General features: G+C 71.7%; 105 protein-coding genes, 1 tRNA gene and 1 riboswitch (2 of these 107 running past the window's edge). Of the genes, 51 read left to right on the top strand and 55 right to left on the bottom strand.

Annotated elements, in window-relative coordinates; genetic code table 11:
- Nucleotides 1-1492 carry the 3' portion of a hypothetical protein gene (locus tag QSK15_RS01630; protein WP_285792573.1) on the top strand. 557 nt of this gene lie to the left of the window's left edge, so only the last 1492 of its 2049 coding nucleotides appear in the window; its start codon lies off the left edge, out of view; its stop codon occupies nt 1490-1492.
- A 273-nt stretch (nt 1493-1765) separates the two neighbouring features.
- Here QSK15_RS01630 and QSK15_RS01625 read toward each other — a convergent pair whose 3' ends face one another.
- From QSK15_RS01625 to purS, 4 genes are read right to left on the bottom strand one after another with little or no spacing between them, the layout of a single operon-like run.
- The gene (locus tag QSK15_RS01625; RefSeq protein ID WP_285794295.1) at nt 1766-2521 is read right to left on the bottom strand and encodes a 2-phosphosulfolactate phosphatase; all 756 of its coding nucleotides are present in this window, start codon (nt 2519-2521) and stop codon (nt 1766-1768) included.
- Between the two features lie 4 nt (nt 2522-2525).
- On the bottom strand, nt 2526-5195 hold the full coding sequence (gene purL / locus QSK15_RS01620) for a phosphoribosylformylglycinamidine synthase subunit PurL (protein ID WP_285792572.1): 2670 nt from the start codon (nt 5193-5195) through the stop codon (nt 2526-2528).
- Between the two features lie 46 nt (nt 5196-5241).
- On the bottom strand, nt 5242-5925 hold the full coding sequence (gene purQ, locus QSK15_RS01615) for a phosphoribosylformylglycinamidine synthase subunit PurQ (protein ID WP_030332195.1): 684 nt from the start codon (nt 5923-5925) through the stop codon (nt 5242-5244).
- Entirely contained in the window at nt 5922-6185 is a 264-nt protein-coding gene (gene purS / locus QSK15_RS01610; RefSeq protein ID WP_030332194.1) for a phosphoribosylformylglycinamidine synthase subunit PurS, read from the bottom strand. The genes purQ and purS overlap by 4 nt, the downstream gene beginning before the upstream one ends.
- A 357-nt stretch (nt 6186-6542) precedes the next feature.
- On the opposite strand from purS, the gene QSK15_RS01605 reads away from it, so the two are divergent.
- Together QSK15_RS01605 and QSK15_RS01600 are read left to right on the top strand one after the other, a co-directional pair.
- Entirely contained in the window at nt 6543-7223 is a 681-nt protein-coding gene (locus QSK15_RS01605) for a S1 family peptidase (RefSeq protein ID WP_285792571.1), read from the top strand.
- Between the two features lie 24 nt (nt 7224-7247).
- A complete protein-coding gene (locus tag QSK15_RS01600; RefSeq protein WP_285792570.1) occupies nt 7248-7811 on the top strand; it encodes a YbjQ family protein in 564 nt (187 codons plus the stop codon).
- Between the two features lie 139 nt (nt 7812-7950).
- On the opposite strand, the gene purB is transcribed toward QSK15_RS01600, so the two are convergent.
- The 4 genes from purB to QSK15_RS01580 all read right to left on the bottom strand — a co-directional run bounded on the left by purB (nt 7951) and on the right by QSK15_RS01580 (nt 14300).
- Nucleotides 7951-9375: an adenylosuccinate lyase gene (gene purB / locus QSK15_RS01595; protein WP_285792569.1), complete on the bottom strand. Its 1425-nt coding sequence runs from the start codon at nt 9373-9375 to the stop codon at nt 7951-7953.
- 61 nt (nt 9376-9436) lie between these two features.
- On the bottom strand, nt 9437-11818 hold the full coding sequence (locus QSK15_RS01590) for a hypothetical protein (protein ID WP_285792568.1): 2382 nt from the start codon (nt 11816-11818) through the stop codon (nt 9437-9439).
- Entirely contained in the window at nt 11811-12914 is a 1104-nt protein-coding gene (locus tag QSK15_RS01585; RefSeq protein ID WP_285792567.1) for a glycosyltransferase family 2 protein, read from the bottom strand. Before QSK15_RS01585 ends, QSK15_RS01590 begins: the two co-directional genes overlap by 8 nt.
- Before the next feature lie 93 nt (nt 12915-13007).
- Complete coding sequence (locus QSK15_RS01580) at nt 13008-14300, bottom strand: acetyl-CoA C-acetyltransferase (protein ID WP_285792566.1); 1293 nt, start codon at nt 14298-14300, stop codon at nt 13008-13010.
- 55 nt (nt 14301-14355) lie between these two features.
- Between QSK15_RS01580 and QSK15_RS01575 the strand changes: the two genes are divergently transcribed.
- The 7 genes from QSK15_RS01575 (at nt 14356) to QSK15_RS01545 (ending at nt 21327) form a co-directional block, all read left to right on the top strand.
- On the top strand, nt 14356-15729 hold the full coding sequence (locus QSK15_RS01575) for a 3-oxoacyl-ACP reductase (protein WP_285792565.1): 1374 nt from the start codon (nt 14356-14358) through the stop codon (nt 15727-15729).
- The gene (locus QSK15_RS01570; RefSeq protein WP_285792564.1) at nt 15729-16595 is read left to right on the top strand and encodes a MaoC/PaaZ C-terminal domain-containing protein; all 867 of its coding nucleotides are present in this window, start codon (nt 15729-15731) and stop codon (nt 16593-16595) included. The genes QSK15_RS01575 and QSK15_RS01570 overlap by 1 nt, the downstream gene beginning before the upstream one ends.
- 106 nt (nt 16596-16701) lie before the next feature.
- The gene (locus tag QSK15_RS01565; RefSeq protein WP_285792563.1) at nt 16702-17454 is read left to right on the top strand and encodes an NUDIX hydrolase; all 753 of its coding nucleotides are present in this window, start codon (nt 16702-16704) and stop codon (nt 17452-17454) included.
- Complete coding sequence (locus tag QSK15_RS01560; protein ID WP_285792562.1) at nt 17451-18422, top strand: serine/threonine protein kinase; 972 nt, start codon at nt 17451-17453, stop codon at nt 18420-18422. The genes QSK15_RS01565 and QSK15_RS01560 overlap by 4 nt, the downstream gene beginning before the upstream one ends.
- A gap of 9 nt (nt 18423-18431) precedes the next feature.
- Nucleotides 18432-19391: a hypothetical protein gene (locus QSK15_RS01555; protein WP_285792561.1), complete on the top strand. Its 960-nt coding sequence runs from the start codon at nt 18432-18434 to the stop codon at nt 19389-19391.
- Complete coding sequence (locus QSK15_RS01550) at nt 19388-20650, top strand: adenylosuccinate synthetase (protein ID WP_285792560.1); 1263 nt, start codon at nt 19388-19390, stop codon at nt 20648-20650. Before QSK15_RS01555 ends, QSK15_RS01550 begins: the two co-directional genes overlap by 4 nt.
- A 56-nt stretch (nt 20651-20706) precedes the next feature.
- A complete protein-coding gene (locus QSK15_RS01545; RefSeq protein WP_285792559.1) occupies nt 20707-21327 on the top strand; it encodes a DedA family protein in 621 nt (206 codons plus the stop codon).
- Between the two features lie 52 nt (nt 21328-21379).
- Here the strand turns inward: QSK15_RS01545 and QSK15_RS01540 are convergent, their stop codons facing one another.
- Together QSK15_RS01540 and QSK15_RS01535 are read right to left on the bottom strand one after the other, a co-directional pair.
- Nucleotides 21380-22021, bottom strand: coding sequence for a response regulator transcription factor (locus QSK15_RS01540; protein ID WP_285792558.1), 642 nt, complete (start codon nt 22019-22021; stop codon nt 21380-21382).
- Complete coding sequence (locus QSK15_RS01535) at nt 22018-23169, bottom strand: sensor histidine kinase (RefSeq protein WP_285792557.1); 1152 nt, start codon at nt 23167-23169, stop codon at nt 22018-22020. Before QSK15_RS01535 ends, QSK15_RS01540 begins: the two co-directional genes overlap by 4 nt.
- A gap of 170 nt (nt 23170-23339) precedes the next feature.
- On the opposite strand from QSK15_RS01535, the gene QSK15_RS01530 reads away from it, so the two are divergent.
- Nucleotides 23340-23984: a DedA family protein gene (locus QSK15_RS01530; protein WP_285792556.1), complete on the top strand. Its 645-nt coding sequence runs from the start codon at nt 23340-23342 to the stop codon at nt 23982-23984.
- 10 nt (nt 23985-23994) lie between these two features.
- Here QSK15_RS01530 and QSK15_RS01525 read toward each other — a convergent pair whose 3' ends face one another.
- Nucleotides 23995-24633 carry a TetR/AcrR family transcriptional regulator gene (locus QSK15_RS01525; protein ID WP_285792555.1) on the bottom strand — a complete coding sequence of 213 codons (639 nt, stop codon included), beginning with the start codon at nt 24631-24633 and terminating at the stop codon, nt 23995-23997.
- A gap of 68 nt (nt 24634-24701) precedes the next feature.
- Between QSK15_RS01525 and QSK15_RS01520 the strand changes: the two genes are divergently transcribed.
- The 4 genes from QSK15_RS01520 (at nt 24702) to QSK15_RS01505 (ending at nt 29293) form a co-directional block, all read left to right on the top strand.
- Nucleotides 24702-25154: an SCP2 sterol-binding domain-containing protein gene (locus QSK15_RS01520; RefSeq protein WP_196920508.1), complete on the top strand. Its 453-nt coding sequence runs from the start codon at nt 24702-24704 to the stop codon at nt 25152-25154.
- Between the two features lies 1 nt (nt 25155).
- The gene (locus tag QSK15_RS01515; RefSeq protein ID WP_285792554.1) at nt 25156-26370 is read left to right on the top strand and encodes an acyl-CoA dehydrogenase family protein; all 1215 of its coding nucleotides are present in this window, start codon (nt 25156-25158) and stop codon (nt 26368-26370) included.
- 195 nt (nt 26371-26565) lie between these two features.
- Complete coding sequence (locus tag QSK15_RS01510) at nt 26566-28128, top strand: AMP-binding protein (RefSeq protein WP_285792553.1); 1563 nt, start codon at nt 26566-26568, stop codon at nt 28126-28128.
- A gap of 94 nt (nt 28129-28222) precedes the next feature.
- Nucleotides 28223-29293 carry an acyltransferase family protein gene (locus QSK15_RS01505; RefSeq protein WP_285792552.1) on the top strand — a complete coding sequence of 357 codons (1071 nt, stop codon included), beginning with the start codon at nt 28223-28225 and terminating at the stop codon, nt 29291-29293.
- Nucleotides 29294-29363: 70 nt separating this feature from the next.
- On the opposite strand, the gene purD is transcribed toward QSK15_RS01505, so the two are convergent.
- The 3 genes from purD to QSK15_RS01490 all read right to left on the bottom strand — a co-directional run bounded on the left by purD (nt 29364) and on the right by QSK15_RS01490 (nt 33112).
- Nucleotides 29364-30614 (bottom strand): phosphoribosylamine--glycine ligase, encoded by a 1251-nt coding sequence (gene purD / locus QSK15_RS01500; protein WP_285792551.1) that lies wholly within the window; start codon nt 30612-30614, stop codon nt 29364-29366.
- A 99-nt stretch (nt 30615-30713) separates the two neighbouring features.
- On the bottom strand, nt 30714-31643 hold the full coding sequence (locus QSK15_RS01495; RefSeq protein WP_285792550.1) for a type IV toxin-antitoxin system AbiEi family antitoxin domain-containing protein: 930 nt from the start codon (nt 31641-31643) through the stop codon (nt 30714-30716).
- A 179-nt stretch (nt 31644-31822) separates the two neighbouring features.
- The gene (locus QSK15_RS01490) at nt 31823-33112 is read right to left on the bottom strand and encodes an adenylosuccinate synthase (RefSeq protein ID WP_285792549.1); all 1290 of its coding nucleotides are present in this window, start codon (nt 33110-33112) and stop codon (nt 31823-31825) included.
- Between the two features lie 124 nt (nt 33113-33236).
- Here QSK15_RS01490 and QSK15_RS01485 point away from each other — a divergent pair, with 124 nt between their 5' ends.
- Both QSK15_RS01485 and QSK15_RS01480 read left to right on the top strand, forming a co-directional pair.
- On the top strand, nt 33237-34280 hold the full coding sequence (locus QSK15_RS01485; protein ID WP_285792548.1) for a diacylglycerol kinase family protein: 1044 nt from the start codon (nt 33237-33239) through the stop codon (nt 34278-34280).
- A 91-nt stretch (nt 34281-34371) separates the two neighbouring features.
- The gene (locus QSK15_RS01480) at nt 34372-36819 is read left to right on the top strand and encodes a chromosome partitioning protein (protein ID WP_285792547.1); all 2448 of its coding nucleotides are present in this window, start codon (nt 34372-34374) and stop codon (nt 36817-36819) included.
- Between the two features lie 45 nt (nt 36820-36864).
- Here the strand turns inward: QSK15_RS01480 and QSK15_RS01475 are convergent, their stop codons facing one another.
- Complete coding sequence (locus tag QSK15_RS01475) at nt 36865-37293, bottom strand: DUF3151 domain-containing protein (RefSeq protein WP_279520305.1); 429 nt, start codon at nt 37291-37293, stop codon at nt 36865-36867.
- A 249-nt stretch (nt 37294-37542) separates the two neighbouring features.
- Here QSK15_RS01475 and QSK15_RS01470 point away from each other — a divergent pair, with 249 nt between their 5' ends.
- Entirely contained in the window at nt 37543-38736 is a 1194-nt protein-coding gene (locus QSK15_RS01470) for an LOG family protein (RefSeq protein ID WP_285792546.1), read from the top strand.
- Between the two features lie 48 nt (nt 38737-38784).
- On the opposite strand, the gene fbaA is transcribed toward QSK15_RS01470, so the two are convergent.
- Together fbaA and QSK15_RS01460 are read right to left on the bottom strand one after the other, a co-directional pair.
- Entirely contained in the window at nt 38785-39810 is a 1026-nt protein-coding gene (gene fbaA, locus QSK15_RS01465; RefSeq protein ID WP_030332138.1) for a class II fructose-bisphosphate aldolase, read from the bottom strand.
- Nucleotides 39811-39946: 136 nt separating this feature from the next.
- Nucleotides 39947-40330, bottom strand: coding sequence for a phage holin family protein (locus tag QSK15_RS01460; RefSeq protein ID WP_285792545.1), 384 nt, complete (start codon nt 40328-40330; stop codon nt 39947-39949).
- A gap of 124 nt (nt 40331-40454) precedes the next feature.
- Between QSK15_RS01460 and QSK15_RS01455 the strand changes: the two genes are divergently transcribed.
- On the top strand, nt 40455-40667 hold the full coding sequence (locus QSK15_RS01455; protein ID WP_285792544.1) for a hypothetical protein: 213 nt from the start codon (nt 40455-40457) through the stop codon (nt 40665-40667).
- Nucleotides 40668-40814: 147 nt separating this feature from the next.
- A complete protein-coding gene (locus tag QSK15_RS01450) occupies nt 40815-42383 on the top strand; it encodes an LPXTG cell wall anchor domain-containing protein (protein WP_285792543.1) in 1569 nt (522 codons plus the stop codon).
- Nucleotides 42384-42446: 63 nt separating this feature from the next.
- On the opposite strand, the gene QSK15_RS01445 is transcribed toward QSK15_RS01450, so the two are convergent.
- Both QSK15_RS01445 and QSK15_RS01440 read right to left on the bottom strand, forming a co-directional pair.
- Nucleotides 42447-43508 (bottom strand): LCP family protein, encoded by a 1062-nt coding sequence (locus tag QSK15_RS01445; protein ID WP_285792542.1) that lies wholly within the window; start codon nt 43506-43508, stop codon nt 42447-42449.
- Nucleotides 43509-43510: 2 nt separating this feature from the next.
- Complete coding sequence (locus QSK15_RS01440) at nt 43511-43990, bottom strand: SigE family RNA polymerase sigma factor (protein WP_285792541.1); 480 nt, start codon at nt 43988-43990, stop codon at nt 43511-43513.
- Between the two features lie 181 nt (nt 43991-44171).
- Between QSK15_RS01440 and QSK15_RS01435 the strand changes: the two genes are divergently transcribed.
- Together QSK15_RS01435 and QSK15_RS01430 are read left to right on the top strand one after the other, a co-directional pair.
- On the top strand, nt 44172-45734 hold the full coding sequence (locus tag QSK15_RS01435; protein ID WP_285792540.1) for an LPXTG cell wall anchor domain-containing protein: 1563 nt from the start codon (nt 44172-44174) through the stop codon (nt 45732-45734).
- Between the two features lie 158 nt (nt 45735-45892).
- Nucleotides 45893-46714 carry a DedA family protein gene (locus tag QSK15_RS01430; RefSeq protein WP_030332126.1) on the top strand — a complete coding sequence of 274 codons (822 nt, stop codon included), beginning with the start codon at nt 45893-45895 and terminating at the stop codon, nt 46712-46714.
- A gap of 166 nt (nt 46715-46880) precedes the next feature.
- On the opposite strand, the gene QSK15_RS01425 is transcribed toward QSK15_RS01430, so the two are convergent.
- From QSK15_RS01425 to QSK15_RS01385, 9 genes are all read right to left on the bottom strand, one after another.
- Nucleotides 46881-47258, bottom strand: coding sequence for an ArsR/SmtB family transcription factor (locus QSK15_RS01425; RefSeq protein ID WP_030332125.1), 378 nt, complete (start codon nt 47256-47258; stop codon nt 46881-46883).
- Between the two features lie 57 nt (nt 47259-47315).
- Entirely contained in the window at nt 47316-47855 is a 540-nt protein-coding gene (gene pyrE, locus QSK15_RS01420) for an orotate phosphoribosyltransferase (RefSeq protein WP_112586136.1), read from the bottom strand.
- A gap of 169 nt (nt 47856-48024) precedes the next feature.
- Nucleotides 48025-48834 carry an SDR family NAD(P)-dependent oxidoreductase gene (locus tag QSK15_RS01415; RefSeq protein WP_285792539.1) on the bottom strand — a complete coding sequence of 270 codons (810 nt, stop codon included), beginning with the start codon at nt 48832-48834 and terminating at the stop codon, nt 48025-48027.
- Nucleotides 48835-48844: 10 nt separating this feature from the next.
- Complete coding sequence (locus QSK15_RS01410; RefSeq protein WP_285792538.1) at nt 48845-49486, bottom strand: hypothetical protein; 642 nt, start codon at nt 49484-49486, stop codon at nt 48845-48847.
- A 72-nt stretch (nt 49487-49558) separates the two neighbouring features.
- Entirely contained in the window at nt 49559-50308 is a 750-nt protein-coding gene (locus QSK15_RS01405; RefSeq protein WP_285792537.1) for a hypothetical protein, read from the bottom strand.
- Nucleotides 50309-50445: 137 nt separating this feature from the next.
- Entirely contained in the window at nt 50446-51057 is a 612-nt protein-coding gene (locus QSK15_RS01400) for a DUF4178 domain-containing protein (RefSeq protein ID WP_285792536.1), read from the bottom strand.
- 109 nt (nt 51058-51166) lie between these two features.
- Complete coding sequence (locus tag QSK15_RS01395) at nt 51167-51550, bottom strand: hypothetical protein (RefSeq protein WP_285792535.1); 384 nt, start codon at nt 51548-51550, stop codon at nt 51167-51169.
- 122 nt (nt 51551-51672) lie between these two features.
- On the bottom strand, nt 51673-54264 hold the full coding sequence (gene clpB / locus QSK15_RS01390) for an ATP-dependent chaperone ClpB (protein WP_285792534.1): 2592 nt from the start codon (nt 54262-54264) through the stop codon (nt 51673-51675).
- An 85-nt stretch (nt 54265-54349) separates the two neighbouring features.
- Nucleotides 54350-54994 (bottom strand): TetR/AcrR family transcriptional regulator, encoded by a 645-nt coding sequence (locus QSK15_RS01385; RefSeq protein ID WP_285792533.1) that lies wholly within the window; start codon nt 54992-54994, stop codon nt 54350-54352.
- 85 nt (nt 54995-55079) lie between these two features.
- On the opposite strand from QSK15_RS01385, the gene QSK15_RS01380 reads away from it, so the two are divergent.
- The 4 genes from QSK15_RS01380 (at nt 55080) to QSK15_RS01365 (ending at nt 58698) form a co-directional block, all read left to right on the top strand.
- Nucleotides 55080-56225: an epoxide hydrolase family protein gene (locus QSK15_RS01380; RefSeq protein ID WP_285792532.1), complete on the top strand. Its 1146-nt coding sequence runs from the start codon at nt 55080-55082 to the stop codon at nt 56223-56225.
- Nucleotides 56226-56362: 137 nt separating this feature from the next.
- Nucleotides 56363-56863, top strand: a complete 501-nt coding sequence (locus QSK15_RS01375) for a cation:proton antiporter regulatory subunit (RefSeq protein ID WP_030332098.1) — start codon at nt 56363-56365, stop codon at nt 56861-56863.
- Between the two features lie 5 nt (nt 56864-56868).
- The gene (locus tag QSK15_RS01370; protein ID WP_285792531.1) at nt 56869-58083 is read left to right on the top strand and encodes a cation:proton antiporter; all 1215 of its coding nucleotides are present in this window, start codon (nt 56869-56871) and stop codon (nt 58081-58083) included.
- Between the two features lie 183 nt (nt 58084-58266).
- Nucleotides 58267-58698 carry a hypothetical protein gene (locus tag QSK15_RS01365; RefSeq protein ID WP_030332093.1) on the top strand — a complete coding sequence of 144 codons (432 nt, stop codon included), beginning with the start codon at nt 58267-58269 and terminating at the stop codon, nt 58696-58698.
- A 130-nt stretch (nt 58699-58828) separates the two neighbouring features.
- On the opposite strand, the gene QSK15_RS01360 is transcribed toward QSK15_RS01365, so the two are convergent.
- The 5 genes from QSK15_RS01360 to dnaK form a co-directional block, all read right to left on the bottom strand.
- Entirely contained in the window at nt 58829-59023 is a 195-nt protein-coding gene (locus QSK15_RS01360) for a hypothetical protein (protein WP_285792530.1), read from the bottom strand.
- A gap of 137 nt (nt 59024-59160) precedes the next feature.
- Nucleotides 59161-59601, bottom strand: coding sequence for a heat shock protein transcriptional repressor HspR (locus QSK15_RS01355; protein WP_030332087.1), 441 nt, complete (start codon nt 59599-59601; stop codon nt 59161-59163).
- A 30-nt stretch (nt 59602-59631) separates the two neighbouring features.
- On the bottom strand, nt 59632-60813 hold the full coding sequence (gene dnaJ, locus QSK15_RS01350; RefSeq protein ID WP_030332085.1) for a molecular chaperone DnaJ: 1182 nt from the start codon (nt 60811-60813) through the stop codon (nt 59632-59634).
- An 85-nt stretch (nt 60814-60898) separates the two neighbouring features.
- Nucleotides 60899-61657 (bottom strand): nucleotide exchange factor GrpE, encoded by a 759-nt coding sequence (grpE, locus tag QSK15_RS01345; protein WP_210866380.1) that lies wholly within the window; start codon nt 61655-61657, stop codon nt 60899-60901.
- Between the two features lie 48 nt (nt 61658-61705).
- Nucleotides 61706-63565, bottom strand: coding sequence for a molecular chaperone DnaK (dnaK, locus tag QSK15_RS01340; RefSeq protein ID WP_285792529.1), 1860 nt, complete (start codon nt 63563-63565; stop codon nt 61706-61708).
- Nucleotides 63566-63785: 220 nt separating this feature from the next.
- On the opposite strand from dnaK, the gene QSK15_RS01335 reads away from it, so the two are divergent.
- Genes QSK15_RS01335 through QSK15_RS01325 form a run of 3 tightly spaced genes read left to right on the top strand, consistent with a single transcriptional unit; the run spans nt 63786 to nt 68569 of the window.
- Nucleotides 63786-65606: a GTPase family protein gene (locus tag QSK15_RS01335; RefSeq protein WP_285792528.1), complete on the top strand. Its 1821-nt coding sequence runs from the start codon at nt 63786-63788 to the stop codon at nt 65604-65606.
- Nucleotides 65603-67288 (top strand): GTPase, encoded by a 1686-nt coding sequence (locus tag QSK15_RS01330; RefSeq protein ID WP_285792527.1) that lies wholly within the window; start codon nt 65603-65605, stop codon nt 67286-67288. The genes QSK15_RS01335 and QSK15_RS01330 overlap by 4 nt, the downstream gene beginning before the upstream one ends.
- Before the next feature lie 57 nt (nt 67289-67345).
- The gene (locus QSK15_RS01325) at nt 67346-68569 is read left to right on the top strand and encodes a hypothetical protein (protein ID WP_285792526.1); all 1224 of its coding nucleotides are present in this window, start codon (nt 67346-67348) and stop codon (nt 68567-68569) included.
- Nucleotides 68570-68648: 79 nt separating this feature from the next.
- Here QSK15_RS01325 and QSK15_RS01320 read toward each other — a convergent pair whose 3' ends face one another.
- Together QSK15_RS01320 and QSK15_RS01315 are read right to left on the bottom strand one after the other, a co-directional pair.
- Nucleotides 68649-69272 carry a phosphatase PAP2 family protein gene (locus tag QSK15_RS01320; protein WP_285792525.1) on the bottom strand — a complete coding sequence of 208 codons (624 nt, stop codon included), beginning with the start codon at nt 69270-69272 and terminating at the stop codon, nt 68649-68651.
- Between the two features lie 65 nt (nt 69273-69337).
- Nucleotides 69338-70222, bottom strand: a complete 885-nt coding sequence (locus QSK15_RS01315) for a hypothetical protein (protein WP_285792524.1) — start codon at nt 70220-70222, stop codon at nt 69338-69340.
- A gap of 545 nt (nt 70223-70767) precedes the next feature.
- Between QSK15_RS01315 and pdhA the strand changes: the two genes are divergently transcribed.
- The 6 genes from pdhA (at nt 70768) to QSK15_RS01285 (ending at nt 79815) form a co-directional block, all read left to right on the top strand.
- Entirely contained in the window at nt 70768-71943 is a 1176-nt protein-coding gene (gene pdhA, locus QSK15_RS01310) for a pyruvate dehydrogenase (acetyl-transferring) E1 component subunit alpha (protein WP_285792523.1), read from the top strand.
- Nucleotides 71943-72932, top strand: coding sequence for an alpha-ketoacid dehydrogenase subunit beta (locus QSK15_RS01305; protein WP_285792522.1), 990 nt, complete (start codon nt 71943-71945; stop codon nt 72930-72932). Before pdhA ends, QSK15_RS01305 begins: the two co-directional genes overlap by 1 nt.
- 5 nt (nt 72933-72937) lie before the next feature.
- Entirely contained in the window at nt 72938-74383 is a 1446-nt protein-coding gene (locus QSK15_RS01300; protein WP_285794294.1) for a dihydrolipoamide acetyltransferase family protein, read from the top strand.
- A 216-nt stretch (nt 74384-74599) separates the two neighbouring features.
- The gene (locus QSK15_RS01295) at nt 74600-74737 is read left to right on the top strand and encodes a hypothetical protein (protein WP_165435866.1); all 138 of its coding nucleotides are present in this window, start codon (nt 74600-74602) and stop codon (nt 74735-74737) included.
- 344 nt (nt 74738-75081) lie between these two features.
- The gene (locus QSK15_RS01290) at nt 75082-77784 is read left to right on the top strand and encodes an LppU/SCO3897 family protein (protein WP_285792521.1); all 2703 of its coding nucleotides are present in this window, start codon (nt 75082-75084) and stop codon (nt 77782-77784) included.
- 192 nt (nt 77785-77976) lie between these two features.
- Nucleotides 77977-79815: an NHL domain-containing thioredoxin family protein gene (locus QSK15_RS01285; RefSeq protein ID WP_285792520.1), complete on the top strand. Its 1839-nt coding sequence runs from the start codon at nt 77977-77979 to the stop codon at nt 79813-79815.
- Nucleotides 79816-79847: 32 nt separating this feature from the next.
- Here the strand turns inward: QSK15_RS01285 and QSK15_RS01280 are convergent, their stop codons facing one another.
- Genes QSK15_RS01280 through QSK15_RS01270 form a run of 3 tightly spaced genes read right to left on the bottom strand, consistent with a single transcriptional unit; the run spans nt 79848 to nt 82106 of the window.
- A complete protein-coding gene (locus QSK15_RS01280) occupies nt 79848-80597 on the bottom strand; it encodes a LamB/YcsF family protein (protein WP_285792519.1) in 750 nt (249 codons plus the stop codon).
- Nucleotides 80581-81444, bottom strand: coding sequence for a 5-oxoprolinase subunit C family protein (locus QSK15_RS01275; RefSeq protein WP_285792518.1), 864 nt, complete (start codon nt 81442-81444; stop codon nt 80581-80583). The genes QSK15_RS01280 and QSK15_RS01275 overlap by 17 nt, the downstream gene beginning before the upstream one ends.
- Nucleotides 81441-82106, bottom strand: coding sequence for a 5-oxoprolinase subunit B family protein (locus QSK15_RS01270; protein ID WP_285792517.1), 666 nt, complete (start codon nt 82104-82106; stop codon nt 81441-81443). Before QSK15_RS01270 ends, QSK15_RS01275 begins: the two co-directional genes overlap by 4 nt.
- Before the next feature lie 107 nt (nt 82107-82213).
- On the opposite strand from QSK15_RS01270, the gene trhA reads away from it, so the two are divergent.
- Complete coding sequence (gene trhA, locus QSK15_RS01265) at nt 82214-82891, top strand: PAQR family membrane homeostasis protein TrhA (RefSeq protein WP_285792516.1); 678 nt, start codon at nt 82214-82216, stop codon at nt 82889-82891.
- A gap of 67 nt (nt 82892-82958) precedes the next feature.
- On the opposite strand, the gene QSK15_RS01260 is transcribed toward trhA, so the two are convergent.
- On the bottom strand, nt 82959-83246 hold the full coding sequence (locus tag QSK15_RS01260; RefSeq protein ID WP_285792515.1) for a DUF6458 family protein: 288 nt from the start codon (nt 83244-83246) through the stop codon (nt 82959-82961).
- A 112-nt stretch (nt 83247-83358) separates the two neighbouring features.
- Here QSK15_RS01260 and QSK15_RS01255 point away from each other — a divergent pair, with 112 nt between their 5' ends.
- Nucleotides 83359-83898 carry a SixA phosphatase family protein gene (locus QSK15_RS01255; RefSeq protein ID WP_285792514.1) on the top strand — a complete coding sequence of 180 codons (540 nt, stop codon included), beginning with the start codon at nt 83359-83361 and terminating at the stop codon, nt 83896-83898.
- A 57-nt stretch (nt 83899-83955) separates the two neighbouring features.
- Here the strand turns inward: QSK15_RS01255 and QSK15_RS01250 are convergent, their stop codons facing one another.
- The 4 genes from QSK15_RS01250 to QSK15_RS01235 form a co-directional block, all read right to left on the bottom strand.
- Nucleotides 83956-84225, bottom strand: a complete 270-nt coding sequence (locus QSK15_RS01250; protein WP_030332052.1) for a DUF6458 family protein — start codon at nt 84223-84225, stop codon at nt 83956-83958.
- A 213-nt stretch (nt 84226-84438) separates the two neighbouring features.
- On the bottom strand, nt 84439-86295 hold the full coding sequence (locus tag QSK15_RS01245) for an acyl-CoA dehydrogenase (RefSeq protein ID WP_285792513.1): 1857 nt from the start codon (nt 86293-86295) through the stop codon (nt 84439-84441).
- 129 nt (nt 86296-86424) lie between these two features.
- Complete coding sequence (locus QSK15_RS01240; RefSeq protein WP_285794293.1) at nt 86425-87549, bottom strand: PP2C family protein-serine/threonine phosphatase; 1125 nt, start codon at nt 87547-87549, stop codon at nt 86425-86427.
- 104 nt (nt 87550-87653) lie between these two features.
- Entirely contained in the window at nt 87654-88292 is a 639-nt protein-coding gene (locus tag QSK15_RS01235; protein WP_285792512.1) for a septal ring lytic transglycosylase RlpA family protein, read from the bottom strand.
- Nucleotides 88293-88479: 187 nt separating this feature from the next.
- Here QSK15_RS01235 and QSK15_RS01230 point away from each other — a divergent pair, with 187 nt between their 5' ends.
- Genes QSK15_RS01230 through QSK15_RS01220 form a run of 3 tightly spaced genes read left to right on the top strand, consistent with a single transcriptional unit; the run spans nt 88480 to nt 90600 of the window.
- A complete protein-coding gene (locus QSK15_RS01230) occupies nt 88480-89031 on the top strand; it encodes a phosphoribosyltransferase family protein (protein ID WP_285792511.1) in 552 nt (183 codons plus the stop codon).
- A gap of 33 nt (nt 89032-89064) precedes the next feature.
- Entirely contained in the window at nt 89065-90111 is a 1047-nt protein-coding gene (locus QSK15_RS01225) for a questin oxidase family protein (RefSeq protein WP_285792510.1), read from the top strand.
- Between the two features lie 57 nt (nt 90112-90168).
- On the top strand, nt 90169-90600 hold the full coding sequence (locus QSK15_RS01220) for an ASCH domain-containing protein (protein ID WP_285792509.1): 432 nt from the start codon (nt 90169-90171) through the stop codon (nt 90598-90600).
- Nucleotides 90601-90628: 28 nt separating this feature from the next.
- Here the strand turns inward: QSK15_RS01220 and QSK15_RS01215 are convergent, their stop codons facing one another.
- Nucleotides 90629-91510 carry an LLM class flavin-dependent oxidoreductase gene (locus tag QSK15_RS01215; protein ID WP_285792508.1) on the bottom strand — a complete coding sequence of 294 codons (882 nt, stop codon included), beginning with the start codon at nt 91508-91510 and terminating at the stop codon, nt 90629-90631.
- Between the two features lie 144 nt (nt 91511-91654).
- Between QSK15_RS01215 and QSK15_RS01210 the strand changes: the two genes are divergently transcribed.
- From QSK15_RS01210 to QSK15_RS01200, 3 genes are all read left to right on the top strand, one after another.
- Entirely contained in the window at nt 91655-92074 is a 420-nt protein-coding gene (locus QSK15_RS01210; RefSeq protein WP_285792507.1) for a hypothetical protein, read from the top strand.
- Between the two features lie 75 nt (nt 92075-92149).
- Nucleotides 92150-92854 carry a dihydrofolate reductase family protein gene (locus tag QSK15_RS01205; protein ID WP_285792506.1) on the top strand — a complete coding sequence of 235 codons (705 nt, stop codon included), beginning with the start codon at nt 92150-92152 and terminating at the stop codon, nt 92852-92854.
- A 30-nt stretch (nt 92855-92884) separates the two neighbouring features.
- Nucleotides 92885-93529, top strand: a complete 645-nt coding sequence (locus QSK15_RS01200) for a dihydrofolate reductase family protein (RefSeq protein WP_285792505.1) — start codon at nt 92885-92887, stop codon at nt 93527-93529.
- Nucleotides 93530-93554: 25 nt separating this feature from the next.
- Here the strand turns inward: QSK15_RS01200 and QSK15_RS01195 are convergent, their stop codons facing one another.
- On the bottom strand, nt 93555-93896 hold the full coding sequence (locus QSK15_RS01195) for a VOC family protein (RefSeq protein WP_285792504.1): 342 nt from the start codon (nt 93894-93896) through the stop codon (nt 93555-93557).
- A gap of 176 nt (nt 93897-94072) precedes the next feature.
- Here QSK15_RS01195 and QSK15_RS01190 point away from each other — a divergent pair, with 176 nt between their 5' ends.
- The 4 genes from QSK15_RS01190 to QSK15_RS01175 all read left to right on the top strand — a co-directional run bounded on the left by QSK15_RS01190 (nt 94073) and on the right by QSK15_RS01175 (nt 97744).
- Nucleotides 94073-94576 carry a SigE family RNA polymerase sigma factor gene (locus QSK15_RS01190; protein ID WP_285792503.1) on the top strand — a complete coding sequence of 168 codons (504 nt, stop codon included), beginning with the start codon at nt 94073-94075 and terminating at the stop codon, nt 94574-94576.
- The gene (locus QSK15_RS01185) at nt 94573-95955 is read left to right on the top strand and encodes a WD40 repeat domain-containing protein (RefSeq protein WP_285792502.1); all 1383 of its coding nucleotides are present in this window, start codon (nt 94573-94575) and stop codon (nt 95953-95955) included. The genes QSK15_RS01190 and QSK15_RS01185 overlap by 4 nt, the downstream gene beginning before the upstream one ends.
- A 98-nt stretch (nt 95956-96053) precedes the next feature.
- Nucleotides 96054-96998 (top strand): ATP-binding cassette domain-containing protein, encoded by a 945-nt coding sequence (locus QSK15_RS01180; RefSeq protein WP_285792501.1) that lies wholly within the window; start codon nt 96054-96056, stop codon nt 96996-96998.
- Complete coding sequence (locus tag QSK15_RS01175) at nt 96995-97744, top strand: ABC transporter permease (protein ID WP_285792500.1); 750 nt, start codon at nt 96995-96997, stop codon at nt 97742-97744. The genes QSK15_RS01180 and QSK15_RS01175 overlap by 4 nt, the downstream gene beginning before the upstream one ends.
- Here QSK15_RS01175 and QSK15_RS01170 read toward each other — a convergent pair.
- A complete protein-coding gene (locus QSK15_RS01170) occupies nt 97728-100865 on the bottom strand; it encodes an ATP-binding protein (RefSeq protein ID WP_285794292.1) in 3138 nt (1045 codons plus the stop codon). The two genes, QSK15_RS01175 and QSK15_RS01170, sit on opposite strands and share 17 nt — an antisense overlap.
- A gap of 272 nt (nt 100866-101137) precedes the next feature.
- Between QSK15_RS01170 and QSK15_RS01165 the strand changes: the two genes are divergently transcribed.
- The gene (locus QSK15_RS01165; RefSeq protein ID WP_285794291.1) at nt 101138-102076 is read left to right on the top strand and encodes an LD-carboxypeptidase; all 939 of its coding nucleotides are present in this window, start codon (nt 101138-101140) and stop codon (nt 102074-102076) included.
- Between the two features lie 13 nt (nt 102077-102089).
- Nucleotides 102090-102644, top strand: a complete 555-nt coding sequence (locus tag QSK15_RS01160; protein ID WP_285792499.1) for a 2'-5' RNA ligase family protein — start codon at nt 102090-102092, stop codon at nt 102642-102644.
- Between the two features lie 45 nt (nt 102645-102689).
- On the opposite strand, the gene QSK15_RS01155 is transcribed toward QSK15_RS01160, so the two are convergent.
- The 4 genes from QSK15_RS01155 to QSK15_RS01140 all read right to left on the bottom strand — a co-directional run bounded on the left by QSK15_RS01155 (nt 102690) and on the right by QSK15_RS01140 (nt 105268).
- Nucleotides 102690-103763 carry a hypothetical protein gene (locus QSK15_RS01155; RefSeq protein ID WP_285792498.1) on the bottom strand — a complete coding sequence of 358 codons (1074 nt, stop codon included), beginning with the start codon at nt 103761-103763 and terminating at the stop codon, nt 102690-102692.
- Nucleotides 103753-104286: a SigE family RNA polymerase sigma factor gene (locus QSK15_RS01150; protein WP_285792497.1), complete on the bottom strand. Its 534-nt coding sequence runs from the start codon at nt 104284-104286 to the stop codon at nt 103753-103755. The genes QSK15_RS01155 and QSK15_RS01150 overlap by 11 nt, the downstream gene beginning before the upstream one ends.
- 164 nt (nt 104287-104450) lie before the next feature.
- Nucleotides 104451-104524, bottom strand: a tRNA-Gly gene (locus QSK15_RS01145).
- Between the two features lie 186 nt (nt 104525-104710).
- Nucleotides 104711-105268: a pyridoxamine 5'-phosphate oxidase family protein gene (locus tag QSK15_RS01140; protein WP_030332010.1), complete on the bottom strand. Its 558-nt coding sequence runs from the start codon at nt 105266-105268 to the stop codon at nt 104711-104713.
- Between the two features lie 96 nt (nt 105269-105364).
- Here QSK15_RS01140 and dcd point away from each other — a divergent pair, with 96 nt between their 5' ends.
- Nucleotides 105365-105943 (top strand): dCTP deaminase, encoded by a 579-nt coding sequence (dcd, locus tag QSK15_RS01135; protein WP_285792496.1) that lies wholly within the window; start codon nt 105365-105367, stop codon nt 105941-105943.
- Between the two features lie 58 nt (nt 105944-106001).
- Here the strand turns inward: dcd and QSK15_RS01130 are convergent, their stop codons facing one another.
- Nucleotides 106002-107042, bottom strand: coding sequence for a C40 family peptidase (locus QSK15_RS01130; RefSeq protein ID WP_285792495.1), 1041 nt, complete (start codon nt 107040-107042; stop codon nt 106002-106004).
- Between the two features lie 13 nt (nt 107043-107055).
- A riboswitch (cyclic di-AMP (ydaO/yuaA leader) is annotated at nt 107056-107191 on the bottom strand.
- Nucleotides 107192-107426: 235 nt separating this feature from the next.
- Between QSK15_RS01130 and QSK15_RS01125 the strand changes: the two genes are divergently transcribed.
- Nucleotides 107427-109409 (top strand): N-acetylmuramoyl-L-alanine amidase, encoded by a 1983-nt coding sequence (locus QSK15_RS01125; protein ID WP_285792494.1) that lies wholly within the window; start codon nt 107427-107429, stop codon nt 109407-109409.
- A 55-nt stretch (nt 109410-109464) separates the two neighbouring features.
- Here the strand turns inward: QSK15_RS01125 and QSK15_RS01120 are convergent, their stop codons facing one another.
- From QSK15_RS01120 to QSK15_RS01105, 4 genes are all read right to left on the bottom strand, one after another.
- Nucleotides 109465-110478: a C40 family peptidase gene (locus tag QSK15_RS01120; RefSeq protein ID WP_279519523.1), complete on the bottom strand. Its 1014-nt coding sequence runs from the start codon at nt 110476-110478 to the stop codon at nt 109465-109467.
- A 167-nt stretch (nt 110479-110645) separates the two neighbouring features.
- Nucleotides 110646-111647 carry a hemolysin family protein gene (locus QSK15_RS01115; protein WP_285792493.1) on the bottom strand — a complete coding sequence of 334 codons (1002 nt, stop codon included), beginning with the start codon at nt 111645-111647 and terminating at the stop codon, nt 110646-110648.
- Nucleotides 111640-112953 carry a hemolysin family protein gene (locus tag QSK15_RS01110; protein WP_285794290.1) on the bottom strand — a complete coding sequence of 438 codons (1314 nt, stop codon included), beginning with the start codon at nt 112951-112953 and terminating at the stop codon, nt 111640-111642. Before QSK15_RS01110 ends, QSK15_RS01115 begins: the two co-directional genes overlap by 8 nt.
- Before the next feature lie 116 nt (nt 112954-113069).
- Nucleotides 113070-113687, bottom strand: the 3' portion of a protein-coding gene (locus QSK15_RS01105) for a (Fe-S)-binding protein (protein WP_285794289.1). The gene runs 1581 nt beyond the window's last position; only the last 618 of its 2199 coding nucleotides appear in the window; the start codon falls outside the window, past its right edge; the stop codon is at nt 113070-113072.

Raw genomic sequence — 113687 nt, 5'->3', positions numbered from 1 at the left:
CAGCGGCGACTTCCGCTTCACCGGCACCACCGACAAGCCGATCGCACCCGGCCGGATCGATCTCGGCGCCAGCTTCGACAACGTGGTGGCCACCAAGACCATCAACGCCGCCGCCGGACAGGCCGTCACCGGGCAGCGGATCAGCCTCGCGATCAGGGTCGAGGTGACGCCCAGCGCCACCCCGTCCGCCACCCCCGAGGCCACTCCGAGCGATGAGCCGGTCGAGGAGGGCACCGAGGAGGAGGAACCCACCGAGGAGGCCAGCCAGGGTGCTCCGGCGAACGCCGCGAACACCGAGGACAGCGGCGGCATCGGCTCGTACCTCATCATCCTGCTCGGTGGTCTTCTGGTCGCCGCCGGTGTCGGCACGATCGTGCTGCTCTGGATGAAGCGCCGGGAGAACGGCGACGACGACGCTCCGGACGCTGCCGGTGGCGGCGGTGTGGTGCCGCCCTCGCGGGGCGGATTCCGCGGTGCCGACGACCAGACCCGGGTGGTCGGCGGTCGTCCCGGCGGTGGAGCGGACCCGACGATGGTCGGTGGCGCGGCGCTGAGCGAGGCCCCGACGATGATGCACCGCCCGGTGGTCGACGACGTTCCGCCGGACCCGTACGGCGCGCCCGCGCAGGCGTACGGCGGCGCAAGCCAGCAGGGCTGGGGCGGCGCCGGCTACGGCGACGAGCCAGCACCCGGTGGTTACGGTGCCGGCGGCTACGGCAACGCGCCCGCTTCGGGTGGCGGCTACGGCGCTCCCGGCCCGGAGGGCGGCTACGGCGCCGGTGCGGCCGGTGACGGTTACGGTGCCGCGCCCGGTTCCGGTGCCGGCTACGGCGGCGCGCCCGCCTCTGGCGGCGGCTACGGCAACGCCCCGGCCTCCGGCGGTGGCTACGGCAGTCGTGACTACGACGCCCCGGGCGGCACCGCCGCCTACCCGCCGGCTCCCGCGGGCGGAGCGGCCTACGGCGAGCGGTTCGACGAGCCGACCGGCCGGTACACCGGCGACAGCACCCAGTACCCGGCCCCGGCCGACCCGTACGCCACCGGTGTCTACCAGCCGGATCAGGGGCAGGCGTACGGCCAGCCCGATCCCGCCCCGTACGGGGGTCGCGCCGCTGAGCCGACCGCGGGGTACGGCGGCCCGGAGGCTGGCGGGTACGACCAGGGTGGCTACGGCCAACCGGCCGGCGGGTACGACCAGGGCGGTTACGGCCAGGAGCCCTCGGCCCAGCGCGGCGGCGGCTACGGCCAGGAGCCCCCGGCGCAGCGCGGCGGCGGCTACGACGACCGCAGCTACGACCAGGGCGGCTACGGCCAACCGGCCGGCGGGTACGACCAGGGCGGTTACGGCCAGGAGCCCCCGGCGCAGCGCGGCGGCTACGACGACCGTGGCTACGACCAGGGCGGCTACGGCCAGCCCGCCGGGCGGAACCGACCGGACACCCCGCCGCCGACCGAGCGCGGCGGTCGCCGCCTCGACTGGCTGGACGACTGACCCCACCACAGCGCAGGGAAACGGCCACCCGGATCTCCGGGTGGCCGTTTCGTCGTGGCAGACGGCGGCCGTCCCAGGACCGACCCTGCTCCAGGCCCCGCTGTTGCAGCGCCCCTGCTCTACGCCGCCTGTTCAACGCCCACCCTGCGCTAGATCCACTCGCGTTTCAGGGAGTCGGGGTGTCCCACCGACCCGGACACCCCGATTTCCTGAAAGGCGAGTCGACCATCGCCGGCAGCAGTGACCAGGGAGGGCGGCCGGCTCGCCCCTCGCTCAGGCAGCGGAAAAGACGCCCTGGTGGAGCACCGGCACGACGTCCGACACGCCGATCCGGACGGCCACCTCGACGTCCGCGGAGAAGCCCGTCTCGGTCAACTCCCGTCCGGAGACGCTGCCCCGCACGGCGGCGGGCACATCCGGGGTGCTCGCCAGCGCGGCGAGCGCCATGGCCGCCTCCACCGAGAGCCCACCCGGTACGCCGGAGAGGGCGTCCAGCACCGACGCCGCGCCGAGTTGGTCCTCCACCGACGGGCGCAGCGACCCGTCCGGCCACTGCTCCCCCGAGGCGATCACGCCGATCGGGGCGTCCACAGTGCCGTACCCCTGGCGGCGCAGCCAACGCCCGACGGCGCGTGCGTTGCGCAGGCACGCCGCGACCACCGGCAGGCCGGTTGCGCTGGCGGCGGCGCTGATGGCGGAGCCGTTCGGCGAGGGCAGTACGAGGTCCGCCACCACGGGTGCGCTGCTCAGCGCGGCGGGCGAGAGCGACCACGGATGGTCCGGGGTCGTCTGCCGCCGCCCGACGGCAGCGGTCGCGCCGACCCGGACGGCGTACTCGGCGGCCTGCTCACCCCAGGGAAACGGGTGCACCCGCATGCCCCGGGCGACCGCCACCTCCACGGTGGTGGTGAACGACAGAACGTCCACCACCACCAGCGCCGCGCAGACCCGACCGAGCTCGGCCGCCCCGGTCAGCCCCCAGTCGAACCGGGCACCGGATCCGGGTTGGCCGTAGACAGCGGCCGTCAACGCCTCAGCGCTCGTCGGTCGACGGCTCGGTGACACCGGGGTCAGACTCGGACGCCCCACCGGGCTGTTCTGAGCCGATCGGCTCGACCGCCCCGGTCTCCGGGGAAGGACCCGACGAGGCGATCGGCTCGGAGACCACCTCGGCCGCGTCGACCGGCTCGGCCGGCTCGCCCGGCAGCGGGACGGCCTCGACCGCACCCGCCACACCGGCGGCCGGCGCGGGCACCTCGACGGCCGCCGTACCCCCGAAGAGGCGCGGCAACGTCTCGGTGTGCGCGGCGCGCAGCTCGTCCAGGCCGATCCGGAACTGGCCGTGCACCTCCAGCGCACCGCCCGACGGGTCGGTGACGCCGATCAGCTCGAACGGCACGCCCCGCTCGGCGCAGAGCGCCGCGAACGCCTTGTCGTGGCCGCGCGGCACCGAGACCAGCGCCCGCGTGGCGGACTCGCTGAACAGGTACACGAACGGCATCGAACCCTCGGCGAACTGCTCCGGCACCGCGATCCGAGCGCCGACGCCGCGCCGCAGGCAGGACTCGACAAGGCTCTGGGCGAGGCCACCGTCGGAGAGGTCGTGTGCCGAGCTGAGGTGACCGACGCGGGCCGCTTCGGCCAGCAGTTCGGCGAGCGCCTTCTCCCGCGCGAGGTCGACCTGCGGCGGGATGCCGCCGAGGTGCTCGTGCGTCACCCAGGCCCACTCCGAGCCGGACAGCTCCACGTTCGTCTCGCCGAGCAGGTAGAGCTGGTCGTGGTCGCCACCGGCGCGCGGCACGAAGCCCATGGGCACCCGGTCGGCGACGTTGTCCAGCACACCGAGCACGCCGACCACGGGGGTCGGGTGGATGGCCGCGGCACCGGTCTGGTTGTAGAAGCTGACGTTGCCGCCGGTCACCGGGATGCCCAGCTCCAGGCAGCCGTCCGCCAGGCCGCGCACGGCCTCGGCGAACTGCCACATCACGCCCGGGTCCTCCGGGGAGCCGAAGTTGAGGCAGTTGGTCACGGCGATCGGCTTCGCGCCGGTCACCGCCACGTTCCGGTACGCCTCCGCGAGGGCCAGCTTGGTGCCGTTGTACGGGTCCAGTCGGGCGTACCGGCCGTTGCCGTCCACCGACAGCGCCACACCGAGACCGGTCCGCTCGTCGATCCGGATCACGCCGCCGTCCTCCGGCTGGGCGAGCACGGTGTTGCCCAGCACGTAGCGGTCGTACTGCTCGGTGACCCAGGTCTTGTCGGCCAGGTTCGGCGACGCGATCATGCGCAGCACGGTCTCCCGCAGCGTCTCCGGGTCGGCCGGGCGGGGCAGCGTCTCGGCGCGGTCGGCCTGGAGCAGGATCAGGTCGGCGGGCTCCCGCATCGGGCGGGCGTAGACCGGGCCGTCGTCGACGAGCGAACCCGGCGGCACGTCGACGACCAGGTGGTCCTGCCAGGTGATCAGCAGTCGACCCGGGCGGCCGTCCGGCTCCGGTGCGGTGACCTCACCGATGGCGGTGGCGAGGACGCCCCACTTCTCGCAGGTCTTGAGCACCGCGTCGAGCTTGTCCGGCTCGACGACCAGCAGCATCCGCTCCTGCGACTCGCTGGCCAGGATCTCGTGCGGGTCCATGGAGGGCTCGCGCAGCGGGACCCGCTCCAGCCAGACCCGCATGCCGGTGCCGGCAGCGGCGGCGGTCTCGGTGAGCGCGCAGGTCAGGCCGGCGCCGCCGAGGTCCTGGATGCCGACGACCAGTTGGCCGTCGTACAGCTCGAGGCACGCCTCGATCAGCAGCTTCTCGGTGAACGGGTCGCCGACCTGAACGGCGGGGCGGCGGGCCTCGCTGCCCTCGTCGAAGGTGGCGCTGGCCAGCACGGACACGCCGCCGATGCCGTCGCGGCCGGTCTTGGCGCCCATCAGCACGACCACGTTGCCGGGGCCGGCGGCGGCCTTGTTCTGCAGCCGGTCGACCGGCAGGACACCGAGGCAGAGCGCGTTGAGCAGCGGGTTGCCCTGGTAGGAGGGGTCGAAGACCAGTTCGCCACCGATGTTGGGCAGGCCCAGGCAGTTGCCGTAGCCGCCGACGCCGGCGACCACGCCGGTGAGCACCCGGGCGGTGTCCGGGTGGTCTGCGGCACCGAAGCGCAGCGGGTCCATCACGGCGACCGGGCGGGCACCCATGGCGAGGATGTCGCGGACGATGCCACCGACGCCGGTCGCCGCACCCTGGTACGGCTCGACGAAGCTCGGGTGGTTGTGCGACTCGACCTTGAAGGTCACCGCCAGTTCGTCGGAGACCTGCACGACCCCGGCGTTCTCACCGATGCCGGCGAGCAGCCGGTCGCTCTGCGGGGCCTTCTCGCCGAACTGGCGCAGGTGCACCTTGCTCGACTTGTAGGAGCAGTGCTCGCTCCACATGATCGAATACATGGCCAGCTCGGACTGCGTGGGCCGGCGGCCGAGGATCTGCCGGATCCGGTCGTACTCGTCGTCACGCAGGCCCAGCTCGGTGTACGGCTGAAGCTCGCCCGGGGTGCCACCGGCGCGCGGCACGGTGTCCACGCCCTCGGCCCAGACGGCGGTGGCCGGCTGGGCGGGAGCGGTCGCGGGCGCGACCGGCTGGGCCGGGCTCGGCTCGGTCGGCTGCACCGGGGCGGAGTACGCCTCCGGGGTGTCGCGTACCGGGTCCGGATGGGTGGTCATGACCTCTCCTCGCTGCGCTGGTGCCCGCCGGAGCCGCTGCTCGCACTCATGCCGGCGCCCCGACCAGGTGCTTGAGGGCCGACGTGAAGAAGCCGAGGCCGTCCAGCGAAGGGCCGGTGAGCGCCTCCACCGCGTGCTCGGGGTGCGGCATGATGCCGACCACGTTGCCGGCGGCGTTGGTGATCGCGGCGATGTCGCGCTGGGACCCGTTGGGGTTGCCGCCGACGTAGCGGGCGACCACCCGGCCCTCGCCTTCGAGCTGGTCCAGCGTCGCGGTGTCCGCGACGTAGCAGCCCTCGCCGTTCTTGACCGGGATGAGCACCTCCTGGCCGGGCTGGAACGCGTTGGTCCACGCCGTCCCGACCGACTCGATGCGCAGGACCTGGTCCCGGTTGCGGAAGTGCAGGTGCTGGTTGCGGGTGAGCGCTCCGGGAAGCAGGTGCGCCTCGCACAGGATCTGGAAACCGTTGCAGATGCCGAGCACCGGCAGACCACCCCGGGCGGCGTCCACGATCGTCTCCATCACCGGGGCGAACCGGGCGATGGCACCGCACCGCAGGTAGTCACCGTAGGAGAACCCGCCCGGCAGGACGACCGCGTCGACCCCGTGCAGCTGGGGGTCACCGTGCCAGAGCCGGACCGGCTCAGCGCCGGCGATCCGGACGGCCCGGGCCGCATCCCCGTCGTCGAGCGAGCCGGGGAAGGTGACCACACCGACCCGGGCGGTCACGAGCGGGCATCCGCGGTCTCGTCGGCCTCGACCAGGCGGACGGTGAAGTCCTCGATGACCGGGTTGGCGAGCAGTTTGTCGGCAATTTCCCGAGCGCGGTCCAGGTCCGGTTCACCGGTGAACTCGATCTCGATCCGCCTGCCGATCCGAACCGAGGCGACGTCACTGACGCCGAGCCGGGGCAGCGCGTTTGCGACGGCCTGGCCCTGCGGATCGAGGATCTCGGGCTTGAGCATGACGTCGACGACGACGCGAGGCACTGGGCACTCCTGACTGTGTACGCAGTTGGGTGCCGACCCACAATGGGCGAGCGCAGCCAGCGTACCTGGCAGATATCGCCGCGGGCGCACCGGCCGGCTGGAGTTCAGGCAGTGCTCAACACTACCGGCACCCAGGGTGGCCCGTCAGGCGCTACAGGTGGCCTCAGCAGGACATATACGGCGCAGCGGGTGGCTGAATCGTTACATTGATCAAACTCGATCAGATCCTTGATAATGATCGCGGCGGGACCTACTGTACATCGACGTAGGTCGATTCAGGCGGCCCACGGGAATCCCCGTTGCCGCCCCATCCGCACCCGGCGACCCCGGGTCCGCCCCGCCCAAGGAGTCCACCCGATGCGCATCCGCCCCCTGCTCGCCGTCCTCAGCACCGCACTGGTCGGCGCCCTCGGCGTCACGTCCGCAGCGTCCGCCACCCCGCCCAGCCCGCTCATCATCGGCGGCAGCACCGTCACGTCCGCACCCTGGGCCGCCGCGGTGCTCAGCAACGGCTCGTTCACCTGCTCCGGCAGCGTCATCGCCCCGCAGTGGGTGCTCACCGCCCGGCACTGCATCAGCGGCACCATGTCGGTACGCATCGGAAGCGTGAACCGCACCTCCGGCGGGGTCACCCGCACGGTCAGCGCCACCTACACCCGCTACGACCTCGCGCTCATGCGGCTCTCCAGCACCGTCAGCACCTCGACGGTGAGCCTGGCCAGCAGCAACCCGCCGATCAACTCGACGAACTCGATCTACGGCTGGGGCATGACCTGCTACAGCGGCTGCTCGGCGTCCACCCAGCTGAAGACCGCCAGCGTGCGGGTGACCAGCAACAGCGTCACCGACGCGTACGGCGGCCAGGCGATCCGCAGCACCCGGATCAACGGCAACGCCTGGCGTGGTGACTCCGGCGGCCCGCAGTTCTACAACGGCCAGCAGGTTGGCGTCGCGTCCACCGCCGACGGGTCGAGCATCCAGAACTACGGCAGTGTTGCGTACAACCGGGCCTGGATCACCTCGGTGGCCGGTGTCTGACGGTTAGCGCCCGGCGCGGCGCGGATGGTCGGCCACGTGCCGGCCGTCCGCGCCGCGCTGTTTTGCAGCATCCGATCAGGTGAACAATGCACACGATCGGGTCGCGCCACTCCTGACAGCATCGGAAACGTGCTGGTCGTGACGACAGAGCAACTGCCCGGCTACGAGATCCGCCAGATTCTCGGTGAGGTGGTGTCATCGATGGCCAGGACGCGCAACCCGTACCGCGAGGGGGTCAAGAACCTGCGCGGCGGCGCGTACGACCCGATGGCCCCGGACAACCTGACCCGGTGGCGCACCGACTCGGTGGCCCGCCTCGGCGAGGAGGCCCTGCGGCTGGGCGCGAACGCGGTGATCGGCATGCGGTTCGACAGCCGGGACTGCGGCGAGATGTGGATGGAGATCTGCGCGTACGGGACGGCCGTGGTCGCCGTACCCAAGATGCCCGAGGTCATGCCGGCCGACCAGCCGGTGGTCGCCGCGGAGACCGCGGAGCCGGCGGGCTTCACCGGATCTCCCGGCGGCATCGCCGAACCGGCCAGCGCCCCCAACCTGAGAACCGCCGCCGAAACCCCAACCGGCGAGTAAGGCACCGCCCACCCTCGCCCCTTCCGCCCTCCGCCTGTCAAGCCGGGCCGGTGATCATGAGGTTGGCGGGCGGGCAGGGCCCGAAACCATCCGTCAACCTCATGATCGACGCGCTCGGCCCGGCGGGGCGGGGCGGGGGTTAGAGGATGGGGGGCGGGCTGTAGGTGGCGGCGTCGGGGTGGGTTTCCACCACCTTGGTGATCCGGCGGGTGACCGCTGCTACCTGGGCTTGGGCGGCACCGACGAAGGCGTTGCGGTCGGCGACCAGGGTGTCGATGTCGGCGCGGGACAGGCCGAGTCGGCCGTCCGCCGCCAGGCGGTCGAAGAGGTCGTTCTCCGGGGCGCCCTTCTCGCGCATCGCCAGGGCCACCGCTACCGCGTGCTCCTTGATCACCTCGTGGGCGACCTCCCGGCCGACGCCCCGACGGACCGCCGCGACCAGGATCTTCGTGGTGGCCAGGAACGGCAGGAAACGCTCCAGCTCCCGGTTGATCACCGCTGGGTACGCGCCGAACTCGTCGAGCACGGTGAGGAACGTCTGGAACAGCCCGTCGGCGGCGAAGAACGCGTCCGGCAGCGCCACCCGGCGGACCACCGAGCAGGAAACGTCCCCCTCGTTCCACTGGTCACCGGCCAACTCGCCGACCATCGACAGGTAACCCCGGATGATCACGGCGAAGCCGTTCACCCGCTCCGACGAGCGGGTGTTCATCTTGTGCGGCATCGCGCTGGAACCGACCTGGCCCGGCTTGAAGCCCTCGGTCGCCAACTCCTGGCCGACCATCAACCGGATCGTGGTGGCCAGCGACGACGGCGCGGCGGCGGTCTGCGCCAGCGCGGCCAGCACGTCGAAGTCGAGTGAACGCGGGTAGACCTGCCCGACGCTGTCCAGCACCCGCGAGAACCCCAGGTGCTCAGCGACCCGCCGCTCCAACTCGGCCACCTTGTCGGCGTCGCCGTCGAAGAGGTCGAGCTGGTCGGCTGCCGTGCCGACCGGCCCCTTGATCCCCCGCAGCGGGTAGCGGGCGATCAGCTCCTCCAGCCGCTCGTACGCGATCAGCAGCTCCTCCGCCGCCGACGCGAAGCGCTTGCCCAGCGTGGTGGCCTGGGCCGCGACGTTGTGCGAACGACCGGTCATGACCAGCTCGGAGTGCTCGTACGCCAGGAAGGCGAGCCGGGCCAGGGTGGCCACCACCCGATCCCGGATCAGCTCCAGCGAGGCGCGTACCTGTAGCTGCTCGACGTTCTCGGTGAGATCCCGGGAGGTCATCCCCTTGTGCACGTGCTCGTGCCCGGCGAGCGCGCTGAACTCCTCGATCCGGGCCTTCACGTCGTGCCGGGTGACCCGCTCCCGCTGCGCGATCGAGGCGAGGTCGACCTGGTCGAGCACCCGCTCGTACGCCTCGACCACGCCGTCCGGCACCGGCACGCCCAGGTCGCGCTGGGCGCGGAGCACGGCGAGCCAGAGCCGCCGCTCCATCCGCACCTTCTCCTCCGGGGACCAGAGGGCTGCCAGTTCGGGCGAGGCGTACCGGTTGGCCAGCACGTTGGGGATCGTCGTCACGTACCTCATTGTCCCGCACCCGCTGGTGGACGCCGGGACCGGGCCGGGGGTGCTCAGGTCGTCAGGGGCGGTTCAGCTCGTAGACGGTGACCGGGCCGGCGACCAGCCGGACCTGCGCCAACCCGGCCAGCTCCGCCGACACCGCGCCCGCTCTGCTGTCGGCAAAGAGCCACCGCACCCCGTGCTCGGTGCGGAGCCGGTCCAGGTCCGCCCGGGTCGGCCTGCTGAACACCCCGTCGTTGAGCGCGAGCAACGCCTGATCGGGGAAGTTCTGTCGGGCGTACCCGAGGTTCTCGACGCCGTGCGCGGCCACCACCTCGTCGGTGTAGCCCCAGCTCTCCACCACCGTGCGGTGCCCGCCCAGGCCGGTCACCCAGAACGCGCGGGCGTCGCAGTGCGGGGTGGTCCGCACCGGCCGGCAGTGCACGTTGGTGGCGACCACGTCGTCGTCGGCGGCGTTGTCGTCCAGCCACAGCGCCGCGCGCATCTCGTCGGCGGTCAGCGCGTACGGCTGCGGCCCGGTCGCCGGCACCGGCTCGGTCAGCACCGAACGGACGGTCCCGCCCACGACGACGGCGGCGCTGGCACCGAGCATCGCCGCGGTGACCCCGGCCAGGGCGATCGCCGCCGCCCTCCGACGACCCGCCGGGACCGGCGACGGAACGCGGCGCCGCCACAGGGCGGCCACCCCTACGGCGAGCGCGGCGGCCACCGCCACGAACAGCACGTACCGGGCCGCCGAGAGACCCAGCACCCGCAGCCAGCCCTCGACGGTCGAGGTGGTGGGGGTGCCGGGGCGGCTGATCCTCGGCACGGCGAAACCCACCACCGTGCCGGCCGTGGCGAGCCCGGCCAGCGCGCCGGCCACGGCGGGCACCACCAGCACCGGCCAGGGCGCCCGGGCCTGGGCGAGGGACCAGGTGGTCAGCACGACACCGACCGGGATGACCCCCATCCAGAAGTAGATCTGACTGATCGACGGGTGCTGGAACACCCAGGTGGCTCCCGCCCCGGCCAGTACCGTGCCGGCGAGCAGCCAGACGGCCGGGTCGGCCCGGTGCCCACCGTCGACGAGCAGGCCCATGCCCACCCACCGGGGCGCCTGACCCAGCACCCACCAGGCGACCACGGCGAACGCCAGCAGCCAGCCGAGAACACCACCGTCGTTGATGCCCGGCGGCAGCGGCGCGCTCGGCCAGATTCCGTCACCCGTGCCGAGAGTCTCCGCGTACGGGGCGATGAAGTGCAGCAACGCCAACGCCTGCACGCGTAACGTGCCCGCCCCGCCACCGGCAAACAGCCGGAAACCGAGCGCCATCGCCGCCACCAGGCAGGCCAGCGCCACCAGTGCCGGTCGGGGGGCCTGCCGCCTGCGCCACCAGAACACGACGACGGTGAGACCCAGGCCGGCGATCAGCGGCGGCAACGCACTGGACTTCGCCCCGGCACAGACCAGCCCGAGCACCGGAACCAGCGGCCAGGCCGCGCCGAGGGACCGCCCCCGGGCCACGTCGACCACCAGCCCGGCGAGCAGCAGCAGCGGCACCAGCGCGTACGTCTGGGAAGGGCTGGCGTACGACAGCGGCATCTCGCCGGACGCGCCGACCGGCGAGCCGAGCGTGACAGTGGTCCCGGTGAAGGCGGCGAGGGCGGCCACCGGGCCGGCCCAGACGGTCCCGCTCAGGTCGCGGGCGAGCCCGGCCGCGAGCAGCACCGCCGTACCGATCACCGGCACCAGCCAGAGTCGCAGCAGCACCACCGCCGGCGAGATTCCGGTGATCATGCTGCCGCTGGCGATGTGCGCGTCGGACAGGTAGTGGTAGCGCAGCGCCTCCCCGGCCACGTGCGGCAACTCGAATGGCATCGCCCGGGTCAGCTCCTGCACCAGACCCAGGTGGTAGAGCACGTCCTGGTAGTAGCCGCCGTACACCGGCGGCAGCGGAACCATCCGCCACTGGGTGTACCCCCAGGCCAGCACCGTCAGCAGCGCCACGCCCATCCCCCAGTGCCAGGCCAGCGGCAGTGGACGGCGCTCGCCGACCCGCCAGTGCCGGCGCAGCCCGGGGACGGCGGCGAACGCGACGAGGACGGGCAGCGGCCACCACCGCAACACGGACTGCTGACCGGTCGCCGCGGCCAACGCCCAGGCGATGATCTCCAACAGCAGACCGGTGGCCGCGCCGTAGCCGAGGTCCTCCGGGAGGTTGCCCCGGCTGCCGCGCAGCGCGCGGTGCACCAGAGTCCCGGGAAGCACCAACGCGAGGACCCAGTACGCGCCGAACCGGGCGAGGTCCAAGCCGGGCACGCCGCCGCGGGACCAGACCACGAACAGCGCGGCGATCACCAGCGCCCACGGGAGCGTGCTGAGGAGCGGTACGAGAACGGTCCGACGCGACGTCGGGGTCGGGGTGTCGATCCGCTCGGCCACCAGGGTGTCAGCCACGGACGCCGACCACCGAATCGAAGCTCGGCGTACGGTCGTCGCCCCGTGCGACGGGCTTCGCACCCGCTGCCTCATCCCGCTCATCCCGGGAGTCGAACCCGATGTGGAACGCGGGCCGGTTCTGCACCGTGGCGTAGATCCGGCCGACGTAGTCGCCCAACAGGCCGAGGCAGATCAACTGCACCCCACTGAGCAGCAGCACGGCGACGAACATCGACGTCCAGCCGGGGATGGTGGCGCCGGAGACGTGCACGACCATGCCGAACACGATCAGCGCGAGGCAGAGCAGGAAGCTGGACATCCCCAGCCAGGTGGCCAGGCGCAGTGGCGCGGCGGAGAAGTTCGCGGTGCTCTCCCAGGCCAGGGCCAACATCCGGCGCAGCGGATACTTCGTCTCGCCGGCGGCGCGGGCCTCCCGGTCGTAGCGCACCTCGGCGCTGGGGAAGCCGAGCGACGGCACCAGCAGCCGGTAGACCGGGGCGCGTTCGGGCAACCGGCGCAGCACCTCGATCACGTCCCGGCTGAGCAACCGGAAGTCGCCGGCCTGCGCGGGCAGGTCGACGCCGACGAGCCGGCGCATCGCCCAGTAGTAGCCGCGGGCGGTGTTGCGCTTGAACATCGTGTCGGTGCTGCGGTCGGCGCGTACGCCGTAGACGACATCCACCCCGTCCTCGCGGGCGACCCGGAGCATCTCGGCGATGGTCTCCGGCGGATCCTGGAGATCGGCGTCGAGGCTGACCACCCACTGGCCGACGGCCCGGTGCAGGCCGGCGGTCAACGCCGCCTGGTGGCCACTGTTGCGCCGCAGCCGGAGCACCCGCAGTTGCGGCCAGTCCCGGCCGTGGTCGAAGAGCGCCGACACGGTGTCGTCCCGGCTGCCGTCGTCGACGGCGACCACCTCGTAGTCGACGGCGAGCGCGTCGAGCACCGGTCGCAGCCGGGCGACCAGCGCCGGGATGACCGCAGCCTCGTTGAACATCGGGATGACCACGGAGAGGGTGGTCGTCCGGCTGAGGGCTGACTCCACGGTGACACGCCCCGTTCCGCACGCAGGAGTGAGCAGTTCCCGCGCCGAGAGCGCGGCAACGATCACCATCGCGTGGTAAACCCTCCGCCAGCGGACCAACTCCTGAACGGTCCGTTAACGCCCGCCGGCAGGCGTCCCGATAAGGGACGGACCGTCGTGCGTTCAGCGCTCCAGGATGGCTGTCACGCCCTGACCGCCGGCGGCGCAGATGGAGATCAGCCCGCGTCCGCTGCCCTTCTCGGCCAACAGTTTGGCCAGTGTGGCGACGATCCGCCCGCCGGTGGCGGCGAACGGGTGCCCGGCGGCCAGCGACGAGCCGTTGACGTTGAGCCGGTCGGTGTCGATAGCGCCCAGCGGTGTGTCCAGGCCGAGCCGGTCCTTGCAGAACTCCGGCGACTCCCAGGCGGCGAGGGTGGCCAGCACCTGCGAGGCGAACGCCTCGTGGATCTCGTAGTAGTCGAAGTCCTGCAAGGTCAGGTCGGCGCGGGCGAGCATCCGGGGGACCGCGTACGCGGGAGCCATCAGCAGACCCTCGTCGCCGTGGACGAAGTCCACCGCCGCCGTCTCCGACCAGCTGAACCAGGCCAGCACCGGCAGGTTGTGCGCCGCCGCCCACTCCTCGCTGGCCAGCAGCACAGTGGACGCGCCGTCGGTGAGGGGCGACGAGTTGCCGGCGGTCATGGTGGCGTGCTCGGCGTCCGGGCCACGGGTGCCGAAGACCGGCTTCAGTGAGCCGAGCTTCTCCACGCTGGTGTCCGGGCGCAGGTTCGCGTCGCGGGTGAGTCCCAGGTACGGCGTCATCAGGTCGTCGAAGAAGCCCCGCTCGTACGCGGCGGCGAGCCGCTGGTGCGAGCGCAGCGCCAACTCGTCCTGGGATCGCCTGTCGATCTGCCAACGCAGCGCGGTGCGGGCGGCGTGCTCACCCATGGACAGGCCGGTACGCGGCTCGGCGTTGCGCGGAATGTCCGGCTTGAACGGCTGGAGCGGGCGCAGCTTCGCCGCGATCTTGAGCCGTTCGCCCAGGGTACGGGCGCTGTTGAGCTTGAGCAGCGTCCGGCGCATCTCCTCGTTGACCGCGAGCGGGGCGTCGGAGGTGGTGTCGACGCCGCCGGCGATGCCCACGTCGAGCTGGCCGAGGGCGATCTTGTTGGCGACCAGGATCGTCGCCTCCAGGCCGGTGCCGCACGCCTGCTGGATGTCGTACGCCGGGGTGTGCGGGTCGAGCCGGGAGCCGAGGACGACCTCGCGGGTGAGGTTGAAGTCGCGGGAGTGCTTGAGCACCGCGCCGGTCACCACCTCGCCGACCCGCTGCCCGGCCAGGCCGTAGCGGGCGATCAGGCCGTCGAGCGCCGCGCCGAGCAGGTCCGCGTTCGACGCGTCCGCGTAGCGGGAGTTGGAACGGGCGAAGGGGATGCGGTTGCCCCCGATGACCGCGACCCGCCGGATGCTCTGCACGATCCGCCTCCTCAAGATGTGTTGCTCAAACCCTACTCGCCAGTAGGCTACGCCCATGACCGACAGGTACGCGAGCTTCGTCCAATCGGCCGCCGGCCGCGCGCTGGTCAAGCGCCTCGGGCTGCCCGACCCGCCCCGACTGCGCCGGCACCACCCCGGCGACCCGCTGCTGCCCGGGCCGGCACTGCTCGGCGCGGCCTCCGGCGGCCGGCTCGCCGAGCCGCTCGCCAAGATGCTGACCGCCGCCGGGGTCGAGCTGACCGACCCGGCCGCCACCGGGCAGCGGTACGGGGCACTGCTCTTCGACGCCACCGGGGTCACCGACTCGACCGAGCTGCGCCAGCTCTACGACTTCTTCCACCCGCAGGCCCGAGCAGTGCTGCCCAGCGGTCGGGTGGTCGTTCTGGGCACGCCCCCGCGGGAGTGCGCGACACCCCGCGAGGCGACGGCCCAGCGCGCCCTCGAAGGGCTGGTCCGCAGCATCGGCAAGGAATTCGGCCGGGGCACCACCGCGCAACTCGTCTACGTGAACCGCGCCGACGGCACCGCGGACGACCCGGCACTCGCAGCGGGCACGGTCACCAGCCTCGAATCGACCATCCGTTTCCTGCTGTCCGGGCGGTCCGCGTACGTGTCGGGGCAGGTCGTCCGGGTCGGCAGCGGCACGGCGAGCGCCCCGGCCGACTGGGACCGCCCACTGGACGGTCAGGTGGTGCTGGTCACCGGCGCCGCGCGGGGCATCGGCGCGGCGCTGGCCAAGGTGCTGGCCCGCGACGGCGCGACGGTGGTGGCCCTGGACATCCCGGCGGCCGGCGACGCGCTCGCCGCGGTGGCGAACGACATCGGCGGCACCGCCGTCCAACTCGACCTGACCGCGCCGGACGCGCCGACCCGACTCGCCGAGCACCTGGCCAGCCGGCACGGCCGGGTCGACGTGGTGGTGCACAACGCCGGCATCACCCGGGACAAGACGCTCGGCCGGATGGACGCCGACCGGTGGGACCAGGTCATCGACGTCAACCTCTCCAGCCAGGAGCGGATCAACGACGTGCTGCTGGAGCGGGAGCTGATCCCGACCGGCGGACGGATCATCTCGGTCTCCTCGATCGCCGGGATCGCCGGCAACCGGGGGCAGACCAACTACGCCACCAGCAAGGCGGGCGTGATCGGGTTGGTCGACTCGCTGGCCCCGACCCTGCGCGAACGGGGGATCAGCGTCAACGCGGTGGCCCCAGGCTTCATCGAGACCCGGCTGACCGCGCGCATCCCGCTGGTGGTCCGCGAGGCGGGCCGGCGGATGAACAGCCTGGCCCAGGGCGGGTTGCCGGTGGACGTGGCCGAGACGATCGGTTGGCTGGCCTGGCCGGCCAGCGGCGCGGTCAGCGGAAACGTGGTCCGGGTGTGCGGGCAGAGCCTGCTGGGGGCGTGATGGGCGGGCAGCCGGGACCGGGCGGTCGTACCCGTGTCGAGCTGGCTCGGATGCCGGCGGCCGGGGCGCTGCACCGACGGGCGTTGCTCGGCGCGCTGCCGGGCCTCGGGGGCGGGCGGCGCGGGCCCGACCTGCCGGCGGTCGAGTTGACGGTGGGCGGGGTGACCGTCGACCGGGGACGGCTGGCCGACTACGACCGGGTCTGCGGGTTCCGGCTGAGCGATCGGCTGCCCGCGACGTTTCCGCACGTCATGGGCTTCCCGCTGGCCCTGCGCCTGATGACCGCGCCGGACTTCCCCGTCCCGCTGCTCGGCCTGGTGCACGTCGGCAACCGGATCACCGTGCACCGCCCGATCACCGCCGACGAGACCCTCAACTTCACCACGTACGCGGAGAACCTGCGCCCACACGACAGGGGGCGGCAGGTCGACGTGGTGCTGGTCGGCTCGGTCGACGGTGCGGAGGTGTGGCGCGGCGTCTCGACGTACCTCGGTCGGGAGCGCACGCCCGGCGGACGCGACCGGGGCGAGCGTCCCGCGCCGCCGACGGCCACCGCCCGCTGGCGGGTGGAACCGCGCGTCGGTACGGAGTACGCGCGGGTCTCCGGCGACCACAACCCGATCCACACGTCCCGACTCGGGGCGCGGCTGTTCGGTTTCCGCCGGCCGATCGCGCACGGCATGTGGAGCAAGGCGCGCTGCCTGGCCGCGCTGGAGGCCCGACTGCCCGACGCGTACACCGTCGAGGTCGCCTTCAAGCTGCCCGTGCCGCTACCGAGCACGGTGAGCTTCGCGCTGCTGCCGGACGGCAGGTTCACACTGCACGACTCGCGTGGCCGACCGCACCTGGCGGGTCACCTGCGCTGAGCGCACCGAACCGTCCCGTGCGCTGATGTGCGCCCCTCTTGGCAACGGCGCCCTCATGCGTTAAGTTGTTCTCACAGCGAGATATTCTCAGAATGAGAGTGACACGATGAACGAGCAGGAGTTCCTGGCCGCGTACGACCCCCGGGCCTACCCGTCGGTCGCCGTGACCGTCGACGTGGTGGCGCTGACCATCCGCAAGGACGCGCTGCACCTGCTGCTGATCCGGCGCGGCGAGGCGCCCTTCGCCGGCCACTGGGCGCTGCCCGGCGGCTTCGTCCGCCCCGACGAGGACCTGACCACCGGCGCCCGACGGGAGCTGGCCGAGGAGACCGGGCTCGGCGGCGAGGAGCTGCGCCGCGTACACCTGGAGCAGTTGGGCAGCTATGGCGCTCCCGACCGTGACCCGCGAATGCGGGTCGTCTCGATCGCCCACCTCGCGTTCGCCCCCGACCTGCCGGACCCCGCCGCCGGCAGCGACGCCGACGAGGCGATCTGGCTGCCGGTGACCGCGTTGACCAGCCGACAGCTCGCCTTCGACCACGGCCGGATCATCGACGACGCGCTGGAACGGGCCCGCTCCAAGCTGGAGTACACCCCGCTCGCCACCCGCTTCCTCGCCGCCGAGTTCACCATCAGCGAGCTGCGGGCCGTCTACGAGACCGTCTGGGGGCACCCGCTGCACGCCGGCAACTTCCACCGCAAGGTGCTCTCCGTGCCGGGCTTCGTGGAGAGCACCGGCACCAGCACCGAGCGCGGTGGGGCCCGAGGCGGCCCCCGCGCCCGGCTCTACCGGGCCGGCGACGCCCGGCTGCTGCACCCGGCGCTGCTGCGTCCCGCCCGCGAGGAGACGGTGCGGTGAGGACCACCGAGGCCATCCGCCTGGTGGCGGCCGCCCGCTCCGACACCGACCTGTTCGGCACCGACCAGTCGGCCCGCCGCTACCGCGAGCTGGTCGCGGCCCTGCACCCCGACCGCCTGCCGACCGACCCGGCGGTACGCGCCGAAGCCACCGAAGCCTTCATCCACGTCACCACCCGGTGGCAGGCCCGGCGGGTAACGGTCCTCGGCGACTACCGACTCGGCGCGCCGGCCCACTCCGGCGACCTGGCCGACCTCTACGACGTCGGCGACGACCGGCTGCTCAAGCTGCCCCGACGGCCCACCGACAACGACCTGATGGCCCGCGAGGCGCACGCCCTGCACACCATCGCCGAGCGCGGCGACCCGCGGTACCTGCCGTACGTGCCCCGGCTCGTCGACGAATTCCGGCACCGCGACGGCGTGACCGGCGCCGAACGGCGGATCAACGTGCTCGCCACCGCACCCGGCCTGCACACCCTCGACGAGGTGCGGCGCGGGTACCCGGACGGGCTGGACGCCCGGGATGTGGCCTGGATGTGGCGGCGACTGCTGGTCGTGCTCGGCCTGGCCCACCGGGCGGGCGTGGTGCACGGCGCGGTACTGCCGCGACACGTCCTGATCGAGCCGGACGCCCACGGCGTGGTGCTGGTCGACTGGTGCTTCTCCGCGCCGGTCGGCAGCACGATCCCGGCGCTGGTGCCCGGCCACGAGGACTGGTACCCGCCCGAGGTCGTCCAGAAGCGGCAGTGCGCGCCGGGCACCGACATCTGGATGGCCACCCGCTGCATGACCGCACTGCTCAACCGCCACGCACCGGGTGAGCTGCTCACCTTCGCCCAGGGCTGCCGCCAGCGCCGCCTCTCCGACCGGCCCGACGACGCCTGGGGCCTGCTGCGCGAACTCGACCAGGTGCTGGACCGCCTCTACGGGCCCCGCACCTTCCGCCCCTTCACCCTCACCCCCTAAGGAGCTGTCATGGGCAGTGGAATCTGGTCCACCGACGTGTACGACGCCGCCGACCGCTACCGCCGGTCCACCGGCAGGAGCGCCTTCTCCTACAGCGACAGCGGGGCGCGCACCGTGCACCCCGCGCTCGACCCCCGCGACGCGATGCGGGAGAGCCGCGACTCCGCCGAACACCCCAGGTCGACGCCCGTCGCCGTGCTCTTCGACGTGACCGGCTCGATGCGCACGGTCCCGCGGGTCCTGCAGACCAAGCTGCCGCAGCTGCTCGGGCTGCTGCAACGGCAGGGGTACGCCAGCGACCCGCAGATCATGTTCGGCGCCATCGGCGACGCCACCTGCGACCGGGTGCCGTTGCAGGTGGGCCAGTTCGAGTCGGACAACCGGATGGACGACGACCTCGGCCGGATCGTCCTCGAAGGCGGTGGCGGCGGGCAGATGAGCGAGTCGTACGAGCTGGCCATGTACTTCATGGCCCGGCACACCGTCACCGACAACTGGGAGAAGCGCGGTCGACGAGGCTACCTGTTCATCATCGGCGACGAGCTGGCGTACAAGCAGGTGAAGGCCCGGGAGGTGGCCGCCCTGACCGGCGACAACCTCGCCGAGGACGTGCCGCTGCGGCAGGTCGTCGACGAGGTGACCCGCCGCTGGGACACCTACTACCTGCTCCCCGCCGGCAGCCACTACGCCGGCAACGCCACGGTGCTCGACTTCTGGCGGGACCTGCTCGGACAGAACGCCGTCGTGCTCGACGACCTCGACGCGGTCTGCGAGACCATCGCACTCACCATCGGCCTCGGCGAACAGGCGATCGACCTGGACGAGGGCCTCCGCCACCTGGACCGGGCCGGCTCCACGGCCACCGGGACCGTCTCGAAGGCGCTGGCCCGCCTGGGCCGGGGGCGGCGGGCCGAGGTGTCGACGCTGCCGGCGTTCCGCGACACCGCCAGCGGGGTGACCCGGCTGTGACGCACCTGGCGGTGGTCGACCTCGGCTACGGCGACGCCGGCAAGGGCACGGTGGTGGACTGGCTCTGCGCCACCCGTCCCGTGCACACGGTGGTCCGCTTCAACGGGGGCGCGCAGGCGGCGCACAACGTCGTGCTGCGCGACGGGCGGCACCACACGTTCGCGCAGTTCGGGGCGGGCACGTTCCATCCGGGCGTGCGTACGCACCTGTCCCGGCACGTGGTGGTGGATCCGCTGGCGCTGGCCGCCGAGGCCGACCACCTCGCCACGGTAGGGGTGCCCGACGCGCTCGACCGGCTGACCGTCGACGGGGACGCGCTGCTCGCCACCCCGTACCACCGGGCCGCCAACCGGGCCCGCGAGATCGCCCGGGGAGCCGACCGGCACGGCTCCTGCGGGCTGGGGGTGGGCGAGGCCGTCGCGTACGGTCTCGCCCACCCGGACGACGCGCCACGGGTCGCCGACTGCCACAACCCCGCGCTGCTGCGCCGTCGGCTGACCGCCCTGCGGGACCGGCTGACCGCCGAGCTGGGCCCGCTGGACGCGCCACCGATCGAGGACTGCCTGCCCGCGTTCACCGGGTTCGCCGGGCGGGTCGCCATCGTCGACAGCAGCTGGCTGGGCGGGGCGCTGCGCACCGGAACCTGCGTCTTCGAGGGTGCGCAGGGGGTGCTGCTGGACGAGTGGCACGGCTTTCACCCGTACACCACCTGGAGCACCACCACGTTCGCCAACGTCGACAGTCTGCTCGCCGAGGCGGGCCGGCCCGGCGACGTGACCCGGATCGGGGTGCTGCGCGTCGTCACCACCCGGCACGGTGCCGGCCCGTTGGTGACCGAGGACCCGGCGCTGCCGTTCACCGACCGGCACAACGCCACGAACCCGTGGCAGGGCCGGTTCCGGTTCGGTCACTTCGACGCGGTCGCCCACCGGTACGCCGTCGCGGCCGCCGGTGGGGTCGACGGCCTGGCGTTGACCCACCTCGACCTGGCCGGCCCGGACCTGAGGATCTGCCGCCGGTACGACACCACCGACCGGCTCACCCCCGGCCCGTCCGGTGACCTGGACCGACAGGCCGCGCTCACCGCCCGACTGCTGCGTTCCCGCCCGGTGTACGACGACCCGCCGACGGACTGGGCGGCGGCGGTCAGCGCGGAGCTGGGCGCGCCCGTGGTGCTGACCTCGCGGGGCCCGACGGCCGACGACAAGACCGCGCACGGTCCGCTGCTCACCCCACCGGCGCTGATCGGCGCCGGCTGAGGCGTCTTCCGGCGACTCGACCACCGGGCGGCTCGTACCCCGCGAGCATGGGAGGCATGGACACCCTGCTCGACCTCCTCCGTGGGACGGTCACATCGCCGTGGGTGTACCTGGTGATCCTCGGGCTCACCGCCATCGACGCGTTCTTCCCCGCCGTGCCGGGCGAGGCTGCGGTGATCACCGCCGGGGTGCTGTCGGCCAGCGCCGGCCACCCCAGCCTGACCCTGGTGATCGTCAGCGCCGCGATCGGCGCGCTGGTCGGCGACCACATCTCCTACGCCATCGGTCGGGGCGGCGGGGCACACCGGCTCGCCCGGCTGCCCGACGGCAGCCGGCGGCGGGCCGGCTCCGACTGGGCCCGCCGGGCCGTGGACCGGCGCGGCGGAGTCATCCTGACCACCAGTCGGTACGTGCCGGGTGGCCGAACCGCTGTCACCCTCACCATGGGCGCGGTGCGCTATCCCCGCCGCGCATTCCTGCTGTACGACAGCATCGCGGCGGTCACCTGGGCGTTGTACTGCGGGCTGCTCGGCTACTTCGGCGGGCTGGCCTTCGAACGTGATCCCGTGAAGGGCGTACTGGTCGGTGTGGGAGTGTCGCTGATCATCACGTTCGGTCTGGAGGGGATCCGCTGGCTGCGCCGACGGGCCCACCGTCGCGCCGCCGCCCGCCGCTGACAGTCACGCGGTCCGCCGCCGCTGACAGCACGCGGTCGTCGCCCGGGACGCGTCACAGCAGGTCGGCGTCGTGCACCAGGATCGCCAGCTGCACCCGGTTGCCCACGTGCAGTTTCGCCAGCGCCCGGCTGACGTGTGCCTTCACTGTGGCCTCGCTCATCGTCAGCCGCCGAGCGATGTCCGCGTTGCCGTCCCCGCGCGCCACCTCCCGGACGATCTCCAGCTCCCGTGCGGTGAGCGCTGCGAGCCGCCGGCGAGCCGCCTCCCGTCGGGCCGGGCCCCGATCGGCGAACGAGCTGATCAGCCGCCGGGTCACCGTCGGAGCGAGCATCGCGTGCCCGGCGGCCACCGTCCGGACGGCGGCTGCCAACTCACCGGGCGGAGTGTCCTTGAGCAGGAAGCCGACAGCACCTGCCCGCAGTGCCCGGTGCACGTACTCGTCGAGGTCGAAGGTCGTCAACATGATCACCTTCGGACCTGCGGCCACCACCTCCGGTGCGACGGTCAGCCCGTCGACGCCCGGCATCCGTACGTCGAGCAGCACCACGTCGGGGCGTAAGCGGTGGGTCTGCTCCAGGGCACCGGCACCGTCCGCCGCCTCGCCGACCACTGTGACGTCCTCGGACGCCTCCAGGATCAGCCGCAGCCCGGCACGGACGAGCTGCTCGTCGTCGACGACCAGCACCCTGATCACGCCGCACCCGCCAGCGGGATCAGGGCCCGGACCCGGAAACCGCCGTCCACGGGCCTCGCCTCCAGCCGACCGCCGAGCAGCTCCACCCGTTCGCGCAGCCCGAGCAACCCCTGCCCGGCACCGGGCAGCTCCTGCCCGCCCTCGGACGGACCGTTGCGCACCACCACCTCCAACCCGTCGGGGAGGTAGCGCAGACCGACGACCGTCTCGGCGTCGGCCGCGTGCTTGCGCACGTTCGTCAACGCCTCCCGGACCACCCGGTACGCAGTGTGCCCCAGCGTCGCCGGCAGTGCGGTCGGCACGCCCTCGTCGCGCCGGGAAACCCGCAGCCCGGCGGCACGGGATTCGCCGATCAGTTCGTCCAGCGCGTCCAATCCGCGTTCCGGCACCACTGCCGCCTCGGCCTGCCGCAAAACGCCCAGCACCTCGCGCAGGTCGGTGAGCGCCTGCCGACCGGTCGTCCGGATCAGCGCGGCCGCCTCGACTGTCGCCGGGTCCGCGGCGGTCACCTCCAGCGCCCCGGCGTGCACCACCATCAACGAGACCCGGTGCGCCACCACGTCGTGCATCTCCCGGGCGATCCTGGTCCGCTCCTCGGCCCGGGCCTGGTCGGCGCGGGCCTCCTGCTCGCGTTCCAGCCGCTCGGCCCGGTCCCGCAGTGCGGCGAGGGTGTCCCGGCGCGCCCGCACCCAGAGGCCGAAGACCAACGGAAGCCCGACCAGACCGGCGGCGAGGAGCAGCACGTTGCCGCTGGTGGCGGTGGTGATCCGGCGGGTGCCGCCCACCTCCAGACCGACCAGCACCCCGCCGCCGAGCACCACCGCCGCACCGACGAGGTAACCGGCGAGCCGTCGCCCGCGCAGCCACAGCCCGGCCTGGTACGAGGCGACCACCCCGGCCGCCGCGGCGGCGAGCACCAGCCAGCCGACGGCCGCGGCCAGGAACAACGGCCAGCGGCGGGTCCGGATCGTGCCGGCGGCCCAACCCGACAACACCGCGAGCAACAGCACGACAGCGCCCGGCAGCGGCGAGCGGACACCGATGTCGCCGGTCGCGCTGGCCCACACCGCAGCCGCGACCACGACGGCGAGCAGCAACACCCCGTAGCGCTGGACGACCCGCCCAAGAGCGACGGTGCTGGTGGCCACGCAGCAAGCGTATGGCTGCACTGACGAATCCGGTGGTCCCGCGCCGTCAGACCGGGGTGTGCTGGGGGAAGACCCCTAGCCGCCGTCCGGGCTGGGCACTACCTAAGTAGTGCCGCCCGACTGACCACTGGCCGATGGCCTGGGGCGTCGCGCCCACCAGCATCAGGACCATGGATCTACTCGACCTGCTGCACGACACGATGTCCTCGCCCTGGGTGTATCTGGCGATCTTCGCGATCGCGGTGCTCGACGGCTTCTTTCCGGTGGTGCCGAGCGAGACGGCGGTGATCACGGCCGGGGTGTTCGCCGCCTCGGGAGCGCCGTACCTGCCCGCGGTGATCCTGGTGGCCGCCACCGGGGCGCTCGTCGGCGACCACGTCTCGTACGCCATCGGGCGCAGCGGTGGCACCCGGCTGCTCGACCGGCTGCCGCCCGACGGCCGACGCCGCAGGGCCGCCGACTGGGCCCGTCGAGGGATCGCGACGCGTGGTGGCCTGATCCTCACCGTCGCCCGCTACGTGCCGGGCGGCCGGACCGCTGTCACCCTCACCATGGGCGCTGTGCACTATCCCCGGCGACGGTTCCTGGCCTTCGACGCGCTCGCCGCCGGATCGTGGGGGCTCTACTCGGCACTGGTCGGCTACATCGGCGGGCTGGCGTTCGAGCAGGACCCGCTGCGCGGTCTCCTGCTCGGTCTGGGCCTCGCACTGACGGTGACGATGGTCGTCGAGGCGGCCCGCTGGCTCGGCAACCGTCGCCGGGCCACGCGCTCGGCGTCAGCGCCTACGCCGGTGGAGCGGACCCCGGTGCGGTGATGCGGGGCGGTCAGTGCGTCGGAGGACGCCAGGTCACCCCGTGCAGGAGTTGGGCGGCACCGAGCCAGGCCACGTTCATCATCCGGGTGGCCGTCTTCTCCGGGTCGGCCTCCGGGTGGTCCGCTAGCCAGTCGGCGAGCGACTCGGTCGCGCCGACCAGGGCGTACGCGACGACCTCCAGGTCGATGGCGGCGATCTCGCGGCCCTCGGCGCGCAGCGCGTGGTCGAGCATCCCGGCGACCACCTCGACCAGCCGGGCCCGCATGGTGGCCAGCTCGCCGGCGAACGGCTGCTCGCCCCGGGCCTGCCGGTAGAGCACCGCCCAGCCGTCCCGGTGTGCGCCCACGAAGCCGAAGAACGCCCGCAGCCCGCGCCAGAGCCGCTCGTCGGCTGGCAGGTCGGGGGCCGCCGCCCCGGCGATGGCCTGCATCATCCGGGTGGCCTCCCGGTGCAGGCAGGCAACGAAGAGTTCCTCCTTGGTGCCCAGGTACGCGTAGACCATGGGCTTGGAGATGCCGGCGTCCTCCGCGATCTCGTCCATGCTGGCGGCGTGGAAGCCGCGCCGGGAGAAGACCTTGACGGCCGCGTCGAGCATCTGCTGCTCGCGTACGGCGCGTGGCAGGCGCTTGAAGGCGGGAACGGTGGACACCTTGCGAGCATACCTACTCGTGCGTAGGGTTACGCGCGAGTAGCCAAATCTTCCGGAAGGCGCACCTGATGACTGACTTCGACCCGGCCACCTTCGCCAACGTCGGCCCCAAGGAGTTCGCCCAGCTGGTCAAGTCCACCCCGGACGACAAGATCGCCCAGGTGATGTCCGGCGACCTGCGCGACAAGGTCCTGGGCGAGGTGTTCGGCCGGATGCCGTCGCTGTTCCGCGCCGACCGGGCCGGTTCCACCAACGCGGTCATCCACTGGATCATCACCGGGCGGCCCGACGGCGGCAGCGACACCTACGAGGTGGTCATCGCCGACGGCACCTGCGTCGTCAACGAGACCCCGCAGCACGACCCGAAGCTGAGCCTCACCATGGGCCCGGTCGAGTTCCTGAAGATCGTCTCCGGTGGCGCCAACCCGGTGATGATGTTCATGACCGGCAAGCTGAAGGCGAAGGGCGACCTCGGCCTCGCCGCCAACATCGCCAACCTGTTCGACATCCCCAAGGCCTGACATGGCCGAGTTCTCGCTCGACCTGAACGAGGAACAGCGGGATCTACGCGACTGGGTGCACGGCTTCGCCGCCGAGGTCGTGCGCCCAGCCGCCGCCGAGTGGGACGAGCGCGAGGACACCCCGTGGCCGGTGATCCAGGAAGCCGCCAAGGTCGGCCTCTACGGCTTCGAGTTCCTCGCCACCTGCTGGGCCGACCCGACCGGGCTCTCCCTGCCGATCGCCAGCGAGGAACTCTTCTGGGGTGACGCCGGCATCGGGCTGAGCATCTTCGGCACCTCCCTCGCCGTCGCCGCCATCTACGGCGCCGGCACCCCCGACCAGATGGTCGAGTGGGTGCCGCAGTGCTTCGGCGACGTCGACTCGCCGGCCGTCGCCGCGTTCTGCACCAGCGAGCCGGAAGCCGGCTCCGACGTCGGCGCGATGCGCACCCGGGCCGTCTACGACGAGGCCACCGACGAGTGGGTGCTCACCGGCCAGAAGGCGTACGCCACCAACGGCGGCATCGCCGGCGTACACGTGGTCACCGCCTCGGTGGACCCCACGCTCGGCTCGCGCGGCCAGGCGGCGTTCGTCGTACCGCCCGGCACCCCCGGCCTGACCGCCACCCGCAAGCTGCGCAAACTCGGCCTCCGCGCGTCCCACACCGCCGACGTCTTCCTCGACGGGGTACGCGTACCCGGCCGCTGCCTGCTCGGCGGCAAGGACGCCCTCGACGAGCGGTTGGCACGCGCCCGCTCCGGGCAACGGGCCAGCGGGCAGGCCGCGATGCGCACCTTCGAGCTGTCCCGACCCACTGTCGGCGCCCAGGCGCTCGGCGTGGCCCGCGCCGCCTACGAGTACGCGTTGGAGTACGCGAAGGACCGCGTCCAGTTCGGACGGCCGATCATCGAGAACCAGGCGGTCGCGTTCGCGCTGGCCGACATGCGGATGGAGATCGACGCGGCGCGGCTGCTGGTCTGGCGGGCCTCCTGGATGGGCCGCAACAACCGCCCGTTCACCGCCGGCGAGGGCTCGATGTCCAAGCTCAAGGCCGGCGAGGTGGCGGTGTCGGTCACCGAGAAGGCGGTGCAACTGCTCGGCGGGGCCGGCTTCCTGCGTGACCACCCGGTCGAACGCTGGTACCGGGACGCCAAGATCTACACCATCTTCGAGGGCACCTCGGAGATCCAACGACTGGTGATCTCCCGGGCCATCTCCGGGATGCAGATCCGCTGACCGCCGTCGGCCCGACCGCCCTCGCGCCGGTCGGGCCGACGGGGGCCGGATTCCACGATCTGTGCCGTCTTCGTCACCCCACGCCGACGCCAACTGGGCTCCCAGCCGCGCCCAGTGCATGATCAAAGAAAGAAGCCCTGATGGACGGGGCGGGCCGCTGCCCCGTCCGCGCACCACCCCAAGGAGGTCTGCGGCATGGACCTGCCGTTCGTCGTCGCCACGCTGACCCGTCGCGGGCTGCTCACCCCCGGCAGCCCGATCCGGGTCGCCTCGCAGCTCAACGCGTTGCGGACGTGGGGGTGGAGCCTGGCAGGCGAGCTACGCCAAGCAGCCGCCCGGGACCCCGGCCGTCCAGCCGTCATCGACGAGGACGGCGTCGAACTGACCTACCACGAACTGCTCGACCGGGCCGAACGGATGGCCCGCTCGATGCGGGCCGGGCTCGGCGTACAGGCCGGCGACCGGATCGGCGTGCTCTGCCGCAACCACCACGGGCTGATCGAGACCATCGTCGCCGCCACCCTGCTCGGCGTCGACGCCGTGCTGGTCAATACCGGGCTCAGCGCTGCCCAACTGGGCACCGTCGCCGAGGAACAGCGGCTGCGGCTACTCGTGCACGACGACGAGTTCGCCGAGCGCGTCCTCGGCCTCCCCGCCGAACTGACCCGGCTCGACGAACGCGCCCGCGAGGAACTGGTGGCCGGGGCACTCCCGGGCGACCTGCACCCGCCGGAACGCGACGGCCGAATCATCGTGCTCACCTCCGGCACCACCGGTACGCCCAAGGGTGCTCGACGGCCCACGCCCGGTGGCTTCGGCCCACTGGTGTCCATCATCGACCGCATCCCCTTGCACGCCCGGGACCGGGTGATGATCGCCGCGCCGATCTTCCACACCTGGGGATTCGCCGCCCTCCAGGTCTGCCTGGCGCTGCGGGCCACCATCGTGCTGCACCGTCGCTTCGACCCGACCGCCACGCTCGCCGCCCTGACCGCGCACCGGTGCAACGCGCTCTTCGCCGTACCGGTGATGGTGCAGCGACTGCTGGAGGTGCCCCCGCCGGACCCGCGCCCGCCACTCACCGTGGTCGCGGTCAGCGGCTCCGCCCTGCCCGGCGGGCTCGCCTCCACGTTCATGGACGTCTACGGAGACGTCCTCTACAACCTCTACGGGTCCACCGAGGTCTCCTGGGCCTCCATCGCCGACCCCCGGGACCTGCGCCAGGCGCCCACCACCGCCGGTCGTCCACCGCACGGCACCAGACTGCAGATGCTCGACGACGACGGCCAAGCCGTGCCGGCCGGGCAGGTCGGGCGGATCTTCGTCGGCAACGAGATGCTCTTCGAGGGCTACACCTCCGGTGCCAACCGGGAAACTCGCGACGGCCTTCTCGACACCGGTGACCTCGGCCGGCTCACCGCCGACGGCCTGCTCTTCGTGGACGGCCGGGCCGACGACATGATCGTCTCCGGCGGCGAGAACGTCTTCCCGTCCGAGGTGGAGGACCTGCTCGCGCAACTGCCACAGGTCCGCGAGGCGGCGGTGATCGGCGTGCCCGACCCCGAGTACGGCCAGCGCCTCTCCGCGTTCCTCGCCCTGCACCCCGGGGAGACGCTCGACCCCGAGGCGGTCCGCGAATACGTCCGGCGCTTCCTGGCCCGGTTCAGCGTCCCCCGGGACGTGATCTTCGTGAAGTACCTGCCCCGCAACGCCACCGGCAAGGTGCTCACCCGGGAACTCCGCCGCTACTACGGCTGAGCCAAAGCCGAGATGTCCCAGCGCCGATCCCAGCCGCCTGTGACCCTGGTCACTTCGACTAGATCGAGTATCGGCGGCCCGGCAGCCTTGCCGGGTGACAACCCTGGCGCGGCCCGAGAGCAGCGACGTAGCAGTCGCGCCGGCCACCCGCGACCCCTACATCGACAACGTCAAAGGGCTGCTGATCCTCCTGGTCGTACTCGGCCACACAGTGGGTCAGACGGTCGGCTCCTCACCAGGTGGCCGAACCATATACACGCTGATCTACCTGTTCCACATGCCGGCCTTCGCCATGCTGTCCGGGATGCTCTCGGCAACCGAACTCACCGGACGCCGGGCGGCGTCGCTGGTGCGTGACCTGCTCGCTCCGTACGTGGTGTTCCAACTGCTCTACATGGGCTTCTACACGGTGATGGACCAGCCCATGAACTGGACCGTGAACCAGTTCCTGACCCCTGTCTACCACCTGTGGTTCCTACCCGCCCTGCTCATCTGGCGGATGCTCACCCCGCTGTTCGCCCAGCTTCGCGGAGCGGTGGTGATCGCGATCGGGATCTCCCTTCTCGCCGGGGCGACAACAGTCCTCAGCCACCCCCTGGCATTGAACCGGGTGGCCGGCATGCTGCCCTTCTTCGTCCTCGGCGTCTGGCTCGGACGCGGCAGGCTGGCCTACCGCCCGTCCACCCGGGTGCGGATCGCCGCGGCCACCGTGCTCATCGCCGCCGTGCCGATCGCCTACCTGGTCGGTTCGCGCCTACCGAACCTCTGGCTGTACTGGAACAGCACCTACCAGCGCATCGGGGTGGACCTGACCGACGGCGTCCTGATCCGGCTCGGACTGATGGCCGTCGCGTCGGCGATGACCTGGGCGATCATGATGCTGGCACCGCGCCGCCAGACGGTCCTCACGGGCTGGGGTGCCAACTCCATGTACCCGTACCTGCTGCACGGGTTCGCCGTGCTGGCCTTCGCGTGGTCCACACTCGACAGGCAAGTCGACAGCATCACGGCGCTGCTGGCCCTGGTCGCCGTGGTGGTGGCGGTGGTCTGGATCACCACCAGCCGGCCGGTGGTGTGGGCGCTGCGGCCGCTGGTCAGCCCGCCGGTCGGCTGGCTGCTCCGGAAGACCCCCTCCGGGCAGCCCTCGGTGGGGATACGCGCCTAACACCCGCGCGGCACCCCCGACACGGTCCGGTCCTACGGGTCGGGGGTTGCCGTGGCGGGGTTGCCCGGATTCAGCCGGGAATCGTGATCCGCCCGTCGATGGCGGCGGCGGCGATGTCGGTGCGGTGCTGCGAGCCGGCCAGTTCCACCCCGTCCACCAGCGCGTACGCGGCGTCCCGCGCGGCGGCCAGGTCGGTGCCGGTGGCCGTACCGCAGAGAACGCGGCCGCCGGCGGAGAGCAACGCGCCGTCGCTGGCCCGGCGGGTGGTGCCCGCGTGGATGATGCCCGGACCGTCCGCGCCGGTGATCACGTCGCCGGTGCGCGGCGCGGCCGGATAGCCCGGCGAGGCCAGCACCACCGTCACGGCGCTGCCGTCGCGCCACCGCAACGGCGGGTGCTCGGCCAACGTGCCGGTGGCCGCCGCGTGCAGCAGCCCGCCCAACGGCGTCTCCAACAGCGCCAGCACCACCTGGGTCTCCGGGTCACCGAAACGCGCGTTGAACTCGATCACCCGAGGGCCGGCGGCGGTGATCGCCAGCCCGACGTAGAGCAGACCGGCGAACGGGGTGCCCCGGCGGCGCATCTCCGCCAACGTCGGGTGCACGACGTCGCGCATGACCTCGTCGACCAGGCCGGGCGGGGCCCAGGGCAGCGGTGCGTACGCGCCCATCCCGCCGGTGTTCGGCCCGGTGTCGCCGTCGCCGAGCCGCTTGAAGTCCTGTGCCGGCACCAGCGGCAGTGCCGCCTCACCGTCGGTGACCACGAAAAGGCTGACTTCGGGGCCGTCGAGGAACTCCTCGACCACGACCCGGCCACACTCGTTGGCGTGCGTTAGCGCGGCGGCCCGGTCGTCGGTCACCACCACGCCCTTGCCGGCGGCGAGCCCGTCGTCCTTCACCACGTACGGTGCACCGAACTCGTCCAGCGCCCGAGCGGTGCTCTCCTCGTCCGTGCAGACCAACGCGCGGGCGGTCGGCACGCCGGCAGCGGTCATCACGTCCTTGGCGAACGCCTTGGAGCCCTCCAACTGGGCAGCCGCGCCGGACGGACCGAACACGGCGATGCCCTTGGCGCGTACCGCATCGGCGACCCCGGCGACCAGCGGCGCCTCGGGCCCGATCACCACCAGATCAGCCGCTGTCTCCACGGCCAGCGCCGCCACCGCGGCCGGGTCCGTCGCAGTGACCGTCCGCAGCTCAGCCACGCCAGCGATCCCCGGATTACCCGGCGCGGCAATCAACGCCGAAACGCCCGCGTCCGCCGCCAACCCGAGCGCAAGCGCATGCTCCCGCCCACCGCCACCCACCAAAAGAACCCGCACGCCCGAGATCCTACTGTCCCCCCTTAAAACGCCTGCCGAGCCTCGGTGATCAAGAGGTTTGCGTCAATGATGGGCTGATTCTTGACGCAAACCTCTTGATCACCTCCGCTCAGCGGCCGTGATCGCTTGGCGGACCGTCCATGGGATGTAGGTGGGGTCGAGGGTGTCCTGCCAGGTGAATCGGAGGATGGTCCAGCCGGCGTTGACCAGGCGGTTCTGGCGACGACGGTCGGCGTAGGCGGCCTCCGGGGTGCCGTGCGCGTCTCGGCCGTCCGCCTCGGCGATCAGCCTTGGGCGGCGCCAGCCCAGGTCGCCAATGCCGAGCAGATAGCCGTCATCGTCGCGCACTTCCAACTGCAGCGCGTCCGGCGGCACCCCGCCGTCCACGCATCGCAGTCGAGAACGAGTCTCCAGTGGCGACTGTGCCCGGCCATCCGCCTCGGCCAGACAGGCGCGTGCCGCGACCGCACCCCGCCGCCCACGGATCAGGTCCGGGATGGTTGTCAAATTCGCCGGATCGATGCGGCGCCGGTTCAGCGCCGAGTCGATGACCGAGACCGCTGGATAACGATCAACCCGAAGGATGACGTCCGCGACGGTGCGGAGCGGAGAGGTCGCCGGGATGCCCGCGACCTCGACGACGTCGCCAGCAGCGACGGTCACCTGATGCACCGTCAGCCACGGCACCAGGGAACGCTGGGGCCGAGGTCGGTCGACTGGGACGGAGACGTGCACCTGTGACGTCCGGCGAAGACCGGCGATGCCGTGCAACTCCAACGCAGAGTCCAGAACAGCGAAGGCACCTGCACCGAGGCTCACGACCGCCGCGCGGATTCGCGCCCGCCGGCGAGTCGAGTCAGTCAGCTCCGCCTCTGGAACGAAGCAGCCACGAAGAAGCCGTTGCCACCTGCCGGAGCGGTGCAACTGCCGGATCTGATCCCTGGTCAGGCCGGCACGCAATGCCTGGCCCATGGTGACCATGCCGTCCTGCCCGGCCGCTATCTGGCGAAGAAGCTGATCCGCACCCACGCCCACACCCTGTCCACCCACCCCGCTCACGCGAAGCCCCTGTGGACAACTCCCAAACCTCTGTGGATAACTCCCCCACCGGCTCGGTGATCAAGAGCTTTACGTCAATCTCACTGAGAAATCTGACGCAAACTTCTTGATCACCGAGCCGGTGGGGGTGGGTGGGGGTGGGGGTGGGGTTAGGGGAGGAGGGGGTGGAGGTGGACGTTTTCTTCTCGGCCTGGGCCTACGCCTACGACGCTCACCCTGGTGTTGCAGAGTTCTTCGACCCTCGCGATGTAGCGGCGGGCGTTCTCCGGCAGGTCGTCGACCGTTCTCGCCTTGGTGATGTCCTCCGACCAGCCGTCGAGCTCCTCGAAGACGGGCTTGGCGTGGTGGAAGTCGGTCTGGCTCATCGGCATGTCGTCCACCCGGACGCCGTTGATCTCGTAGCCGACGCAGATCGGCAGCTTCGGCAGGCCGGTAAGCACGTCCAGCTTGGTGATGACCAGGTCGGTGACGCCGTTGAGGCGGCAGGCGTACCGGGCGACGACCGCGTCGAACCACCCGCACCGGCGCTCCCGCCCGGTGGTGGTGCCGTACTCCGCGCCGATCTTGCGCAGGTGGTCCCCGTTGGCGTCGAACAGCTCGGTCGGGAACGGCCCGGCACCGACCCGGGTGGTGTACGCCTTGCTCACCGCGATGACCTTGTTGATCGCGGTCGGCGGGATGCCCGCGCCCACGCAGGCGCCACCGGCGGTCGGGTTGGACGAGGTCACGAAGGGGTAGGTGCCGTGGTCCATGTCGAGCATGGTGGCCTGGGCGCCCTCCAGCAGCACCGTCTCGCCCCGGTCCAGGGCGTCCCAGAGCATCGCCCGGGTCTCCGCGATGTACGGCTTGAGCCGCTCCGCGTACTCCAGGTACTCCTCGACGGTCGCGTCGACGTCGATCGCCTTGCGGTTGTAGACCTTGAACAGGATCTGGTTCTTCTCGCGCAGCGCGAGTTCCAGTTTCTTGCGCAGGATGCCCGGGTCGAGCAGGTCCTGGAGGCGGATGCCGATCCGGGCGACCTTGTCCCCGTACGCCGGGCCGATGCCACGGCCGGTGGTGCCGATCCGGGACGAGCCGAGGTAGCGCTCGATGACCCGGTCCAGCGCCCGGTGGTGCGGCATGATCAGGTGCGCGTCGCCGGAGATCCGCAGCCGGGACACGTCGACGCCGCGCTCGGCCAGGCCGTCGATCTCGGCGAGCAGCACCTTCGGGTCGACCACCACACCGTTGCCGATGATGATCATCGCGTCCGGTGAGAGCGCGCCGGACGGCATCAGGTGCAGCGCGTACTTCTGGCCGTCCGGGGTGATCACCGTGTGTCCGGCGTTGTTGCCGCCGGAGTAGCGCACGACGTAGTCGACCCGCTCACCCAGCAGGTCGGTAACCTTGCCCTTGCCCTCGTCGCCCCACTGAGCGCCGATGAGCACGATCGCTGGCATCTTTTCCGCCTCCAGAAGGCTCGGGTGCCAGGTGGCGACCGCTCGGCGAGCCCGGGGTGTCAGGTTAACAAGTAATGACGGCGTGGCCGGCAGGGGTCGCGTCGAGAGGCAGGAGGCTCCTTCCGTGTACGACGTGGTGCTGCTCACCCTCGGTTCGGAGCGGGACGCTCCCGGGGCCTGTGGCAGCGGCGGGGCCTGCTGTGGCGGCGCGCCGGGGGCCGACACCGCCCCGACGGGCCAGACCGACGCCGGTCAGCCGAGCAGTGGTCAGGCCGAAGCCGAGAAGTGCGCGACGGAGCGACCACGGGTGCCGGTGCTGGCCTGTGCCGACGCGCTGAACGCCCGGGGCGCCCGGGTGGAGACGATCACCGCCCGCTCGGACGCCGAGATCGACGCGGTGTTGGCCCGGTTCGACGGCCCGGCCCGCCCGGACGGCCTCACCTGGCCGGACCCGGACAGCAAGACCCGGCTGGTCGTCGCCACGGCCAGCGACGGACAGTTGCGCGCCGTGCTGCGCCGGCTGGTCAAGCGGTACGCTCCGGCGCCCAGCAAGCGCCCGGCGGACCTGCCCGGCAACCGCACCCTGCCCGACCTGCCGCCGGTGGCCGTACTCCCGCTCGACCCGGCCCGTGGCGGCACCCACCGGGACCTGGCGGCGCAGCTCGGGCTGCCCCGTGACCCGGCGGCGGTGGCCGCCGCGGTGCTGGACGGCACGCCGCGCCGACTGGACCTGCTCCGCAACGACGGCGGCTCGGTGACCCTGGACGGCGCGCTGCTCGGCGCCGCCGACGACGCCGGCCGGCCGCTGCACTGGCGCGCCCGGGTGGAGGTCGACGACACCATTCTCACCGACGGCGCGGAACCGCTGCTGGCCTGCGCGGTCGGCAACGCCGGCGGGTACGCGACGCTCGACGACGTGACGCTGCTGACCGCGCCGGACCCGGCTGACGGCCGGGTCGAGGTCGCGGTGGCCGTGCCGGTTGTCGTCCGGTCGGCCTGGGGGCGCAAGCGGGTACGTCTCGAAGTTCGGCGGGCCCGTGGGCGGGCGGTGTCGGTGCTGCCCCGGGAGGGCAAGGTGCCGTACCTCGACGATGGTGTCGAGGGCGAACTGACCCGCAAGCGTTCCTGGTGGATCGAGCCGGGCGCCTGGGCGGTCTGGTCGAGCTGACCTCGACGCATCGACCGGCCGACCTGCCTGCGTCGATCGGCCCTGCTCGGCGAATGGGCCTATCCTCGCAGGAGGACTGGGGAGGGCCGTAATGGACGAGAACGCCGACCGGGCGCAGGTGCCCGGCCAGCAGCCGGCGCCGGAGCGGGACATCGAACCACCCTGGCCGCCGGATCCGGGCGACCGGGGTGCCGCCCCGCCCTGGGCTGCGGTCGCCGAGCAACGGGGTGGCCCGTCGCCGGTCACAGCGCCGGTCACGCCACCGGTGGCCACGCCTCCGATCGGGCGACCGCCGGTTCCCGGCCAGCCCGGCGCCCCGGCGCAGTCACCGCCCTCGCCGTCGGACTACCCGTCGCTCACCGGCGCCGTCCCGGCCCCCGGCTGGGGGCCCGGCGGCCCGTCCGGCGTCGGCTCGGGTTGGGCACCGGCGCAGCCGAGCTGGCCACCACCGACCGATCCGACCGCCGTGCCCCCGCCGCCCGCGACCGGCGGCCAGCCGGCCCCGCCGGCATCCGGCCCCGGGAGCGACGGCGGGCCAGCTGACGCCGGCCTGCCCGCGACCGCGACCGCTGCCGCTGCGGTTCCGAACGTCGCCCCCGCGCCGGGGGACGGCCGAGCCGCCCCGCACGGCGCGGCCGGTGCCGCGCACGACGTGGCCAGCCGGGCCGGCGAGGCGGCGCACGTACCGCCAGGCGACCGGGCTCCGACCGCCGCACCGGTCGCGCCGGGGGGTGTCGACCTCGACCTGCCCTTCACCCTGGATCGCCCCGCCGCCACCGCGGCGACGACCACCGATCGGCCCGCCGCCACTGCGTCCGCCGGCAGCCCGAGCACCACCAGCAGCCCGAGCACCAGCAGCGCGAGCACCACCAGCAGTCCGACGGCCGCCGGCTCAGCGCCGGCAGGCTCCTCGGCCGCTGGCAGCCCAGCGGCCGGGCCGGCACCGCAGGCCGGCGGACCGGCAGCGCAGCCCGACGGATCGACGGCCCAGCCCACTGGGGCGGCACCGCAGGTCGGCGGACCGGCACCGCAGCCCGACGGATCGACGGCCCAGCCCAATGGGGCGGCACCGCAGGCCGGCGGACCGGCACCGCAGCCCGACGGGCCCGGTGTAGACAGGCCCGCCGACGGGCCGGGGCGGCCGATCGCCGAGTCACCGTGGGCGTATCCGCCCCAACGTCCGGCTGGAGCGGCACCCGCCCAGGAGGAGGCCAGCGCGACGCCTCCGATTCCGCCCCCGCCTCCCGTCGTCCCGTACGTCGGTCCCGCGCAGGCGCACCCGGGGCAGCCGCCCGTCCCCGGACAGACCGGCTCGGCGCAGATTCCGCCGCCGCCCGACCTGACGCAGTTCAGCTACCCGCAGCCCGGCCCTCCCGCGCCGCCGCCCGTCGCTCCGCAGGCCGGGCCGGCGACCCCACCGCCGGGGCCGTTCCCGCCCTCGCCGGGTTGGTACCCGCCGCCCTGGCAGCAGGGTTCGCCCGCCGGTACGCCGGGGCAGCCGTACCAGGAGGCCGACGGGGTGACCCGGGTGCCGGCCCCGGGGTATCCGGACGCGACGGCGTACCCGGACGCGACGGCGTACCCGGACGCGAGCTGGACACCGGAGGAGACCGCCGCGCCGACCGCCGAGGACTTCGCCCGACGCCGCCAGGTCCGGCCCGCCGATCCGGTGGCGACCATGGGTGTACGCGCGGTGGTCAACAAGATGGGCCTGCTCCGGCTCGCCCCGGGCCGGCACGAGCAGGAGCTCAAGCGGGACATCGAGATGGTGCGCCGCAACTTCGGCGGTCTGCGGCAGGTGACGGTCGTCAACCCGAAGGGTGGCGCGGGCAAGACGGTGGCGATCCTGCTGCTCGCGATGACGTTCGGTCAGAAGCGTGGCGGCTACGTGCTGGCCTGGGACAACAACGAGACCCAGGGCACCCTGGGGATGCGCGCCCAGCAGGACTTCCACTCCCGCACGGTGCGGGACATGCTGCGTGACCTCGGGCAGTTCCAGGGCGCGCACGGGCGGGTCGGTGACCTGTCGCAGTACGTGCGTTCCCAGGGCGAGGGGATGTTCGACGTACTGGCCTCGGACGAGTCGGCCACCGGTGGCGAGATGTTGACCGCCGCCGCGTTCGCCGAGATCCGTGAGGTGGTCAGCCGGTTCTACAAGTTGATCTTCGTGGACACCGGGAACAACGTCCGGGCGCAGAACTGGCAGGCGTCGATGGATGCCACGGACCAGTTGGTGGTCACCATGTCGGCTCGTAACGACTCCGCCGAGACGGCCGCCCGGATGCTCGACCACCTGGAGCAGAGCGGCCGGCAACGGCTGGTGCGGCAGGCCGTGACGGTGGTGTCGATGCCGCCGTCCCGCAAGGAGATCGACCTGCCGGCCATCCAGGAGCACTTCGCGGCCCGCACCCGGGCGGTGCTGCTGGCCCCGTACGAGCGGCTCATCGACAGTGGTGAGCCGATCCGGTACGGCGGGCTCTCCTCGGCAACCCGGGACGCCTGGCTGAAGATCGCCGCCGCGGTCGCCGAAGGGCTGTGACCCGCCGACGGCCGGCCCGGTGTCGGGCCGGCCGTCGGGGCGGGGTCAGTTGCTGGCGAGCGCGTCCGCCGCTTCCGGGTCGCAGTCGCGCAGGAACTGGGCACAGCGGGCCGCCTCGTCGGCCTCGCCGATCTCGTCGGCCGCCCGGGACAGCACGTACAGGCAGCGGAGGAAGCCCCGGTTGGGCTCGTGGGACCACGGCACCGGGCCGTGCCCCTTCCACCCACTGCGGCGCAGCTGGTCGAGGCCCCGGTGATAGCCGGTGCGGGCGTACGCGTACGCCGTCACCACCTGGCCCTGCGTGAACGCCCGCGCCGCCAGCTCCGCCCAGGCGGCGCTGTAGGTCGGGAAGCCGGCCGCCACGTCGGCGTACGCCTCGTCGGTGCCGGCCTCGTTGGCGGCGGCCAGGGCGGCGTCGGCCTCGTCGTTCACGGGCAGGCGGGTGGCCGGTGGCTCTGGCAAAAGGTTCTGCATCGCCCCATTCAACCCGCTGGACAGGGCGACACGCGAGCGGGTCGGCCGACGTGTTCCGCTGAACGGCTGAGGAGTTGGTCACGCCTGCGGCCTATGCCGCTGCCTGGTGTTTTCCATTACAACTAATGGTCCGGAGCCTCCCCAGGAACCGGTTATGCAGGAGCCCGGCGGCCACGACCGCCGGGCTCCTGTCGGTTCCGCGCCGGGCCCGAGGTTTGGCCGGCCCCGGCGGGCGGGCAGGATGGCCCGGTGCCGACCCCACCTCCCGCAGACGTCATCGAGCCGCACCTGCACGCCGGCGAGATCCAGACCCGGGCCGAGTTCGACCAGCAGCTGACCACCGGTCGGCTGACCGGGCTGACCGTGCAGGGTCTGCGGCTCGACCTCGCGCCGGTGCCCGACCTGACCGGTGTCGACGTCACCGGCACCCTCTTCGTCGGTTGCCGGTTCGCGGCCCGGGACGTGGGCGCCGACCTGGTCCGGCGCGGCGCGAACGTGGTGCCGCCGTTCTCCGGTTTGCCGTACCCGACCCAGCCGACGCACCTCTACACCCCGGAGGAGTTGGCCGCCGGGTTCGCCGAGGGCGGGTTCACCGGCATGTACGACACCCGGGTGTACGACCACTACCGGGCGCACGGCGGCGCGCTGCCGGACGTCAAGGAGGCGCTGGGCCAGCGACTGCACGACCACGGCGTGGACAACGCGCTCGGCGACGCCACCCGGGCGTGGCTGGCCGCGCACGGGCCACAGTCGGTGGTGGGCATCATGGGTGGCCACGCGGTGCGGCGCGGCAGTCCCGCGTACCGGATGGCGGCCGTGCTGGGGTGGGAGCTGGCGCGGGCCGACCGGCTGGTGGTGACCGGCGGCGGCCCCGGGGTGATGGAGGCCGCGAACCTCGGCTCCTACCTGGCGGACCAGCCGGCGACCGAGGTCACGACGGCGATCGACCTGTTGGCCACCGCCCCCGACTTCACCGACCACCACCGGTACACGGCCACGGCGTTGACGGTCCGGCAACGGTACGCGGGGGTGCCCCGGCAGCGGGGCGCCGAGCTGGGCTGGGCGCGGGCCGGCGGGCTGGCCATTCCGACCTGGCTGTACGGGCACGAGCCGGCGAACCTGTTCGCGGGGCGGATCGCCAAGTACTTCTCGAACGCGATCCGGGAGGACACCATCCTGCGACTCGCCCGGGGCGGCATCGTCTTCGCGCCGGGGCGGGCGGGCACCGTGCAGGAGGTGTTCCAGGCGGCCACCAAGACCTACTACGGCACCGACGGGGCCAGCGGGGCGTACATCTTCCTGGACCGCGGCTACTGGACCCGGGAGCTGCCGGTGGAGGCGCTGCTGCGCCCGCTGCTGGCCGCGTCCCCGTTCGGTGACCTGTCGTCGACGATCCACCTGACCGATGACGTTCGCGAGGCCGTACGCCTGTTGACGACCTGACGACGACGGCCGGCCCCCGTGCGGGAGCCGGCCGTGGGTGGGACGTCGTTACTTGGTCATCGTGGTGCCGGTGGAGCGCAGGTGCTCGCACGCCTCGACGACCCGGGCGGCCAGGCCGGCCTCGGCGGCCTTGCCCCAGGCGCGCGGGTCGTACTGCTTCTTGTTGCCGACCTCGCCGTCGATCTTCAGCACGCCGTCGTAGTTGCGGAGCATGTGGTCCGCGACGGGGCGGGTGAAGGCGTACTGGGTGTCGGTGTCGATGTTCATCTTCACCACGCCGTAGTCCAGCGCCTCGCGGATCTCGCTCAGCAGGGAACCCGAGCCGCCGTGGAAGACCAGGCTGAGCGGCTTGTCCTTGCCGTACTTGGCGCCGACGGCGTCCTGGATCTGCTTGAGGATCTCCGGACGGAGCTTGACGTTGCCCGGCTTGTAGACGCCGTGCACGTTGCCGAAGGTCAGCGCCGCCATGTAGCGGCCCTTCTCGCCGAGGCCGAGCGCCTCGACCATGGCCAGGCCGTCCTCGGTGGTGGTGTAGAGCTTGTCGTTGATGGCGTTCTCGACGCCGTCCTCCTCGCCACCGACGACGCCGACCTCGATCTCAAGGACGATCTTGGCCTTGGCGGCCTCGTCGAGCAACTGCGCGGCGATCTCCAGGTTCTCCGCGACCGGCACGGCCGAGCCGTCCCACATGTGCGACTGGTAGAGCGGCTGCTCGCCGCGCTTCACCCGCTCCTGCGAGATGCCCATCAACGGACGGACGAACCCGTCCAGCTTGTCCTTCGGGCAGTGGTCGGTGTGCAGGGCGATGTTGACCGAGTACTTCTTGGCCACCTCGTGCGCGTACGCGGCGAACGCGACGGCACCGGTGACCATGTCCTTGATCGAGGGGCCGGAGAGGTACTCGGCGCCACCGGTGGAGACCTGGATGATGCCGTCGCTCTCCGCGTCGGCGAAGCCCTTGAGCGCCGCGTTCAGCGTCTGGGAGGAGGTCACGTTGATCGCGGGGTACGCGTACCGGCCAGCCTTGGCGCGGTCCAGCATCTCCGCGTAAGCCTCGGGGGAAGCGATGGGCATGTGATGCGCTCCTTACTTACCACTCTCGGCCGTGCTGGCCGCTGTTCTTCATTTGTGCGCCGGACCGCGCTGTCCTCCGCCCGGAAGTATCCCGTAGGTGAGGTGCGCCGGAACAACCGACCCGGGTGCCAGCCGTTCACCGGCGGCCCGGGTTGTCCGGCACGATGACGCTGATCAACCAGGTCACCACTGTCATCACGATGGCTCCCCAGAACGCCGCCCAGAATCCGTCCACCTGGAACGGCAGGTCCAGGCCGCGGGCGATCCGGTCAGTGAGCAGGAACAGCAACGCGTTGACCACCAGCGCGAACAGGCCCAGGGTCAGGAGGTAGAACACGCAGCCGACAACCCGGATCACCGGCTTGAGCACGGCGTTGATCACACCGAAGATCAGCGCCACCACGATCAGGGTGAGGACGGTGTTGCCACCCGATCGGGCGTGCACGTCCACCCCGGGCACGATCAGCGTGGTTATCCACAACGCGACAGCGGTGATCGCCAGTCTGATGAGGAAGCCCACGGCACCATCCTGGCACCGGGTCACGTCACCGAGGGCTGATTCGGCCTACTCCGCTTCCGGGCGGTACGCCCGCCCAGCCCGTACGGTGGGTGGGAACCGTGCCCCGAGACCCCCGGGAGGGACTATGGGTCAGCCCGATGAGGACTTCACCCCCGGCGACCACCTCGCACCCAACGAACGCGACCCGGAGGCCGATCCGGCGGACGCGGTCGAGCAGGCCACCGTCGCCGGGCCCGCCGACACCGACAGTGAGCCGCACCGCGGCCTGGAGGTCGACGACTGGGACGCGATGGAGCAGGCCCGGGTGGTCACCGGGGACGAGGACGATTACCGCTGATCCGCGACCGGGTCGGGTGCCCGTTGTGCCAGAGGGTGCTCAACCGTTCGGGCCATTCGACGAATATCGATCCCAATGGGTTACCGGAGGAGCTGACAGCTCCCTAGGTTGGACGAGCGCCACAGGCATCCCCACGGGAGGACCCCCATGCTCAAGCACTGGCTCCGCTGGCTGACCGGGCTCGGCGCCGCCGGCGCGTTGGTCGCTGCCTCCGCCACCCCCGCCGTCGCCGCGGCCCCGATCGCGCCCTACTTCCAGGACACCACACTGGCCGTCGGTTCGGAGCCGGCCACCCGCGCCCTGTTCCTGTACGCCAACGAGCCGACGACCCTCGCCAAGGTCTCCGTGCGGTACGACTACCGCTCCCTGGCCAACAAGGTCACCATCGACTCCGACGAGGACGGCCAGCGGTGCACCGCCCCGGAGCCGGGCGTACTCGTCTGCGAGGAGCCCTTCGACGTCGTCCTCCACGAGGAGCCGCCGCTCGGCAGCGGGATCTACCGCAACGGGCTCAAGCGGGTGCGCATCGGCCTCACCGAGGATGCGCAGCCCGGTGACTCCGGGGACGTCGTGGTCAGTTTCCAGGCGGCCGGCGGGCGCAGCGGCAGCTACACCTCGCGCGTCCGGGTCGGCGAGGGGGTCGACCTGGCCGGCGGGCCGTTCACCACCGTCTCGGCCAAGCCGGGTGGGAAGTTCACGGTGCCGCTGGTCGTGGCCAACGCCGGCGACCGGACGGTCGAGGGGTTCGTCGCGGTCTTCGACCTCGCCTACTCGATCCGGACCACCGACCGGTTCAGCAACTGCCGCTACGCCGACGACCACCTGGTCTCCTGTCAGTTCGACGAGGAGATCCCGGTGGGCACCGGGCTGGCCGCCACGCTGAACCTCGAACTCGGTAAGGACACGTACGCCCCCACCAACCAGTCCGGCTACGCCCGGTTCATGACAGTGGCCGACTTCGAGGACCTGACCAAGGTGCGGAAAGCAGTCGGCGCCCGGGCAGCCACCCCCGGCAGCGGGCCGAAGCTGACCCTGGCCAAGGCACCCGGCGCCACCCGGCAGGCCGACCAGACCGACGTCAACCCGGGCAACGACTACACCGGGTGGACCATCAAGGCCACCGGCACGAACGGCACCGACCTCGCGGCGATCGGGGCCGCGCTCAAGGGCACGGCCGGCACCGTCGTCACGGCCACCGTCGGCTTCCGGAACAACGGTCCGGCGACGCTCGACAACGTGAGCGAGGAGTACGAGGCCGCCACCCACACCGACGTCGAGCTGCCGCCGGGCACCTCCGCCGTCGAGGTTCCCGAGAACTGCTGGTTGCGGCAGGACAGCACCCGCACGTACCTGTGCGCGTCGGAGATGCTCCTGGTGGCCGGGAAGACCTACACCATGACGTTCCGGCTGCGCATCGACAAGGTCATCCCCAACGCCCGGGGCGCGGTACGGGTCAACGCGCCGTGCGAGTGCCCCGCCGGCGGCGGCTTCCAGGCCGACATCAAACCGGCCAACGACAAGGCCACCATCGTGGTCAACGCGGCCCAGAGCGGCGGCGGTCAGGACGATGGCGATGGCGATGGCGGTGGCGGCGGTTCGCTGCCCATCACCGGCGCCCCCACCAACCTGATCGCCGGCCTCGGCGTCCTGCTGCTGGTCACCGGCGTGGGCAGCTACCTGATCGCCCGCCGCCGAAGCGACCGCTCCGTCGCCTGACCCAATCCGCTCGCCCGACCGGCACCCCGCCGTCCGTACCTGGCCGGCGGGGTGCCGTCGCCGTCATCGGACGGGGTTGACCTGCTCCGGGTGCTGGGCCACCCACTGCGCCAACCGGTCCTCGGCCAGCGCGGCGAGAAACGCCCGGCCCAGCTTCGGGTCCAGCGGCAGCAGCGTACGGTCATCCACCGGCTCGCCGACCGGGAGGCTGAGCCCCACCGGGTCGACGCTGTCGAGCTCGGGTAGCACCGCCACCAGCCTGGTCAGCGGCAGGCCGTCGTCATCGACCGTCAGGCCCTTACCGGGGGCCGACAGCAGGCCGGCGAGTCGCACCGGGTTGCTCAGCACGTCCTTCGCGGACACCGCTCGGATCAGACCGGCGACGTAGCGCTGGGCGTTACGGTCCCGGTCGAACGCGCCGTCGGGCAGGTACCGCCGTTGCCGCAGCAGGTCGACGGAGGCAGCTCCGTCGAGCCGCTGACAGCCGGCCGGGAAGGTCCGGCGGGTGTGCCAGGATTTGACCTCCTTCGGCAGGCAGACCTGCACCCCGTCGACCGCGTCGGTGATCCGGCGCAGCCCCGCGAAGGTCAGCACCGCGCCGGCGTCGACGCGTACCCCGGTCAGGTCGGCGACCACCCGGCGGGTCAGGTCGTAGCCGGCGTCCAGGTCGGGCCGGGGCTCGCCGGCACCGGTGTGGAAGGCGCTGTTGAGCTTCTCGACCCCCCGGCCGGGGATCGACACCCCCAGGTCGCGCGGCAACGAGATGAGGTACGGCCGGCTCCGGTCGGCCGGGATGTGCACCAGCAGGACGGAGTCCGCCAACCGGTACGGCGGTTGCTCACCGAAGCCGTCAACCCCGAGCAGCAGGACGTTCAGCGCCTCGGACGGCGTATCAGCCGGTTGACCGGACAACGACGGGCCGTCGACCGGCCGGTCGGGGCGCAGTTGCGGCACCCCGACTCCGAGCGCGGCGAGCAGGGCGAGCGTGACACCGGCGGCCTGGAACCGCTGCCGGCGGCGACGGCGGGTGGCGGCCACCCGGTCGATCGCCGCCCGCAGTGGGCCGGTCGACGGGGTCAACGGTTCGTGCCGAACGAACGCGGCACGCAGGTCATCCTCGAGCATGGTCACGCCTCCACGTACTCGGCCCGGAGCGTCGCCAGGGCCCGGGAGATGGACGAACGAACGGTCCCGACGGCACAGCCGAGAATGTCGGCGATCTCCATGTCGGGCAGGTCCTCGTAGTAGCGCAGCACCAGAGCGGCCCGCTGCCGGCGGGGCAGCCGGGACAGCCAGGACCAGATCTGATCCCGGTCCACGGCGGACTGGGCATGGTCGGTGAGCGCCGGCAGCGACGCGTCGGGCTCCCCGCGCAACAGCACCCGGCGGACCCACGAGCCGCGCCGCCAGTCGACGTACTGGTTGGTGAGCATCCGACGCACGTACCGCTCCGGCGAGTCCGCGCGGGCGACCCGACGCCAGTTGAGCTGGACCCGGACCATGGTTTCCTGAACCAGGTCCTGGGCCTGGTGCGGATCACCGGTCAGCATCACCGCATACCGCAGTAGCGGGGCCAGCCGCGTGTCCGCGAACTCCTCGTACGTCACTGCACCTCCCGGGGGCTCCTGCCACAGATGACGGGAGCGGACCGACCGAACATTGCGGTGACTCTGATCAACCTTTTGGCTCGTCTTACGCAATGGGCGGCTCCACGGGGTGCAGTGAGCCTTAGCGATTCCTTAAGATCCGCAGGCTCCACCTGATCCCCCAACTGGAGGAACCCCCCTCATGCTCACCCACTCCACCCGGCGTTGGCTCGCCGGGCTGGGCGTCGCAGGCGCGTTCGTCGCCGCCTCCGCCAGCCCCGCCTTCGCCGCACCGGCAGCCTCCGCCCCATCGGCAGAGAATCTCGACCTGTACGCCAACAACGTGATCGTCGCGCCCGGCGGCGTCGAGAAGTGGGTCACCCTCTTCTCGCTCGTCACGGAGCGGCAGCCCGGCAACTACACGATCAAGGTGGACCGGAGCAAGGTTGACGGTTTCGCCGACGTCGAGGACAGCGGGGATAACTGCACCGAGTCCGGTGCGATCCTGACGTGCAAGGTCGAGGACCAGGACGACGACGGCTCGTACCTGAACTTCGTCTCCCTCCTCGTTCGCGCGAAGGCCGACGCGAAGCCCGATCAGAAGGGCGAGCTGAGTTTCACCGTCACGCCGGACGACAAGTCCGGATCGGTCTCCTACAGCTCGACTGTGGAAACCGGCGAGGGCGTCGACCTCAGCACCAACGAGATCCTGGAGCTCAAGGGCGCGCCCGGCGCCACGCTGAAGGCCCCGTTCCAGGTGACGAACCGGGGCGAGGTGCCCGCCAAGGGCTCGGTTCTCTACGTCGTCGGCGCGGACGGTCTTCAGCCGTCGAAGCGCTACGAGAACTGCGAGTACACCGAGGGCCCGCTGCACGACTTCGCGTTCGCCTGCCGCTTCGACACCACGATCGACAAGAGCAGCAGCTTCCGCCTCGACGACAGCTTCGGGTTCACCGTGCCCGCCGACAGTTGGGCACCGAACAACTTCGGCGGATTCTCCACCTGGTTCACGCCCGCCGACTGGGACGAGTACCGGTCCGAGGCCGAACTCCCGGCCAAGATCGGGCCGAACGGCACCGAGGGTGAGCTGAAGCTCGAGCCGACCACGGGCCTGCGCTCCCGGCAGACCGACGTCAACCCGTTCGACAACTCGACCTGGATCGACCTTCAGGTGACCGGCGACCAGCGGGCCGATGTGGTGGCGCGCGGCGCGACGGTGACCGGTGACGTCGGCGCCACCGTCGCGCTCACCGTCGGTTACGTCAACAACGGGCCGGCGGCCGTCAACACGGGTGGCGCCGAGTCGCCCTGGATCGGCACCACGGTCACCCTGCCGAAGGGTGTCACCGCCGTCCGCGCTTCAGAGAACTGCTTCGACTCCGAGGACGACGAGTGGGAGCCGGGCAAGCCCGGCGCCCAGGTCTACCGGTGCTTCACGGACGGCTCGATCAAGAAGGGCCAGAAGGTCGACTACGAGTTCCAGGTGCGTATCGACCAGGCCGGCGGCCAGGCCGGTGAGGTCAAGCTGCGCACCGGGCACGAGGAGAAAGAGATCAAGGACCTGAACCCGGCCAACGACGTCGCCAAGATCCTGGTGAACGCGGCCGGTGGCACGGGCGGTGGCGACGGTGACGGTGACGGCGGCTCGCTGCCGATCACCGGCCAGTCCACCGGCCTGATCGCCGGCCTCGGTGCGCTGCTGCTCGCCGCCGGCGTCGGCGGCTACCTGGTGGCCAAGCGCCGCCGGACCCGCTTCGTCGCCTGATCCACCCCGCGGCACCGGTGCCCCGTCGACCACCACGGTCGGCGGGGCACCGTCGTTGCACCCCACGACGCCGGGACGCTGCCGTTGAGCCGTACGGCGCGGGCGGGTGGCGAGGGGCCGGTCCGGCGCGGCCGGGGCCCCGGGCTTCGGTACCCTTTGTGGCCGTGGACACAGCTGAGAAGACCCGCGCTCTCGTGGAGAGCGTCGCCCTGAACCCGCTCGATCCCAAGGATCTGTTGCAGACCTTCGGGCTGATCGGCGTGTGGGTGATCCTCTTCGCCGAGACCGGCCTGCTGGTGGGCTTCTTCTTCCCGGGTGACTCGCTGCTGTTCCTTGCCGGGGTCGCCTCGTCACCGGTGGCGGACGCGATCTTCGGCGACGGCACCCGCCTCTCCCTCGCCGGCCTGCTGATCGGTGGCCCGATCTGCGCGATCGTCGGCGCCCAGCTGGGGCACTGGCTCGGTGCGCGGTACGGCCGGCCGATGTTCGAACGGCCGAACTCGCGGCTCTTCAAGAAGGAGTACGTGGAGAAGGCCGAGTACTACTTCCAGAAGTTCGGCCCGGCGAAGGCGGTGGTGCTGGCGCGCTTCATTCCGATTGTCCGGACGTTCCTCAACCCGGTCGCGGGCGCGCTCGGCATGCCGGCCAAGAAGTTCCTGCTGTGGAACATCGTCGGCGCGGTGCTCTGGGTGGACGGCATCCTGCTGATCGGCTACCTGCTGGCCGAGCAGATCTACCAGGCCATCGGCGACAAGATCGACCACTACATCCTGCCGGTGGTCGCCCTGATCATCCTGATCTCGGTGCTGCCGATCTTCTTCGAGTTCCTCCGCGACCGGCGGGCTCGCAAGCGCGGCGAGGCGGTCGCGATGGTCGCGGCGGCCAGTGCCGCCGGAGCGGTGGAGGCGGCCCGCGAGGCGTTCGACCACGACCGGCACCCGCACGGCCAGCAGCGCCCGGAGCACGGTCAGGACCGTTGAGGGGTACGACGACGGCCGGCCCCCTGGCAAGGGGGTCGGCCGTCAGCGTGTCGAACCCGGCCTCCGGCGGTGCGACCGGGGACGAGCAGGTGTCAACCACCGGTGGCGCCACCCCTGGCTCGCCACCGGACGCCGCCCCGGCTCGGGACGGCGTGTGATGCCTACGTCAGCGAGCCTTCTTGGTGGCTCGCTTACGCGGCGGGGTCAGCAGGTCGGCGATCGTCGCGATCGCACTCGGGACCAGGCTGTAGTACGCCCAGACACCGCGCTTCTCCCGCTGCAACAAGCCGGCCTCGGTGAGGATACGCAGGTGATGACTGACCGTCGGCTGGGAGAGGCCGAGCGGTGCGGTCAGGTCACAGACGCACGCCTCGCCCTCGGGGGCCGACTGGATCAGGCTGAGCAGCCGCAACCGAGCAGGGTCAGCAAGGGCCTTGAGGACCCCGGCCAGACGCTCGGCATCGGCACGTTCGATCGGCTCGCCGTTTAGCGGCGAGATCTGAGGCATAGTCATTTCGGCCAACGCAGTTCCCACGTATTCCATCCTTCCACCAGCAGCATCGATCCGCCTGCATATCAGCAGATCCGAATCGGCAGACTTTTACGCCACAAGGCCGAGGTCAGCCAACGTATAGGCCGCCCGGTACGGCAATCCGGCGGCTCGCACCGCGTCGCCGGCGCCTCGATCAACAATAACCACCACACCCACGACTTCCGCCCCGGCCTCGCGAAGCGCCTCGACAGCGGTCAAAACACTTCCGCCCGTCGTGGAGGTGTCCTCCACCGCCAACACGCGGCGGCCGGCCACCTCGGGCCCCTCGATCCGCCGCTGAAGACCGTGGGCCTTGCCCGCCTTGCGCACCACAAAGGCGTCCAGGGCCCGGCCGGTCGGAGCGGCGGCGTGCAGCATCGAGAGGGCGACAGGGTCCGCACCAAGGGTGAGGCCCCCGACCGCGTCGAACTCCCAGTCGGCGGTGAGGTCGAGCAACACCCGGCCGACCAGAGGAGCGGCCCGGTGATGGAGCGTGACGCGCCGCAGATCCACGTACCAGTCTGCCTCGCGCCCCGACGAGAGCACGACCCGGCCATGGACCACAGCCAGGTCGGTAATGAATTTACGCAGGTCGTCGTGGTCCCCCATGGCGATAGAGGTTACTGCGCAAGTCTGAACGCCGTGTGCGGGGTCCACCCTGATCAGCCCCGGGGGGAACCGATGGCTGGCGATGTTCAACTACGCTCAGCGACTGGTCCGACAGCGGCGCGCCAACGCCGCCCCGCCGCCGGCTCGGGGCCGACGGGCCTGTCGAAGCTCAGCGCTCGTCGCGACCGATCCGGCCGCGGGTGTCCCGGGCGACCGCCTGGAGCAGTCGGCGCGGCGCGTGTCGCATACCGGCGACGACCACCTTGTACTTCCACGCCGGGATGCTGACCATCTTGCCTTTGCGCAGGTCACGCAGGGCTTCGTCGACCACATCCTCGGCTCGCAGCCACAGCCACTCCGGCGTCTTGGACATGTTGATGCCGGCCCGCTGGTGGAATTCCGTGCGGGTGTAGCCGGGGCAGAGAGCCATCACCTGAACGCCGAACGGCCGCGTCGACTGGCCGACGGACTCGCTGAAGTTGGTCACCCACGCCTTGCTGGCCGAGTAGGTCGAGCCGGGCATGGCCGTACCGAAACCAGCGACCGAAGAGACATTTATCACTGCCCCATTTCGCCGTTCGGTCATCGGTCGCACCGCCGCGAGGGTCAACCGCATGACCGCGTGCACGTTGAGCCGCAACAGTCGTGCCTCGTCCTCGGCCGTGGAACGCAGGAACGGCTTGTTCAGGCTGATGCCGGCATTGTTGACCAGCAGGTGCACCGGGCTGCCCTCGGCGAGCCGCCGCTCCACCGTCGCGCATCCGTCGTCGGTGGACAGATCCGCCGGGATCGTCTCCACCTCGCGGCCGTACGCGGAACCCAACTCGGTAGCCAGCTCGGTCAACCGCACCTCGTCGCGGGCAACCAGCACCAGGTGCCAGCCGTCGGCGGCCAGTCGTCGGGTGAACGCCGCGCCGATGCCGGCGGTGGCCCCGGTGATCAGGGCTCGCCGCTCGGCGGTGGTGGGGTCGAGCGTCACGTGGCGGTCCTCACCTGGGCGGGTACGGGGGCGCGGGCTGGTGCGGGGCGGGCGTGAACCTGGGCGGTGCGGTTGGCGTGGCCGAACGGTGGCGGCCGAACCAACTGTTCGCGGCGGGCAGCGCCAGCAGCGTAGCTACTACAAGGTAACCGAGCCCCTGTGCGACGGAAAGCCCGGCGTTGAGCGGAATCCACCAGGACGGGTACGCGTCGCCGATCAGGCCCAGCAACTCGGCGAGAGCCTGCTCGCCCGAGCCCAGTCGCAGTGGCGCGGCCCGTTCGCCGACGACCACCGCCACGCTGCAGCAGCCGGCGAGCAGGCCGAGCCCGCTGACCACCCAGGTCGCCACCCGCACGCCGTTGCGACCGCCCAGCAGCCCGAGGGCCAGGCCGGCGAGCAGCGGCGTGGAGAGCACCGCCACCACCGCCGACAGCACCATGGAGGCGCGGAGCAGGGTCACCACGTCGTCGATCTGCTCCGGGCTTGCCGACGTGTTTCCGGCGGCGGAGCGGAACGCGTCGACCGTCGCGCCCAGCACCACCAGGTCGACCACGGCGTACGCGAGCGCGGCGACCGCCATCACCAACAGCACAGACGCGGCCGACAGGACGGCGGTGGGCCGGCGGGCCGGTGGCGATTCCGGGTACGACACGACGAATCCCTCCGGTAGGCGTCGGGTTGCAACCTACTCGGAGGGATCGTCGGCGTCGTGCTTATCGAGCCGTCAGCTCGTCGACGGCGGGGTTGACCCGGGCCGGTCCGTGGGCGGCGTGTCGTCCGGCCGGTCCGTGGGCGGCGTTGCGTCCGGCCGGTCCGCGGTCGGCGGCGGGTAGCTCGGCTCCCCACTTGACGGATAGCCCGGCTCGCCGGAGGCCTGCGGGTAGCCGGGCTGACCTGGCGCCTGCGGGTAGCCCGGGTAGCTGGCACCCGGGGTCGGCGGCTCCCAGGCCGCGGTGGGCTTGCGGAAGAACTCGTTCGCCTTCGGCAGCGCCAGCAGGATCAGCGCCGCCAGCAGCGCGAGCAGGCTGAGCACGCTGAGCAGGAGGCTGACCGGGGTGGCCCAGGAGGGCAGGGCCTCCTCCAGGCGGCGCTGGATCTCCTCGGGGCTGGGCCCGTCGCCGCCGGTCCCGCCACCGGCGTTGAGACCGCCGGCCGCATTGCTGAGCAGGCCACCGCCGACGCAGCAGACCATGATGCCGCCGACGATCCAGGTGGTGATCCGGGCGCCGTTGCGGCCCTGGTTGTTGAAGAGGGCGAGCACACCCAGTACGACCGCGAGCAGCAGCATCACGACGCTGCCGCCGATGCCGATGACGGCGAAGACGTCGGCCACCTGGTCAGCACCCTCGGCGGTGCTGTCCGCGTACGCGTCACGAAGCGCGTCCCGCGTCTTGCCGAAGGTGCTGAGCGTGATGATCAGGCTGATCACCTGGAGTGCCAGGAACAGGAAGAGCAGGTAACTGGAAATCGACACAATGGATGGCCGCTGACGGGCCGGTGTGCGCTGGGAATCGACCACGATTCTCCTTCCCTAAGATCGCGCCCACACCGTATCGACAACCGGCCAGTTCGGAATGTTGCGACGAGCCGGGCGCGCCCACCCGGTCCAGCTCAGCGGAGCTCGGGCGTGGGGTGGATCGTCAGGTCGGCGGGGTCGAGCAAATGACCGCGGGAAACCCGCCAGCCCTCTTCGCCGTACGCCTCGAAGGAGAGCCGCGCGGCGCCACCGGACTGGTAGTCGTGGTAGCGCATGGTGCCGGTCGACGGCAGCTCGGTCTCGCCGGTGGCGGTATACCGCGCCTGCCCGGTCTCTGACCAGGTGAAGCGCCGCCCGCCGAGTTCGATGGTCGGGGCGCCCGGTGTGACGGTGGCTCCCGGTTCGGCGGTCCAGAACACCAGCTCGAGTTCGGGGCCGTCCTCCACGGAGAGCCAGTGGCGGGTGCCGGAGCCGTCGTCGAGCAGGTGCTGCACCCAGCTCCAGTCGCCCTCGACCAGGCGGATCGTGGCGCTCACCGCGTACTCCCGCCCGCGGATCCGCACGCGGTCGCCGGCGGTCAGGCGCAGCGCGCCACTGCGCGGCGACTGCGCCGGGCCACCCGCCGACCGGCCGGACGGTGGCAGGCCGCCGGGCCGGGTTGTCCGGCGGGCCCACGCGACGAACAGGAGCACGATCACCACGACCACGGCAAGCGCCGCCGCCAGGTACGTCACCAGCGCGTTCACCCGACTACCTCCCCAGGTTCGTCGGCGCAGACGGTAACAACCTTCGGCACCAGCGGGACCCGTACCGTGACCGACAGCTCAGCTACCGACGGCACGGCTGGCGCCGGGCTCAGGCTGCGGCGAGCCGCCGGCTGGCGTAGGTGCCCAGGGTTTCGCGGTCCATGACGCAGCCGGCGAAGGTGGTGAACTCGCTCGGGTCGTCCCGCAGCGCCGTCCAGGCCGCTCGGGCCGCCGCCGGGTCGACGCGCTCCAGCAGCGTGGCCGCGTACGCCCGGCCGGCGGGTGTGCCGTCGGCAAGCACCCGGTCGAGTTGGCGGCGGACCTCCTCGGGGTGGTCGTCGAGGGCCGCCGACACCCGCTCGTGCGCCTCCGTCACCGGCAACAACGTGCCGGCGAGGCCAACTCCCCCGAAGGCGAGCGTGTCAGCTGCCGCCAACTCGTCGGCTGCCGCCCGGAGCTCCCGCTCCCACTTGTCTTTCCCGATCCCGAACATGTCCCACCCCTTTCCCCGCCCACCCCATTTCGACCCCGGTGATCATGAAGTTATTGTCCCGACACGCCGGGTGACCGAGCAACAACTTCATGATCACCATCGATGGGGTGGGGTGGGGTGGGTTAGGCGGGGGTTATGGAGAGGGTTCCGGTCTCGGGGGTGCGGTCCACCTTCACCGTTTCGCCGTCGCGGATCTGGCCGGACAGGAGCGCCTTCGCCAGCTGGTCGCCGATCGCGGACTGCACCAGCCGGCGCAGCGGACGGGCACCGTAGATCGGGTCGTAGCCGTGCTCGGCGAGCCAGTCCCGGGCGGCATCGGTGACCTCCAGGCCCAACCTGCGGTCGGCCAACCGCCGCCGCATCCGGTCCAACTGGATGTCGACGATGGAGCGAAGGTCGTCCCCGCGCAACGAGGCGAAGACCACGATGTCGTCCAGCCGGTTGAGGAACTCCGGCTTGAAGTGCGACCGGACCACGGCCAGCACACCCTCCCGGCGCTGCTCGTCGGCGAGCGTCAGATCGCTGATCACCGACGACCCGAGGTTGGACGTGAGGATCAGGATCGCGTTGCGGAAGTCCACGGTGCGGCCCTGGCCGTCGGTGAGCCGCCCGTCGTCGAGCACCTGGAGCAGCACGTCGAAGACGTCCGGGTGGGCCTTCTCCACCTCGTCCAGCAGCACCACCGAGTACGGCCGTCGGCGTACCGCCTCGGTGAGCTGACCACCCTCGTTGTAGCCGACGTAGCCGGGCGGCGCACCCACCAGGCGCGCGACCGAGTGCTTCTCGCCGTACTCGCTCATGTCGATGCGGACCATCGCCCGCTCGTCGTCGAAGAGGAACTCGGCGAGGGCCTTGGCCAGCTCCGTCTTGCCGACACCGGTGGGGCCGAGGAAGAGGAAGCTGCCGGTCGGGCGATCGGGATCAGCGATGCCGGCGCGGGCGCGGCGTACCGCGTCGGAGACCGCGCCGACCGCTTCGCCCTGGCCGACCACCCGGCCGCCCAGCGACTCCTCCATCCGCAGCAGCTTGGCCGTCTCACCCTCCAGCAGGCGGCCGGCGGGGATGCCGGTCCAGGAGGCGACCACAGCGGCGATGTCGTCCGCGCCGACCTCCTCCTTGAGCATCGCGCCATCGGCCTGGAGCTGGGCCAACTCCTCCTCGGCCTGCTTCAGCTCGACCTTCAGGGCGGGGATCCGGCCGTAGCGCAGCTCGGCCGCGCGTTCCAACTCGCCGTCCCGCTCGGCCCGCTCGGCCTCACCGCCGAGGCGTTCCAGCTCCTCCTTCGCGGTGGAGAGCTTGGTGATGTGGCTCTTCTCCGTCTGCCAGCGCTCGGAGAGCACGGTGAGCTGCTCGCGCTTGTCGGCCAACTCCTTGCGGAGTCGCTCCAACCGCTCGGCGGAGGCGGCGTCCGGCTCCTTGGCCAGGGCCATCTCCTCGATCTCCAACCGGCGGACCGCCCGCTCGATCTCGTCCACCTCGACCGGCCGGGAATCGATCTCCATCCGGAGCCGGGACGCGGATTCGTCGACGAGGTCGATCGCCTTGTCGGGCAGGAACCGGTCGGTGATGTAGCGGTCGGACAGGGTCGCGGCGGCGACCAGCGCGGCGTCGGTGATCCGTACGCCGTGGTGCACCTCGTAGCGCTCCTTGAGCCCGCGCAGGATGCCGATCGTGTCCTCGATGGTCGGCTCGCCGACCAGCACCGGCTGGAAGCGGCGCTCCAGAGCCGGGTCCTTCTCGATGTGCTCGCGGTACTCGTCGAGCGTGGTGGCGCCCACCATCCGCAGCTCACCACGGGCCAGCATCGGCTTGAGCATGTTGCCGGCGTCCATCGAGCCCTCGCCCTTGCCGGCGCCGACGACCGTGTGCAGCTCGTCGAGGAACGTGATGACCTGCCCGTTGGAGTTCTTGATCTCCTCCAGGACTGACTTCAGCCGCTCCTCGAACTGCCCGCGGTACTGCGCGCCAGCAACCATCGCGCCGAGATCCAGCGAGATCAGCTTCTTGTCGCGCAGCGACTCGGGCACGTCGCCGGTGACGATCCGCTGGGCCAGGCCCTCGACGATCGCGGTCTTGCCGACGCCGGGCTCGCCGATCAGCACCGGGTTGTTCTTGGTACGCCGGGAGAGCACCTGGATGACCCGACGGATCTCGGAGTCCCGCCCGATGACCGGGTCGATCTTGCCGTCCCGGGCGCTGGCGGTGAGGTCGACGCCGTACTTGGTCAGGGCCTGGTAGGTCTGTTCGGGGTCGGCTGTGGTGACCCGACGGTCCCCGCCGCGAACGGTCGGGAAGGCGGCGACCAGGGCCTCCTCGGTGGCGCCGACGGTCTTCAGGGCGCCGGACACCGCCCCGCCCACCCGGGCCAGGCCGGCGAGCAGGTGCTCGGTGGAGGTGTACTCGTCGCCCAACGGTCGGGCGATCTGCTCGGCGGCGCCGATGGCGTTGACGAACTCCCGGGCCAACGTCGGCTCGGCGATGCTGGAGCCGCGGGCGGCCGGCAGGTTGTCGACAGCGCGCTGGGCGGTCTGGCGCAGCTCGGTCGGGTCGGCCCCGACGGCGCGCAGCAGACCGGTGGCTGTCGAACCGTCGGTGTCCAGGAGTGACAGGAGCAGGTGCCAGGGTTCCACTGTTGCGTGACCACGCTGGTTGGCCAGCGCGACGGCGCCCGTGATGGTTTCCCGGCTCTTGGTGGTGAGTCTTTCGGTGTTCATGGGCTCCCCCGGATCGGCGTTGTCCACTGGATTGGACACAACCAGAGTTGAGCGTATTCCGCTCAACCTTAGCGCGTGACGCCCATCACTCCCGGCGCCGCCACCGCCAGTCGAACTCGCCGGCTGCCGGCGGCGGGCCGGGCAGTGGGTCCGCGTCCGGCACCGCCGACAGACCGGCCAGCAGGACCGCGAGCTGCCGGCGGCGCAGTTGGCGGGTCCGCTCCGGATCGGGTACCCGCACCGCGGCGCACGCCTCCAACAGCAACCCCAGATCCTGGACGACGGCGTCGGGGCGCAACCGTCCACTGGCACGCGCCCTGTCGACCAGGGCGCTGGCCAGCTCACCGGCGCGCACCGCGTCCCGACCCATCTCCTCGGTCGGGGTGAAGGTGCCGGCCAGGTGGACGGTGAGCGAGTGCACGTCGGCGTCGACGATCCGGCCGAGGAAGCCGGTGAACGCGGCCCAGTCGTCCGGCTCGGCGAGCGCGGCCTCGGCCTCCGCGACGTACCGGCGCAGCCCGTCGTGGCAGAGCTGGCGCAGCAGGTCCTCCTTGCCCGCGTACCGCCGGTAGAGCGCGCTGATGCCGACGCCCGCGCGGTCGGCGACGGCGGCGATCGGCGCCTTCGGGTCGTCGAGGAAGACGGCGCGGGCGGCTTCGAGGATGACCTCGTCGTTGCGGGCGGCCTGGGCGCGGCGGCCGCCCAGCGTCTTGCCGGAAGTCGGTGACATGTCCTCAGTTTAACAGTGGAACGGATCGTTCCGCTCTGCTACTGTGGTCGCAGAACGAAACATTCCGTTCCGAAGGAGTTCCGGCATGAGCGACACCGCGATCCGCCCGTTCCGCGTCGACATCCCGCAGACCGCCCTCGACGACTTGGCCCTCCGGCTGGGCCGCACCACCTGGCCCGCCGACCTGCCCGGCGCGGGCGACTCCTACGGGATGGGCACCGAGCGGGTCCGCGCCCTCGTCGACAGGTGGCAGGGCGAGTTCGACTGGCGCGCGGTCGAGGCCCGCCTGAACGCGCACCCCCAGTTCGTCACCGAGATCGACGGCGAGCGGATCCACTTCCTGCACGTCCGCTCGTCCCGGCCGGACGCCACCGCGCTGGTGCTCACCCACGGCTGGCCCGGATCGGTGCTGGAATACCTCGACGTGATCGCCCCGCTCACCGAGCCCACCGACCCGGACGCGCCGGCCTTCCACGTGGTCATCCCGTCGCTGCCCGGCTTCGGCTTCTCCGGTCCGACCCGCAACGCCGGCTGGAACCGCTTCCGCATCGCCCGTGCCTGGGCCGAGCTGATGAACCGCCTGGGGTACGACAGCTACGGCGCGGTCGGCAACGACGCCGGTTCGATGATCGCGCCGGAGCTGGGCCGGATCGATCCGGAGCGGGTGCTCGGCGTACACGTCACCCAGCTCTTCTCGTTCCCCTCCGGAGACCCGGCCGAGTTCGCCGGACTCTCCGAGGCGGACCAGGCGGCGCTCGGGCACCTCCAGTGGTTCTACGAGAACAAGTTCTCCTTCAACCAGGTGCACAGTCAGCAGCCGCAGACCCTGGCGTTCGGGCTGGCCGACTCACCGGTGGGGCTGCTCGCCTGGAACGCCCAGCTCTTCGACGAGAGCCTGGATGCCGACTTCATCCTGGCCAACGTGGCGCTCTACTGGTTCACCGGCACCGCCGCCTCGGCGATCCGGCTCTACTGGGAGGACGCGCACGCCGGCGAGCCGCCGGCCGGGCCGACCACCGCTCCGACCGCGCTGGCCATGTTCCCCGGCGACTTCCAGTCCATCCGCCGCTTCGCCGAACGGGACCACGCGAACATCGTCCGGTGGACGGCGTACGGGACCGACGTCGCCGGTCGGGGCGACGTCGGCGGCCACTACGCGGCCCACCAGGCCACCGAGGTGCTGGTCACCGACATCAGCGAGTTCTTCGCCAGCCTCCGTCGACCGAATTGATCGACTCGGTTGGCTGAAGGTCGGGGTGTCCGGGCAGCCCGGACACCCCGACATCGTGAAGGGCGAGTCGATCACCCGCGGCTGGGCCTGCTTCCTCCAAGATCTGTCTTCTGTTCACGAAGCGGTAGCCTGGGTGAGTGCGAGTACGTGTCGAGCAGACCGCCTTACCCGGGATCGGGGTACGTCACGATCTGGTGACGGAGTCCGGACGCCGCCTGGGCGTTGTCTCCCACCGCAATGGCCGCCGTGACCTCGTCCTCTACGACCCCGACGACCCCGACGCCTGTCAGTCGGACATTCCGCTGACCGACGACGAGGCCGAGGCTCTGGCCGACATTCTCGGCGCGTCGCTGATGCTCGGTCAGCTCTCCGGGCTCCGCGAGCAGGCCGCCGGTCTGCTCACCGAGCAGATCGCCATCACGGCCGGGTCGCCGTACGTCAATCGGAAGCTCGGCGACACCAAGGCGCGTACCCGCACCAGCGCCTCCATCGTGGCAGTGCTGCGCGAAGGCGAAGTGATCGTTTCGCCACTCCCCTCCTTCCGCTTCGCAGCCGGCGACGTGGTGGTCGTCGTCGGGACCCGCAGGGGTCTCGACGGCGTGTCCGCCATCCTCGCCGACAGTGACCCGGACGGCTGAGGCGGATGCACGATTTCACCACGCTGCTCATCGAAGTCGGTGCGCTGCTGCTGCTGCTCGGGCTCCTGAGCCGGCTCAGCCGGCGCTTTGGCCTCTCTCCCATCCCCCTCTACCTGCTCGCCGGGCTGGCGTTCGGGCACGGCGGACTGCTGCCCTTGGACGCCAGTGAGGAGTTCTTCGCCGTCGGCGCCGAAATCGGCGTCATCCTGCTGTTGGTGATGCTCGGCCTGGAATACTCGGCCAACGAACTCGTCGGCAACCTGCGCTCGGCAGCGCCGGCAGGGCTGATCGACGGCGTCCTCAACGCGCTGCCCGGCGCCGGCTTCGCCCTACTGCTCGGCTGGGACTGGGTCGCCGCCCTGGTACTCGGCGGCATCACCTGGGTCTCCTCCTCCGGCGTGATCGCCAAAGTCCTCGCCGACCTGGGCCGGCTCGGTAACCGGGAAACCCCGGTGATCCTCTCGGTCCTCGTCATCGAGGACCTGGCGATGGCTCTCTACCTGCCGCTCGTCACCGCCGTCCTGGCCGGCACCGGCCTGCTCGGCGGCGGGATCGCGCTCACCGTCGCGGTGGGCACCGTACTGCTCGTGCTGGTCGTCGCGATCCGCTACGGCCACCTCATCTCCTCCGCCCTGTCGGCGAAGGACCCCGAGGCGCTGCTTCTGGGCGTGCTCGGTCTGACCCTGCTGATCGCCGGCATCGCCGCGTCGCTCCAGGTGTCGGCGGCGGTCGGCGCTTTCCTGGTCGGCATCGCCCTCTCCGGCCCGGTGGCGCACCACGCCACCGAGCTGCTCTCGCCCCTGCGGGACCTGTTCGCCGCGGTGTTCTTCGTCTTCTTCGGCCTGGTCACGAGCCCGCAGGACATCCCGCCGGTCCTGCTGCCGGCACTCGCCCTGGCCGTGGTCACCATGGGGACGAAGACGCTCACCGGTTACCTCGCCGCCCGCCGCGTCGGCATCGCGGAACCCGGTCGGTGGCGGACCGGCCTGGCACTCGTACCCCGAGGCGAGTTCTCCATCGTCATCGCCGGGCTCGCGGTGGCCGCCGGGAGCGTCGAGCCACGGTTGGCGGCGCTGGCCGCGACGTACGTCCTGATCACCGTGGTGACCGGACCGATTCTGGCCCGACTGCCGGACTTCCCGTGGTTCAAGCGGTGGTTGCGCACCCGGGCGGCGGCCCAGCGGCGGGAGTCGACACCGGTCCCCGACCCACTGCACTGAGCACCACCTGAACACTGCGGGACGGCCACCGGGAGGGGCCGTAAAGCCCCTCCCGCCAACGGTTGCGGAATTGCTCCCCATGGGGGCTACCGCAGCAAAGCGTGGGCGGGTTACCGTTTCGCCGCAGCAGCCAGGGTCCGCAGGCAGCGTTGCCAAACGCGGGCGAGAGCGGAAGGTTGGCCGGTGAGCGTGCAGGAATCGACGTTCCACGGCTTCGCCAACCCCGTCGATCCGACTCCGGCGGAGTTGCGAGCTTGGGCGTACAAGCCCGATTCGGTGCCGTTGGCCTCGATGCCACCCGACTGGGACCTGCTGGTCTCCGGCGACCGACTGGTGTTGACGCTCTTCGAGTTAGCGATGGATCCGACCTGCCCGGCCCGGCGTTTCGCGCTGCACTGCCTGTACATCTACGCGGCCGACGGCATCCGGACGAATTTCCGCGCCCACCCGAAGCGCCGTTTCCGCAAGCTCGTCGAACAGGCCGAACGGGACGGCGACGAGCTGATGAAGATCTGGGCGCACAACGGCCGGGTGCTGTTGGCCCGACCGGATCTCTTCGTCTACCGGGACTGGTGCGAGGGCGGCCTGGTCCGCGAAAACCGCCGCCTCGGCTGAAGGACGGATTCGCTGACCATCGGCGAGGGCTAAGTGCGACCACGCCCCTTTGGAGCTGATGTCGTAAACGATTCATGCGGCGAACGGGCCGGGACCCCCCGTGGGTCCCGGCCCGCACGTCGGTCACCGGTCAGTCCTGCTTGCGTTCCGGCTCGGCTCGGCCCGGGTCGCCGCCGCGCTCGCCGTCTTCGGCGAACCGGCCCGCGATGATCCGGTCCCGGTAGGTCCCCTCGGTGACCTTGTCGAACTTCTCGCGGACGGTCTCGGCCAGGTTCTCCAACCGGTCCTCCGTCTGCTGGGCCATCTTCTTCGCCGGCTCCGCCATCGCTCCCCCTCGCCATGCCGGTGGGTCCGATTTAAGGCGATTGAACCCTTATCGACAGGCTAACCGAAGCAGCCCGGACCGCGCCGGGAAATCCAGCGCGGTCCGGGCTGGGCAGACAGCTCCGGGTGAGCGGCAGGTCAGCGATCGGGCGTGCGGCGGGGGCGCCACACCACCAGGGCGGTGGAGGTGCGGTTGGTCGGCACCAGATCCCGGCCCGGGAAGCGGGCCAGCGACTCCAGCTCGGCCACCCGGCGGTACGCGGCGTCCAGCTCCGCCTCCAGCCGGGCCACCCGCTGCTGCGCCTGCTCCAGCAGCCGCTCCAGCCCGATGATCCGCTTGACGCCGGCCAGGTTGATCCCGTCGTCCTGGCTGAGCCGCTGCACCTCGCGCAGCAGCACCACGTCGCGGACGCTGTAACGACGCCCGCCACCGGCCGCCCGACCGGGCTGCACCAGCCCCAGTCGGTCGTACTGGCGCAGCGTCTGCGGGTGCATCCCCGCCATCCGCGCCGCCACCGAGATCATCAGCACCTTGGCCTCGTAGGCAGGGTCGCCCGAACCGAGGAACTCGCCCGACATCCCGCTCACCTCCGCGTCCCCTCCACCGGACTAACTGACTCGACGCACCCGTGCGTCGAGATGTTCCCGGGCCGCCGGCGGAGTCTGCTCGGCGAACGACTCCAGCGCCGTGCGCGCCTCGTCGGACAACCGGGCCGGCACCACCACGTCCAACGTCACCAGCAGGTCACCGGCCTGCCCATCACGGCGGACCACACCCTTGCCCCGGGCCCGCAGCACCCGCCCGCTCGGCGTCCCCGGCGGAACCCGCAGGGTCACCGCGCCGTCGAGCGTGGGCACCCGCAGGTCCGTGCCGAGCACGGCCTCCGCGAAGGTCACCGGAACGGTCAGCGTCAGGTCGTCTCCGGTACGCCCGAACAACTCGTCCGGCCGAACCTTGACGTGCACGAAGAGGTCACCGGCCGGACCGCCGCGCTCGCCCGGCTCGCCGCGCCCGGCCAGCCGGATGCGTTGACCGTCGGCCACACCGGCCGGGAAGCGCACGTTCATGGTGCGGGTCTTGGTGACACCGCCGCTGCCGTGGCACTCCGGGCACTTCTCCTCGACCACGGTGCCGACGCCCTGGCAGTTGCGGCACGGCTCGGAGAAGCTGAACGACCCCTGGTTGCGGGTGGTCACGCCGGCACCATGGCAGACCGGGCAGGTCTGCGGCTGGGTGCCGGGCTTGGCCCCGTTGCCGTGGCAGGTGTCGCAGACCCCCGGCGCGCGCAGCGTCAGGGGCAGCGTCACCCCGCGCACCGCGTCGCCGAAGTCCAGCGCCACCTCGGTCTCCACGTCCCGGCCACGGGCCGGACCGCGAGGCGCGGCCTGACCACCGGCCTGACCGCCGCTGAAGATCGAGCTGAACAGGTCCTGGAAGCCGGCGCCCCCGAAGCGGCGATCGCCGCCTCCGCCGCCACCGAACATGTCGGAGACGTCGAACGGCATGCCACCCGGCTGGCCACCACCCCGGGCGTTGCGCCGGAACGCGCCCGAACCGAAGAGCGAGCGCATCTCGTCGTACTCGCGGCGGCGGCCGCTGTCCGACAGCACGTTGTACGCCTCGGACGCGGCCTTGAACCGCTCCTCGGCCTTCGGGTCGCCCGGGTTGTGGTCCGGGTGCGACTCCCGGGCCACCTTGCGGTACGCCTTCTTGATGTCATCCGCGGAGGCGGCCTTGTCCACGCCGAGCACGGCGTAGAAGTCCTTCTCGATCCAGTCCTTCGAACTCACCGGTCCACCTCCTTCCGACCCTGGTGGCCCGGCCGTCCCGCCCACCGCCGTGCGGTGGGCGGGACGGCCCGGTCACTGGCTGGCACTATTCCGGATCCGCGACCGCTACCAGCGCGGGGCGCAGCAGCCGCTCACCGAGCTGGTAGCCGCGTCGCATGACCTGCACGCAGGTCGGTTCGCTGACGTCGGCCGAGGTCTGGTGCGCGACCGCCTCGTGCCGGGTCGGGTCGAACGGGTCGCCCTGCTCGCCGAAGGCGTTCAGGCCGAACTTGCCCAGCGCGGTGGTGAGCTGTTCCGCCACCGTGCCGAACGGCCCGACCAGGTCGCCGTGTTCCCGCGCCCGGTCCAGGTCGTCCAGGATCGGCAGCAGCGCGGCCAGCACCGAGCCGGTCGCCTGCTCCTGCACGAGGCTGCGGTCACGGTCGACCCGCTTGCGGTAGTTGGCGTACTCCGCCGACACCCGCTGCAGGTCCCTGGTCCGCTCGTCGAGCTCGGCCCGGAGCGCCTCCAACTCGGCACCGAGCGAGGTGCCCGTGCCGCCGCCGTCCACCGGCTGCGCCGGGGCGTCCACCACCGGCGGGCCGGACGGTTCCGGCCCGTCGGTGGCGTTGACCTCGACCTCGATCTCGTCGACCACGACCTCGGCGTCCTCGACCAGACCCTCGGCCGGTACGCCGGCCTCCGCGTCGGCGGCGGTGCCCTCCGGCTCGGCGGTGTCGACGAGCTTGCGGTTGTTACGGATGACGACCCGCTCCCCGTCGCCGGTGGTCTGCTCCGTGGGCGCGGAGCCACCCGGCGTCGACCCGGTCTCGCCCGGGTCGGCGGCTCGTGGCTTCTGCGTCATGCGGCTACCTCATCCCCTTCGCGGTGGACACGTGTCGGAGGCCGACGGTCACTTCTTGCCGTCCTCGTCCACGATTTCCGCGTCGACCACGTCGTCGGCGCCGCCGGCCTGCGCGCCGGTCGCGCCGGCCGCACCCGGGCCGGGCTCGCCACCCGGCTGCTGACCCTGCTCGGCCTGCTGCGAGTAGAGCAGCGAGCCGGCCTGCTGGGAGACCTGCGCCAGCTTCTCGTGTGCGGACTTGATCTTCTCGACATCCTGCCCGCCGAGGGCGCCGCGCAGCTCGCCGAGCGCCTCGTTGAGCTGCTCACGGTTCTCGCTGGGCAGCTTGTCGCCGCTCTCGGCGAGGAACTTCTCGGTCTGCCACTGCAGCGCCTCGGCCACGTTGCGGGTCTCGGCGTCGTCGCGGCGGCGCTTGTCCTCCTCCGCGTGCTCCTCGGCGTCCCGGCGCATCCGCTCGATGTCGTCCTTCGGCAGCGACGAGCCGCCGGTGATCGTCATCTTCTGTTCCTTGCCGGTGCCCAGGTCCTTGGCGTGCACGTTGACGATGCCGTTGGCGTCGATGTCGAAGGCGACCTCGATCTGCGGCACGCCACGCGGCGCCGGCGGGAGGCCGGTCAGCTCGAAGGTGCCGAGCTTCTTGTTGTAGGCCGCGATCTCCCGCTCGCCCTGGAACACCTGGATCAGCACCGACGGCTGGTTGTCGTCAGCCGTGGTGAAGACCTCGGAGCGCTTGGTCGGGATGGTGGTGTTGCGCTCGATCAGCTTGGTGAAGATGCCACCCTTGGTCTCGATGCCCAGGCTCAGCGGGGTCACGTCGAGCAGCAGGACGTCCTTGACCTCACCCTTGAGCACACCGGCCTGGAGGGCGGCGCCGACGGCGACGACCTCGTCCGGGTTGACGCCCTTGTTGGGGTCGCGGCCGGTGAGCTGCTTGACCAGGTCGGTCACGGCGGGCATCCGGGTCGAACCGCCGACCAGGATGACGTGCTCGACGTCGGAGATCTTGATCCCGGCGTCCTTCACGGCCTGCTCGAACGGGCCCTTGCAACGGTCCAGCAGGTCCTGCGTCATCCGCTGGAACTCGGCGCGGCTGAGCGTCACGTCCAGGTGCAGCGGGCCGGCCGCGCCAGCGGTGATGTACGGCAGGTTGATGTTGGTGGTGGTGGCGGCGGACAGCTCGATCTTGGCCTTCTCGGCGGCCTCACGGAGCCGCTGGAGGGCCATCTTGTCCTGGCCGAGGTCGATGCCGTGCTCACCACGGAACGTCTTGACCAGGTGGTCGATGATCCGCTGGTCCCAGTCGTCGCCGCCGAGGTGGTTGTCACCGCTGGTCGACTTGACCTCGATGACGCCCTCGGCCAGCTCCAGCAGCGACACGTCGAAGGTGCCGCCGCCGAGGTCGAAGACCAGGACGGTCTGCTCCTTGGAGCCCTTGTCCAGCCCGTACGCCAGGGCGGCCGCGGTCGGCTCGTTGACGATCCGCAGCACGTTGAAGCCGGCGATCTCACCGGCTTCCTTGGTGGCCTGCCGCTGGCTGTCGTTGAAGTAGGCCGGAACGGTGATCACCGCGTCGGTGATCTGCTCGCCCAGGTACGCCTCGGCGTCCCGCTTGAGCTTCATCAGCGTCCGGGCGGAGATCTCCTGCGGGGTGTACTTCTTGCCGTCGATGTCGACGGACCAGTTCGTGCCGACCTCGCGCTTGACCGACCGGATCGTCCGGTCCGGGTTGGTCACCGCCTGGCGCTTGGCGACCTCACCGACGAGCACCTCGCCGTTGCGGGCGAACGCGACGATCGACGGAGTCGTCCGCGACCCCTCAGCGTTGGCGATGACGGTGGGTTCACCGCCCTCGAGAACGCTGACGCAGGAGTTCGTCGTGCCGAGGTCGATACCGACCGCACGTGCCATGTTCGCTTCCTCGCTTCGTAAGGTTGTGCAGGTGACGGGCGTCGCCCGTGGGCTGCTGGCGAGCACCGCCCGCAGCGGGCCCCACCACAAGTTGAGTGAACTTGACTCAATAGTGCCACGCGTTGGCCAATCGTCAAGTCGACTTGAGTCAACCCGACGCAACCCAGCCGTTATTACCGTCCGGTTGTCTTCCCTTGCGTCGGTCGGGCACGCTTTAGCGGTGACGACGCACGGCGATCCCGCCACCCGTTCCGGCGCGCCCGCCGTCGCAGCCCGCACCGCCCCGCCGGACACCGCGGAGGAGCCGCCCGCCACCACCGGGGACGACAGCCTCCCCGGCGCACTGTCGGGCCTCCGGGAGGCGATCGGCGCGACCCGGTATCCCCTCGCGCTGCCCTCTGCCAGCTCCGCCCGGCACACCGCGACCGCCCTCACCGACCAGCTCGACGACTACCTGCTGCCCCGGCTCGCCCGGCTGGACGCCCCCCTTCTCGTGGTGGTCGGCGGCTCCACCGGCGCGGGCAAGTCGACACTGGTCAACAGCCTGGTCAAGGCCCGGGTCAGCGCGGCCGGCGTGCTCCGGCCGACCACCCGCTCCCCGGTGCTGGTCTGCAACCCGTCCGACGCGGCGTGGTTCCGCCAGGGTGACCTCCTGCCCGGGCTGACCCGCACCACCGAGCCGAGCGACGATCCGCGCGCCCTGCACCTCGTCACCGCCCCGGCCCTGCCCGCCGGGCTGGCCTTCCTCGACGCGCCCGACATCGACTCGGTCGTCGACGCCAACCGGGCGCTCGCCACCCAACTGCTGGCCGCCGCCGATCTGTGGCTCTTCGTCACCACCGCCGCCCGGTACGCCGACGCGGTGCCGTGGGAGCTGCTGCGCAGCGCCCGGGCGCGCGGCGCGGTGATCGCCATGGTGCTGGACCGGGTGCCCGCCGAGGCCACCGATGAGATCGCCGCACACCTGACCGAGATGCTCGCCGAACAGGACCTCGACCGGGCGCCGCTGTTCGTGTTGCCGGAGACCTGGGTCGACGGTCAGGGGCTGCTGCCCGAGGGGGTGACAGCGCCGCTGGCCGACTGGTTCGCCCGGCTGGCCGCCGACGCTGACGCACGGGCCGCGGTGGTCCGCCAGACCCTCGACGGGGCGCTGGCCGCGCTGCATCCCACCGTGGAGGGCCTGGCCGACGCCGCCGACGAACAGCTCGCCGCCGCCGACGGGCTGGACGAACGGGTCCGGGCCGCGTACCGGGGTGCCGAGCGCACCGTCGAGCAGGGGCTTCAGGACGGCCGGCTGCTGCGCGGCGAGGTGCTCGCCCGCTGGCAGGAGTTCGTCGGCACCGGCGAGCTGTTCCGCACGCTGGAGGCCCGGATCGGCCGCCTACGGGACCGGCTCGTGGCCGCCGTCACGGGTCGCCCGGCACCCGCCGTCGAGCTGCGCAACGCCATCGAGTCCCAGTTGGTGACACTGCTGCGTGGGGTGGCCTCCGAGGCCGCCGAGTCCGCGTACACCGGGTGGAAGGCACACCCGGCCGGCTCCGGTCTGCTCGACCCGTCGTTCGCCCACCCGAGCGACGACCTGCCCGAACGCGCCGAACGGATGGTCCGGGACTGGCAGCGCGGGGTGCTGGAGCTGGTCCGGGTGGAGGGCGGTGACAAGCGGTTCGTGGCCCGCACCGCCGCGTACGCGGTGAACGCCACCGGGCTGGCCGTGATGATCGCCGTCTTCGCCTCCACCGCGTTCATCCCGACCGGGTTGGAGGTGGCCACCGGTGCCGGCACCACTGTCGCCGCGCAGGCCGTGCTCCAGGCGATCTTCGGCGACCAGGCGGTGCGTACCCTCGCCGACAAGGCCCGCACCGACCTGCTGGAGCGGGTGCGGACGCTGCTCGACGCGGAGGCCGGGCGCTTCCTGAGCCGCACCGCCGACGCCCGCCCCGCCGCGGACGCCGGCGACGAGCTGCGCCGGGCCGCCGGCCGGGTCGAGCTGGCCCGGCACCGCAGTGGGCTGTCGGCCGGCGACGAGGAGGGTTCCCGGTGAGCAACATCGCCGGCCGGGTACGCGAGGTGTTCCGCGGGGACCAGCGGGTCGACGCCGACGCGCTGATCGCCCGACTGGACGCGGTACGCCGGTTCCTGACCGCGGTGGACGGTCTGCTGCCGGACGGCGACCTGGTGCCCGCGCACACACTGGTCGAGCGGGCCGGTACCCGGCTCGCGCTGTCCCGGGACCACACCGTGGTCGCCCTCGCCGGTGCCACGGGCAGCGGCAAGTCCAGCCTCTTCAACGCGTTGGCGCGGCTGGAACTCTCGCCGGTCGGGGTCCGCCGGCCGACCACCGGCGTCACCCACGCCTGCGTGTGGGGGCCGTTGGAGGGCGCCAACCATCTGCTCGACTGGATCGGCGTACTGCCCCGGCACCGTTTCGTCCGGGAGAGCGCCCTGGACGCCGACGACGAGACGGCCCTGCACGGGTTGATCCTGCTCGACCTGCCCGACTTCGACTCGGTGCAGCGATCGCACCGGCTGGAGGTGGATCGACTCCTCGGCCTCGTCGACCAGGTGGTCTGGGTGGTCGACCCGCAGAAGTACGCCGACCGGGTCATCCACGACAGCTACCTGCGCGAGTTCCACCGGCACCGCGACGTCACGGTGGTCGTGCTCAACCAGGCCGACCGGCTGTCCCCGGCCGAGGTGCCGCGGGTCCTGGACGACCTGCGCCGGCTGCTCGACACGGACGGGCTGACCGGGGTTCCCCTGCTGGCCACCACCGCCGTCGATCCGGCCGGGATGGTCGGGCTGCGCGACACCATGGAGCGCACGGTGGCCGAACGGCAGGCCGCGTTGCGCCGCCTCGCCGGTGACGTCGACACGGTCGTCGCCGGCCTGGACCAACTTGTCGGTTCGGCCCGGCCGGCGGGTGGGCCGGACGACACCGCCGTCGACGGGCTGAACCGGGCGTTGGCCGGGGCGGCCGGGGTGCCCGCGGTGACCGAGGCCGTGGAGCGGGCGTACCGGCACCGGGCCGGCGCGGCCACCGGCTGGCCGGTGGTCCGGGGCTGGCGGCGGTTGCGACCCGACCCGCTGCGCCGGCTGCACCTGCCGGGCCCGCCCGGCGACCAGAGCGACCCGGCGGAGAGCCTGGTCGCGGCCACCTCGGTACCGGACCCGACGGCCGCCCAACGCTCGGCGCTCGGCCTCGCCATCCGCGCGGTGGCCGACCGGGCCGCCGCCGACCTGCCTGCCGCCTGGCCCGGCGCGGTGACGTCCGCCGCCCGGTCCCGCCTCGGCGACCTGCCGGACGCGCTGGACCGCACGATCGCCGGCACCGACCTCGGCCTCGACCGTCGACCGGTGTGGTGGCGGGCCGTCGGCGGTGTGCAGTGGTTGGTCACCCTCGCCGCCGTGGTCGGGCTGGGCTGGTTGGTGCTCGGCTACGCGCTGCGGGTTCTCGGCCTGCCCGCGCTGGACAACCCGATGGTCGGCGCGGTGCCGCTGCCGACGGCGCTGCTGCTCGGTGGCCTGCTGGCCGGGCTGCTGGTGGCGGCGCTGACCCGACCGGTGGTGCGGTGGGCCGCCCGCCGCGCCCGGGCCCGGGCCGAACAGCGGCTGACGGCGCGGGTGGCCCAGGTGGGCGACGAGTACGTGCTGACCCCGGTACGGATCGTGCTGGGCTCGTACGCGCAGGCCCGCGACGCGCTGCGGGACGCCGCACGCGGCTGACGCTCCGCACGGCCCGCTACCGCTCTCCGTACGCCCACAGCGGCGTAGGGTCGGAGCATGGCCACGCCTCAGACCCCCTACGACGCGGTGCTGCACGCCGCACGCGACGTGACCAAGCTGGAGTCCGCCTTGGACGCCGAGATGCTGGGCAGCGCCCTGCTCGGCAGCGTGTACGCGATCGCGGAGACCGACCGCGACACCGCCGTACGGGAGTTCGTCACCGGCTTCCTCGCCGCCACCACCCGCCGCCGGATCGCGGCGGCGACCACCATCCGGCAGGTGTTCGCCACGCTCGTCCCCACCGCCGAGGGCACCGAGCGGGTCCGTCCGGGCAGCCAGGCGCCCAGCTGGACAGCGCAGCTGGGCCGGGTGCACCTCACCGGCAGCTGGGCGTACGGCGACGTGTACGGCGATCAGACCTCCTACCTGGCGACCTTCGCCTACGACGACGAGTCCGGCGGCTCGGAGCACGCGCTGGTGGCCCTGGTGGACCACAACATCGGCATCACCAAGGACATCTTCGTGGGCGGCCCGGCCGAACGGATCCTGGACCAGGTTCGGCAGATGTGCGCCGACGACGAGTTGACCTGGTTCCGTACCGAGGATCCGGCCCGGCTCCGGGGCGAGGTGGCGCGTCATCTGGCGGTCACCGACGACCTGGGCGAGTTGCCCGGTGAGGGCTCACTCGCCACCGACCGGGCGTTGGTCGGTGCCCGGTTGGCGATACTGCCCACCGCGGCGGGCCCGACCGGCCCGGCGGAGGTGGAGCCGCTCTCCGCCGCCGAGCGCACCGACCTGGTCCGGCGGTTCCTCGCCGCGCCGGAAGCCGTCCGGTTCGGGTTGGACGCCGTCGACGGCCCCGAGTTGGCCTCCCTGCACTTCTGTCTGAGCCTGCTGCTGGATCACTCGGCGAGCTTCCCGGACGCCGATCCGATGCGCTGGAGCCCGGCGGTGTCCGGGCTCTTCCTGCTCGACTGGGTGCACCGCCGGGCCGTGCTGGACATGGACGACGCGGCGATGCTGCCCCGGGTGCTGCGGGCGTGGGCGCGGTACGCGTCGCGCCAGCGCGGGCTGCCCGAGGCGGCGGTGACGCGCACCGACGAGGCGATCGAGGAGATGGTGCCGGAGTTTGCCCGGCTCTACTCGACAGGTGAGCGGCGCAGCCCGGCCACCGCGGCGGTGGCGCAGCTGATGGCCGACGGGGTGGACCCGGACGATCCGGCCGCGTTGGACGCCTGGATCGAGGCGAACCGGCACCGGCTCGCCGACGACGGCGCCTGACCGCGTCCCGGGGGTGGGCGGCTCCGCGCCGCCCGCCCTCGCGGCGGCCCGCGACCCCGCCCCCGTCGCTGGGTGCCGGTCAGCGCAACGGGCCGAAGACCACAGCGGCGATCAGCGCGCCGAGCACGCCACCGGCCAGCACCTGCGGCACCGTGTGGTCGCGCAGCCGTACCCGGGACCAGCCGACCACCGCCAGCAGCGGGGCGGCCGCGACCAGCCGCGTCCCGAAGGTCAGCATCAGGATGACCAGCGTGCCGGCGGCCACCGCCGAGTGGATCGACATCTTCCACCAGTGGCTGACCGACACGGCGACGACGAGGCCGACCAGCCCGGCCACCGCCAGCGCCAGCACCGGGCGGGGCGCGCCGAACACGGCGAGCAGGGCGAGCCCTGCGGCGACCGAGCCGAGCCCGACGAGTAGCGGCGCGCGGCGCTGCTCCCGGCGGCCGACGTGGTGGTCGGTGAGCCGGCCACTGCGTACCCCGCCGACGATGTAGGCGAACGGAATGCCGGTGACGAAGAGCGTGGCGAGCAGCCCCCAGACGAGACCCTGACCGGGGCGGTGCGCGCTGTGCCAGCTCACCGTGAGGATCAGCAGCGACACGAGCACCGCCGGTGCGGTCACCTCGGTGACCAGTCTGGCGATCCGCAGCCCCGGGCCGGGTCGGGTGGTGACCGGGCGGAGTTCCGCACCGCCGCCCACGCCACCCCCTCCGGTACGCGCCTACCGCCGATCAGCACCGACGCCGGACGGGCCGCGCCTGATCGTCACCGTACCGTCGGCGAAGCCAGGGGGTGTGTCGGTCCGGGCAGCGGAGCCGGACTGACGTGGGGGGTCGGGGCGACGGCCGACGGCGACGGGTTCGCCGGGCCGGGCCGGCGGGTCGGTACCGCGGGTGGTGTGGGGGTGGGGGCTGGCACGGACCGGGTGCTGGTCGGCGCGGCGGTCGCGGTCGCGTCGTCGGTCGGCGTCGGTGTCGGGTCCGGCGTCGGATCCACCGTCAGGGTCGGGGTCGGATCGGGGTCGGCCGAGCCGGTCGGGCCAGGGTCGGTGGGGTCCGGGTCGGGCGGATCGGTCGGGTCGGGCGTATCGGTGGGGTCCGGCGGATCGGTCGGATCGGTCGGGTCCGGGTCCGGGTCCGGCGGGTCGGTCGGGTCGGGGTCGTGGGGCGGCGGAGCGACGGGCGGGGGTACGGGCGGCGAGGTGCCTCGCGTGGGTTTCGGCGCGCCCGGCGGAGCGCTGGTGCGCTGGGCCGGCCCGGGATCGGCGGCGGCGGGTCCGTGCGCTGGAGGCCGTGGGGCGGCGGTCAGCCAGCCGCTGGTCGGGCCGATGCTGGGCGTGCCGAGCGGCGGAGGCGGCGGTTGGCTGGCCATCGGCAGCGGGATCACCACCGGCCCGACGGAGGGGGTCGGGATGAACGGGGTGCTGCTGTCCGGCAGGGCGGTGCTGCCCGGGGTGGCCGAGCCCGCGCTGATCGCCGCGAGGATGGGCATCGACGCGGTGCCGGCCAGCAGCGCGACGGTGAGCAGGTAGCCGCGGGTGGGGCCACCGGCGCTGGGGGCACGGTGAACGCCGACCACCCCGCGGTAGCCGCCGACCGACCGGTGCCGACCAAGTGCTGGTGCGCCGGGACCGTCACCTGGCTCGTACACCGCACACTCCTTGTCATCGGGTCATCGGGTCATCGGGTCATCGGGTCGTTGGCGGACGCGGACGGAAACCGTCGGGGAAACCCGACAATTCACCCGATAGGCGCGATCCTGCGGGAATCAGCCTCGCGCAGTCACCCTCGGTCAGCCAACCTCCACCGCGTGTCGACACGCGGTGCTGGCCGAACGGTGACGATTCATGCCGCAACGCCTGGGAGACGCGGGCCGTCACGATGGCGACAAACAGCGTCAAAGCAGGGTCGGTCGGAATGCGGGGCAGGCGTACTGTGGGCGCGCTCACCTGCTCTGCGAATATGGAGCACGACGGCAACGCAGCCGTGACCTCCGCGCACCCTCGCGGCAGGCGCGGCCCGGCGCCGGCGCTCCCCGATCCGGGTTCGGCCAGAACCCGGTTCACGCCGTGCGGCAACCCCCACCGGGGCTAGGCGCGGCCGCCAGGAACCGGTCCGGCAGCAGCCGGGCAGGCGCACGAGTTGCGTGGCCGGGTGACCCCCCGGTGCCGACGCAGACACGACAGGGAGAGACCGATGGCAAAGGGCGACCCCGGGGGCACCACCCGCAGCAGGCGGGCCGCACCCCGCTCCAGGAAGGGCACGGCCGGCGACCCCGCGCTGGTGCAGCTACTCACCCCCGAAGGCGAGCGGATCGACAGCGCCACCGGGCCGGACGGCACCGAGTACCGCGTCGACTTCACCGACGAGGAGTACCGCGGGCTCTACCGTGACCTGGTGCTGGTCCGGAAGCTGGACGCCGAGGCGACCGCTCTCCAGCGCCAGGGCGAGCTGGGCCTCTGGGCCAGCCTGCTCGGCCAGGAGGCCGCCCAGGTCGGCTCCGGGCGGGCGCTGCGTGCCCAGGACATGGCCTTCCCGACCTACCGGGAGCACGGCGTCCTCTACTGCCGGGGCATCGACCCGATCATGCCGCTCGGCCTGTTCCGCGGCGTCGACCAGGGCGGCTGGGACCCGAACGAGTTCAAGTTCAACATGTACACGATCGTCATCGGCGCGCAGACCCTGCACGCAACCGGCTACGCGATGGGCATCACCATCGACGGCAAGACCGGCACCGACGACGGCGAGGCGGCGATCGCCTACTTCGGCGACGGCGCCACCAGCCAGGGCGACGTGAACGAGGCGTTCGTCTGGGCCAGCGTGTTCAACGCGCCGCTGGTCTTCTTCTGCCAGAACAACCAGTACGCGATCTCCGAGCCGCTGGAGCGGCAGACCCGGGTCCCGCTCTACCAGCGGGCCGCCGGCTTCGGCTTCCCCGGCGTACGGGTGGACGGCAACGACGTGCTGGCCTCGTACGCGGTCACCCGCACCGCGCTGGACAACGCGCGGCTCGGGCAGGGGCCGAGCCTCATCGAGGCGTACACCTACCGGATGGGCGCGCACACCACCTCCGACGACCCGACCCGCTACCGGATCGCCAGCGAGGTCGAGGCGTGGCAGGCCAAGGACCCGATCGCCCGGGTCAAGGCCTTCCTGGAGAAGCAGCAGATCGCCGACGCCGGCTTCTTCGCCGAGGTCGACGAGCAGGCCCGCCGCGAGTCGGTGCACCTGCGCGAGCGGGTACTCGAGATGCCGAACCCGGAGCCGGTGACGATGTTCGATCACGTCTACCCCAACGGGTCTCCGCTGCTCGACGAGCAGCGCGCGCAGTTCAGCCGCTACATGGAGTCGTTCGAGGGGAGCGCCCACTGATGGCCACGGAGACGCTCACCATCGGCAAGGCCCTCAACACGGGTCTGCGCCGCGCCCTGGAGAACGACCCCAAGGTCATCATCATGGGCGAGGACGTCGGCAAGCTCGGCGGCGTCTTCCGGATCACCGACGGGCTCCAGAAGGACTTCGGTGACCAGCGGGTCATCGACACCCCGTTGGCCGAGTCCGGCATCATCGGCACCGCTGTCGGTCTGGCCATCCGTGGCTACCGGCCGGTCTGCGAGATCCAGTTCGACGGCTTCGTCTACCCCGCGTACGACCAGATCGTCTCGCAGGTAGCGAAGATGCACTACCGCTCGGGCGGCAAGCTCAACATCCCGATGGTCATCCGGATCCCGTTCGGTGGCGGTATCGGGGCGGTCGAGCACCACTCCGAGTCGCCGGAGGCGTACTTCGCGCACACCGCCGGCCTGAAGGTGGTGACCTGCGCCAACCCGCAGGACGCGTACGTGATGATCCAGCAGGCCATCGCCTCGGACGACCCGATCGTCTTCCTGGAGCCCAAGCGGCGCTACTGGGAGAAGGGTCCTGTCGACCTGGACGCGCCGCTGTCCGACGCGTACCCCCTGCACTCCGCCCGGGTGGTGCGGCCCGGCACCGACGCCACCGTGCTGGCCTACGGCCCGATGGTGCGGACCTGCCTGGACGCGGCGACCGCCGCCGCCGAGGACGGCCGCGAACTGGAGGTCATCGACCTGCGCTCGCTCTCGCCGCTGGACCTGCGGGCGGCGTACGAGTCGGTGAAGCGCACCGGCCGGGCGGTCGTGGTGCACGAGGCGCCGTCCAACATCGGCCTCGGCGCCGAGTTGGCCGCGCGGATCACCGAGGAGTGCTTCTACTCCCTGGAGTCGCCGGTGCTGCGGGTGACCGGCTTCGACACCCCCTACCCGGCCGCCCGGGTGGAGGAGGAGTACCTGCCCGACCTCGACCGGGTGCTCGACGCCGTCGACCGCACCTTCGGCTGGTGAGCGGCATGTCCCGGATCAAGACGTTCAACCTGCCCGACCTGGGCGAGGGGTTGACCGAGGGCGAGATCCTCGCCTGGTTGGTCAAGGTCGGCGACACCATCGAGCTGAACCAGCCGATCGTCGAGGTGGAGACCGCGAAGGCGGCGGTGGAGATCCCGGCGAAGTGGGCCGGGCAGGTGCAGGCGATCCACCACCCGGAGGGCAGCACTGTCGAGGTCGGTACGCCGATCATCGCGATCGACACCGACCCGGGGGCCGGCCCGCTGGAGACGCCGTCGACCACTGCCACGCCCAGCGGTGACCTGCCCACCCCGTCGGCGGCTTCGCTGGCGGCGGTGGAGGTGGCACCGGCCGAGGGCATGGTCGAGCCCGGTCTGATCGGCGGCGCGGCCCCTGGTGGCCGGACGGCTGTGCTGGTCGGCTACGGCCCGCGTACCACCGCCGCGAAGCGCCGCCCCCGCAAGGGCGCGGTTCCCGCGCAGGCCGTGGCGGCTCCCGCACCGACTGCGCCGACTCCGCCTCCGGTGGTGGCACCGGCCCGCAACGGGCAGGCCGCGCCGACCGGCGGTGGCGTGCTGGCCAAGCCACCGGTGCGCAAGCTCGCCAAGGATCTCGGGGTCGACCTCGGCACGTTGACCGGGTCGGGGCCGCTCGGCTCGATCACCCGGGAGGACGTGCAGCGGGCGGCGAGCGGTGCGACCACCGTCGTCGCCGAGCCGGTCGCGGCGGCGACCGCGCCCAGCTTCGGCGCGGACCGGGAGCAGCGCATCCCGGTCAAGGGGGTCCGCAAGCTCACCGCCGAGAACATGTCCCGCTCGGCGTTCACCGCCCCGCACGTGACGGAGTTCCTGACCGTCGACGTGACCCGGGCGATGAAGGCTCTGGACCGGCTGCGCGGCCGGCGGGAGTGGCGCGACGTACGGGTCTCGCCGCTGCTGCTGGTGGCGAAGGCGGTGCTGCTCGCGGTGCAACGGCACCCGATGGTCAACTCGACCTGGGCGGGCGACGAGATCGTGGTCAAGGAGTACGTCAACCTCGGCATCGCGGCAGCGACCGAGCGCGGTCTGATCGTGCCGAACGTCAAGGACGCCGGCCGACTCTCGCTGCGGGAGTTGGCGGACGCGCTGACCGACCTGGTGCAGACGGCGAAGTCCGGCCGTACCTCGCCGGCGGCCATGTCCGGCGGCACCCTGACCATCACCAACGTCGGCGTGTTCGGGGTGGACACCGGCACACCGATCCTGCCGCCGGGTGAGTCCGCGATCCTGGCGTTCGGCGCGGTGCGGGAGATGCCCTGGGTGCACAAGGGCAAGGTCAAGGTTCGCCAGGTCACCACGTTGGGGTTGAGCTTCGATCACCGGATCATCGACGGTGAGCTGGGTTCGAAGTTCCTGCGGGACGTCGGCGACTTCCTCACGGATCCGGAGGCGGCGCTGCTCGCCTGGACCTGATCGTCGCTCGCCAGCCACGGCCGGTGTGTCACGGGTTAACGCCCGGCACACCGGCCGTGTCCGTTGGGCGACGGAACCGTCGGCCAGACGACCTGTTGACCTTTGATTGTTAGGCAGGTGTCTCAGCTCACCTAACAATCGATGGAATTTCGCGAGCTTCTGCTGTTGAATAGATGCATCAGGGGCTGACAACCGAATAGCTAGGGGGACCCACCAATGAGCATGATCGAGCGAATCCGCAACCACCGCGACGCCACCCGCCGCGCCCGTGCCATCGAGCACGCGCTGCGCTCGGCGAACTCGCCGGCGGTCCGCGAGGAGATCCTCGTCATCGCCCAGCGTCACATGAGCTGACGCTCCACGACATTCCTCACCTCCTCCAGATCGATGGCCCACCCGGCCCACCGGGTGGGCCATCGGCGTTCAGCCGCCACCCACCACCGGGATTCCGCCCTGCCGCAGCGCCCGGTACGGTGGGCTTCGGTCGCCGCCCGCCGACCCGGCAGAGGCCGAGCCGACAGAAGCTGCTCGACACCAACCGACCACGGTGAGTGACGGCCAATGCTCCTTGGACGTGTCGTGCCACCACCCGATACCGTGCGGGGAGCCGGCACAGCGGTACGCCGGTGACGCCGGCAGCCACGCCGAGGAGACCGATCGGCACCGGCGAGCCGACATGTGATGGAGGAGGCGCACCCATGACGTCCGAGGGCCCGCACCGTTCCGGCCAAGAGCCGGACGAGGTGTCACCGGGCGCCGGCGGACCGGCGCCGTACGGCGACCGCCCGGCGCAGCCGGACAACGGCCAGAACGCCGCCGGCCCCGACCTGGGCTGGGCACCCCCGCCCCCGACACGGCCCAACCCGTCGACGCCGGCCTGGGCGACCCAGCCCGAGCAGCCACCGGCCCCCGCCTGGGGTGCCGCCGCTGCTCCACAGCCCAACGACCCGGCGCAGCCCGCCTGGGCCACTGGCGGTGGCGGGAGCGAGCCGCCGCAGCAGCCCGGTGCGTGGTCCGGCAACGACGGCGCCCCGGCGCAGCCCGACCCGTGGGCGGCGCAGCAGCAGGGTTGGACGCCCGCCGAGCAGAGCGCGCCCGCGCCGACCTGGACCCCGAACGCCCCTGCCGAGCAGCCGGACTGGGTGCAGGTCCAGCCGGCCGCGCGGGGCGCCGCACAGGTTCCGCCGGCCACCGCCGCCTGGCCCGCCCAGGAGGACCCGGCCGCCGGCTGGGGTGGCGCGGCGCAGCAGGCCAACCCGCCAGCCGCCGACTGGCGCGGGGGCGAGTCCACCCAGTCCGACGCACCGCAGGCCGCCGCCTGGCCCGGCGGCGCTCAGCAGGAACAGGCCACCGGCAACGGCGGCTGGCCCGCTGGCGGCGCCGCCCGGGACGACCAGCCGGTGTGGCAGCCGGCCGAGCAGTCGCCACCGGCCTGGGGCCAGCCCGCCGAAGCAACCGAGCAGCCCGCCCCCGGCTGGGGTCAGGCCGCCCAGCCGAACGCGGCCCGTGGCGCCGCCCAGGTCCCGGCCCCGACGACGACCTGGCCCGCGCAGGACGACCCGGCCAACTCCGGCGGGTGGGCCGCGCAGCAGCAGGCGCAGCCCGCAGCGTGGAACGACGGCAACGACGCGCGGCAGGACCAGCCCGCGCAGCCGACCCCCGGGCAGCCGGCGGCCTGGGGCAGTGCCGAGAGCCGCCCGCAACAGCCCGACTGGGTCCTGTCCCAGCCCGAGCAGCCGACCGAGCGGCCGGAGCAGGCAGCGTGGACCCCGCCGGAGCCGAGCAACCTGCCCGCCCGGGCCAGCGCCAGCGTGCCTACCAGCGGCGGCGCGCCCAACTGGGCCGCCAGCCCGGACAACGCCGCGCAGGGCAACTCCGGCGCTGTGGCGGAGGTCGAGCCGTGGGCGCCCGGTGAGGTGTGGGGCCGCGCGGAGGCCGAGGCTTCCGCCCAGGCCCGTGGCGGCTGGGAGGCGGACCGGGCCGACGAGGCACCGGCCTACCAGCCCGGTCCCGCGCCGGGCATCTCGCCGGCCAACGCGGTGCCGCTGCCTCCGCAGGAGCAGCGCGTGCCGGGCGCCAGCCTGGCTGCCGCCCCACCGGCCGACTACGCGCCCCAGGGCCAGTTCGCGCCGATCCCCGAGCAGCCCGCCTACGCCGAGCGGGAGACCCCGGACGCCGCCGCGCAGTACGGTGGCCGCCCCGAGGACCCCGCCGCGAGCGCCGCGGTGGTGCCCGCCCCGCGTACCTCACCGGAGTCCGGAGCGGGCCGTGCGGCGGTACCGGTGTCGGACGCCGAGTCGGCAGCCGGCGCGGCGGCCCGGGCCACGGCGAGCGCTTCGGTGCCGCTGGCCAGCCGGGTGATGCCCCCGACCGACCAGGCGATCCGACCGACCGGCACTGCCGCACCGCAACCCCGGGTGTACGGTCGCCCGGCCCGACCGGAGCCGGAGGCCGAGCCCGAGCCGGAGGCGTTCCAGGGCAACCCGGGCGGCGACCGTCAGGGTGCCCCGGAGTGGCCCAACGACGCGCCGCAGCAGGCCACTCCCGACTGGCAGAACGAGGGCCAGCGGCAGATCGCGCCCGACTGGCAGCACGACGCGCAACGGCAGGCGGGGTCCGGCTGGGGCGGAGAGTCCCCGGCCGAGCCGCGCTTCGACGATCGGCAGCCCGCACCGAACTCGTTCAACGAGACCCCGTCGGCGCCGCCGGCGTTCCCGCCCGGTGTGCCGTCCTTCGTCGACGCCCCGGGTAACAACAGGCCGGTGAACGGTGTTCGGCCGCACGGCGGTGCCGACCAGCCGGCAGACCAGTTCGGTGGCCCCGGCTCGCCGGCCGCCAGCGCCGGCACCGTGAACGGGACGTCGACCTTCGGTGCGCCGAACTTCGGTGGCCCCGGTTCCGGCGGACCCGGCTTCGGCGCGCCGGCAACCGAACCGGTCTCGGGCAGTGACTTCCCGCCGTCGTTCCCGCCGCCGTCGCAGTCCGCGCCGTCCTGGGGCCAGGAGGTCAGCCCGGCGGACCAGGGCCGGTTCGACGCGTTCAAGCCGGACGCCGACGAGCCGAAGGTGGAAGCGCCGGCACCGAAGGTGCGCAACGGCCGGGTGCTGGCCGCGGTGCTGATCGCCGCAGTGCTCATCCTGGCGGTGCCGCTCGGCCTGCTGCTGCTGCTCGGCAAGGTCGGCGGGGACGACGCACCGGCCTTCGACCCTGCGGTCGGCACCTGCGTGAAGCAGTCCGGGGAGGGCGGCGCCTCGGCGGCGGACTGTGGCGAGGCGGGCGCGTTCACGATCGTCTCGAAGGTGGACGCCAAGGAGAAGTGCACCGACACGACGCAGCCCCACGTGGTGCTGCCGGGTGACGGCAACAACCGGGTGCTCTGCCTGAAGCCGGCCACGAAGTAGCTGCACCGACGGCGGGGTCACGGGCAACCGTGGCCCCGCCGTCGTCGTCCCCGTGATCGTTGGCGGTTGGGCAATTCGACACGCCGAGCACCGCGCTGCGGAGCAGCCAACGATCGCCACGGTGACACGTCCCATGCTGCTGTCGTCCGGGTCACGGCGATCGGACCTACAGCGCGTGGCAGGCTGGCAGGCATGGGAACGACAGCGCGTGTACGTGCCCCCGAGCTACGGGGCCGGCAGTGGCTCAACACCGGCGGCCGTAATCTGACCTTGCAGGACCTTCGCGGCAAGATCGTCATCGCGGATTTCTGGACGTTCTGCTGTATCAACTGCCTGCACGTGCTCGACGAGCTGCGCCCGCTGGAGGAGAAGTACGGCGACGTGCTCGTCGTGATCGGCGTGCACTCGCCGAAGTTCGAGCACGAGAAGGACGCCGACGCGCTCGCCGCCGCCGTGGAGCGGTACGGGGTGCACCACCCCGTCCTCGACGATCCTGAGCTGGACATGTGGCAGCAGTACGCGGCCCGGGCCTGGCCGACCCTGTCGGTGATCGACCCCGAGGGTTACGTGGTGGCCACCATGGCCGGCGAGGGGCACGCCGAAGGGCTGGCCCGGCTGATCGACGAGTTGGTCGCCACCCACGAGGCCAAGGGCACCCTGCACCGGGGTGACGGCCCGTACGTCCCGCCGCCGGCACCGGAGACCGCGCTGCGTTTCCCGGGCAAGGCGGCGCTGCTGCCGAACGGCAACCTGCTGGTCTCGGACTCGGCCCGGCACTCGGTGGTCGAGATCGAGCCGGACGGTGAGACGCCGGTGCGGCGGATCGGCTCGGGTGAGCGGGGTCGGGCGGACGGGCCGGCCGCCACTGCGACGTTCTCCGAGCCGCAGGGAGTGTGCGTGCTGCCCACCCAGGTCGCCGAGGTGGCCGGTTACGACCTGGTGGTGGCCGACACCGTCAACCACCTGCTGCGCGGCGTACGGCTGGAGTCCGGCGAGGTGGTCACGGTGGCCGGGAGCGGCCGGCAGTGGCGCGCCGAGGTCGACGACCACGCCCACGACGCGCTCGCCGTCGACCTCTCCTCACCGTGGGATCTGGCCTGGTACGACGACAAGCTGATCATCGCGATGGCCGGTATCCACCAGCTGTGGTGGTTCGACCCGATCAAGCGGACCGCCGGCATGTACGCCGGCACCACGGTGGAGTCGCTGCGGGACGGTCCGCTGGCCGAGGCGTGGATGGCGCAGCCGTCGGGGCTCTCCGTCTCCGTCGACGGCACCCGGCTCTGGGTGGCCGACAGCGAGACCAGTGCGGTCCGGTACGTGGAGAACGGCGTACTGGGCACCGCCGTCGGGCAGGGCCTGTTCGACTTCGGGCACGTGGACGGTCCGGCGGAGTCGGCGCTGCTTCAGCACCCGCTGGGGGTGTGCGCGCTGCCGGACGGCTCGGTGCTGATCGCTGACACGTACAACGGCGCGGTGCGCCGCTTCGACCCGGCCAGCAACCAGGTCTCCACCGTGGCGGACGGCTTGGCGGAGCCGAGCGACCTGGTGCTCACCCCGTCCGGTGAGGTGCTGGTGGTGGAGTCGGCCGCGCACCGGTTGACCCGACTCGCGCCGGGTGCCCTGTCGGCGGCGGGGGCCAGCACGGTGGACGGTCCCCGGCACCGCACCGAGCGCAAGCCGACCGATGTCGCGGCCGGCGAGGTCACGCTGGACATCGTCTTCACCCCGGCGCCGGGGCAGAAGCTCGACGAGACGTACGGGCCGTCGACCCGGTTGGTGGTGTCGGCGTCCCCGCCGGAGCTGCTGGTGGAGGGTGCCGGGACGGGCACCGAGCTGTCCCGCCGGCTGGTGCTCAACGGCGAGGTCACCGCGGGCGTGCTGCAGGTGACGGCTCAGGCGGCGACCTGTGACGCGGACGTGGAGCACGCGGCGTGCCACCTGACCCGGCAGGACTGGGGCGTACCGGTCCGTGTGGTCGACGGTGCCGTGACGCGGCTGCCGCTGGTGCTCCGCGGTCTGGACGCCTGACCTGGCCGGAGGGGCCCGCCGGGCCCCTCCGGTCAGGCGAACGGGGCGAGCGTGATGTCGGCGTCGATCAGGGTGGCGCGGACGAGTTCGGCGGCGGAGACCGCGCCCGGGGTGTCGCCGTGCACGCAGATCGAGTCGACCGAGCAGGGGATGACGGTGCCGTCGACAGCCACCACGCTGCGGTGTGTGGCCATCCGCACCGCCCGTTCGGCGACCTGCTCGGGGTCGGTGATCACCGCGCCCGGGGTGCCGCGTGGCACCAACGCCCCGTTGGGCAGGTAGGCGCGGTCGGCGAAGGCCTCGGCCACCACCGGCAGACCGGCACCGACGGCGAGTTGGGCGAGTGTCGACCCGGGCAGGCAGAGCACGGGCAGCTCGGGGTCGTAGCCGGTGACCGCCGCGACCACCGCCGCCGCCTGGGATTCGTCGGTGCTGGCCGCGTGGTAGAGCGCGCCGTGCGGCTTGAGGTAGCGGACCCGGGTGCGGAACAGCCGGCAGAACGCGTCCAGCGCCCCGAGCTGGTAGGTCACCTCGTCACGGAGCTCGGCGAAGTCGTACGCGATGTGCCGTCGGCCGAAGCCGGCCAGGTCGCGGTAGCCGACCTGCGCGCCCACCGCCACCCCACGGTGCGCGGCGCCCTCGCAGACCCGCCGCATGGTGGACGGGTCGCCGCCGTGGAAGCCGCAGGCGACGTTGGCGGAGGTGACCAGGTCCAGCAGCGCGTCGTCGTCGCCGAGTCGCCAGATGCCGAATCCCTCGCCCAGGTCAGCGTTGAGGTCCATGGAATCTGACGGTAGTACCTGGCCGTGCCTGCGCGAGCGCTGTCACGTCGGTGACCACCCCGACGACGGGGTATCCACCGGTGGTCGGATGGTCCGCGAGGAAGATCAGCGGTTGTCCGTCCGCCGGCACCTGCACCGCGCCGAGCACGATGCCCTCGCTGGGGAGTTCGCCGGCGACCGCGCGGGGCAGCGCCGCGCCGGCGAGCCGCGCGCCGACCCGGTTGCTCACCGGGCTGATGGTGTACGCGCTGCCGAAGAGCCGGTCGAACGCGGCCGGCGTGAACCAGTCCTCGCGGGGGCCGGGGCCGAGCGTCAGGTGCAGCTCCGGCTCGGGGTTGGCGCAGCTGGTCGAGTCGACTGGGGCGGGTGCGGCGACCGGTTCGCCCAGTGGCAGCCGGTCGCCGTCCCGCAGCGGAGGTGGGCCGAGCCCGGAGAGGGTGTCGGTGGCCCGGCTGCCGAGCACCGGTGGCACGTCGATGCCGCCGGCGACCGCCAGCCAGCTCCGTACGCCCCGTCGGGCGGGGCCGATCCGCAGTACCGTGCCGGCCGGCACGCTGAGCGGGCGTCCGGTGTCGCCGGGTCGAACGCCCGCCTGGACCGGGACCTCGGCGCCGGTGACCGCGACGGTGGTGGCCCGGGTCAGCCGCACTGTGCAGCCGGTCAGGGTGATCTCCAGGCCGGCCGCGTGCTCCGGGTTGCCGACCAGCCGGTTGGCCAGCCGAAGGGCGGCCGGGTCGAGGGCCCCGGAGCGGGGTACGCCCAGGTGCGCCCAGCCGGGTCGGCCGAGGTCCTGCACCGTGGTGAGCGCGCCGGCGCGGAGCACCTCGATGGTGGCCGGGTGGGTCACGCCGCCACCATCCGGACGGTGGTGCCCGGGTTGAGGCGGGCCGGCGGGTCGGCGGCGACGTCGAACAGCACCAGGTCGGTCCGGCCGACCAACTGCCAGCCGCCGGGCGACGCGCCCGGATAGATGCCGGCGTACGGGCCGGCCAGCGCGACCGAGCCGGCCGGGACCCGGGGTCGGGGCGTGGCCAGCCGGGGCAGCGCCAGCTCGGCGGGCAGCCCGGTCAGGTAGGGAAAGCCGGGGGCGAAGCCGCAGAACGCGACCCGGAACCTGGTGGTGGTGATCCGGTGCCGCACTGCTGACACGTCCATCCCCCAGTGGTCGGCCACCGCCGGCAGGTCCGGCCCGTCGAAGGAGACGGGCACGACCACGTCCGCCGCCTCGGCGTCGTGGCCTGGGGCTCCGGCGTGCTCGGGGCCGGTGGCCGTGGCGGTGACGGCGGACGCCCATCGGGTCAGCTGCCGGGCGGTGGTGGTCGGGTCGGGCAGGCCGTCGAGCAGCACGGTCCGGGCCGCCGGCACGATCTCGACGGCGATCAGGTCGCCCCGTTCCCGACGCCGCCACAGCTCGCTGCGCCACGCTTCGACGAGCGCGGCCTCGGGGATGTCGCTGGGCGTGGTGCAGTCGAGGAGCAGGGCGTGCGCCCCGACCGGTCGGATCCGCATCCGCTCATCCTCGCCGATGTGCCGCCGATCCGGTGTTCACGGTGATGGTGCCCGGTGTCACCAACGCCACTACTTACAAGTAACCTACGGTGTCGTAACCTGACTGGGTGACCACCTCCGCCCCGCTTCGCCTGAAGCCGGTCGACATCGGTAAGCCCCGGATGCGCGGCTGGCTCCACACGTACGCCTTCTTCGTCGCCGTGGTCTGCGGCATCGTGCTCTGCTCGATCGCCGCCACCAGGCCGGGGTGGGCGCCACTGGTGAGCTGCCTCATCTACAGCCTGACGGTCTGCGGGCTCTTCGGCACCAGCGCGTTGTACCACCGTCGGGTGTGGTCGGAGCGCGGCTACCAGTTGATGCGCCGGATGGACCACTCGATGATCTTCGTGTTCATCGCCGGCACGTACACACCGCTCTGCGTGATGCTGCTCGCGCCCCGGCCTGCCACGGTGATGCTGGCCCTGGTCTGGGGTGGCGCGCTGGCCGGCGTGGCGGTCAAGGTGGTCTGGCCGCACGCCCCGCGCTGGGTGTCCGCGCCGCTCTACCTGGCGCTGGGCTGGGTCGCGGTGGCCATGCTGCCGGAGATCCTGCACGGCGGCGGCGTCGCGGCACTGGTGCTGCTGATCGTCGGCGGCGCGATCTACAGCGTGGGCGCGGTCTTCTACGCGTTGCGCCGGCCCAATCCGTGGCCGACCGTCTTCGGCCACCACGAGTTCTTCCACGCCTGCACGCTGCTGGCGGCGCTCTGTCACCACATCGCCATCTACTTCGCGCTGTTCGCCTGACCCGAAGGGGCCGAACGCGAGCCGGGGCCCCGCCACGCTGCGGGACCCCGGAGTGTGTGAGCGAGGATCAGACCGGTCGGCCCGGCCTACGCACCTCGCGGTACTCCTGCACGACCTGGTCGGTCTGGACCGGAACGACCCGGTCGGCCACCACGCGCTCCTCGCGCACCGGCGCGGCGACCACCGTGCGGCGGCGGCTGCTCCAGAAGTAGAGGGTGACGAGCAGACCGGCGACGCCGGCCAGCATCAGCACCCAGCCGACCACTGACAGGTCAAGCCAACCCAGGTCGGCCTCCACTGCGAACGCGAAGATCGCGCCTATCGCGATCAAGAAGATGCTGCCACCAATGCCCATGTCTCGCTCCTCGGCTCTAACCTGGCGTACCTCGCGCCGCGGCCGTCGGTAGGGGTGCGGCATCCATCGACTTACCCCGGCACGGAGATCGCCAATCGGGCAAGCTGGGACCATGACGGACGCCGACCCCGACACACGGACACTGGTGTTGCTGCGGCACGCGAAGGCCGAGCAGGGCAACGACGCGGCGGACGACGCCGAACGGCCACTGAGCGCCCGTGGGACCGCCGACGCGGCCGCGGCGGGGGCCTGGTTGGCGCACCACAGGCTGCTGCCCGACGTGGTGATCTGCTCGACGGCCCGCCGCACCCGGCAGACCTGGCACGGCGTGGCGATGGGGATGACCGGTTCCCCGCCGGAGGGTGGCCCGACCGGTCCCCGCCCGACCGTCCGTTATGAGCCGGGCGCGTACGACGCGCACCCCGAGGAGTTGTTGTCGCTGGTCCGCACGGTGGACCCGGCGGCCCGCACGGCACTGCTCATTGCCCACAATCCAGGCATCTCGCTGCTCTCGGCGCTCTTCGACCCCGAGGGTGTCGACGACGGGGGGTTGCGCACCGCCGAGTTGGCGGTACACCGCTGTCCGGTCGGCTGGTCGCAGTGGAGCAGGGCGGGAGCGCCGCTCACGGCCCGCCACGCCGCACGCGACTGAGCCACCCGCCGGCAGTCGGCGGGTGGCTCAGCGGTACGCGTCCAGCCTGTGTGGGAATCAGGACGGCGGCGCGGTCGGTGGCGGCGGGTCCGGCGGTGGCGGCATCATCGCCGTCGGATGAGACAGCCGGTTCTCCTCCACGATGAGGGTTCGGGCCCGCTTGCGCCGGTCCTGCCAGAACCAGAGCGTGGTCAGCAGGACGGCCAGCCCGGCCAGGATGAACACCCAGCCGACCGCGCGTACGTCGATCCACCAGACGTTGGCCCTCAGCGCGAACGTCAGGATCGCGCCGATTGCGATGAGAAAGATGCCGCTACCTACACCCATGTGCGCTGCACTCCCCCGTGCGGTGGCTCTGGGCGTTCCCTTTCGAGGTCACGCGACGGTTACCCGCCACGCCACCGGCATACCCGGCCGGGCTGGCCCAATACGTGCCCGCCGCCGGGGTGGGACGGCGACGGCCGGCGAGGCAGACAGCCCCGCCGGCCGTTGCGGTGCCGGGTGGTGCGACCCGAAACCGTCAGACGTGCCGTGGCACGCTCAGAAGGCCTCCTCCGGGAGGTCCATGATGTCGAGGTCCGCACCCTCGATGATCCGCCGGTCGGCACCGATGCGGGGCAGCACCTCACGGGCGAAGAAGCGGGCGGCGGCCACCTTGCCGGTGTAGAACGCCTTGTCACTCGCGGAGACCTCGCCGGCCAGCGCCTTCAGCGCCACGTCGGCCTGCCGCTGCAGCAGCCAACCGACCACCAGGTCGCCGATCGCCAGCAGGAACCGCCGGCTGCTCAGCCCGACCTTGTAGAGGGCGCGGGTGTCGCCGCCCTGCGCCTCGCCCAGCCAGCCCGTCATCACACCGAGGATGTTCTGCACCTCGGCGAGCGCCTTGCCGAGCGCCTGCCGCTCGTCCTTGAGCTGACCGTTACCCGCCTCGGAGGAGATGAACTCCTGGATCTCGCCGGCCACCGCCATCAGCGCCTTGCCGTTGTCCCGCACGATCTTGCGGAAGATCAGGTCCAGGCTCTGGATGGCGGTGGTGCCCTCGTACAGAGTGTCAATCTTGGCGTCCCGGACGTACTGCTCCAGCGGGTAGTCCTGGAGGAAGCCGGAGCCGCCGAAGGTCTGCAGGGCCTCGTGCCCGAGCAACTCGTACGCGCGCTCCGAACCCACGCCCTTGACCAGCGGCAGCAGCAGGTCGTTGACCCGCTTGGCCAGCTTGGTGGCCTTCTCGTCACCGGCCGCCTCGGCGATCGCGACCTTGTCCTGCCAGGTGGCGGTGTAGAGGACCAGGGCGCGCAGACCCTCGGCGTACGACTTCTGCATCAACAGCGAGCGGCGCACGTCCGGGTGGTGGGTGATGGTGACCCGGGGCGCGGTCTTGTCCGCCTGCTGGATCAGGTCGGCGCCCTGCACCCGGTTCTTCGCGTACTCCAGGGCGTTGAGGTAGCCGGTGGAGAGGGTGGCGATGGCCTTGGTGCCGACCAGCATCCGGGCGTACTCGATGATCATGAACATCTGCCGGATGCCGTCGTGCTTGTCGCCCAGCAGCCAGCCCTTGGCCGGTACGCCGTGCTCGCCGAAGGTCAGCTCGCAGGTGTTGGAGACCTTCAGGCCCATCTTGTGCTCGACGTTGGTGGCGTAGACGCCGTTGCGCTCGCCCAGCTCGCCGGTGGTCTCGTCGAAGTGGAACTTCGGCACCACGAAGAGCGACAGGCCCTTGGTGCCGGGGCCACCGACCCCCTCCACGCCCACCGGGCGGGCCAGCACGTAGTGCACGATGTTGTCGGTGAGGTCGTGCTCACCGGAGGTGATGAAGCGCTTCACGCCCTCGATGTGCCACGAGCCGTCCGGCTGCTGGATGGCGCGGGCGCGGCCGGCACCGACGTCCGAGCCGGCGTCCGGCTCGGTGAGCACCATGGTGGAGCCCCACTGCTTGTCGATGAAGAGCTTGGCCCACCGCTTCTGCTGCTCGGTGCCCTCGACCTCCAGCACGTGCGCGAAGGACGGACCCGAGGCGTACATCCAGATGGGGGCGTTCGAGCCGAGCACCAGCTCGGCGAGGGCCCACCAGAGGGCGCGCGGCGCGGTGGTGCCACCCAGGTGCGGCGGCAGGTCCAGGCGCCAGAACTCGGAATCCATGAACGCCTGGTACGACTTCTTGAACGACTCCGGCAGCGGCGCGGTGTGCGTGGCCGGGTCGAAGACCGGCGGGTTGCGGTCACTGTCCGTGTAGCTGGCGGCCAGATCCTCGCGGGCGAGGCGGTCCAGCTCGGCGAGGAAGGTGCGGGCCGTGTCGGCGTCGAGTTCCGAGTACGGCTCCTGGCCGAACGCCCGGTCCGCCCCGAAGACCTCGAACAGGTTGAACTCGAGATCCCGCAGGTTGCTCTTGTAGTGGGTCATGCTCGCTGGCCCCGCTTCCGGACAGGTGTTACCGATCAGTAACCCAGACTGTATTACTCGCGGGTAGGCAGCGACAAGCGGATCACCCAAGTGACGGCGATTACACACCTACGGTGCCGCCCGGTCGCCTCAGCTCTCGGCGGCGCCGACCTCCCAGCTCGGGACGGCCACGGCCGCGCTGGTACGAGCACCCACGTACTCCATGAGGACCAGCGCGATGTCGTCGTCGAGCCGGCCGTGGACCCACTCGACCAGGGCGGTCTCCAGCGACGCCAGCCCGTCGGCGACAGTGCCATGGCCGAGCAGCCGCCAGGCCCGGTCGGCGGTGGGAAAGAACTCGCCGTCCCGCCGCGCCTCGCCGAGACCGTCGGTGAACAACAGCAGCCGGTCCCCGGGCTCCAGGCGTTCGACCCGGGGGCGGACCACCGGCATGAACCCGAGCGGAGGCGCCGGGGCCGGCGGTTCCAGCGGGATCACCGCCCCCCGACGCAGCAGCAGCGGCGGCGGATGCCCGCAGTTGACGATCGTCAGGGTGCCGCCCCGTTCCTCGACCAGTGCCGCCGTGACGAAGTCCTCGTCCCCGACGTTGCGGGCCACCGCCCGGTCCAGGTCGGCCACGACGGCCCGCAGGTCGGCCCGCTCGTACGCCACGTGCCGGTAGGAACCGAGGACGATGCTGGCCAGCCGGACCGCGTCCAGGCCCTTGCCCCGCACGTCACCGATGATCATGCGTACGCCGTAGGGGGTGTCGATCGCCTCGTACAGGTCACCGCCGATCTCGGCCGTCGCGGTGGAGGAGATGTAACGCCCCGCGACCGAGAGCGTGCCGACCTGCGGCCCGAGCGGGCGCAACACCGCCTGCTGGGCCACCGAGGCGAGTTTGGTCAGCTCGACGATCCGCTCGGCCTGCCGCTGGCGAACCCAGGCCACCGCCACGGCCAACGCGGTGACGAGCGCGACCGCGACAACGTTGACCGAGGTGATCAACGAAACCTTCGGCGCGACCAGCGCGAAGCCGACGCCGATCAGCGTCGCCGCGACGCCCACCCCCAGGACCACCAGCCAGGACGCCAGGGCTGCGGCAAGCACCGGCGCGGCGGCCAGGAGCGCGACGTAGTGCACCTTCCGGCCGTCCGCCACCTCCACCGCCGACACGATCGCGAGCAGAACGAGGGCCGCGCCGAGGCCGGCGCGGGATCCGGGGCTCAGCGGGCGGCGGCCCGACTGGAGGAGTCGCGTGGGTACGAATGACAGTTTGCCTGATCCACGTGAACCGGTGAATGAACCTGACCCGTCGTCCGAGCAGGTTCTGTCCGGCCGGCCCAGTCGGCTGGCCGAATCGGCGTCGTCCGCCCCGCTCAGCCGAGAACCTCGTAGCGGACGGTGAGCGCGCCCACGTCGACCGAGGCGATGGTGGCGAAGGCGGCCCGGGAGAGATCCAGGCAGCGGCCGTCGATGAACGGGCCACGGTCGTTGATCCGCACCGTCACCGACTTGCCGTTGGCCGGGTTGGTCACCCGGACCTTGGTGTTGAACGGCAGCGTCTTGTGCGCGGCGGTCAGCGCGTCGGGGTTGAACGACTCACCGTTGGCGGTGAGCTGCCCGTCGGAGTAGAACGAGGCACCGCACGAACCGCTCTCCAGCACCTTCGCCGCGGCCGTGGTCTTCTTCGCGGTCGGCTTCGGCTTCGGCTTCGGCGACGCGGTGCGCTCCTTGCTCCGGGAGGCGGCCTGCTGCGACCGGGTCGCCGACGGGCTGGCGGTCGCGCTGGGTGAGGCGCTGGCGCTCGGGGAGACGCTCGGGGAGCTGGGGGTGAGGCTGCTCGCGGCGGTGGTCGGGGTGAGGTCGAGAGCAACCTGCCCCGACTGGTCGGAGCCGGAGGTCAGCTGCACGGCACCGACAGTGCCCCCGACCGCGAGGGCGACGCCGACCGCCGCGGTGGCCACGATGCCCGCCGGGGAGGAGAAGATGCGGGTACGGGAGTGCCTGCCTGCCACCGGCCCGGTCCTTTCGTCGTCTGAACAAACCGGGTCGGACCGTAACGAGAGAAGCACTTCCGAAGTCAACGTGATCATGGTGTTATGACCGCATTTGCACAGGTACGTGTAGCCGATCATCCGACCCGGGGTGGGCCGGGCGGCCCGGGTGCGGCGAGACCCACCGTCCGTACCGCAGGATGAGCGGATGCCCACCGAGCTGACCGAACGCCTGGCCGCCCTGTTCCGGTGGATCGACCCCGGCCCGGGCACCAGCCACCTCGTCAGCGACATCTCCGGTTGGTGGCGGGACCCGACGGTGCTGGCCGAACTGGGACCGGCCCTGGTGGCGCCCTACCGGGCCGCCCGGCCCACTGTGGTGCTCGCGCCGGCCGTCACCGGGTTGCTGCTCGGGCCGTTGGCCGCCACCGCCCTCGGGGTCGGCTTCGTGGCCGCCCACAAACCCGGTGACGGACGGCTGCCGGCCGGACCGCTCACCTGGTCGCAGAGCCCACCGGACTACCGGGGCCGACGCGTCGACCTCGCCGTACGGGACCGACACCTCGGCCCCGACGACCGGGTGCTGGTGGTGGACGACTGGGTGCGCACCGGCGCGCAGCTACGCGCCCTCTACGACATCTGCGCCGCACGGGGTGCCGAGGTGCTGGGCACCGCCGTGGTGGCGGTGGACTGCCCGCCCGACGTCGCGGCCGACCTCCGGATCACCGGCCTGATCGCCGCCGCGGATCTGCCCGCTTGACCTCAAGCGAGGTTCAGCATCGACGATCGACTGATGAGTGACGGAGTTCTCGACGAGGCGTACGAGCGACTGCACCGCACCGGCCCCGAGTTCGAGGGCTGGTTGTCCAACCACGGGCCGATGGCCGTCGAGGCGTTGGTCCGGCACGGGCACCAGCAACGGGTGCACCGCTGGCTCGACGACTACCTCGGCCGACTCGACGAACTGCCCCGGGGGCTGCGCCCGATCGACGACTGGCGGTCAGCGCTGGGTGACCCGAAGCGTGCAGGCGACTGGTTGACCTACTTCGACAGCCAACTGCGCGAACACCCGTGGCGTGCGGTGCTCGGCACCTGGTGGCCCCGGCTGCTGCCGGGCATCGCCGCCGGTGCCACGCACGGGGTGATCCGGGTCGGGCACGCCGTACGCGCGCTCGACTCGGCCGACGAGAACCCACTACGGCTCGCCGAGTTGGGCCAGGCCCTCGGCTACTGGGCGGCCCGCTGGCAGCCGATCCCGGGCACCGACCAACTGCTCGCCGGCGAGCCGGAGCGGCCCGGCCCCGGCGACATCGACGTGGCGGCCGCGCTGGCCGGTGTGCCCCGGATCGACGACCAGACCGGGGGCATCCGGGATCGACTGGGCCGGCTGCCGGGCGTACCCCGGTGGGAGCCGGCGCTCGCGGCGCTGGGACCGGCGCGGAGCCCGGCCGAGGCGCAGCGCGGGCTCACCACGCTGGTGCACCGGGCCGGCCTGGACTACCTGCGCTTCGGGCACACCAACCCGGTCATGCTGGTGCACGCGGTGACCGCGCCGACCGCTGTGCTGCGTACCCTGCCGGCTCTGGACCGGGCCCTGTGGGCGCCGAGCCTCACCGCGGCCTGGGCCGCGACGGCGGCCATGACCTCGGTGTACGCCCCGGCCGACGGCATCGCGCCACCGACGGTGGCCCCGGCGACACCGGCGGAGGTCTTCGCCCGCGCGGCCCGGCACGGCGACGAGCACGTGGTCAAGCTGGCCGACGCGATCCTCGACGCGTACGCGGCCAGTGGCGACGACCGGCTCCTCACCGCACCCGGCTACGCCGGCCAGTTGATCTGAGTGGGGCGACGGGTATTGCGGCAGCGTCCCGGCCCGTGCTGGCCTAGCCTCGGCAGGATGTGGCCTCGGATCGGTGAACTGCGCGCCCTCGCTCTCGGCACCCCCGGCGAGCTGCGGGAGACCCTCAACACCCTGGTACTGGCCGGCGTGAAGACCGCCACGGCCGGACGGCTCGCCGAGTACACGGACGAGGGCGAGGAGTTGGAGCACGTCGGCGAACGCCTGGCGTTGGTCGACGACAACGACGCCCTGGCCGGCGTCGTGGAGATCACCGGAGTCGAGGTGGTCCGTTTCGCCGACGTGCCCTGGGACTTCGCCCACGCCGAGGGCGAGGGTGACCGCTCGATCGAGGAGTGGCGGGGCGGGCATTCGGCCTACTGGGCGCGGCTCGGCACGCCGGTCGACGACGACACCCCGATCGTCTGCCTCCGCTTCCGACTGGTCTCCGGCGGCGAGGGCGGGGTGGCCAGCGGCGACCTCGGCACCTGACCCGGCGACTCCCAGCCCGGCGCTGGCCTCAGCCTCGCAGCTGGGGTAGCAGCCGCGTCGCGACGTCCACCAGGATGGCCTCGTCACCGGCGTACCAGCTGCTGGCCCGTGGCCAGTGCGTCACCACGTCGGTGAAGCCCAGCTCGGCGGCCCGGCCGACCTGATCGGCGAAGAACTGGGCACTGCTGAGCGAGAAGACCGGCGCCGCGTCCAGCGAGAGGTAGCGGTCCAGGCTCGCCGGATCGCGGCCGGCCTCGGCCAGGGTCCGGTCCATCCGCGCGGACAGCGCCGACACGCTGGCCCACCAACCCGCCAGGTCGTTGTCGTCACCGGTGCCGGTGGTCACCCAACCCTGCCCGAACCGGGCCACCAACCGCATCGACCGTGGCCCGTTTGCGGCCACCACGAACGGCACCCGGGGCCGCTGCACACAGCCGGGATTGTTGCGGGCGTCCACGGCGGCGAACCAGTCGCCACGCCAGGTGGTGCCGTCCTCCCGCAGGATCAGATCCAACAGCTCGGTGAACTCGGTGAACCGGTCGACCCGCTGCCGCGGTGGCAACGTCTCACCACCCAGCACCGCCGAGTCGAAGCCGATGCCCCCCGCGCCCAGGCCGAGCAGCAGCCGACCGCCGGAGACGTCGTCCACTGTGGTGATCTGCCGGGCGAACGCGGCCGGGTGCCGGAAGTTCGGCGACGCCACGAGGGTGCCCAGCCGAATCCGCGAGGTCACCGTGGCGGCGGCCGTCAACGTGGACATCGAGTCGAACCACGGGCCGTCGACCAGGTCACGCCAACCCAGGTGGTCGTACGTCCAGGCGTGGTCGAAACCCCACTCGTCGACCTGCCGCCAACGACGCTGCGACTCCGCCCACCGCTGGTCCGGCAGGATCACGATGCCAATCCGCATGGTCGCCACCCTAGCCGGGGACACCACCGGGCCCGGGTTCTCGCCCTCGTTCGGGGGTGGACCAACTGGCGCAGCAGATCGAGTCGGCGATCGGCGACCGGAAGTCCTAGGTCCACCGCTGCTGCCAGCCCGTACCCTCCGGGCATGTCCACCGAAGCAGCCGCTGCCCGCGTATCCCCGGATCGCCGGAAGCGCGCGATCCGCACGGTGGCGTTGGTGGTCGGGGTGGTGGCCCCGTCCGTCGTCCTCCGCGAGCTGGTCGAGTTCCGGTTCGGCAGCGGGCCACTGGCCGACCTCAGCGCTGTCGCGGTGCCGATGGCGGCGACCGCGTGGCTCGCGCCGTACGCCTCCTACCGCCGCCGTGACGCCCTGCTCTGGCTGGTCGGCCCCGGCATCTACGTCTTCGCGGTGATCGCCTGGCGGGTGACCCTCGCGCCCTACCGGGACTGGCGGCCCCGACCGGAGGAGAAGCCCCGGATGCGCTGGTCACGCGACCCGGAACGCGCCGGAACGTGGCTCCTGACCAAGCCCACGAGTGACACGCGTCACACTGGATCCCCGTAGGGGCATCGCGTTCGGCTCCGACCTCTCGGCGAGCGGCACCCGGACGGGTGTCGACCGAGGAGAGGACCAGGCGCGATGACGAAGGTGACCGCACAACTGTCGGTGTCGGTGGACGGCTTCTACGCCGGCCCACAGTTCGACGGAAACGGCGACTGGCTGGGCTCGACGGAGAGCGCGAAGTTCTTCCGGGTCACCCGGTGGGCGACCGACGCGGCGGCCTGGCGGGAACGGCAGGGTTTCACCGGCGGGGAGCAGGACACCAACTCCGAGGTGATCGCCGAGTCCTTCGGCGCGGCCGGCGCGTACGTGATGGGCCGCCGGATGGCCGACGGGGGTGAGATCCCCTGGGGTGACGAGCCGCCGTTCCGTGCACCGGTCTTCGTCGTCACCCACCGCCCCCGCCAACGGCTTGTCAAGGGAGGCGGCACCAGCTTCACCTACGTCACCGACGGCGTGGCCAGCGCCGTCGAGCAGGCACGCGCCGTGGCCGGTGGCAAGGACGTCGCGGTGGCCGGTGGCGGCAGTCTGGTGCGTCAGGTGCTCAAGGCCGGCCTGCTCGACGAGTTGGAGCTGCACGTCGTGCCGGTGGTGCTCGGCACCGGCCTGCGGGTCTTCGACGCGGACCTCGACCTGGGCGACCGGGAGGGGATCGAACTGACGCCCACCCGCGTCCTGGCCACCCCGCAGGTGACCCACATCCGGTACGCGGTGCGCGGTCGCGCCCCGCTCGTGCTCGACGACCGGGGTCGCGGCGGGGGCCCGACCGCAACCGCGAACTGAACCACTGCCGACCGGAAAGGAGGAGACACCATGTCACAGCTGTTGCGAGTGCAGTGCTTCAACGTTTCGCGAGACGGGTTCGGCACCGGAGAGGGGCAGAGTCTGGAACGCCCCTTCGGTCACGCGGACCCCACCCCGCTGTTCTCCTGGCGTGCCGCCACCGCCAGCTTCGTGTACCGCACCGAGCCGGGCGGCAGTCGCGGCCTGGACGACTACCTGACCCGCGACGCCGAGTGCAACATCGGCGCGGAGATCATGGGTCGCAACAAGTTCGGTCCGCAACGAGGCCCCTGGAAGGACCACGAGTGGACGGGATGGTGGGGGGACAACCCGCCGTTCCACACACCGGTCTTCGTGCTCACCCATCACGAACGCCCGTCGTTCACACTGGCCGACACAACGTTCCATTTCCTCAACGCCAGCCCGACCGAAGCGCTGGCCCGGGCGAAGCAGGCAGCCGCCGGTCGAGACGTCCGCCTCGGTGGCGGGGTGGCGACGATCCGCGAGTTCCTCGAGGCCGACCTGGTCGACACGATGCACATCGCCGTCGCACCCGTCGACCTGCACCGGGGCGAACGGTTGTGGGACAGCCCCGACGAACTGCTCGACCGCTTCCACCTCGAGTCGGTGCCCAGCGCCAGCGGAGTCACACACCTCCTGTTCTGGAAACGATGACCGCGCTCCTGGCCGGCGCTGTCGGCTACAGCCGGGCCAGCACCAGCAACCGGTTACCGTCGGGATCGGTGACCCGGGCGGAGCGCTCGCCCCAGGGCTGGTCGACCGGCTCCTCGGTGACCGTCGCTCCACCGGTGCGCAGCGCACCCACTGCCGCGTCACAGTCGTCGGCGTAGACGCACAACTCCCAGCGGTGCGACTCGGCCGGCTCGCCAGCCTCCGGGTTGGCGGCCAGGCCGAGCTCGCTGCTGCCCAGTCGCAGCGCGACGAACTCCGGGACGCCCACGTCCGGGAACCGGTAGGTCAGCTCGAAACCGACCACGTCCCGGTAGAACGCGATCAGTCGTGGCAGGTCAGGTGTCGTCACGATCGGAAAGGCTTCGGTGAACACGGACCACCTCCACGCCGGACCCTAGCCGCTGCCGTGGTCCAGCCGGAACCACCACCGTCGATCCCGGCAGGGTGTCATCATCTGCCGGCCACACCCGCCCGGCCTCAACCATTCCCGGGACAGGTGGCGTTCTACCTGGCGAGGGGGTGGGGATGACCGAGACGTTCCACGAGTTCGTGGTGCACCGCACGCCGGCGCTGTCCCGGACGGCCTACCTGCTCACCGGCGACCACCAACTCGCCGAGGACCTGTTGCAGAGCGCCCTGGCCCGGACGTACCGGCACTGGCGGCGGATCCGCGACGGCGACCCCGAGGCGTACGTGCGGCGGGTGATGTACCACCAGCAGGTCTCCTGGTGGCGGCGGCGCCGGCTGACCGAACGCCTGGAGGCACAGCCCACCGACCGGCCCGGCGACGACCACTCCGAGACGACAGCCCTGCGGCTGAGTCTGCTGCACGCGCTGCGCGGGCTCACCCCTCGCCAGCGCGCCGTGATCGTGCTGCGGTTCTACGAGGACCTGACCGAAGCCCAGGCCGCCGCGGTGCTCGGCTGCTCGGTCGGCACCGTCAAGCGGCACGGCCACGACGCCATCCGCCGGTTGCGCGCGACCGCCCTCGACCTGGTCGACCCGACGGTGCAGAGGAGCCATCAGTGACCGTCCGACTCCGCGAGACTCTGCACGCCGCCGCGGCCGACGTCCCCGCCTACCCGGTCTACGAACGAGCGCTCGCCACCGCCCGCCGCTCCCGCCGCCGGGCCGTCGTCGCCGCTGTCGTGGTGCTCGTGCTCGCCACGCTGACCGGGGCGGTGCTCCCGCTGACGCGTACCCCTGCCGTGGATCCGGCGGCCGGGGCGGACGCCGCACTACCCGACCGGGTCGCGCTGCCCCCGCTCGGAGCGCTGCACGCCACCGACCGACCCCGACTCGGGCCCGCGTCGGTCCTCTTCAGCGGGCAGGCGCGACGTCTCCAGGGCTGGGACGAGGACGGCATCGTCGGTGTGGTCAGCGCCGACTCCGACCGCTACCGGATCTTCTCGATGGGTTACGAGGCACCCGTCGGCGAGCAGGTGATCCTCTCGCCGGACGGCCGGTACGTGGCCCGGCCCGCCGGCCTCTCCGAGGACGGCCGGGTCGACCTCATCGACCTCGTCACCGGTCGTACCCGGCGACTGCACAGCAAGGTCACCAACAGCGTGGGGACAAGCCCCAGGGCCTGGTCCCCGGACGGCAGGCAACTGGTGGTCGACGACACCGTGCCGACCGACCCGACGCGCAGCGGCTACCGGCGGGTGCTGAGCATTGTCACGCTCGACGGCGAACGCTGGACCCAACTGGCTGACGCCGCTCAACAGCCGATCTTCGGCTCGTCAGTGGCCTTCGCCCCCGGAGGTGGACGGCTCGCGTACCAGATCGGTCGGACCGTGACGGTCGCAGACCCGGACGGCCGGACGGTGTCCACCTTCGAACTGCCCGCCGAGAGCTGGCTGGCCGGCAAGGGGGCGTGGACGACGGACGGGGCGTTGACGCTGATCAGCCGGAAGGCCGGCAGCACCGACTGGAGCCTGCGCCGGGTGGACAGCGCCACCGGCCGGGACACCACACCGCTGCCAGTGCCCGGCGTCACCGGCGTGACCGCCATCCGGCTGCTCGGCTGGGGCCCGGACGGGTCCGCGCTGGTGGTCGCCTACCAGCCCGAACCCCTCAGCCCGGACCGGTTCGACCAGCCGCTGGAGCTGGACCAACGCACCGCCTACCCCAACGTGCGCAGCGTACGGGTGTTGGCGTTGACGCCCGACGCCAGCGCGCCACGAACCCTGATGACCGCCCCGGAGCAGATCCTCGCCGTCGACGTCGCCGACAACGTGATCAGCGCTGGTCGGACCCGCGACGCGAACCCGCCCGGCGGGGTCGGTGGCCGATTCTGGGGCTGGGGGATTCTGATCACCCTCGTGATCGCCGGCATCGCGGTCTACCGCAGTCGCGACAGGCTGGCGCTCTGGCTCGACGACAGGCGCGTCAAGCGGGCGCGCTGACACTGCCGAACGGGGGCCTGACGGGGTTGGACCCGGTGTCAGTGGCCGTGTCAGGGCCATGGCAGGGGGGTGACAGCCCAGCCGCCGATGGTAGGTGCATGACGAGTTCAGCGATTGCAGTCTCCGGGCTGCGGAAGGCCTACAAGGACAAGGTCGTGCTCGATGGCATCGATCTGGATGTCCGTGCGGGCACGATCTTCTCCCTGCTCGGTCCGAACGGGGCGGGCAAGACGACGACGGTTAACGTGCTGACCACGTTGGTGAAGGCCGACGGTGGGACGGTACGCATCGCGGGGCACGACGCCGCCACCCAGGCCAAGGCGGTGCGCGCGGCGATCGGTGTCACCGGTCAGTTCGCGGCTGTGGACGAGCTGCTGACCGGACGGGAGAACCTCCAGCTGATGGTGGATCTCAGCCAGGTTCCCGGCAAGGACGGCAGGCGGGTGGTCACGGAACTGCTGGAGCGGTTCGATCTGGTGGAGTCGGCACAGAAGCCGGTGTCGACCTATTCCGGTGGTATGCGCCGCAAGCTGGATCTGGCGATGACGCTCGTCGGCGACCCGCGGATCATCTTCCTCGACGAACCGACGACGGGCCTGGATCCACGTAGCCGCCGCACGATGTGGTCGATCATCCGTGACCTGGTGGCCGACGGCGTGACGATCTTCCTCACCACTCAGTATCTCGAGGAAGCCGATCAGCTCGCCGACCGGATCGCCGTACTCGACCAGGGGCGTCTGGTCGCCCAGGGCACGCCCGACGAGCTCAAACGCCAGATACCCGGCACCCGCGTCCGGCTCCGTTTCACCACCGTCGCCGAACTCGATGCGGCCGCCCGGGTGCTCACCGACGCCGCCCGTGACGACGAGGCACTGGCACTGCGGGTTCCCAGCGATGGCGACACGGCCTCGCTGCGGGCCCTGCTGGACCGGCTCGACGAGTACGCGATCAGAGCCGAAGGGTTCTCCGTGCAGACGCCGGATCTCGACGACGTTTTCCTCGCCCTGACGGGCAGCCGCACCCAGGAGGTCTCCGCGAAATGAGCACCAAGTCCCACTCGATCGTCATGCTGCGTCGCAACTTCAAGCACATCACCCGTAACCCGACCTCGGTGTTCAACGCGGTCCTGATGCCGATCGTGATCATGTTGATGTTCGTCTACATGTTCGGCGACGCCTTCAGCGTCGGTGTCGACTACATCGACTACGCGACTCCCGGACTGATGTTGTTGGCGGTCTGCTACGGGCTGGGCGCCACCGCAACGGCTGTGAACTCCGACATGACGAAGGGCATCATCAACCGGTTCAAAGTCATGCACGTCTCCCGCGGTGCGGTGCTGACCGGTCACGTCGTCGCCAGCGTGCTGACCAACCTGGTCGCCATCGCGGCCCTCGTCGGAGTGGCCTTCCTGCTCGGATTCAGCCCGTCCGCAAGCCTCCTTGGCTGGCTCGGCGCAATCGGCACCATCGCGCTGCTCAGCTTCGCCGCCGGCTGGCTCACGGTCGCGCTGGGGCTTTCGGCGAAGTCCCCGGAAACGGCGGGTCTGGCATCCGTACCGCTGGTCATGCTGCCGTTCTTCAGCAGCGCGATCGTACCGGCGGACAAGATGGGGCCCGGGCTGCGGGAGTTCGCGGAATACCAGCCCTTCACGCCAATCATCGAAACTCTGCGCGGGTTCCTCAACGGGACGCCGTCCAGCGGTGACGTGATCCCCGCCCTCGCCTGGTGCGTTGGCATCGCCCTCGTCGGCTACCTGTGGGCACGCTCCACGTTCACGAAGCGAGCGTGACAGCGACCAACCGGTTCCAGTCCGTCCGACTGCCCTCTCGCGCCGCCTCTGCGAAGCTCACTTCGCCGAGGCGGCGCCGTACTTCCTGCTCGATTCGGGCCACGTCCGGCTGGGAATGATCCTGCCGTCCGCGCACGCCGCTGCTCGCGGCGAGCAGCCGGGCGGCGTGCTCGTACTGGTCGTGGCGCAGCGCCAGGTCCGCGACGCCGACGAGTACCCGCGCGATCGAGGGTGCGTGCCCTGTCTCGGTTGCCGCCTCGCAGGCCGAGGAGTGGTGTCTGCGCGCCTCACCGAGATCGTCAGCTACATAACCGAGCAGGTCGTGTGTCACCACGCGGATGTGTGCCTGCTTCGCCTCGTCGCGCAACAGGGTCGTCGCGACACCGACCTGGCGAACCACCTCTTCGGCATCGCCACTCCAGCGCGCGAGTTCCGCCTGCGACAGAGCCAGCACGGCCAACGCACCAGGCCAGGTGACCCGCGCTGCGCATCGCCGCGCCTCGGCCATGGCAGCCGCGCTGGACTTCTCATCGCCAAGCAACCAGTACAGCTGAGCCTGCCGGGACCGCATCCGGATGATGTCCTCGACGGTGCCGACCTCGGTGACGACCGCGGCCGCCTCTTCGTAGAGCTCGCACGCACCGGCGAACTCACCGCGCACGGCGATCAACTCCGCCAGCTCGGTCAGGGCGAATGAGATCCCGAACCGTTCACCGAGTGCCCGGAACTCGGCGAGCGCCGCCACGAGATGCGCGTCCACCTCCCGACCGTCCTGGCCGAGAATGATCCGCATCTTGCCGAGTTGTAACCGGGCCAGTGCGCGTACCCAGGGATCCTCGTCGTCCAGCAGCGGTTCCCATGCGGGCAGGATCGCGTCCGGGGCTCGCAACATGCGTTCCAGCGGGACGACGAGCGCCATCCCCGGGTGGCTGCCGTTGCTGCGCTGGCTGAACTCGTACGCCTTGTGGATCCACTCCGCCGCCTGGTGCTCGTCGCCCGGCCCCGAGTTGATGAAGAGCACGACGAGCGCGTACACCGTGGCCCGGATCTCGTCGCTGACCTCACCAGGCATCGCGGTAGCCGCCGTGATCAACTCCATGCCTTCGGTCCGGTGGCCACCGAGCCACCAGTACCAGCCGGCACCCGCGGCCAGCCGCATGGCCGCGTGCGCTTCGCCGGCAGCGAGGGCACCGCGCATCGCGGAACCAATGTTGTCGTGCTCGCCTTCGAGAGTGGCGAGCCATCTCACCTGGTCCGCGCGGCGAAGCTGCGGCTCCGCGGTCTCGGTGAGTTCGGTGAAGTACGCCAGGTGCGCATGCCGCGCCGAGTCCGATTCCCCCGCCTCGGCGAGGCGGTGCGCGGCGTACTCCTTGATCGTGCCGAGCATCCGGTAGCGCGGGGCTTCGCCGCCCTCGGCGACCAACAGCGACTTCTCGGCCAGTGCGGTGACCACCTCGAGTACGTCCTCCGGCTCGACCTCCTCGCCGGCGCAGACCCGCTCGGCCGCTTCCAGGCTCACCCCACCCGAGAACACCGAGAGCCGGCTCAGGACCGTCCGTTCGACGTCGGTCAGCAGCTCCCAACTCCAGTCGACCACCGCGCGCAGCGTCCGGTGCCGGGGCAGCGCGGTACGGCTGCCGCCGGTCAGCAGGCGGAACCGATCGTCGAGCCGCCTGGCGAGCTGGTCGATGGACATGGTGCGCAACCTGGCGGCGGCCAGTTCAATCGCCAGTGGCATCCCGTCCAGCGCTCGACAGATCCGCGCCATCGTCGACAGCGTGGAGGCGTCGACCGCCAGGTCCCTCCGCACCGCGCCCGCTCGGTCCCGTAGCAGTCGGACAGCCGGTGAGGTTTCGATCTCGCCCGGGTCGGCGTCGGCGTCCGGCAGTGCCAGTGGCGCGACCGGCCAGAGCGCCTCCCCAGTGATGCCGAGCGGTTCCCTGCTCGTCGCGAGGATCCGCAGTCGCCGACACTCGCCGAGCAGCCGGTCAGCGAGCACCGCCGCCGACTCGATCACGTGCTCGCAGTTGTCCAGGATCAGCAACGCCTCCCGCTCGCGGATCGCGGCGACGAGCCGGTCGACCAACTCCATGCTCGGTGGCTCGCCGAGCAGAGCGTCCCGGAGTCCGAGCCCCGCGAGGGTCGCCTGCACCACGTCACCGTCCGCGCCGATGGCGGCGAACTCGACGAGCCAGGCGCCGTCCGGCAGGTCGTCGAGCATTCTGCGCGCGGTTTCCGTGGCCAACCGGGTCTTCCCGGAGCCACCCGGCCCGATCAGGGTCGTGAGTCGGTGTTCGGCGACGAGCGCGCCGACCTGGGCAACTGCCTCGTCCTTGCCGATGAAGCTGCTCAGTTCGGCACGAAGGTTGGTCTGCCGGTTCTCCTCGCGCCGTCGTACCTCGCCCCGCAGGAGGGCGACGTGCAACGCCGACAGTTCCGGCGAGGGGTCGACGCCCAGCGCGTCGGCCAGGGCCTCGCTCGTGCGCTGATACACAAGCAGCGCCTCGTTGTCGCGGCCGCTCGCGGCGAGGGCCCGCATCAACCCGAGAGCCAGCCGTTCCCGCACCGGGTGCTCGGCCACCAGGTCAGTCAGCTCCGCCACCAACTCCGGACCGTGGCCGAGGCTGATCTCCACGTCGAAGCGGTCCTCCAGGGCGGTCAGACGCAGCCTGTCGAGTCGGGTGACCGCCGCGTCGAGCGACGGGCTGTCGGCCAGGCCGACGTCCTGCATCGCCGCACCGCGCCACAGGTCGAGGGCCTCGCGCAACCGCCGTACCCGCTGCGGGCCCTCGTCATCGCGAGCCTGGCCGACGAGGCGTTCGAACCGTACGGCGTCGACGGCGTCGGGTTCGACCATCAACCGGTAGCCGTCCGTCTGTCCCTCGATCGACCCCTCCGGCAGCGCCTTCCGGAGCCGGGAAACCAGGCGGTGCAGGGCGTTCGCCGCGTCGGAGGGTGGGTGTTCGCCCCAGATCCAGTCGACGAGGGTCCCTTTCGGGACCACGTGGCCCGGGTTGAGTGCGAGGGCGGTCAACAGCCCGCGCAGCCGCGCGCCCGGCACGTCCATGAAGGTGCCGTCGTCCCTGCGCACTTCGAATGGACCAAGCATCCCGACCTGCACCTGGCAGATCTTGCCATGGACATGAGAAGCATCCGTGTTGCCGACTCCCGCTCCGCTGGCGGCTGTCGGGCGGAGGTCGACCACGGGAGATCCTCGTGGTTCTCCTGGAACCCGTTCCGAATTGAGATGCGCGCCGGCTGGCGCACCTGTTGGATCTCGACATGGCGCATGAGCTCGTTCGTCCTCGAAAAGCCCGCCCCGGAGACCACCTCGCGGTCCTCTCGCCGTCGTTCGCCGCGGCCGGCGCCTATCCGGCGATCCACGAACAGGCAATGCGACGGCTCGCCGACCTGACCGGCCTCGTACCGGTCGAATACCCCACCACCCGCCAGGTGGGCGCGAGCGCGGCAGCGCGGGCGGCAGACATGAACGCCGCCTTCGCAGACCCCCAGGTACGCGGCATTCTCGCCGTCATCGGAGGCGACGACCAGATCACCGTCATCCCCCACCTGGACGCCGACCTGGCCCGAGCCGACCCGAAGCCGTTCCTGGGCACCAGCGACAACACCAACCTGCACCACTGGCTCTGGGGTCTCGGCATCGCCAGCTTCTACGGCGGGTCGTCCCAGGTGCATCTCGGCCCCGGGCCCGCCGTCGACGACGTCCACGCCCGGTCGCTGCGTGCGGCCCTACTCACCGGGGAACGGCTGGAGATCACCGATCCGGGTGAGTCCGAGGACATCGGCATCGACTGGGCAGACCCGCAGGCGTTGAAGTCCTTCGGCGAGCGCGAACCGACGCAGCCGTGGAGCTGGTACGGGCCGTCGCGGGCGGTCACCGGCCGCACCTGGGGTGGCTGCCTGGAGGTCATCCAGTGGATCCTGACGGCGGGACGCTTCCCGTTTCCCCCCGAGGCCCTACAGGGCGGGGTACTGCTCATCGAGACGTCGGAGGAACTCCTTCCCGCCCGCGAGGTCGGCTGGATAGTCCGATCGCTCGGTGAACGCGGTCTCCTCAACGCCGTCGACGCGGTAGTGGTCGCCCGTCCGCCGGTCTCCGACCACAACCGTCGACCTGCGGCCGACGATCGGGCACGGCTACGCGAACAGCAGCGCGACACCGTCGTCGACGTGGTGACCCGCTACAACCCCGAGGCGGTCATCTGCGTCGGCGTCCCGTTCGGCCACACCAGACCACAGTGGATCCTTCCCCACGGGGGCCCGGTCACCGTCGATGGCGTGGAACGCCGAATCTTCGCCGACTACCGATAGGAAGCCGCAGGGTATGGAGCCGACACAGACGGCGCTCATCGTGCCGATACCCGAGGCCGAGGAGGCGGTGGGCAGGTTCCGGGCATCACTCGACCGGGCCGCCTCGTGGGGCGTGCCGGCGCACGTGACAGTGCTCTACCCGTTCCTGCCTCCGCAGCGGATCACCGAGCAGGCCTTGGCCGCGCTGCGGGACACCATCGCCGGGGTGCCACGTTTCGATGTCGCACTGACGCACGTCGACTGGTTCGGTGATGCGGTCCTCTGGCTTGCTCCGCAGCCAGATCGGCCCTTCCGCGACCTCACCGGGGCAGTGTGGCGACGGTTTCCTGAGACACCCCCGTACGCCGGGGCGCACAGCGACGTGGTGCCACACCTGACCATCGGTCACGACGCCGACAAGCCCGTGCTGAACCACGCGGCGGAAACCGTCGCCGCGTACCTGCCGATCAACGCGGCCGTCGGCGGGGTCCGGCTGATCGCCGGCACACCGGACGTCAGCCCGTGGCGCACCGTCTGCGAGTTCCCGTTGGGCGCCCCTGATACGGGTCTCCAGGCGGTCTCGGCCTGACGTCGAGGCGCGGCCCGGACATCCCCGGATGCCTCGCCCGACAGGTCACGGCTTGTCGATCAGCTCGATCAACGCGGCGTCGCCCTGTCCGATGGTCCGTTGGTCGGGAGCGACTCGCACGGTGATTCGGCGGCAGCCGTCGAGTTCGACGTAGGTGCGGGGCTCGTTGGTGGTCAGTGGGATCAGCACAGCGAACCGACTCGCACGGGTGCTGCACGGGTTCGCCGGTCGAGACCCCCGCAGCGCACCCTCGATCGCCGCTCGTCGGTCCTCCGGCAGCACCGTTCCGTGCGCGAACTCGCCGAGTGGCTCGCCGTTCCCCGGCCTACTCTTCGGCACGTAGTAGACGCAGAGGCGGACCTGCTGCCCAGCGGGGAACGGCTCTGGCAGGGCACGGGCTTCACGGTCGGCCACCAAGGATGTCATGTCGACCTCGCGCTGGCTGCAACCCGCTCTGGCCGAATCGCTCTCGGCGACCGGACGGGTCGCCACGGTGGTCAGCGGCAGAGCATCGAGCGCTGCCCCGAAATCGTCCGGCAGAATGTCGTGGCAGGAATCGAGTGGTATGCCGGGCCGCATCCACCGGCCGTCCGCGTCAACGAGCGCGAGCCAGGGTGCCTCCTGCAGGACCGCTCTGCAGGCAAAGCCGGGATTATCCGGCGCGTCGGGCCGGCGGAGGGCGGCGACGAGAGCGGCGAGGGCGGTGGCGTCATCGCTACGCCGCTCCGTCAAAAGCCATTCGGACCGGACAGGAGGACGCTCCACCCCGCAGACGACGACCGCGGTGGGGATGAAGTCATCGCCGAGACGGGGCAGGGCGGCTGCTTCACTGGTCGGGACACGGAAGCCGCGCGCGACCATCTCCGGTGCGGCCTCCAGGCACGAAGTCCACCGCCCCCGATCGGCAGCCGTGTGGGGTGAAGGGACGCGGTTGAATATCTGCGCCCCTCCAACGCCCAGCCCAACGGCCACGGCCACGGCGAGCGCGGTGCTTCCGATCAGCCGCTGCCGGTGCCGGCGGACCCGCCGGGCCACCTGGACAACCCGATCTGGTGGCGGCGTCAGTGGCGGAACGGCATTGGTCAACAGGAGCCTGATGTCCTCATCTTCACGCGTCACTTCTCGACCCCCAGGCGGCGAACAGCTCAAGATTCGGATCGGTACGCAGAATCCGTAGGGCACGGAAGGCCTGCACCTTCACCGTGTTGTGCGAGCAGCCGAGCACTTCCGCTGTCCGCTGCACCGTCAGGTCCTCGACGTAGCGGAGCACCACGATCGCCCGCTGCTGCCGGCTGAGGCGGGCCAACGCGCGCCGTACCGCGTCCCGGTCGGCGGACTCGACGGCCATGTCGCCCCGTGAGGGCTCGTCCGGTGGCTGGCTCGGAACCTCACTGCGCCAGCGCCGCCGCCACCAGGAGACGTAGGTGGTGAACAACGCCCGGCGCAGGTACGCCTCGGGATGCCCGGCACTGTTGATCGTGGCCCAGCGCCGCCAGACGTCCGCCAGGACCGTCTGCAACAGGTCCTCGGCCCGCCCGGCATCACCGGTGAGCAGCCAGGCCGAACGCAGCAGTGCATTTGAGCGCCCCGCGACGAACTCGGCGAAGCCCTCCGGTGGCACCACGTCCCGAGGTCGTTGCATGTGTGTACCTCCCACCACCTGAACGCTCTGGGAGGCCGGCGAGGTTAACGCGGGAAGGGCCGGGTTCTTCGCGGTCTTGAGCGGCGCCGGGTTGCTGGCGTTGCTGGTCGCAACAACATCGAAGGCCCTGACCGGGACTGTCGTCCTGGCCAGGGCCTTCGCGCTGGAGCGGGTGACGGGAATCGAACCCGCACTGTCAGCTTGGGAAGCTGATGTTCTGCCATTGAACTACACCCGCAAGCGGCACCACTGTACCCGAGTCGTCGAGCCCGTGCACCCAGGTACCCCCGCCGGCCGCAGGTGTCCGCATACCGCACGACCCGGATCAGCCCGGGTTGATCGACTCGATTTCCTGAGAGTCGGGGCGTCCGAAGCGCCGGGACACCGCCGCTTCACGGAAGCCGAGTCGATCTTCCGGCCTTTGTCAGGCGGCCGTGCACTGGACGTCACGGCTGAGGCGGGTCGGGCGCGTCGGCGGGACGGCCAGTGGGGTGGCCACCGCCGACGGGGCGTTTGGGTCGAGCCAGACCCGCACGGCCGGCCGACCCGGCGCGAGGCCGGGAACGCCCGCGATGTGCTGCTCACGGCGGGTGAGCATCGCCACGTCGATGGTGAACTCGAAGAGCCGCCAGTCGACCTGCGGCTCGGCGCGGGCGCTCTGCGCCAGCTGCGCCACCCGGACCGGATCGGTCACCGGACGGGCCCGCCCCGCCACGTACGCCTCGTCGTCGCTCTCCTCCGCCGGGAACGAGTGCAGCGCGTAGCGGCCGTCCCGTTCGAGGTCACGACGCTTGGGCGAATCGATGATGAAGCAGAACAGCCCCTCGGCGGTGATGACCGGGGAGACCGGATGGACGCGGGGCCCGCCGTCGGCACGGACCGTGGCCAGATAGCCGAAGCCCGGCCCGTACTGCTGGAGGAGAACGCGGATCCCGTCGGCGAGTCGGGGCTCGTCGGCGGCGAATTCGGACCAGGAAGCCATGTGGGCATTCTATCGAACAAATGTACGAGCAGCGACCTCGACGCGCTGGTCACCGGCACCGAATTCGCCCGGCATACAAGACGCTATGGTGGTCCGATGCTGCTCTCCGACCGTGACCTGGTCTCCGAGATCAAGGCCGGCACGCTGGGCCTGGAGCCGTTCGAGCCCACCCTGGTCCAACCGTCCAGCATCGACGTCCGACTCGACCGGCTGTTCCGGGTCTTCAACAACCACCTCTACACCCACATCGATCCCGCCATGCAGCAGGACGACCTGACCTCGGCGGTCGAGGTCCCCGACGGCGAGCCGTTCGTGCTGCACCCCGGGGAGTTCGTGCTCGCCTCGACGCTGGAGGTCATCTCGCTGGGTGACCAGCTCGCCGGCCGACTGGAGGGCAAGAGCTCGCTGGGCCGGCTCGGGCTGCTCACGCACTCCACCGCCGGCTTCATCGACCCGGGCTTCTCCGGTCACGTGACGCTGGAACTCTCGAACGTGGCGAACCTGCCGATCACCCTGTGGCCCGGCATGAAGATCGGGCAGCTCTGCATCTTCCGGCTCTCCTCGCCGGCCGAGCACCCGTACGGCTCGGCGGTCTACGGCTCGCGCTACCAGGGCCAGCGGGGGCCGACGCCCAGCCGCGCCTGGCAGCACTGGCGCACCTGGCCCACCCGCTGAACCACGACGACGAGGGCCCGCCGCGACGGATCGCGGCGGGCCCTGTCGTCATCCGGGGTCAGCCCGGGCGGCCGTAGCTGTGGATCGGGCCGTCGTCGACCTTCTTCATCTTGACCGGCTGACCGGCCTGCGAGGCGTGCACCACCCAGCCGCCGCCGACGTACATACCGACGTGGTGGATGTCGCTGTAGTAGAAAACCAGGTCGCCGGGGCGCAGGTCGCCCCTGCTGACGTTCTTCGTGACGCGGCTCTGCGCGGCGGCGTTGTGCGGCAGCGACACGCCGGCCTTCGCCCAGGCGGCCAGCATCAGCCCGGAGCAGTCGTACGAGTTCGGACCCTCCGCACCCCAGACGTAGGGCTTGCCGATCTGGGCACAGGCGAACTTGACGGCGGTGCCTGCGGCGCCGCCGGGGTAGCTGCCCGGGCAGGGCGCGGGGCGCAGTGGGCCACCGCCGCCGTTGCCGTACACCTTGAGGCGCAGCTTCTGCAGGCGGTCGATCTCTTCGTTGATCTGCTTCTTCTTCGCCGCCAGCTGAGCTTCGGTGCGGGTCAGCTGGGCCACCATCTCGTCCAGCGGCGCCTTCTGCGCGGCCAGCTGGTCGCGCAGGTCGGCGACCTCGCGTACGTCCTTCTGCTGGTTGTGCGCGAAGCGGTCGAGCATCTCGAGCTGGCCGACCACCTCGCTGGGCGACCGGCTGCCCAGCACCGCGTTGACGGTCAAGACGTTCTCACCCTTGTAGGCGCGCGCGGCCAGGGCGCCGACCTTGTCCATCGCGGCGTCGACCTGGCGCTCCAGCGGGGCGATCCGGGCGGCCAGCGCGTCGGCCTGCTTGCGCTTCGCGGCGAGGTCGATGCGGGTGGCGTTGTGCCGTTCGATGATCGGTTCGAGCTTGTTCCAGTCGGCGTCGATCTGGCGCTCGATCTCGGCGACCGACGGGTCGGCGTGCGCCGCCGTGGCACTGCCGGTCAGCACGACGGCGATGCCGGCCAGGGCGGCGAGTGCGGTGGTGAAGCGGGACCAGCGTGGGCGCGGCACGATCGACGCCGGGCCGGCTGATGCCGACCGCTCGGACGACGGCCGCGGGGCATGGAGTGCCACCGGGGTTCCGTACTCCTTCTTCCTGACCGCCTACCGGGTTAGCTGACGGGTTCGGGCGGGAAGTCGGCGCCCTACCGCAGTGGCTGCGGATTCACCCCGAGGGACCTGGGTCCCCGGTTCGCTCGGAAACGACTCGGCGGTGTCGGTCCGTTACCGCCCGGGCTGGGCGGAGCTGCTGTCGGCCCGACGAATGACCAGAGTAGAGACGCTTGTTACCGATCCGCAACCCGCACGGCCGTGACACTCCGTACCGATTGGACGAGGTCACCGACCGTGCGTGAAGAATTCTTTCCCCAGGCTTCGATAGATGGAAAGGTATTGACCTGACCTCCCGGACGGCGCGATGGTGACCTCACCTCACTCCGCGAGAATCTAGGGGGTTCGATGCACCATCCAACCCTGTCGACCGGCTGGCGGGCACTGCTCGCCGCCGCCGTGGTCGCCGCCGCGACCACGGTGCCACTCTCCGCCGGCCCGGCCGCCGCCGCGCCCACCACCGACCGTCAGCAGCAGTACGCCGCCGCGGCCACCGAGTACGGGGTGCCGACAGTCGTGCTGCTCGGCGTCTCCTACCTGGAGTCCCGCTGGGACACCAACGCCGGCACACCGAGCACCAGTGGCGGCTACGGCCCGATGCACCTGACCGACGCCCGGCACGTGGCCGCCCTACCCGGGCGCGGTCACCACGACACCGGTGCCGAGGACCCGCGCGGCGACGACTCCCGGCCCGCCCGGGTGCCCGCGCCCCGACCGGTCGAGGCCCCCGCGCCGTCCACCGCAGCGTTGCAGACCGTGGACGCCGCCGCCACGCTGACCGGAGTCGCCCCCGAGGCACTGCGCACCGACGCGGGCCTCAACATCCGGGGTGGGGCGGCGCTGCTGAGCGCGTACCAACGGGAGCTGGACGCGCCGGTCGGTGCCGACACCGACCCGGCCGCCTGGTACGGCGCGGTGGCCCGCTACTCGGGCGCGGACAGCGCCGACGCCGCCGCGGCCTTCGCCGACGAGGTCTTCACCACCATCGGTGCGGGCCAGTCCCGGGTGACCGACGACGGCCAGCGGATCACCCTGCCGGCCCGCGCGGTGCGGCCCGAGCGTTCCTGGCTGGACCGGCTGGGCCTGCGCCAGCTGGCCCGCCCAGACGGGGTGGAGTGCCCCCGCACCATCTCCTGCGAGTGGATCCCGGCACCCTACGAGGCGTTCGGCGACGGGGACTACGGCAACCACGACCTCTCCGACCGGCCCGCCCGACAGAAGATCGAATACATCGTCATCCACGACACCGAGGCGAGTTGGGCGACGACCCTGCAACTCGTCCAGGATCCGACCTACGTCAGCTGGCACTACTCGCTGCGCTCGGTGGACGGGCACATCGCCCAGCATGTGAAGACCAAGGACGTCGGGTGGCACGCCGGCAACTGGTACGTCAACGCGAAGTCGATCGGGCTGGAACACGAGGGCTTCGCGGCGCAGGGGACCTGGTACACCGAGGCGATGTACCGGACCTCGGCGAAGCTGGTCCGGCACCTGGCGCTGCGGCTGGGCATCCCGCTGGACCGGCAACACATCATCGGCCACGACAACGTGCCCGGCACCGTCGCCTCCACCGTGCGGGGAATGCACTGGGATCCGGGACCGTACTGGGACTGGACGCACTACTTCGACCTGCTGCACGCACCCCGACTGGACACCGGCACCCCGGCCACCGGTCTGGTCCGCATCGACCCCGACTACGCCACCAACCAGCCGGCGTTCACCGGTTGCGTCACCGCCGGCGTGCCGTGCGTACCGCGTGGCTCCTCGGCGGTGGTGCTCCGGAGCGCACCGTCCGCGGACGCGCCGCTGGTCAACGACGTCGCGCTCCGCCCGGACGGCACCCCGAACACGATGGCCGTGTCCGACCACGGGGCGCGGGCATCCGCCGGGCAGACGTACGCGCTGGCCGGCAGGCAGGGTGACTGGACGGCGATCTGGTACCTCGGGCAGCGGGCCTGGTTCCACAACCCGCCGTCCGCGCCGACCGCCAGCTGGACCGTCGGCGTCGTGGCCACCCCGAAACCCGGACGGGCCACCATCCCGGTGTACGGACGGGCGTACCCGGAGCAGGCGGCGTACCCGGAGGGGGTGCCCTACCAGACGATCTCGCCGTTGCAGTACACCCTGGCCGCCGGACAGCGGTACGCCGTCGGCGCGGTGCTGGCCGGCGAGTACTACCGGGCCAGCACGTTCGACGGCTCCTCGCCCGGTGACTGGACGGTGATCCGCGGCAAGAACCGCTACGCGCAGATCCAGTTCGGCCACCGGATCATGTACGTCGACCTCGCCGACGTGCAGCTGTTGCCGTCCCCGGTGGGCGCGCCCCGCTGACAACCACGACGGCCCCCGGTCGGTGACCGGGGGCCGTCGTGTCGCGTCAGGTGGATCAGCCGGGTCTGCGGAACCCGGCGATGGGCATGGTGGTGATGCTGGACACCTGCACCGGTTTGCCGGCGCGGGGCGCGTGCACCATCTGGTTGTTGCCCAGATACAGCCCGACATGACTCAGGCCGGAGAAGAAGAACACCAGGTCACCGGGGCGGGCGTCGGCCCGCGCGATGGCCTTGCCCTCGTTCCACTGGTCACCGGTGTGGTGGGTGAGGTAGATCCCCGCCGCCTTGTAGGCGTACTGGGTCAGCCCCGAACAGTCGAACGAGTTCGGGCCGGTGGCACCCCAGACGTACGGCTTGCCGACCTTCCCGCAGGCGGTCTTGATCGCGGTACGGGCCGCCTCGCTGACCACTCCGTTGATGGTCGGGCAGGCCGCGGTCTTGACCGTGGTCTTCGGCATCGACGCCTCGAGCTGCTTGATCTCGGCGTCGATCTGCTTCTTCTTGGCCGACAGATCGTTCTGCTGCTTGGTCTGGGTGACGATCAGCGCGTCCAGCTTCTGCTTCTCGCCGTCGTACTTGGCCCGCACGGCCAGCACACCCTCGACCTCCTTGCGCTCCTGCGCGGCGAGCCGGTCGAGGATGGTGAGCTGCTCGGTGAGCGTGTCCGGCTTGGCGCTGACCAGCAGCGCGCCGATGTCGTGCGACGGGCCCGAGATGTAGTAGCGGGAGGCGAGGTCGCCGACCCGGTTGAGCGCCAGTTCGCTCTGCAGCGCCAGCGGCTCGATCTTCTTCTGCAGGTCCGCCGACTTCTTCCGGTTGACCTTCAGCTGCGCCCGAACCTTGTTGTACTGCTCGATGGTGGGCTCCAACTGCTCCCACTTCTTGTCGATCTGCGCCTCGATCTCGTCGACCGTGGGCGCGGCATGCGCCGGCGCGGTCAGTAGACCGGCGCCGACCGCAGCAGCAGCGACCAGGACCAGCACCCGATGGGCGGCGCGGCGCAGGCCACCAGAGCGAGCAGACGCAAACAGGTCGTGACGATGAGGGGGCATGGTTGCCACCGGCACCGACTCCTTTGCAACCGACCGCCGGGCGCCTCGCGTGAGGGAAGGGCCGAGGCAGACGACCCACAGCGGTCGGTGCCCCACATTAGGGAAGCGCGGAGCGGTAATCAAGGCGGGCGCAGTAACCATCACTGTCGTGCAACCGCTTGCACACCAAGGGTATTGGCCAGTCACCCAACGATTGCGGTCAATACATCGTCAAGAGTGACCACACCGAGAGGTCGTCGCCCGTCGCTGACCAGCACCATGTGCCGCCGCTCCCGACGCATGGCCAACAGCAGGTCGGCCAACGTGCGCTCCGGCGGCACCACGGCCAGCGGTCGATAGACGTCGGCCGGCACCGGCGACCGGCGACCCTGGCCCGCGTACCCGATCACGTCCTTGACGTGCACGAAGCCGAGCACGCGACGGGTCGACCGCTGCACCACCGGAAACCGGGACCGGCCCGTCCGGGTCGCCAGCACCTCCAGCGACGCCGGCGAGACGTCCTCGGCCACCGTCACCACCGTCGACCACGGTTGCAGCGCGTCCGCCGCCGTGCGGTCGTGCAGGGCCAGCGCGCCGGTGATCCGCGCGTGCTGCTCCGCGTCGAGCAGCCCCTCGGTCCGCGCCTGGGAGACCAACCCGGCCAGTTCCTCGGCGGTGAACACCGTCTTCACCGCCTCGGACGCCTCGATCCGCCACAACGCCAGCACCCGCCGGGCCGCCCATTTCATCGCGAGCAGCAACGGTTTGGTGGCCACGCAGAACGCCAGCATCGCCGGCCCCAGCCAGAGGGCGGAGACCTCCGGACCGGCCAGCGTGATGTTCTTCGGCACCATCTCGCCGACGACCGTGTGCAGAAAGACCACCACACCCAGGGCCAGCACGAACGCCACCGGGTGCACCGCCCGCTCCGGCAGGCCGGCCGCGTGGAACGGCGGCTCCAGCAGGTGCGCCAGCGCCGGTTCGGCGATCGCCCCCAGCCCCAACGAGCAGACCGTGATGCCGAGCTGCGCGCCAGCGATCATCAACGGAATCTGGTTCATCGCCGACAACGCCCAGCGGGCCCGTTTCGACCCGGCGGCCAACGGTTCGATCACCGTCCGACGGGACGCGATGAGCGCGAACTCGCTGCCCACGAAGAACCCGTTGCCGAGCAGCAGCAGCACTGTCACCAACAGCTCAGTCATCGTCGTCCGGATCCGCCGGGCGCACCACCCGGACCTGCTCGATCCGGTGCCGCTCCACCTCGACCACCGTGAACTCCCACCCGTCCGCCTCGACCGTCTCACCGGCGAGCGGGATGCGCCCGAGCTGGGCCATCAGGTACCCGGCCAACGTCTCGTACGGCCCCTCGGGCAGCCGGAAGCCGGTCTGCTCTGCCAGCTCGTCGGAGCGGAGCACCCCGTCGACCAGCACGGTGCGCTCCCCGCCTGGCACTGTCAGCTCGGCCGACCCGTCGTCGTCCACGCTCGCCGGGTCGAACTCGTCGGCGATCTCCCCGACCAACTCCTCGACGAGATCCTCGACGGTCACCACACCGTCCGTGCCGCCGTACTCGTCGACCACGATGGCCAGGTCGGCCCCGGCCGCCTTGAGCGCGGCCAGCACACCGTCCAGGTTGAGGCTCTCCGGCACGTACACCGGCTCGCGGGCCACCGAGCCGACGGTCGTCGACGCCCGGTCGGCCAGCGGCACACCCAGGGCGTCGGGCACGGCGGCCACGCCGGTCACCAGGTCCAGGGTCTCCTCGTACACGGGGAACCGGGTCCGCCCGGTCCGCCGCGACTCCTCCAGCAGCTCGGCCACCGTGGCGGTGACGCGCAGCGCGACCACGTCCACCCGGGGAGTCATCGCCTCGGCGGCCCGTTTGTCACCGAAGCGGATGGTGCGACGTAGCAGCATCGCGGTGTCAGTGGGCAGCGCGCCGGCCCGCGCCGAGATGCCCGCCAGCAGGCCCAGTTCCTCCGGCGAGCGGGCGCTGGCCAACTCCTCCTGCGGCTCCACACCGAGCGCCCGGACCAGGCGGTTCGCCGAGCCGTTCAACCCTCGGATCAACCAGCCGAACGTCCGGGAGAACGCGTGCATCGGGCCGGCCGTGGCCAACGCCGCCGGCATGGGCCGGGCCAGCGCCGCGTTCTTCGGCACCAACTCGCCGAACAGCATGGAGATCAGCGTGGCCAGGGCCAACGCGAGGAACGGGGTGATCCGCCCGGTGTTGTCGCCGGCGATCGGGCGCAGCAACGGGGCGAAGAGCCGGGCCAGGGCCGGCTCGGCCAGGTAGCCGGTGAGCAGCGCGGTGATGGTGATGCCGAGCTGCGCCCCGGAGAGCTGGAAGGAGAGTTCGCGCAGCGCCGCGCGTACCGTCCGGGCTGCCTCGTCGCCCGCGACGGCCCGCCTGTCGATCTCCGCCCGATCGACAGTGACCAGGGCGAACTCGGCCGCGACGAAGAACGCGTTGCCCGCGGTCAGCGCTACGAAACCGACCAGGGGCAACAACGTCGTCAAGAGTAGGCCGTCGATGTCGCCTCACCTCGGCGAGATTCTTGCACGACGACGGCGGCCCGCAGGGGCCGCCGCCATCGATGTTTCAGAACCCGGAGGTACGCGTCTCAGCCGCCGATCGGCGCGGTCTCCTTGCCGCTCTGCGGCTGCTCGGGCTTGACCGAACGGAGCAGCACGCTCGCCACGTCGATCACCTCGACCTGCTCGCCGGCGCCCTTGCCGTTGACCCCGTCGTTCAGCATGGTCGAGCAGAACGGGCAGCCGACGGCGACGGTCTTCGCCCCGGTGGCCATGGCCTCCTCGACCCGGTCCACGTTGATCCGCTTGCCGATCTTCTCTTCCATCCACATCCGGGCGCCGCCGGCACCGCAGCAGAAGGACCGCTCGCTGTTACGCGGCATCTCGGTGAGGTCACCTGCGATGGAGTCGCCCAGAACCTCCCGGGGGGCCGCGAAGATCCGGTTGTGCCGACCCAGGTAGCAGGGGTCGTGGTAGGTGACCCCGCCGTCGACCGGCTGCACCGGGGTGAGCTTGCCGGTGGCGACCAGGTGGGCGAGCAGCTGCGTGTGGTGGACCACCTCGAACTCGCCGCCGAGCTGCCCGTACTCGTTGCCCAGCGTGTTGAAGCAGTGCGGGCAGGTCGCGACGATCTTGCGCTTGGTCTTGTCCCGGCCCTCGAACGCCTCGTTCAGCGTCTCCACGTTCTGCTGGGCGAGCATCTGGAA

The organism is Micromonospora sp. NBRC 107095 (genome assembly GCF_030269705.1).
Taxonomy (GTDB): Bacteria; Actinomycetota; Actinomycetes; order Mycobacteriales; family Micromonosporaceae; genus Micromonospora; species Micromonospora parva.
This window is presented reverse-complemented; position numbering and strand designations above follow the sequence as displayed.

Excerpts from the sequence above, each read along its gene's own strand:
- QSK15_RS01455 (WP_285792544.1), top strand. The coding sequence starts at position 40,455 with ATGGGTCAGCCCGATGAGGACTTCACCCCCGGCGACCACCTCGCACCC.
- QSK15_RS01260 (WP_285792515.1), bottom strand. The coding sequence starts at position 83,246 with ATGGGCATTGGTGGCAGCATCTTCTTGATCGCGATAGGCGCGATCTTC.
- QSK15_RS01285 (WP_285792520.1), top strand. The coding sequence starts at position 77,977 with ATGGGAACGACAGCGCGTGTACGTGCCCCCGAGCTACGGGGCCGGCAG.
- fbaA (WP_030332138.1), bottom strand. The coding sequence starts at position 39,810 with ATGCCCATCGCTTCCCCCGAGGCTTACGCGGAGATGCTGGACCGCGCC.
- QSK15_RS01200 (WP_285792505.1), top strand. The coding sequence starts at position 92,885 with ATGTCACAGCTGTTGCGAGTGCAGTGCTTCAACGTTTCGCGAGACGGG.
- QSK15_RS01520 (WP_196920508.1), top strand. The coding sequence starts at position 24,702 with ATGACTGACTTCGACCCGGCCACCTTCGCCAACGTCGGCCCCAAGGAG.
- QSK15_RS01605 (WP_285792571.1), top strand. The coding sequence starts at position 6,543 with ATGCGCATCCGCCCCCTGCTCGCCGTCCTCAGCACCGCACTGGTCGGC.
- QSK15_RS01585 (WP_285792567.1), bottom strand. The coding sequence starts at position 12,914 with ATGGTGATCGTTGCCGCGCTCTCGGCGCGGGAACTGCTCACTCCTGCG.
- QSK15_RS01530 (WP_285792556.1), top strand. The coding sequence starts at position 23,340 with ATGGATCTACTCGACCTGCTGCACGACACGATGTCCTCGCCCTGGGTG.
- QSK15_RS01305 (WP_285792522.1), top strand. The coding sequence starts at position 71,943 with ATGGCCACGGAGACGCTCACCATCGGCAAGGCCCTCAACACGGGTCTG.
- QSK15_RS01515 (WP_285792554.1), top strand. The coding sequence starts at position 25,156 with ATGGCCGAGTTCTCGCTCGACCTGAACGAGGAACAGCGGGATCTACGC.
- clpB (WP_285792534.1), bottom strand. The coding sequence starts at position 54,264 with ATGAACACCGAAAGACTCACCACCAAGAGCCGGGAAACCATCACGGGC.
- dnaK (WP_285792529.1), bottom strand. The coding sequence starts at position 63,565 with ATGGCACGTGCGGTCGGTATCGACCTCGGCACGACGAACTCCTGCGTC.
- QSK15_RS01425 (WP_030332125.1), bottom strand. The coding sequence starts at position 47,258 with ATGGAATACGTGGGAACTGCGTTGGCCGAAATGACTATGCCTCAGATC.
- pyrE (WP_112586136.1), bottom strand. The coding sequence starts at position 47,855 with ATGGGGGACCACGACGACCTGCGTAAATTCATTACCGACCTGGCTGTG.
- QSK15_RS01450 (WP_285792543.1), top strand. The coding sequence starts at position 40,815 with ATGCTCAAGCACTGGCTCCGCTGGCTGACCGGGCTCGGCGCCGCCGGC.
- purL (WP_285792572.1), bottom strand. The coding sequence starts at position 5,195 with ATGACCACCCATCCGGACCCGGTACGCGACACCCCGGAGGCGTACTCC.
- QSK15_RS01565 (WP_285792563.1), top strand. The coding sequence starts at position 16,702 with ATGAACGAGCAGGAGTTCCTGGCCGCGTACGACCCCCGGGCCTACCCG.
- QSK15_RS01180 (WP_285792501.1), top strand. The coding sequence starts at position 96,054 with ATGACGAGTTCAGCGATTGCAGTCTCCGGGCTGCGGAAGGCCTACAAG.
- QSK15_RS01210 (WP_285792507.1), top strand. The coding sequence starts at position 91,655 with ATGTCCACCGAAGCAGCCGCTGCCCGCGTATCCCCGGATCGCCGGAAG.
- QSK15_RS01445 (WP_285792542.1), bottom strand. The coding sequence starts at position 43,508 with ATGCTCGAGGATGACCTGCGTGCCGCGTTCGTTCGGCACGAACCGTTG.
- QSK15_RS01150 (WP_285792497.1), bottom strand. The coding sequence starts at position 104,286 with ATGCAACGACCTCGGGACGTGGTGCCACCGGAGGGCTTCGCCGAGTTC.
- QSK15_RS01125 (WP_285792494.1), top strand. The coding sequence starts at position 107,427 with ATGCACCATCCAACCCTGTCGACCGGCTGGCGGGCACTGCTCGCCGCC.
- QSK15_RS01175 (WP_285792500.1), top strand. The coding sequence starts at position 96,995 with ATGAGCACCAAGTCCCACTCGATCGTCATGCTGCGTCGCAACTTCAAG.
- pdhA (WP_285792523.1), top strand. The coding sequence starts at position 70,768 with ATGGCAAAGGGCGACCCCGGGGGCACCACCCGCAGCAGGCGGGCCGCA.
- QSK15_RS01270 (WP_285792517.1), bottom strand. The coding sequence starts at position 82,106 with ATGCGGATCCGACCGGTCGGGGCGCACGCCCTGCTCCTCGACTGCACC.
- QSK15_RS01360 (WP_285792530.1), bottom strand. The coding sequence starts at position 59,023 with ATGGCGGAGCCGGCGAAGAAGATGGCCCAGCAGACGGAGGACCGGTTG.
- QSK15_RS01555 (WP_285792561.1), top strand. The coding sequence starts at position 18,432 with ATGGGCAGTGGAATCTGGTCCACCGACGTGTACGACGCCGCCGACCGC.
- QSK15_RS01385 (WP_285792533.1), bottom strand. The coding sequence starts at position 54,994 with ATGTCACCGACTTCCGGCAAGACGCTGGGCGGCCGCCGCGCCCAGGCC.
- QSK15_RS01370 (WP_285792531.1), top strand. The coding sequence starts at position 56,869 with ATGCACGATTTCACCACGCTGCTCATCGAAGTCGGTGCGCTGCTGCTG.
- QSK15_RS01480 (WP_285792547.1), top strand. The coding sequence starts at position 34,372 with ATGGACGAGAACGCCGACCGGGCGCAGGTGCCCGGCCAGCAGCCGGCG.
- QSK15_RS01355 (WP_030332087.1), bottom strand. The coding sequence starts at position 59,601 with ATGTCGGGCGAGTTCCTCGGTTCGGGCGACCCTGCCTACGAGGCCAAG.
- QSK15_RS01215 (WP_285792508.1), bottom strand. The coding sequence starts at position 91,510 with ATGCGGATTGGCATCGTGATCCTGCCGGACCAGCGGTGGGCGGAGTCG.
- QSK15_RS01475 (WP_279520305.1), bottom strand. The coding sequence starts at position 37,293 with ATGCAGAACCTTTTGCCAGAGCCACCGGCCACCCGCCTGCCCGTGAAC.
- QSK15_RS01570 (WP_285792564.1), top strand. The coding sequence starts at position 15,729 with ATGGGCGGGCAGCCGGGACCGGGCGGTCGTACCCGTGTCGAGCTGGCT.
- QSK15_RS01140 (WP_030332010.1), bottom strand. The coding sequence starts at position 105,268 with ATGGCTTCCTGGTCCGAATTCGCCGCCGACGAGCCCCGACTCGCCGAC.
- QSK15_RS01205 (WP_285792506.1), top strand. The coding sequence starts at position 92,150 with ATGACGAAGGTGACCGCACAACTGTCGGTGTCGGTGGACGGCTTCTAC.
- QSK15_RS01395 (WP_285792535.1), bottom strand. The coding sequence starts at position 51,550 with ATGTTCGGGATCGGGAAAGACAAGTGGGAGCGGGAGCTCCGGGCGGCA.
- QSK15_RS01245 (WP_285792513.1), bottom strand. The coding sequence starts at position 86,295 with ATGACCCACTACAAGAGCAACCTGCGGGATCTCGAGTTCAACCTGTTC.
- QSK15_RS01115 (WP_285792493.1), bottom strand. The coding sequence starts at position 111,647 with ATGACTGAGCTGTTGGTGACAGTGCTGCTGCTGCTCGGCAACGGGTTC.
- QSK15_RS01490 (WP_285792549.1), bottom strand. The coding sequence starts at position 33,112 with ATGCCAGCGATCGTGCTCATCGGCGCTCAGTGGGGCGACGAGGGCAAG.
- QSK15_RS01160 (WP_285792499.1), top strand. The coding sequence starts at position 102,090 with ATGGAGCCGACACAGACGGCGCTCATCGTGCCGATACCCGAGGCCGAG.
- QSK15_RS01280 (WP_285792519.1), bottom strand. The coding sequence starts at position 80,597 with ATGGACCTCAACGCTGACCTGGGCGAGGGATTCGGCATCTGGCGACTC.
- QSK15_RS01190 (WP_285792503.1), top strand. The coding sequence starts at position 94,073 with ATGACCGAGACGTTCCACGAGTTCGTGGTGCACCGCACGCCGGCGCTG.
- QSK15_RS01435 (WP_285792540.1), top strand. The coding sequence starts at position 44,172 with ATGCTCACCCACTCCACCCGGCGTTGGCTCGCCGGGCTGGGCGTCGCA.
- QSK15_RS01295 (WP_165435866.1), top strand. The coding sequence starts at position 74,600 with ATGAGCATGATCGAGCGAATCCGCAACCACCGCGACGCCACCCGCCGC.
- QSK15_RS01230 (WP_285792511.1), top strand. The coding sequence starts at position 88,480 with ATGCCCACCGAGCTGACCGAACGCCTGGCCGCCCTGTTCCGGTGGATC.
- dcd (WP_285792496.1), top strand. The coding sequence starts at position 105,365 with ATGCTGCTCTCCGACCGTGACCTGGTCTCCGAGATCAAGGCCGGCACG.
- QSK15_RS01225 (WP_285792510.1), top strand. The coding sequence starts at position 89,065 with ATGAGTGACGGAGTTCTCGACGAGGCGTACGAGCGACTGCACCGCACC.
- QSK15_RS01250 (WP_030332052.1), bottom strand. The coding sequence starts at position 84,225 with ATGGGTGTAGGTAGCGGCATCTTTCTCATCGCAATCGGCGCGATCCTG.
- QSK15_RS01290 (WP_285792521.1), top strand. The coding sequence starts at position 75,082 with ATGACGTCCGAGGGCCCGCACCGTTCCGGCCAAGAGCCGGACGAGGTG.
- QSK15_RS01300 (WP_285794294.1), top strand. The coding sequence starts at position 72,938 with ATGTCCCGGATCAAGACGTTCAACCTGCCCGACCTGGGCGAGGGGTTG.
- QSK15_RS01545 (WP_285792559.1), top strand. The coding sequence starts at position 20,707 with ATGGACACCCTGCTCGACCTCCTCCGTGGGACGGTCACATCGCCGTGG.
- grpE (WP_210866380.1), bottom strand. The coding sequence starts at position 61,657 with ATGACGCAGAAGCCACGAGCCGCCGACCCGGGCGAGACCGGGTCGACG.
- QSK15_RS01255 (WP_285792514.1), top strand. The coding sequence starts at position 83,359 with ATGACGGACGCCGACCCCGACACACGGACACTGGTGTTGCTGCGGCAC.
- QSK15_RS01575 (WP_285792565.1), top strand. The coding sequence starts at position 14,356 with ATGACCGACAGGTACGCGAGCTTCGTCCAATCGGCCGCCGGCCGCGCG.
- QSK15_RS01510 (WP_285792553.1), top strand. The coding sequence starts at position 26,566 with ATGGACCTGCCGTTCGTCGTCGCCACGCTGACCCGTCGCGGGCTGCTC.
- QSK15_RS01220 (WP_285792509.1), top strand. The coding sequence starts at position 90,169 with ATGTGGCCTCGGATCGGTGAACTGCGCGCCCTCGCTCTCGGCACCCCC.
- QSK15_RS01325 (WP_285792526.1), top strand. The coding sequence starts at position 67,346 with ATGGCCACGCCTCAGACCCCCTACGACGCGGTGCTGCACGCCGCACGC.
- QSK15_RS01380 (WP_285792532.1), top strand. The coding sequence starts at position 55,080 with ATGAGCGACACCGCGATCCGCCCGTTCCGCGTCGACATCCCGCAGACC.
- QSK15_RS01165 (WP_285794291.1), top strand. The coding sequence starts at position 101,138 with ATGCGACGGCTCGCCGACCTGACCGGCCTCGTACCGGTCGAATACCCC.
- QSK15_RS01600 (WP_285792570.1), top strand. The coding sequence starts at position 7,248 with ATGGTCGGCCACGTGCCGGCCGTCCGCGCCGCGCTGTTTTGCAGCATC.